This is a genomic window from Paenibacillus sp. FSL E2-0151, assembly GCF_037993015.1.
Taxonomy (GTDB): Bacteria; Bacillota; Bacilli; order Paenibacillales; family Paenibacillaceae; genus Paenibacillus; species Paenibacillus amylolyticus.
Map to the genome: position 1 here is coordinate 980,416 of NZ_CP150308.1, position 115,343 is coordinate 1,095,758.

Below are 115,343 nucleotides of genomic sequence, written 5' to 3' on the forward strand. Positions count from 1 at the left end.
TTGGGACAGGCGTTGTAAAAGATTGCAGGCGGCAAGGCATTACAAGCGATCTGCTCTTGAATATTCAAAAGCTGTTAAAAGGAAAAAATGTAGAGCAATATTTGCTGGAAGTTATCCAATCCAACGAATCTGCAGTTCAGCTGTACAGTAAACAAAACTTCAAAATTCAAAGGGAATTTTCATGTTTCCAGTTGCAAAAAGATCAATTCATACCGCAAACGACCTGCATGGTCGAATGTGTGGAGAGAATCGATTTGGAGCAGTTCAAGGAATTTTGGGATGTGGAGCCCTCCTGGCAAAATTCAATTGATTCCATCTACGCTTTACCGGAAGCTTTTATCTATGTGGTTGCACGTCAGGATCAAAGCATTGTTGGCTATGGCATTATAGATCAAAAAACAGGTGATGTTCCACAGCTTGCAGTGAACCAAAATTACCGGGGCAAAGGTATTGCAAGCAGCATCCTGACAGAGATGGTCCAACGCACAGAATCTCCTAGAATCAGTGTCCTCAATGTGGAGTCTCATCTGAAACCGATGGAAGATTTCCTCCTGGTCAAATCAGGTTTTGCATATCATGTGGGCCAGTACGAAATGCTCTTGAAATTATAACGAGATACCCGTTTCGACTTAAGATCAGATCGGGTTCATACGAAAATATGTGGGGTGTTAGTGTCTGTCTTGTTGGGCCAGTTGAACGGGAGGTTGATTAAAGGCTTCCCGGAAATCCTGGATTGCAGTATCCAACCCTTCCTGTACTCGTTATAATAATGTTGATATATAACATGGTTAGAGGAGACAAAGACATAACATGAGCCGAAAGATATACTGTAAGCGCATTCAGTTTCTGGATGATTGGAGTCTCAAAACCAAGTTGTACATATTGTTCATTTTTTGTGTGCTGGTCCCGGTCCTGGTCACAAATACCGTGTTTTACCAAAGCATCAAAGGTAACATTGAAGAGAAGGAGCATAGCCGATTCAATGAAATGCAGCAAAGGATCAAGTTCAACCTGCGGAACAGTATAGACAATAGCTTGTATGTGTCCAATTTTCTCTATACCGATGGAACACTGAACCGGTTCATGGAGTTCAAGTATCGCGATCAGGAAGACTATTACTCTGCCTACTATGATATGCTTAGCAACAACAATCTGGTCAGGTACTACTACAGCTACCAGCAGGTGAATCAAATTACGTTTTATGTTGGCAATGATACCTTCGTCAATGGAGGAAACTTCATTAAGCTGGATGAAGAGGTGAAGAAAAGTGATTGGTATCAAGCGCTGATGAAAACGAGCGACCATATCATGATCTATTCGTATTTTGACAAACAACAGGCGGAGATGTCGCAAAGTCAGGGAGGACGCAAAGTAAGCATTATTCGTAAGCTGGATTACTTTGGGGAGCAACAGGTTGAAAAGGTGTTAAAGGTTGATCTGGACTACGCTTTCATCAACAAATCGCTTAAAAATGAGGGAGCCAATGGGAAAGTGTATGTCGTTTCGGATGGCAGGGTCATTTTCTCGAACGATTCAAAAATGAATCAGATGCGCAAGCCATTTAATCTGATTGCAAACAGTCAAATTGACCCTGTTCAATCCATGCAATCGATTCCCGTCGTATCCGAGGATTGGCAGATTGTCGTCAGCACGGAGAAATTGGACGTTCTGTCGGAGATTGTTAATTCCAAGCTTAATTTGACTTTACTAATCATTCTTAATCTGTTGGTGCCGACACTGCTAATCTGGTTGATATCCAGATCACTGGTCATCAGAGTTGATCGGATAGCGAAACACCTGGATCAAGTGAAGCATGAGAAATTTGAGGTGATATCGGGACCTGTGGGCAAAGACGAGATCGGCAGCCTGACCCATAGTTATAACATGATGGTCATCAAGATCAAGAACCTGATTGAGATTGTGTTTAAGGGCCAGGTGGAGCGGCAAGCCCTTGAGCTCTCCAAAAAGCAGGCGGAGCTGAAAGCCCTTCAGAGTCAGGTGAATCCCCATTTCATGTTCAACACGCTTGAAACGATCCGTATGCGGAGTTTGATCAAGGACGAGCTTGAAACCTCCGATGTCATTCATAAACTGGCACTGCTGTTACGTCAGACGATCAATTGGGGCGATGATCTGATTACAATTGCAGAGGAAATCAATTTTGTGGAGAGTTATCTGAGTATCCAGCAGTATCGCTTTGGTGAAAAGTTGCAATTTGCAATCCGGATCACAGACGAATCCATTGCTGCCATGATGATACCCAAGCTAACCGTTCTCACCTTTGTGGAGAATGCTTGTATCCATGGCATTGAGGGGACTTCGAATGATGGGGTCGTGGAGGTATTATTCGAAATTCGAAGTAATGAACTGTACATTTCCATTCGAGATACCGGAGTCGGTATGGATCAGGACAAGCTGGCCTCGCTCCGCAAAATGATGCAAGACCCGAGTATGGATCGGATGAGCGAGCTTAGCAGCATTGGTATGATGAATGCATATATTCGGCTGCGGATGTATTTTAATGATTTCGTTCAGGTGCACATATTCAGTGAAAAGGGGAAGGGAACAACGATTGGCATTCAAATTCCTCTTATGCAGGCATCTCAAGAATAAGGAGCGAGGATATGATCAACGTGCTGATTGTGGACGATGAGCCATTTATTCGCCAAGGACTTCTATTGTTAATTGATTGGGAGTCTTACGGATTTCAGATTTGCGGTCAGGCCTCCAATGGTATGCAGGCATTGGAGTGCATACGCGCTATGCAGCCCGATCTGGTGATTTCCGACATTAAGATGCCGGAAATGGACGGAATGCAGCTTGCCAAAACCTTGTACGAGCAATATAACGGTGACATCAAGCTGATTCTTCTAAGTGGATTCTATGAGTTCGGATATGCCAAGCAGGCGATTAAATACCAGGTGGATGACTACATTCTCAAGCCTATTGTGAAGACCGAACTGGTTCAGGTGCTTGAGGAGTTCAGGGTCGCATTTAATGCGCGGACGGAAGAGAAGCGATATCAGCAAAAAAAAGATCGGATTATTATGGCTCAGCATATGCAGTCAATCTTGCTTGGGGTGGCTGAGGAGGATGCTGTTACGAGTCTGCAGCCCCACTATCAAGATGTCGGCATACTGCGTTGCATCCTGATTGAGGCGGAAGCCGGTCCAGAACAGGGAACGGATTGGTGCGCTCGGGTTGAGGCATGGGTGGGCAAGCCCTTGCCGGGACAAATTTTGAAGCCCTTCACAGGTGATAAAAATGCGGTTCTGCTCATGGTTACGGACCTGATGGTGAACCGTGAGGCAGTGACCTTGGAGCAATATTTGACCCGATTACATGCCTATCTGAGCCATGGTCAAGAGGCGGCTATTGCTTGTTATGTCGGGAAGGAAGTACATGAGTTGGAGGCGCTGCACGAGTCTTATCAATCCTGCGGCATAATGAAAAGCTTACGTTTCTTCACCACTTGCAGGCCCATTTATTACTTCGAACTTATGGATACGACCTTATTTGTTAATCGGCCGGGACAGTTCGAAAAACAATTATTTGATGGGCTAGTCAAGTCTATTGAGGAACAGCAGACGGATGAGTTATACAGTCATGCAAAGGCCATTTTTCAATTTTTTCTGGATGAGCGAATCGAGCCTGGTATTGTCCGCATCCACTTGCATTATTTGGCATACACATTGCTGGATCTCGTGAATAACGATACGGTTACTCCAGATTCGGGGTTGATGGAATCGACTTTTCTGAAGGTGAACTACGCGATGTTATCCATGGAGGAAAACATTGAACATTTATGCGAATTCTCGCTCATGTGCGCAGAGAAACTGAAGGAGCAGCAAAAGTCAAATGCGATGGGCGTATTAGCCAAAATTGAGGCCTTCATTCACGAGCATTACAGAGAAAATATCAGCCTGAAATTGCTCGGGGAGCAGTTTTACATGAATAGTGCATATCTGGGTCAGATTTTCAAAAAGCATTTCTCGATCAGCTTCAGTGATTATTTGAATCAATTGCGTATTGAGGAAGCCGCCCGGCTGTTGCGCAGAACAGATCAAAGAGTATACGAAATCGCAACAATGGTGGGATATCGGGATTCCGATTACTTTATTAGCCGGTTCGAGAAACTCATGGGGGAGACTCCTGCACAATATCGTAAAAGTGCCCATGCTGCGTACTCTCTTGATTAACATCCTGCACTCCTTGACGGAGCGGCGGGATATTTTTTTTCGCAGATGCTGGAATTAGTGGGATTCCATCTATAGTTTATCCCGTTGAGAGGGGCATGGAAGCATGATAATTTTAAGTCAGCCTTTGGAAAGCGCTTTCCAAAAAGCTTCTGTCAATATAATCGATGGAGGGGTCATGATGAAAAAGGATGTTAGAAAAAGAATCAAGTATAGTGCTCTGCTCGCTTTAATACTGGTCATCGCACTCACTGGATGTACACCGGGATCGTCCTCGAAAGGGGAAAAGACAGCAGATGGAAGGGAATTGAAACAATTTTCCGCATTTTTTGCCGTACCGGGAAAAATTGCGCCTGACGATAATCGGGTGTTAAAGGCTATTGAGGAGAAAACAGGCGCCAGAGTCACGATGGACTGGCTTACAGGCCAAACAGCCAAAGAGCGGATTGGTGTACTCATTGCAGGCGGCGAATATCCCGATTTTATCGATGGGAGTGATGGTACTCAGCAACTGGTAGCAGCAGGAGCGTTAGTACCTCTTGAGGATTACATCGATAAATATCCAAACATCAAAAATTACCTGGGCGAAGACTGGAAGAAGATGAAAAATACGACGGATGGACATATCTACTTCATTCCTCAATTCGGCAATATACAAGAAAAGTCGATGAAAGTATCCCATGACGGAGAAGCGTTCTGGATTCAGAAGGCCGTACTGGAGTGGGATAATTATCCGACAATCAAAACGCTTGACCAATACTTCGACTTGATTGAACGGTATAAAGCAGCTCACCCGACCGTTGATGGTCAGCCCACAATTGGGTTTGAAATTATCTCCTATGACTGGCGTTATTTCGCACTGGAGAACCCTCCGCTCTTCATGGCTGGTTATCCTAACGAAGGCGCAGCCATCGTTGATAAAGAAACGCTGACGGCCAAAAACTACAATACCATTCCGGAAGCGAAGGCATATTTCAAGAAGATCAATGAGGTATATCATCAAGGTTTGGTCGATAACGAAACCTTTACAGCAAACTATGATCAATATATCTCCAAAATTTCAACCGGACGTGTGCTGGGCATGGTGGATCAAGGATGGCAGTTCCTTGACGCCGAGGCATCACTCGTGAAGCAAAAATTGTATGACAAAACCTATGTACCGTTGTCCATTACACTCTCCGAGGATGTTAAAGGGCGTTATCAGAACAATCCAATCCTTAACGTGAATGGTGGCCTGGCCATTACAAAGAGCTGCGAGGATATCGAGGGAGCACTTCAATATATTAATGATTTGCTGGACCCTGAGATGGAGGTATTGAGAACCTGGGGACAGGAAGGCGTGGATTACCAAGTAGATGACAAAGGCGTGTTCTCCAGGAATGAAGAGCAACGTGCGAATTCCAAAGATCCGGACTGGGTGCTGGCGAACACGGGAAGCCCGTTGGTCTATTTCCCGCATCATGAAGGCATGACCGCTGACGGGAAGAATGCCCTTGACCCTAAGGAGCAGCCGGAGGAGTACCTTGCCACTTTGAATGACATCGACAAAAAAGTGCTGAAGGCTTACGGATATACGAAGTTTACCGACTTCCTGGAGCCTGCGGAGGAAAATGAACCGTGGTTCCCAATCTATACCTATAATTTTGAACCGAATAAACCGGAGACCATCGCCAGACAGAAAATGGACGATGTAAAACGCAAATGGCTGCCAAAAGTGATTATGACTTCACCAGCCGAATTTGATAAGGCTTGGGAAGAATATCAAGCCACGCTCAAGGAAAGTGCAGATATTAAAGCGTATGAAGATGCGCTGACGGAAGAAGTCCGCAGACGTATGGAACTGTGGGGATAAAGGCCTGTCACACAGAAAGGCTATGGGGAACCCCGTAGCCTTTCTTACACGCTAGATTGGGAGATTGGATAGGAATGGAATCGATTCACCCAGACTGGGTGATATAGATAAACTCGTAAGCAAGGAGAGAAAAACATGGCCAAAAAGGAGTTGCAGCCTTCGTTAAAAACCAGCCATATCCCAGCGGGAACAAGCTGGATCGGGTACAACCTGTCCAGAATGAAAAGTCAGCGACAATTAATGTGGATGTCATTTCCGTTTATTGCGTTTATCGCTATTTTTGCGTATGGACCATTATGGGGCTGGTTGATGGCGTTTCAGAATTATAGACCGGGCATTGGTTTTATGGAGCAGGATTGGGTTGGGGTGGATCATTTTCGAACGTTATTCACGGACCCTACATTTTTACGTGTCATTCGCAATACGCTGGCGATGAGCCTGATCAGTCTGTTTCTGGGATTTGTCGGCTCGATTGGTCTGGCGCTCTTATTGAATGAACTGCGAATGGTATTGTTCAAACGCGTGGTACAGACGGTTTCCTACCTTCCGCATTTCCTGTCATGGATCATCGTAACAGGTATTGTTGCGAATGTATTGTCAACGGAAACAGGAATAGTGAATGTGCTATTGACGAAATTGGGCCTGATTGCTGCACCGATCAATTTTTTTGCCGAACCAAAGTACTTCTGGGGGATTGTAGGTCTGTCCAGCATGTGGAAGGAAATTGGCTGGGGCACGATTATTTATCTGGCGGCCATGGCGTCGATTAATCCGAGCTTGTACGAGGCAGCTTCCATCGACGGAGCTGGACGGTTTCGTAAAATGTTCAATGTCACGCTTCCAAGCATCAAACCAACGATTATTATCCTGCTTATCATCAACGTTGGTAACGTACTGAACGCGGGTTTTGAGATTCAATACTTGCTGGGGAACGGACTTGTGCAGGATGTATCCGAGACGATCGACATTTTTGTTTTGAAATACGGGATTAATCTCGGCAACTACTCACTTGCCACCGCAGCAGGCATTTTCAAAAGTGTGGTCAGTCTGGTGCTCATATTTATCGCCAACGGGATTGCCAAGTCTCTTGGTGAAGAGCGATTGATATGATAAGGGGGCAGAGCTGTGAAACGATTTAGTAGAAACCGAAGCTTGGGAGACTCTATTTTTTCTATCACCAATGGCATATTTATGTTGCTTGTCATGGTTGTTACGTTATATCCTTTTTTAAACACCATTGCCGTATCTTTCAATAACGGGCTGGATACGATCCGCGGGGGGATCTATCTCTGGCCGAGGGAATGGACGCTGCAAAATTACGTTTCCGTATTCCAAAACCCGAATCTGACACAAGCCGCATTTGTTTCGGTCGCCAGAACCGTGGTGGGAACGGTTGTACAGCTGTTCTGTACAGCCATGCTGGCCTATGTGCTGAGCCGCAAGGAGTATATGTTTAACAAATTGGTCACAACGCTGTTTGTCATGACGATGTATTTCAGCGGCGGCTTAATTCCGGGATACATGCTGATCAAACAAGTGGGGCTGCTGAACAGCTTCTGGGTATACATTATTCCCGGGTTGATAGGGGTGTTCAACATGATCGTCATTCGTACCTACATTCAGGGACTATCGGAGGGATTGATTGAATCCGCGAAGATGGATGGAGCCGGAGATTTTCGGATTTTCATGCGTATCGTGCTTCCCCTATCCAAGCCGGTTCTGGCTACGGTTGCACTGTTTATTGCTGTAGGTCAGTGGAACTCCTGGTTTGACTCTATGTTGTACACGGCGGGAAATCGGAATTTGACCACCTTGCAGTATGAGCTGATGAAATTGTTGTCCTCTGCGACCTCACAGGGGGGAACGGTCAACGTGGATTCATTCAAAAATGTAACCAACATGGTGACGCCTGTATCCATTCGGGCAGCCATCACGGTTGTGACGGCAATGCCGATTGTTTTACTGTATCCGTTCTTGCAAAAATACTTTGTGACTGGACTAACCATTGGAGGGGTAAAAGAATGAAGAATGTAAATCAAAGCGAACAATGCACGTTTAACAATCCGATTATGCCCGGATTTTATCCAGATCCGTCCGTATGCCGGGTGGGTGAAGATTTTTATCTGGTGACATCAACATTTGCCTATTTTCCTGGCGTTCCGATCTTTCAGAGCCGTGATCTAGTGAATTGGAAACAGATTGGCAATGTGCTGGACCGCCCTTCACAGTTAAATCTTCAGGGAGCAGGCCATTCACAGGGGATATTCGCACCAACGCTCCGGTATCATGAAGGCACCTTCTATATGATTACAACCAATGTATCACATGGCGGCAATTTTGTTGTAACCGCTACCGACCCGGCTGGGCCATGGTCTGATCCTTATTTTATTGAAGGCGCAGAAGGCATAGACCCTACAATTTTCTTCGATGATGGCAAAGCGTATTACCTTGGTACACGTCCTTGCTCCGAGGGAGTTCGTTACAATGGGAACTGGGAAGTGTGGCTGCGGGAGTTGGATCTGGGCAGTATGAAGCTGGTGGGAGACAGTTACGTTCTGTGGCGTGGGGCGATGGTGGATGTCATATGGCCGGAAGGCCCGCACCTGTATAAGATCGATGAATATTACTATTTATTGATTGCAGAGGGAGGCACAGGGCCAAACCATGCGGTGACCATTGCTCGTAGTAAAAATTTGACTGAAGGATACGTCGGGAATCCGAATAATCCAATCATTACACATCGCCATTTGGGTAAACGTTACCCTGTTGTTAATGTAGGACATGCCGACTTGGTGCAGGCTGCGAACGGTCAATGGTTCATGGTCATGCTTGCTTCGCGTCCATATGGAGGGAGCTTTAGCAATCTGGGGCGGGAGACGTTCCTTGCTTCTGTCGTTTGGGAGGACGGATGGCCTGTTGTTAATGAGGGCCGCGGAATCCTGGAGGAGCAGGGCACGTTGGATTTGAAGCCTGTTCCGGTAGAGCCGCAACTGCGTTTTGACCATTTTGACAGTGATAAACTGGGCTTGCAATGGATGTTCCTGCGCAATCCTCAGGAGGATCTCTATTCATTAACCGAACGAAAAGGATACTTGCGACTGAAGCTGAAACCGCAAACATTGAAGGAAAAAGAAAATTCCAGTTTTGTTTGTCTGCGTCAAAGGCATATGGATTATGTCGCAGCTACAGCGATGGAATTTGTGCCCGGGAATGCCAACGAAACGGCTGGTCTTGTCGTCATTCAGAACGATCTGTATCACGTACGGATTGAGCGTGCTCTGGCGGATAAACAGCAGGTGCTGCGTGTGGTGACCGTTATAGATGGTCAGGATAGCCACATTGCGCAAATCGCGCTGGAGGGTGATGTATCGCGGGTGTATATCAAACTGGCCGCAACAGGTCAGCAACTAAACTTCTATTACAGCACAGATGGAAGTCAGTATCATCTGGTGGCGGAACAGGTGGATACAAGCAGCCTGAGCACCGAAGTAGCTGGCGGCTTTGTTGGCTGTTGTATCGGAATGTTTAGCAGTAGCAACGGTACTTCTTCCGATCAGGTAGCGGACTTTGACTGGTTTGAATATGGTTCATATAAATAATATTTAGATGACAGAATAACAGCAAGAAAGCTCAATCCGGTGGCGGTAGTCCAGGGATTGAGCTTTTTTTCGTTCTTTTTGCGAAAGGGCTATGGGGAGGCATTACAGTCTATTGTCTAGCTTCATGTGCTGAGCTTTTTATGATGTTAACTATTTTACGCTGCGCATCCCTGGCTTCCGGAATCGGATAGAGGACAAAGACATGGTTCATTTTGGGGTAAACGTACGTTTGATGATCGATTCTTTGATCCGTCAGTAGTTTGTCGAGCTTCATATTATCAGGAAACAAACCCTCGTGGGTTCCGATAAAGATGCTGATTTTGCCCAAACCGGTGAAATCTCCGTAGATTGGACTGATTAACGGATCGTTCAACGGTTTGTCAGCTGCCCAGATCCGCCGGATGACATCATACCCTTCGACAGCGAGCATAGGGTCGCGGGTCTCATAATCAAATATGACTGGATTGTCCAGCAACATATCCACACAAGGTGATAACAAGATGATATCTTTGGGCTGCGGGAGATCATGCATCTTCAGATAATGGGCCAAGGCTAGGGATATGTTCCCGCCTGCGGAATCCCCCATAATGGTGAGTTGTGCCGGGTCGTCTACGGAGGCAAGCAGATCCCTGTATAGATTGAGAAGTTTCGGATACGTGTGCTGATAATTAAAATGCGGAACCTTTGGATAGATGGGAGCAACAACTTTGGCATTCAGAGCCTGAGCCATGCGGTCCATGAATTTCCAGTGTAAAGACAGCGGCTGGTGTGTATGCGCCCCGCCATGAATGTAGAGAATGACCCTCTGTTCACGGGAATGCTGATCGTTTAAGGTGAACACCTGCATGTCTTCATGGGAGCGCTCTTTGATGGAAGATGACAGTTTTGTTTTACCCAAGATATAAGGTTTAATGTTTTCCAAGCCCATATGATCCAGGTGTTTGCGGGTAAGCTCGCGTGTTGAAAAAATTTTCTTGGTATCTAACGTTCCGATATATTTCTCGAATAGAAAGCTCGTCAACGAGCGTTTGTGATTATGGATATACATGTTCATTGAGGAATCACCCTTCCTGATGGAGTTCAGATATACGGTCTGTGGAGACTATAAGTGAAGTATAAAGGTTGAAGTGTACTTCAAGGTCAATCTTAATTTTTCCATCAAACCGTTATGGTTAGAGTAAAGCATGGTACCCGTTCTATGTTATGATATTTGCATCTTCAAAAGTTCGATTGAAGGGGCATAGCGTATGAATCAGAGCATACAACAGTTTAAAGCGGATTTTTTCAAAGCGTTGGCACACCCGATGCGGATTCAGATTCTGGAGCTGCTGAGTGAAGGAGCCAAAAACGTTAATGAACTGCAAAGCATTCTGGGATCGGAAGGCTCTGCCGTTTCACAGCAACTGGCTGTATTGCGCAGCAAAAACGTTGTCCACGGAATCAAAGAAGGGACAACCGTCACCTATTCGCTGCGTGATCCGCTGATTAAGGACCTGCTGGCAGTCACCAAACAGATTTTTGACAATCATCTGGTTGATGCCATTTCCATGCTGGAAGATATTCGTAAAGAGTCCTGACACAATAAACAAGAGCAACTGGGTGTAAGCTCCGGAGGTTCTTGTTTTTTTGTGTTAAGTTCCTGCTGAGATTGTGCGTAATCCGATTGACAGGACGTATGCAGGGGAGTAGTCTTTTAAATATATTCAAATATTCAAATATATGAAGAAAAGAAGGTTTTTGTACATGAAATGGATGGGGAGATATGCAGGGTACAATGCTGCCGCTTTTCGCAAGGATCTGTTATCAGGACTGATTGTAGGTATCATTGCGATTCCACTCGGTATGGCCTTTGCCATCGCTTCCGGGGTCAAACCGGAGTATGGATTATATACCACAGTAATCGCAGGGATTCTCATTTCCTTGCTGGGTGGGTCCAAGTTCCAGATTGGCGGGCCAACGGGGGCATTCATTCCGATCCTATTTGCCATTGTGATGCAGTATGGATATGAGAATCTGCTGATCGCCGGAATGATGGCCGGTTTGATGCTTGTACTAATGGGCGTATTCAAGCTCGGGGCATTAATTAAGTTTATTCCAAAGCCGGTGACTATCGGTTTTACGGCAGGGATCGCCGTCATTATTTTTAGCGGACAAATAACGAACTTTCTAGGACTTCGAGGCATCGAGAAACACGAGGATTTCTGGTCCAATATGAAAGAAATCGGGATGCATATCTCGACGATTAATATATACAGTGTGCTTACAGCTGGAATCTGTCTGGCTGTTCTTCTGCTTGTGCCCAAGTTTGCACCAAAGGTGCCTGCATCACTGGTGGGGCTGGTTCTTTCGACGGTAGTCGCGGCGTTCTTTTTTGAAGGGCAGGTGGCTACAATTGGTTCGTCCTTTGGCGCCATACCTAACTCCTTGCCTCAGTTTCATGTGCCAGAGATCACTTGGGAGCGTATCGTGAACTTGCTGCAACCCGCTTTTGTCATCGCCATGCTGGGTGGAATTGAATCGCTGTTATCCGCAGTTGTTGCCGATGGCATGACCGGAAGTCGGCATAACAGCAATCGAGAGTTGATTGGGCAGGGGATTGCTAATATGGTGACGCCGTTTTTTGGTGGTATTCCTGCAACAGGAGCGATTGCACGTACAGCAACAAATATCAAATCCGGCGCAGTATCGCCATGGTCTGGCGTGATTCACGGTGTGGTGGTTTTGCTGGTACTTGTTCTCTTTGCGCCATATGCGTCCCACATTCCTCTTGCCAGTATGGCTCCTGTTCTCATGCTGGTTGCCTGGAATATGAGTGAACGGAGAACCTTCGTACATGTTATGAAAACCAAAACGAGCGATTCACTCGTTCTGCTGATTACCTTTTTGCTGACCGTATTTACAAGTTTAACAACGGCTGTAGAGGTTGGGTTGATTCTGGCTGTTCTTTTATTTGTTAAACGCATGAGTGAGATGTTGAAGGTTGCCAAAGTACTGCCCGATCCCGATCATAAACATGAGAAAGTCATGGCCCACATGGTTCGGGAAGGACATGACTGTCCGCAAATAAGCCTGTATACAATTGAAGGGCCACTTTTTTTCGGCGCAGCGGATATGTTCGAGAAGTCGGTCATGGATTCGATTCATCGGCGACCAGGCACTCTGCTGTTGCGTATGGGCAAGGTGCCTTTTATGGATACAACAGGTGAATCCAATCTGGCCCGTGTTGTCAAACATATGGAGAGATCCGGGGGCAGGGTTTTACTTTCAGGCATTCAGGCGCAACCGCTGGAAATGTTGAAGAGAACAGCTTTGATTGAACGGATTGGTCCCGATCATATGTTTGAGCACACGGGTGAAGCCATCAATTATGCATTATTGCATCTGGATGTTCAGAAATGCAGGGGGTGCAAACACTTTGCCTTTCGTGAATGTGGTGCATTGTCGAGTGCTGGCACCGACCCAGAGTGTAATAACCTGCTGAAACCTGGAAAGCGAGTCAATGTAAATAGCCCTATCTAACCTGCTGATGAGAGAAATGGAGCTATAGAAGTCTAAAGAGTATTTGTTTATCAAAATATATATTCTGGAAAATAAACGAAAAATATACTATGTTATAGGTTGATAGGTGAAAGGATTACATCGTCTATTAGATGAGAAATAATCATATTAAACCGAAGGAGCAACCATATGTCCATTCAACCGACTGCTTTACGTTCAGTGCTTAACCCCAGGTACCTGGAGTCTGCATTGAGGAATCACTATGACATTGGAACATGGGAAGAATGTTTGTTTTGGCTTAGAGGATTGAATGATACTTACCGGGTTCGCACGTCCAGTGGCATGTACATTCTCCGTATCTACCGCACTGAAATCACGGAGGCAGATGTTCAGTATGAGCTTTCATTATTGTCTCAACTGAAGAACGTTCTAGGTTCTGCGGAACATACCGACATTGGAGAATACATCGAGAAGAAAGATCATACGGGATATACGGTGTTGGAGGCTGCGGAAGGCAAGCGGGTTGCTGTAATGTTTCGGTATATTGAGGGTACGGAGAACAACCTGGAGGATGAGGAGTCTTGTTACGCCTTTGGTCAATCTGCAGCTGAATTGCATGAGGCTATGGATCAGGTGAACATGGAGCTGCCACGATATGAGCTGGATCTGAAGTTACTTATTGACGAACCCCTTGAGCGAATTATCCACTACATCGGTGAGAACAATGAAGCAGCAGCATTTCTCCATACGTTTGCCACGACGTTAAAAGAACGCATCGTTGCCACTTCCAGACAAGACCTGGACTTTGGTCTGTGCCATGGCGATATGCATGGGAATAACAATGTGTTTCAACAGGAACATCAGTTCATCCATTATGACTTCGAGTGGGCAGCCAAAGGCTGGCGTGCCTATGATTTAGCTCAAGTGAAAGTTCGAAAAAGACAGTCTGATGAGCGAAAGGCTGTATTATGGGATGCGCTCATGGCAGGATATCGTTCAGTCAGAAGTTTCTCTGCCGAAGATGAGCAGGCGGTTGATCTCTTTATTGTTGCTCGCCGATTCTGGGTGATGGGACTAGATGTTGCTTTTATTGAGAGTGATATGGGTGCGCTGGACTATGGTTCGGATTGGCTGGATAGTTTCGTGGAAGAGTTCCGGGAAGCAGATATCGTTAGTTAATCATTCAATGAAAAAGAGAATATAGTCACCATCATCATGCCGCCATTCTGGCGGCTTTTTTAGTTTGAATGAACGTACATACCTGTGTGCTGTAATACGTTTACTCTGCGAATTCAACAGGCTTATCATTGAATTTGTACCCGACACCCCGAATTGTACGGATATAGTGTGGCTTGGCCGGATTTTGTTCCAGCTTCTTCCGCAGATTATAGATATGCACCATAACTGTATGCGTATCGCCCATATGCACATCATCCCAGAGCAGCGAGAAAAGCTGTTCATTTTTGTATACGCGGTTAGGGTTCTTCGCAAGATGGAACAATAATTTGAATTCCTTGGCCGACAAAGCAATGGGTTTGTCACCGACGAGTACACGATGGGTGGCTGGGTCGATGAGTAGTTGATCAAATACCAGCGTTTCATCCACCTGCTCCTCTTGTTTCTGTGGCATGTTGTTTCTCCGAATATGAGCCTTGACTCGTGCAATCAGCTCAATTGGACTAAATGGTTTGGAGATAAAGTCGTCCCCTCCCAGCCCAAGTCCGATGACTTTGTCTGTGGCTTCATCCTTACAACTTACGAACAAAATAGGCACATTACTCGTTTTACGAATCTCGCTACAGATTTGAAAACCATCCATCCCAGGCAACAGCACATCCAGGAGTACAAGATCAGGTGAATGCTCCTGTGCAGCTCGAAGTGCCTCCACGCCAGTGTATGCAGATATAGTCTGAAAACCTTCCCGTTTCAAAGACATCGTTAACAATTCATTGATTTCATGATCATCATCGACGATCAAAATCGTGTTTTTCAAAGACATAGGGCTTTCATTCTCCTTATGTATATCGCTTTGGTCAAAGTCCGTATCCTTCCAATCGTTCATCGAAAGTCCTCGATGTATTCTGTTTCAAGTATCGCATGTGGACCGGGATAAGTCGATTGGATACATAAAATTTGATATGAAATTGAGGTTAACTTGAATTTCAATTTATGGTCTTGATGATTAGGCTCCTTCTATAATTAATGATATTAAAACTTGGGCGTTCCAGGTTTGAGCTCTGGAGGGAGATAGGTCTAGTGAATGGAAGTGGGGGGAATCGCCTGAAATGGGTGTTGTGGAGTGTGGTACTGCTTGGTGCACTGGTAATCAGTGGGTGTTCATCTGACACTGCGCCAGACCAGATCAGAGAAAAGACGCTTGGAAGCTCATCAAATGAAGTCATCGTGGGAGCTGTATGGCCTTTTGAAAAGCAGAATGAACAATTCCGTGAAGGACTTCAGTTGGCGCTGGAGCAGATTAACAAAGAGGGTGTTCTGGGAGGGAAAAAAATTAAATTGCTGGAGATGGACGATGGCGCTTCCACGACAAAGGGCATGGCCATTGCGCAGCAATTTGCCGATAATCCCTCCGTCAGCGCGGTCATTGGACATCGGGGTTCTTCCGTAACCGTACCGGCTTCACGTATATATGCCAATGCGGGCATTGTACTGTTGTCTCCGGCATCGACCTCGCCCAAACTGACCGATGTGAGCAGTCCTTATATTTTTAGAAATATACCGAATGATAATCAGATCGGGCAATCTCTTGCCCTGTATGCTGCGGGCACGAAACATGAGAATATCGCAATCTACTATACCGATGACGAGTATGGTAGAGGGCTCGCGAATGCATTTGAACGTCAGGCTACCCTATCCGGACAGAATGTGGTTGACCGCGTATCCGGTTATAAGGACGGAGCCGACATGATGCGGATTGCGAATAAATGGGAAACACTGGACACGGATCTGATCATGGTAGCGACTAGGGCTAACGAAGGCATTACGTTTGTCAAAGCAATCCGTGCGGCGGGTATGGATACCCCTATCATTGGGGGAGATGCGCTTGATTCGGCTGAGTTTGCACAAGGCGGCGGGTCCGTAGAAGGCACAATCGTCGCTTCCGTATACGATGATCAGGGACAATCGACCGTCAATCAAGATTTTCGATCAACCTATATTAAACACTATGGTAAGGCACCGGACAAATGGGCAGCACAGGCATATGATTCACTGAAATTACTCGCTGCGGGTATAGAAGAAGCAGGTTCACGAAGTCCGAAAGCGATAGCAGAAGCTTTGTCCGACCTTACATCTTGGGAGGGGGTTACGGGTGAACACTTTTTTGATACCCAGGGTGATGTTCAGGGAATGAGCATTGTAATGAAGAAGTTACAGCAGGGCAAATTTCAGACCCTGAATGAGACGCCCGTTTCAGATTCATCACGAGATTCAGCGAAAGGGGGAGGTCAGGATGAATAAACAGGTTTTTCGAAAAGTAGCCCTTGAGCGGCTGTCTTCTCCTGAACAGCTGGATAATCTGGTACGTGTCACCTCTCCCCGCGGCTGGTTGATGCTCATCGGAGCAGGTTTAATTCTGGCAGCTGCACTGTATTGGGGAGTATTTGGCACCATGACCACGAGGGCAGAAGGACAGGGTGTATTGATTCGGCCGGGCGGCCTAAAAACGGTACACACCTCTTCAGAAGGCGCAATCTCCGATATTGCAGTGGTGGAGAATGATACGGTTCAGCAAGGAGAGGTGATTGGTCGGATCGAGCAACCGGCATTGCTTGACCAGATCAGGCAAACGAAGCTTGTTATCACCAATCTGCAAAGTGCCTCATCTCAAGGCAAGTCAGGACGTGTTGCGGAGCTGGGCAAGTTAAAACAGCAGCAGGAGCAGCAGTTACTGAACTATGAGTACCAGACTCAAGTGGTCAGTCCTTACACAGGAAAGGTCACCGAGGTGTTAGTTAAGAATGGAATGTATGTGGGTGAAGGAACGGAGATGTTCCGGATGGAGACCTACGGGTCTCAGACGGATGAATTAATAGGGGTTATGTATGTGCCCGTAAATCAAGGCAAGCAGTTACTTCCGGGCATGGAAGTCCGTGTCTCGCCAAGTACCGTTAATCGTGAAGAATATGGCTCCATGATCGGGCAGGTCGTTTCGGTATCTGAATTCCCCGTAACGGTACAAGAGTTACAGTCTACATTAGGTAACGAGGGTCTTGTAGAGCAGATGGCCTCACAAGGTCTCTCGCTGGAAGTACGCGTGAATCTCTCACCTAACTCGGAGTTGTCGAGTGGATATAACTGGACAACGAAACAAGGTCCGCCTGTGCGTCTGAATAGCGGAATGACGATGGATGGAACCATTACGGTTCATTCGCAGCGACCGATTGCAACCGTCATTCCCTATTTCAAATGAGGAGTCAATATAGTCGAACAGGCATAGGGAGGATGATGGAGTAGTGGCCCCAAGAAGAGTGAAAACGCCGACGGTATTACAAATGGAAGCTGTAGAATGCGGAGCTGCCTCACTGTCGATCGTACTTTCCAATTACAAAAGTTTCATTCCACTGGAGGAGCTTCGGATATCCTGTGGCGTGTCCCGTGATGGCAGTAAAGCGAACAATATTCTCAAGGCAGCAAGGCAATATGGAATGGAAGCCAAAGGGTACCGTAAAAATCCCGAGGATCTGAGAAACATGCCATGGCCGGTCATCATCCACTGGAACTTCAATCACTTTCTAGTATTGGAGGGCATTCAGAAGGATCGAGTGTTCCTCAATGATCCGGTTACGGGCCCGCGGGAGATTACCTTTGAGGAATTGGATCAGTCGTTCACGGGTGTTGTACTGACGATGAAGCCTGCGGAGGGTTATGTCCCACAAGGCAAAACGGCAAGTCTGCTTAGCTCTCTCTCCAGTCGAATCAAAGGTTCGGAGAAGGCACTGGTCTATGCGATTATAGCAGGATTGTTTCTGGTTCTGCCCGGTCTGGTCATTCCGGTGTTCAGCAAAATTTTCATTGATCAGGTCTTACTTGGACATCTGAACAATTGGTTATTCCCGCTTCTGGTTGGTATGGGAATAACGGCGCTGCTGCGTGCATTGCTGATTTGGCTGCAGCGCTACTACTTGCTCAGACTGGAGATGAAACTGGCTTTAAGCTCATCCAGTCGTTTTTTCTGGCATGTACTCCGGTTGCCGATTGAATTTTTTTCCCAACGGCATAGCGGAGACATCGCATCAAGGGTGGCCATCAATGATCGGGTCGCGCAGCTGTTGTCTGGACAGCTGGCAGTCGCTGCTCTGAATTGTGTCATGATCCTGTTTTATCTGCTCCTGATGTTGCAGTACAGTGTATTGCTAGCTGTAGTTACGGTAGGGGTATCCCTGCTTAATGTTATATTCATGCAATTCATCACGCGTAAGCGCAACGATCAGAATCTGCGCCTGTTGCAGGAAAGCGGCAAGATGCAGGGTGTCTCCATGAATGGACTTCAGGTTATTGAGACGTTGAAGTCCAATAGCTCTGAGTCTGATTTTTTCGTCAAATGGTCAGGTTATCAGGCAAAACTGTTGCAATCCAATCAGCAATTTGGCGTATCCAATCAGTTTCTGATGTCTGTTCCCACACTGTTGACCAGTCTGGGGGCTGTTGCCGTGTTATTTTTTGGCGGTTTTCAAGTCATGGACGGGGCGTTGACCATCGGTTCGTTGGTTGCTTTTCAAAGTCTTGCGGCAAGCTTCAGTCAGCCTGTGAATGAGATGGTCATGCTGGCAGGAACGATTCAGGAAGCAGGAGGAAGCATGAAACGTCTGGATGACGTGTTGCAATATCCGGTGGATCGTCAGATTCAATCGGATCTGGATGAAGCAGACGAACAGAAGGACAGTGCCAAGTTATCCGGTCAGGTACAGATCAGTAATCTGACATACGGATACAGCAAGCTGGAGGCACCGTTAATTGATCAGTTTAATCTGTCTATTCAGCCAGGCATGAAGGTGGCTCTGGTTGGCGGTTCGGGCAGCGGAAAATCCACGATTGCAAAGCTGATTGCCGGAATATATGAACCGTGGGAAGGTGAGATTCGATTTGATGATCTGCGTCGGGATGAGATCTCCAGGCATCGGATGGGCAATTCCCTGGCCGTTGTGGATCAGGAGATTGTGCTGCTTGAAGGCACGATCAAGGAAAATATTACATTCTGGGATGCAACGATTCCAGAGACGGATGTCGTTCGTGCAGCCAAAGACGCCGTCATTCATGACCATATCGCAGAACGTAGCGGTGGGTATGACCACATGATTTCGGAGAATGGCGGTAACTTCAGCGGAGGACAGAGACAGCGGCTGGAAATAGCCAGAGCCCTTTCAGGCAACCCGTCGATTCTGATCCTGGATGAGGCGACGAGTGCACTTGATCCGGCAACAGAGAAATTGGTCGATGACAGTCTTCGGCGCAGAGGTCTGACCTGTATTACGGTGGCTCATCGTTTGAGCACCATCCGGGATGCCGATGAGATCATTGTACTGGAACGCGGGAAGATAATTGAACGGGGAACGCATACGTTTTTGATGGAGCAAAACGGATATTACACCCGTCTTATTCAGAGTCAGTAACAGGGGTGCAGAAGGGGGTGAAAGCGTGGCAGAGCCGATCAGGCCGAAAATGGAGTCATTTTTTACAAAGGTTGGAACGATTCATGATGTGGAAGGAAATAACCCTATTCTGATCACGGATGAGAACAGTGTATGGTACGTGGCTTCCGGTTACGTGGATGTATTCGCTGTAGTCATGGAAGGAGAGAACGCCGGAACAAGACATAAACGCCGTTATGTGTTCAGTCTGGATGAGGGAGCGCTCTTGTTCGGCTTTGACAATGGTCAGATGGTGGAGCGAATGGGCTTGTTGTTAACAGCGTCTGTCGGTACCAAAGTATTCCGGATAGATAAGGAGTTACTCCTGAACCGAAGAGTAAACGACCAGTGGGATAACGAGTGGCTGGCATCCAGGGTAGATCAGTGGGTTGGTAGTTGGTCGGCAGCACTGAATGTACGGAATTCACCACTTGAATTTACACTGTTGGAACCTGGGGAAGATCAGAATCTGATACCTGATCAGACCTGGAGGCCGATGCGTACCGTATGGATTAAAGTACAGGATGGCATGGTACTCTGGGGGAAAGAACATCCCGTTACTACAGAAGATGCTTGGTACATACCCGTAACGTCCTCGGGCTGGCTGGAAACGCAACAAGCGGCTGTGGTCGATGTAAAAGTAACACAGTCCTGGTTACCCACAGACCCGTCACTTCACGGGTTATATGCCTTCCATCGATTAGTCGCCAACAGGCTTGCGGTCGTGGTTGCCAAGGAACGCTTGCAGGAACAGGAACGCTTGCAACAGCGTACGGAGCATGATGATTCCTTAATGGACCATGCGCTCAAAAAACTGATTGCCGTTACCGGGCCGGATGAGCAGCAAGTTGTCTCTTTTTATTCTACTGATCCGCTTTACCCCGTAGGCAAGATCGTTGGGGACTATGCTGGTATCGTGATGAAGCCTGTTACACGAAAATTAAAAAGCCAATCGAAGCGTTCACCTGTCCAGGAGATGGCGGAAGCTTCCGGTGTGCGTTCCCGCCAGGTCGCACTTAAAGGGGAATGGTGGGAAGCGGACAATGGACCGCTTGTTGGATACCTGGAGACATCAGGCGAGCCAATTGCATTAATCCCGGCAGGGGCCAATTCTTATCGCTGGGAGAATCCATTGCACGGGGAAAATGGGTTCGTTAATGATGAAATGGCGGCTACCATACAGCCGATGGCGTACATGTTTTACCGGCCTTTTCCCGCGCGCGAGCTTGGCATCAAAGACCTGCTTCAGTATGGTGCTCACCACTCGGTTCGTCGGGATCTCGTGATGGTGATTCTGATGGGGGCACTGGCTGGATTACTGGGCATTATGGTCCCGCTCGCCAGCGGTATTCTGGTGGATACCATTATACCGGAGTCTTATCGAGGGCCGTTGGTACAGATGGCCTTTATCCTCATCGCGGTCGTGTTATCGATTGCCTTGTTCCGACTCGCAGGTTCACTTGCCGCGCTGCGTATGGAAGGACGCGTGGAGAATGCGGTTCAGGCTGCCATCTGGGATCGATTGCTGAATCTGCCGGTTTCGTTCTTCCGAAACTATTCAGCCGGGGATTTGGCTTCCAGAGCGGGAAGCATCAATGCGATTCGGCAGCTGTTATCCGGTGCAGTAATCAGTTCGCTGCTAACAGGTGTGTTCTCCATTTTTCAATTTGCATTATTGTTCCGGTATAGTCCTGTTCTTGCCTTGGTGGCGGGTGGTCTTGTCCTCATCTCCATGTCATTTACCTTTGCGATTGGCCTGCTACAGGTACGTTACCAGCGCCGATTGTTGGAGCTTCAGGGACAGATTGCCGGAACAGTACTTCAGCTATTGAACGGAATGAGCAAATTTCGGATGGCAGCAGCCGAGAACCGGGCTTTCTTCTTGTGGGCCAGAGCATTTGCGGAGCAGAAAAAGTGGTCCTATAAAGTTCGGATGCTGGATAGCTTCTCCAGTGTATTTCAAGCCTTTTTCCCATTGCTGACATCAATGGTGTTGTTCTATCTGGTGGTCTCTACCCGTTCAGAAATGTCGGCAGGACAGTTTATCGCCTTTTTCGCTGCATTTACCAGCTTCCTTATGGCCATGCTCGGTATGGCTACAGCACTATTATCCGTGGTGAACATTGTTCCATTATATGAACGAGCCAAACCCATTCTCAAAGCGTTACCTGAAATCCATGATCAGTTGGAAGATCCGGGTGAGGTGAGTGGAGCGATCGAGATTCGCCATATCCAGTTCCGGTATGAAGAGGATCAGGCACTTGTGTTGAACGACCTGTCGATGGATATCAAATCAGGACAATATGTAGCCTTTGTCGGGGCATCAGGCTGTGGAAAGTCTACCTTGATGCGACTGTTACTTGGTTTCGAACAACCTCAGAGCGGCTCTATTTATTTCGATGGTCAGGATCTTCGTTCGCTTGATATCAGCTTGCTTCGGAGTCAGTTCGGCGTGGTGTTGCAAAATAGCAAATTGATGTCCGGTGATATCTTCACGAATATCACAGGAACGTCGGATCTGACGATTCAGGATGCTTGGGAGGCCGCAGCCATGGCTGGATTCGATGATGACATCCGCAGCATGCCGATGGGCATGCATACCGTAATTTCCGAAGGTGGAGGTACACTATCCGGTGGACAACGGCAGCGTTTAATGATTGCCAGAGCCATTGCCAAACGGCCGAAGATTCTCTTTTTTGACGAGGCAACAAGTGCATTGGACAACCGGACACAGCGTATTGTCAGCCAAAGCCTCAGCAAGCTTCAGGTGACAAGGATTGTGATTGCACACCGGCTCAGTACGATTACGCAGGCGGATCATATCTATGTATTTGATAAAGGGAGAATCATTCAGTCCGGCACCTATCAGGAGCTGATGGAGCAGAATGGGCTCTTCGCGGAACTGGCCAGCCGTCAGCTGGCCTAAGATTTGAACTAAACTTGAAGTAACCTTGAGCGTTGCTTGAAACTGGGCTGTTATGCTGAATAAGGTAAGAAACCAAATCGATCTATTGGAGGAATCATTACATGAGTTGGACAGAAGAGCAGATTCAAGAAACGGTAAACGCAGTTATGGCTAAGGCAAGTTCGGATGTGGCATTCCGCGCATTGGCTGTAAGCGACATCTACGCAGCAATTCAGCAAGAAACGGGTCAAGAAGTACCACGTGAGTTCAAAATCAATGTAGTAGATGGAACAGGTTACCACGCAACGATTGTATTGCCAGAAGCACGCGGCGAGGCGGATGAGTTGACAGAAACCGAGCTGGAATCTGTGGCTGGTGGTAGCAAAGACGGCGCAACTGATTTCTTCAATGGCGTGGGTAGTATTGCCGAGGATGCAGCAAGAGCAGCCATCCGTGTTGGAGAGAATTACGGTAACGCACAAGCCAAGTAGTCTTCCTTATATACTTCATACTTATATTAAAAAGCATGGAATGAATTGGAGTGTGATCCCCTACCCAGGTAGGATCGCACTCCAAATTGCTTAACACGAGCCGAAAAGTCCGCTGTCTGAACAGGAATTCAGTGCAGCAGTCACCATGGCTACAATGACGAACAAGAGGTGCCTGCGTGTCAAGGAAGACAGCTTTCTCATTGAAATGGATCAAATCATTCTGGATGATTGTGCTCTGTATGGTATCTGGAATTGCGGCAGGATTATACGTTCCTGAGTTGGCTCATGCCGTATCACGTTTTGGCGATCTGTATCTGTCCTTTTTGAAGATGTGTGTCATTCCCATTATGATGACCGCCATCATCTCCAGCATCGGCAGTCTGTTTATCCAGAGCGGAGCGATGAAGATGATCGTTCGCATGTGCATGGTATATACCATAGCGTTGATATTCTGTGGTCTGTTGGGTCTCAGTCTTGGTGGAATCGCTCGTCCGGGTGCAGGGCTGCCAGAAGAATCCAAACATGTACTTGGGGCTATTGTATACGATCTGAGCGCCGATAACAGTGCCCTGTCCATCGAAGAGAAGCCGCAGGGGATATTTTCGTTTTTGCTTAACATGATTCCATCCAATATATTCACAGCGCTGACGGAAAACAATACGCTGCAAATCTTGTTTTTTTCCGTGATCGTTGGGGTGGCAGTCGGCATGATGCGGACACCGCAGGGAGATGACGTGCTGAAGATTGCTGATGTATTGTTTGGAGCGTTTCAAAAGGTGATCTCCTGGTCCATGTACGCATTGCCTTTTGCACTCTTCTGTATGATGGCAGGGCAATTCGCGACACTGAATTTGGATATTCTACCTGCCATGATGAAGTTGATCATGATGTTTTACATTTCCAGCGTGATTCTGATTGGGCTATCTATTGTGATCATGGCTGTAACATTGCGGAAGCCTGTCCGGGTAGTCCTGTCTGCATTGAAGGATACGTTAATTCTGGCATTCGGTACACGGAATAGTATCGCCACCGTTCCAACCTGTATGGAGGCACTGAGTATGAAGCTTCAGCAAGATCCGCGTATCGTTCAATTGGTCGTACCCCTGGGCATTATCATGTGCCGTTACAGTATGGTGCTTGTGTATACGCTTGGCATCACCTTTACCGTTCAATTGTATGATTTTGACTTTACGTTGTCGCAGTGGATCGCGGTGCTTGCAGGGGCTGTGGTGATATCGATTGCTGGTGCAGGCTCCCCGGGTGTTGTCTCTATTGGCATGATAGCGGTTATTGCGGAGATGCTGGGTCTGCCTTCCGAGGTCACCATCATTCTGCTTTTGGCTATGAATCCAATTATTGATCCTATCATTACGGCTGCGAATGTATCCATACAATGTCTAACCACTTCACTATTGTCAGCCAGAAAGGATAACTATGATCACTATCAAACGGCTAACACTCCAGGACAGGTTGAAGTATAAATCGTTCATGTTTCAGTGGTTATACAAACAAGTGGAACAGAGCTTGAATGATCCAATGGAATCTGAACGGTTCATGTTAATCGGAGCAGAATCGCAAGGTGTCCCCGTGGGCCTGCTTGTGCTTGAGCAGCGGGGTGGATACGGGCATGCAGTCTTACAGTGTATCTTCGTATCGAAGCCATGGCGCAGGCAAAAAATCGCTACATCGTTGCTCCAGGAAGCACGAATTTTATGTATGGAGAAAGAAATGGCTACGCTCTCTCTGAGCTATTACTCTGACAAGTCTTCGACGGATACGATCGAAGCTTTATTGCATAAGGAAGGCTGGATACAGCCGCAATGTGAATCAGTCGTTTTCCATATCCATCTTGGAAGCGGAATTGCTGAGGCCACCTGGTTAAGGGAACGAGCTATCCCCAATGGGCTGGAGTTATTTCTATGGGCAGATCAGGAAGAGGGGCAACTTAGACAATCCATTGAAACAGGAGAGCTTGATTTCCCTTCATTTTTGTCTCCGTTCAAAACCTTTGCTCCCCTGGAACCAAGCAACAGCTTTGGTATTCAATCCACACAGGGAGTTCAGGGGTGGTCGATGACGTATCGACTGGACGAGGATAGGATCTTGTATGATGCACTGTATATTGCGCCGGAATATCAACAGTTCGGTCTGGCTTTTCAGATGCTGGGCAGATCCATCCGGGTTCAAACGGAGGCAGGCATCCCCCACGCGATGTTCACAGTTAACCAAAGTACACCAATCATGATGAAGCTTTCCCGGCAGTGGCTTGCACCGTATTCTTGGAAGACGAGTGAGAAGCGAAGCAGTTATATCCGATTGGGATAAGGAGAGGAGGGCGAATATGAGCGACAGAGAGAATACCAACACGAAGGATCGTATCGTGATTACAGGCATGGGCGTATTATGCGCACTTGGCGATCACCCGCAGATGGTATATGAGCGTATGCTTGCTGCGGAGACCGGAATTCGGGAAGTCACCCGCTTCAATACAGATAAGTTACAGAGTTCACTTGCAGGCCAGTTGGAGGATTCCATCCGAGAGGCGGTACTCTCAGGCACAGCGGAGCTATCCATGGACTTATGTGCACGGTATGCCATCGCTGCTGCGAGGAAAGCGTTAATCGATAGTGGTCTTTCAATAGCACATGCGGATAACATGAAGCATCATGACAGGGCAAAAGGAACAGGTGGAAAGCCATCCGTTTTTCCTGCGCGGATCGGACTTACGCTGGGTACGTGTAACGGTGGGGTTCTATCTTTGGAAGAACAGTGGAACCTGTCTGAGTTGGACGTTGATCATACGTCCCGGTACCCATTTTATCAGCAGGGCGATGATGCAGCGCGAGTTCTGGGTGTGGCAGGTCCGGTCGCAACGTTAAATACGGCATGTGCTGCGAGTGGTAATGCCATAGGCTATGCAAGTGATCTCATTCGCTGGGGGTATGCCGATGTGATGCTCGCTGGTGGATCTGATCCATTGTCGCATAGTGTATATGCCGGATTTAATGTACTCCGTGCACTTAATTCCCGTCCCTCTTCACCCTTCAGCACCCAATACGGATTGAATCTGGGAGAAGGTGCTGCTTTTGTGGTTCTGGAGAGACTGGACGCCGCACTTGAACGTGGTGCTACGATCTATGCTGAATTATGTGCCTATGGATTAAGCAACGATGCCCATCATATGACGGCTTCTCACCCGGAAGGTGCAGGCATACAACGAGCAGTGGAGATGGCGATCAGCCTTGCTGGAGTATCCAAAACGGATATTGAATACGTAAACGCACACGGGACTGGAACACAGGCAAATGATCGTGCTGAAATTAGTGGTCTGCAGGGTAGTTTCGGGCCTAATCTGTCGATTCCTATCAGCTCAAGCAAAGCCTATTTTGGTCATACATTAGGTACTTCGGCTGCATTGGAGCTGGTTACCTCGCTCTACGCTATCAGGCAAGGATACGTTCCCGCTACGCTTCATTTTGAAGAAGCTCGCGAAGGATGCGAGGATGTTGATATCATTCAACATTCGATGCGTCCGATGCGCCCGGAATATATGATCTGCAACAATTCTGGCTTCGGAGGACACAATGTTTCGCTTGTGCTGCGTACAAATGGAATCGAAGAAGAGCGGTATTCAAGCTTGCAGAATCCTGAACGTGAGAATTCACTTGCAGGGCATCCGGGCGAGGCAGTCCCCCGACGACGTGTTGTCATTACTGGAGTGGGTGCCGTCAGCAAAGGGGATATCCGTAAGGGAAATGTACTCGGGGCTTTCGGTAAGGATACCAAACAGGTAACGGAAACGTCCTTCTTCTCCTTAAAAGATTACGATAAGAGCAAATATGAGCGCAGAATGAACCAGCTCACACAGAATACGATAGGTGCAGTCCTTGCAGCGCTGGAGGATGCAGCGCTGGGCGAGTCTCAGCGGGAACATACGGGTTTTATCTACGGTACAGCACGAGGAAGCACGAGCAGTATTTCGAACTTTCTGGAATCTGTATTTGTCAAAGGCCCGGAGTATGCAAGTACGATCTATTTCCCGCATACGGTCATTAATTCCATTGCTGGACAGACGGCTGAAAAATTACAATTTAAGGGATTCAATAGCTCCTTCAGCACAGGAGGCAACGAGGGATTGACTGCGGCATTGTATGCAACGGGCAAGATACGAGAGGGAGCCCTGAGGTCTTGTCTGATTGGTGCTGGAGATGAACGATCCCAGCTTGCGGAGGATATCGACAGGGCCAAAGGATTGCAGGACAGCCGTTACGAGATGACGGAAGGCAGTGTCTGTATGGTCCTCAGTGACCTGGAAGAAGCTGATCATACGCGATCCGGGATCTATGCGGAATTGAGTGGACTCGGTGTTGCTTCTGGCGCAGTACAGGACGCTTCAAGACAGAGCGAGGCGTTGATCCGGGCAGTTACCGATGCACTCCATGAAGCTGAAACCAGCATGGGGCAAATGGATCTGATTTTGCTCAACTCAGTGGGACGTCCCGGTGAATTGGAGTTAGAACAGAGAGCCATATCTTCGATGGGGAAAGGTGAGGTCGCACAATTCGTGCCGATCATGACCCTTAATGAGTGCACTGGTTATGGAGAATCGTACAGTTCGATGTTACATCTCGCGGCGGCTGCAGAGCTTGTAAGCCCGGGAGCCATGCACGAACTTGCCAAAGGTACCTACGCCCATCTGGGCCTGCCTGAGCGATCTTCTGCATACCGCCATATTTTGACCATCAGTTCTACCGTTAATGGCAGTTATTCTGCGGCAATCGTCAGTAGCGTCGCTGAGTGAACCGTGTTAATTGAAAAAAATTATAGGAGGCTTACACATATGACAGTGAATTACGAGGTAGAGATGGATGAGATCAAACAGACAATCAAACAAACGTTGTTAATTGATCGGCTCAAACTGGAGGACATCACCGCAGAGGAAATTACGGATGACATGATTTTGTTCGGTGAAGAACTGGGACTGGACTCTGTGGAGGCGTTTGAGGTTATGGTTGGTATGGAAGAAGTATACGGCGTGATGGTCGAGGACCTTCCCGCGACAGAGTTGCAGATTCATCTGAAAAATGTGCAATCTATTGCCGAACTGATTATGGCCAGAAAGACCAAAGGAACGCGAGGCCAATGACCTTTCGTGATCACGTCGTTGTGGTTACGGGGGTAACACGGGGCATAGGGCGGGCCATAGCGATGAGATTCATTGCAGAGGGAGCCATTGTGGCAGGCATTTATGTCAGGGATGACGCTGCAGCGGACCAGCTAACAGAAGAGGTGAGTGCAGCAGGCGGACGGATGCAGTTGTTCAAGGGCTCTGTTGCGGACCATGCTTTTGTAGCGGATGTGATGAAAGAGGTATTTGATACATTTGGTCGTGTGGATGTCCTGATCAATAATGCCGGAAGATCGAGCGACCAGATGGCACTGCGGATGGAAGAGCAACAGTGGAATGAGGTGCTGGACACCAATTATGTTGGTGCCTGTTATTGCTCACAGGAAGCGGTCAGCTACATGGTTCTTCAGGACAGTGGAAGCATTATCAACCTGGTGTCGGTGAGCGGTATATACGGCCGGGAAGGGCAGTGTAATTATGCAGCTTCCAAAGGCGCTTTGATGGGGCTGACGAAGTTATATGCCCGCCTGTATGCATCACACAACATTCAGGTCAGTGCCGTCGCACCAGGTATGATTGATACCGAGATGACGGGGGAGGTGTCGCAAGAGAAGCTGAATGATTTTCTGCGCCACACCCTCACCGGAAGGCAAGGGTCTGCGGAAGAGGTAGCTGAGGCGGTAATATACCTCGCAGGACCTGCGGCACGTTATCATACCGGACAGACATTAAAACTGGATGGCGGCTTTTTGCGTTAAGGGCAAACTTGAATTGGAATCAGAGGGAGGGAAGCTAATGAAAACGGCGTATGTGCATCATGCAGAAAGTACAGCTATGCAGATGATGGTTGTATATTTGTTACATCGTGGCTTGCAGATTACAGCAAGCTTCGCCACATCAGAACAAGCAGAGCAGTTTCATTCCGATCTGTCTGTGCACGACCAGAAGAACTGCCGGACTATCGTTGCGCTGGACCTGGCAATGAAGGGAATTGAATCCGTACTGTCAGCATCTGCCGAGCATATGCAGGGGCTCGACTTCTATATTCATGGCAGTAGCTGGGTGGATGAACTGTCTAAGCTCCAAAGTGATCCGGCGGCTTTTGCTCTAACCAGCCATCGTCAGTTAAGTGAACTCTTTCTATATACCCGTGCAGCAGGTCATTTTATGGCGCGTAAACAGAGTGGACAGATGATCGTACCCATACTGGCAGATATGATGCACTATAGTGGATTTCCTTCTTCTCCGGTGTATAACCAGGGTGCCCAGGCATATGTCAAAAGCTTTGCCAAAGAGATGACGCCTTTTCGAGTCTCGGTCAATACGTTAACGTTTGGTTACTACCGTATGGAGAACCATATAAATGCCGGACGAAGTCGCAGGAAGATCTATGATATGTTCACCTTAAAACCTTCTGTCCCTGAATTGGAAGAGCTTGTACAAGGTCTAGGCCTGTTACTTGATTATGGTCAGGGCATGAGTGGTCAAAATATAACGTGGGGTTACGGTATTCCGTCTGTTCTCTGATATGATCTGAGACAATACGGCTTCAGTAATCTTCGAAAGAGGCAGAAGATGGGATATCAACAGAATGGAAACGATGCGGAGCAGGAGAACCGCCAGTCCGATGAACTGCTGGAAGAAGAACTGGAAGAGGTTGTCGGTGGACTGGCAACTGTTTCAATTGCGCGTTGCAAAGTCTGCCACATTCGAATTGCAGTGTACGAGATGAGCGTATGTGCAGCTTGTTTTCGAAAAACGCAGCTTCCACTTGCAGGAGAAGGGGGCTAACCATGATCAGAAGTTACGGCCGGCTGTGCATCTTGCTGTTGTTCATGTTAACTATAGGACTTATCCTCTCATCCTGTACAAGCGTATCCCGAGACGCTGTATCAACCATAGCAAGTCCGCAGACTGAAACGGCTCAGTCTCGTGTAGCAGAAACGGACATCACAGCAGCTAAGGCAGCTAAGGAAAGTGAGCCAAGAGTTTATACTGTGGAAGAATTAGAAGGATATCCGCAAGATATTCGGGATATTTTGAGCAGGGGCAAGCTGAGGATTGGATTGAAGGTAGAGGACCGTTATCCTTTCTTTTACACCGATGAAGAAGGGTTACTGCGCGGGAGCGATGTTGAGCTTGCCAACGACATCGCTCTTAAACTTGGAGTTAAACCGGAGTATATCCGAACAGCGGATTCTTTCGATGAAGTGATTGATCAGGTGTCTTCCGGGGAGGTGGATGTCGGCATATCCAAATTGAGTATCACCCTGGAGCGTGCGAAGCGAGTACTGTTCTCTAATGCGTATCTGCATTTCAAACAAGCACTGCTGATTAACCGCCTTCAACTTGCGGAGCTCGGCAAAAAAAACGAATTTCCCGATGTGCTAACGCTGCTTCAGCAACGTGGAACACAGATCGGCATTGTTCAAGGGACGTCTTACGTAGGCTTCACACGTGAGCTTTTCCCCACGCAAAAACAGATTGCCTACAAGAATACTTCCGAATTGTTTGATCGTGTGCGGCAAGGCGAAGTGATCGCTGCAGTCTATGATGCTTTTGAAATTTCACGTTATTTGGATCAGAATCCTGCCTACTCCCTTGACCTTCAATATGTGCAGCTGGAGGATCAGGATGACGATATTGCCATCGCCGTTGATCCGCGCCGCATGCATCTCCACCAGTGGATCAATACGTATCTTCACATGCAGGAGAAGAACATTCAGCGCCGGCTTGAAAACTATGGCATCTGAACAATAGGGTTGTGCTATGATACAGGCATGAACCCGGTGGTTCGGTTTTTTATTCAGTTAAAAGAGGGGACACAGTGGTGGGAATCTCATGAATAAACGTACTTCTTTCCTGTATTACATCATCCCTGTTATGCTATTTTTTCTGATTTTTACGGTACTGATCTTGATTGAATTACCTTCTAATCAGATGAATGCAGAAGTTCAGGATGGGCGTTTAACGATTACCAGTGAAGCTCTGTCCTCTGGAGAAGGAAGTCGGTTAGATGGCGAATGGGCATTCTATTGGAAACAATTGCTGGAGCCCAAGGATTTTGCCAGTGAACGAACGGGTCCGGTAAGTTACGTTAATGTTCCAGAATCTTGGGGGAATTATGAAATTAGTGGGCATAGGCTGGATAATACGGGATTCGCCACGTATCGTCTGGTGGTGGATTTACCTGAGCAAGATATAGAGCTGGGATTACTAACCTCAGGGATAACTTCCGCACACCGATTGTGGATTAATGGCAAACTTGTATCCGAAAGTGGGATTGTCGGACGAACGTTAAAGGAATCTTCTTCATATAAGGTGCCTGCTCTAATCCGAATGGAGGCAGGGCAGACTCAAGCTGATATTATCATTCAAGTTTCGAACTATACACATCGAAAAGCGGGTCTGTTTGGCTCTCTAACGATCGGTGAATATAATCAATTGAATCAATCCATGAAATACAAAATGGTATCCGAGAGCATGATAATTGGCTGCATGTTGATTATGGGACTCTACCATATCCTGTTGTATGCATTGTTGCGCAAAAATCGGGAGTCTCTGTATTTTGGTCTGATCTGCATTCTGCTGGCCATGAAGAACAGCTCTGATTCCCAGTACATTTTATCAGAGCTTATTCCGGGAATGAGCGGTGATACGTTCCTTAAAATTGAGTATTTAGGCTTCTTGGGCAGCTCTCCACTTGCTCTACTTTTTTGTTACTCCATTTTCCCCAACGAGATGTCCAAACGATTACGTATATTTTGGATTCCAGGGTTGCTATTCACTGTATTTATCCTGTTCACACCTACTCAGGTATATACGAAGTTTGCGTTGTTCATGCAGGCATACGCGATTCTGATCGGGATTGTGATCATTCAAAATGTGGTCCGAGCTGCCATGAAAAAACTTGGTGGGGCACACTGGATGCTGGCAGGTACCATCGTATTCTTCATTACTGTAGTGAATGATATTTTAATGAATAACGGTATAATTCAAACAGGAATCTATTTCTCATATGGTCTTCTCTTTCTCATTCTTTGTCTGTCGATTATTGTATCCACCAAATTTTCCAATGCCATGAAAACCAATGAACGTTTATCTTCGCGCCTGCTTGAATTGGATCGGGTAAAAGATGAGTTTCTGGCCAATACCTCCCACGAGCTTCGTACACCGCTCAACGGAATTATCGGGCTTACGCAGTCGTTGCTACACAGCATGGATGACCGGTTGGAAGATAACCAGCGAATGCATCTGAACATGATCGTCTCAAGTGGTCAACGTATGTCTTTTCTGATTAACGATATTCTGGATTATGCACTTCTTAAAAATAACGATGTACGTCTGAATCGAACCAAAATAAATCTGCACCAATTAGTTCAGGTAGTCCTCACCGTGGTTAAACCGCTCATTACTGGTAGGGATCTTCTATTACATAATCGAATTGATCCCCATTTTCCACCGATCGAAGCAGATGAGAATCGAATGCAGCAAATTTTGTTTAATCTGGTCGGCAATGCGATCAAGTACACACCATCGGGTCATATCGTGATTCGTGCACGGATTGTGCAGGGTGATATAGAAATTCAGGTAGAGGATACAGGGATTGGCATACCGGAGGATAAATTTTCAATGATTTTCAATCCATTCGAAAAGCTGGAATCCATTGATAACACGGGTACCGGACTTGGACTGAAAATCACCAAGCAACTTGTCGAGCTGCATGGAGGAGAGATTAAAGTACAGTCGAAAGTGAATCAGGGCTCCCTTTTCTCGTTCACCATCAGGCAGCATAAGAAGAATGTTCCAACTGCGCTACCGGATAAGCAAAACAATGAATCCATTCAGAACGGCGTAAGCACCCTTCGTTCTGTTGCAGAAGTTAAGACAGCAAGTTCACATGCTCTTAATAAGGAAGTCAGTTCCGCGAAAGAATCGGAGATCCAACTTTATCGTGTATTAATTGTGGACGATGAGCCCGTTAACCTGCAGGTGGTGATTCAGCAGCTTGCACCACTGGCCTGTGTGTTTGAAATTGCGAACAGTGGCACTGAAGCACTCGTGCGTATCAATGAGTTGCAGAATTTTGATCTGGTGATCACGGATATGATGATGGTCGGCATGTCTGGATATGAACTATGCGGATTGATCAGGGAGCGTTACAGTCTGATTGAGTTACCTATTCTAATTATGACAGCAAGTAATCGAGATGATACAATTACAGCCTGTTTTGCCGCTGGAGCTAATGATTATATATCAAAACCTATTGGACGTAATGAACTCATAAGCCGTGTACGCACACTGTTGTTGTTAAAAAGGTCTGCTCAGGAGCTGAGTCTGAACGCACAGCAGCTTGAAGAGTTGAATCAGCAGTTATCCGAGTTAAATACCAACCTGGAGCATCGTATTCAGGATCGTACAGTAGAGCTGGAGCAAAAAAATAAAGATATGGGCCGTCTGGAATTGTCACGCAGACGATTGCTGAGCGATATATCGCATGAACTGCGCACACCGATGACTGCGATTCAGGGCTATGTGGAGGCAATTGTATCCGGATTGGTGGATAATGAAGAGGATCAAAAAGTATATCTGCAAATGGTCTTAGTGAAGGCGCTGGGGCTAAACCGTCTCATTCACGATCTATTCGAGTTGTCCCGACTGGAGTCGGGCAAGTCTGAAATGATCTTTATCATGATGAGCTTGCAGGAGTTAATGGATACCATTCAGGACAAATTCAGGCTGGACATCGCACGTGCTGACATGAGCTACGAATTTCAGATGAACATTACGACTGCTCAGCGAAGTGAATATCAAGTCGTGATTGATATGGATCGGATTACTCAGGTGTTGACCAATCTGGTGTTTAACGCGATTCAGCATACAGGTGCAGGTGGAATGATTCGTCTTCATTGTTCCATTGAGGAATGGGAAAATGACGGTGAATCTCCAGGACGACTTACCATCCGTGTGGAGGACAATGGAGCGGGTATTATGGAAGAGTCACTGCCATTTGTATTTGATCGCTTTTTCCGTGAGAAACATGATCGGCATGTGGTTCAGGGCAGTGGAATTGGACTTGCGATTGCGAAGGAAATTATTCAGTATCATGATGGAAACATACACGTAGAAAGTGAAGTCGGAAAAGGGAGTTCTTTTTATTTCACGTTGCCTCTGTATGTTCTGGATTAGGGAAAGACAAGCATCTCGATGATTAAGTCGGAAATGATTGAGTTCCATAGGAAAACGAGTACTCAGGGTTCACCCCGGTACTCGTCTTTTTATTATGCTTGGAACAATTTGGGAGTCAGTTCTAAGTGTCAATTCGATGATGATGAAGAAGCAGCAGCCGATGCTGCGGCAGTTGCGGCCATGGCTGCTTGTTGAGCGATGATAATATTTGTGATACTGGTTGAGATTGCTGTCGTCAGCACACCGTTCCGCAGATTCTCCACATGTTGAATGGCTACCAGAGCAGACGAGAACAGGAGCAACTCCTGTTTGTCGATTGACCAGGCACCGAAGCCTTTTTGAGTCCGTAACCAGTCATTTGTTTCCGCGACTTCATCCACTAATGAGTCTCTGTCCGAAGGCAGTAGAGAAAGTATTCCAAGAGAGGCTAACGTATAGGTTTTGTCCATTCGAAGATTCCTTTTGCGAAAAGCTTCATTTAACGCAATCACACGAGCACCTGCATCCGGGGGATCATCTCCAAGAACCAGGACCTGTGTTAACGCCTGCACACTGTTTCTGGAAGAGAACTCTGTTTTTAATTCCCCGTATAGTTGTTCCATACGTGCCACACCAGTATCCACCTCGAGATCGGAAAGGGCTAACATGGCAGCGAAAATGTAGTCGTCCTGTCCAGTGAGGAAACGATGCTCTGCTTTCATGCCGTCATAAAATGATTTGGCCCGCTCCACCGTAGGTTGAAACTGGTCAGGTGATGTCTGAGTAGCGATCTGATAGGCGGCAATAACCAGATAATCGGAGTTGCGAAATTTGATCTCTTTCATCAAGTCATAGACATGCAAGGTGTCTGCCAGTCTCGTCTCTTCATCCGTTGTAAGGGAGAGCATGGCAGCAATGCTAATGGCCGAATTACCTCTGAATGCAGAGAAGAGTTTTGTGTTTTGCTTAATCAACTCATGGCTTTGAAGAATAGCTTCCCCATCCGCTGTTTTATTCTCCGCTGCATAGAGCAGGGCAACCAGACGTTGCATCATCGCATGTTGCCATTTGAACGACTTCTTGATGATCTGGGTATTGGAAACAAATAATTCAACTCGTTCTGCATGATGCTGCTGCATAGGCACACCTCCATATTCACTGTTATTCAACAATACCCTTCCAGCTTCCTTCATCCCGTCGATGTAAACAGATTAGATGATTAGGAATATCAAATGAACTAAAGCAATTATTCCCATAGGGTAGATCAATGATCTGGAGAACCCGTTTTTAAATTCATTTCTAGGATGTTTTTCGAAAAAGAAGTGTAATACGGTATGTATGATGAAAAAGATATCCAACACCCAAAATGTAACGGTCTGATATGAGCTAAAAAGAAGAGAGAGGATGATGGTATACATTGGCAGGTGAATCCAAGTGAAATACCTATAGGCTTTATCATCTTCCATATCTTTTAACACCATAAACAATTTCCACTCGGACCGCCTGATGGCATCCATTTCGTGAAGCAGAAAGAGAGACAGGTTAAACAAAAATAAAACCAGTAAAAAGTCAGGCATGTAAAGTCTCCTTTTCCTATTCAATCTGCTCCTATCTTACTAAAGGTCATTTGATTTGGCAAAATATGAAAAAAAGGTTCACGCTCCGTTCATACGTGCTTGATATGCTCTCGAAAGAAAGCGTAAGGAACAGGTATTAAAAAATATACGGAGTGGTGGGGGCAAGTTATGTCATCGTTGATAAGAAAGCTTTTTGGGAAAATGATTTTACTGGTGTTATTGTTAGGCATGATATCAGGGGCGACTGGATTAGGGACCATGCCACTATCGGCATCAGTATCCAATCCGGGATTAAATTCGGGCAAATTGGAGCAAGGAGTCGTAGCTAATCTGGAGGATACTGATCAGTTAACGGCATTCATGGATGGGATGATGGATGTGCAAATGCGATCTTTACAGATTCCAGGCGCAGTCATTTCGATTGTGAAGGATGGGAAGATCCTGCTCTCCAAAGGATACGGACATTCCAACATCGAAGAAAATAAACCCGTTGATCCCGAAACCAGCTTATTTCGAATTGCTTCAACAACAAAGCTGTTCACATGGACCGCCGTGATGCAATTGGTTGAGGCGGGCAAGCTTGATCTTGATACAGACGTCAACACTTATCTGAAAACGGTGAAAATACCGAGAACCTATGAGGTTCCGATTACGTTGCGCCATCTCATGACCCATACCGCAGGCTTTGAGGAAGGCGGTGTAGGTTATCAGATCACTACCGATCCGGGGAAACTTCCCGTCTCTATTACTGAAACGATGGCGAAACATATGCCTGCACGGGTTAAGCCACCAGGCGAGATGCTGTCGTATTCCAATTATGGCGCTTCACTCGCGGGACTTATCGTCGAAGAAGTGAGCGGTGTTGCCTACAATGACTATATACAGAAAAATATATTTGATCCGCTGGGCATGAATTATGCTACGGTAGAGGAGCCTGTTCCAGCGTCTCTGGAACCTTATGCCGCCCTTGGATACGCCCGAGCTAACGGCGAGTTTGTAACCAAACGGCCAACGTATGAGGGAGGATTTCGTCCTGCGGGATCAGCGAGCGTGTCGGCGAACGATATGGCTCATTTTATGATTGCCCATCTTCAAGACGGGCGATATGAAGATAAACAAATACTCAAGCCGGAAACAGCCAAACTCATGCATTCTCCGGCATTCCAGTTTGATGAACGTTTACCCGCCATGGATCTGGGCTTTTATGAGTTGAATATGAATGGGCTGCGTGTGATCTCTCATGGAGGGGCCGATGAGCTGTTTAATACAGCGCTTTATCTTGTACCGGACAAAAAAGTGGGCATCTTTGTTTCCTATAGTGGAGGGGAAGGCGGAACGGCAGCAGAAGGGTTGGCGCAAGCCTTTTTTGACCGATACTATCCTGTACATGCAACGGAGCAGCCTAATGAAACTTCTATCGAATTCGGGGAGTCTCTGGAAAAATATGCAGGCTCTTATCAATTTACACGCCGTAATCACACGAAGATCGATAAGTTTTTCAGTTTTCTGACTCAAATCAATATTGAGTTTTCGGATAACCGACTGTTTATTGGAAGTGGTGCAGATCAGCAAGTGTATACTCCGATTGGCGTGAATTTATTCCAGGAGGTCGGAGGGACACATCAGATGGGGTTCCGCACCGATGCAGAGGGCAAGGTCACGTATCTGTTTCTGGATATATTAAACCCAATGCCGCTGGAACCTGCACCGTTAATGAACCAATCGAAGTTCTGGCTCCTCTTGCTCGGCATTTCGGTTGTTCTATTCATCACTGTATTGCATGGATTTGTTTATCGCAGACGCGAAATCAGAGTGATGCCAAAAGCACAGAAATGGGCAGTTCGACTGTCAGCCGTTACGTCCGTGTGGGCATTGCTAACCTTGGGTGCAACACTTCTGGTGATGAACATGGATTTGATTGATCGGCTTAGCCATATTCCACTATCTTTACGTCTCTATCTGTTTATGCCGATTATCCTTGTAGGGTTGACTGCGGCAATATTCATCATGGGCGTCCTGGCATGGAAAAACCAATATTGGACGTTATTGAAGCGTGTGCACTATACGTTCGTAATGGTAGCAGCAGTGATCTTGAGTTTATTTTTCTATCATTGGAACCTGCTGGGATGGTATTTTGGTTGAAAACCTGCGCCCAGATAGGAAGAACAAGATAGATATCGGAGGCATACATTTCATATGACCAAAATCCTAGTTGTGGATGACAATGTGCATATTCGTGAGCTGATTACCTTGTTTTTGCGGAATGAAGGATTCGAGATTGTGGTAGCCAAGGACGGTGCGGAAGCACTGGAGATTGTGGGGAAATCCCCAATTGATCTGGTTATCCTTGATATTATGATGCCGCGATTGGATGGTTGGGAATTATGCAGGGAGATCCGGCGTATGGATCTGAATATGCCATTGCTAATGGTCACGGTAAAAGGGGAATCGGCCCAGAAAGTAAAGGGATTTCAGTTGGGAACAGATGATTATTTAACGAAGCCCTTTGATCCGCTGGAACTTGTGATGCGAGTAAAAGCTTTGCTGAAACGTTACTTGATTGTCTCCTCCCAGACCATTCAACTAGGGGGCATTATGCTGAATCGACGCAGCTTTCAAGTGATTCGTGGAGAGGAAACAATCAATTTGCCTTTAAAAGAGTTTGAATTGCTGTTCATGCTGGCAAACCAGCCTGGGCAGATATTTACCCGAGAACAGTTAATCATCAAGATCTGGGGGAGTGACTACGAAGGGGATGACCGGACGGTTGATGTTCACATTAAGCGACTAAGGGAAAAATTCGCTGGTGATGCACACCATTTTCAGATTGAAACGGCTCGCAGTCTGGGCTACCGGTTAGTCATCACATGATCAAAACCTTATATGTTCGTATTATTTGCACGTTTCTAGTCGTCATTGTTTTCAGCTTGCTGACCTCTTTCTTCGTGGGGATCTTCCTTTTCAAAAAAGAAGTAAATCATATCGGTCAGAATGACATGATTTCTGTAGGGGAGGAACTGATCCGTCTATATGAGCAAACGCAACCTGAGGACAGGGATGCTTTCATCAAAAGTATGGTTAAAGTGTCCACCTATCCCATTCATCTATATGACGTTTCGGGTAACGTAACCTTTTATGACTTAGACCATACAGAGACCGTTGAAATTGCACCAGAAGTGGTTCAAATGGTGTTGCAGGGTCAGATCTATCGTTCTCCCGGAGAAGTGGAGCAGACGTTCATAGGTCTTCCTTTTCCATACAAAGGGGAACCACAAGCCATGTTTATGCAGTATTCTCCGCAGAATGAAAATATCATTAATCGGATGGTTTTGCTGGTATTATTGCTTGCACTGTTGATCGGAAGTTTTTGTATCCTTATTGCTGCAAGGTATTTGGTGAAGCCGATTCAGGTATTGACGCGGGCAACCAAACGACTGGCGAAGGGTGATTTTAATGTGGAAATCCAAACAAAACGTGTGGACGAAATGGGAGCATTGACGCAGAGTTTCAATGAAATGGCGAGTGAGCTTAAACAGCTGGAACAGATGAGACAGGATTTTGTTTCCAATGTATCTCACGAGATTCAAACGCCGCTGACCTCTATTTCCGGTTTTGCCATGGCTTTGAAAAACAGTAGCCTGGTTGCGGAGGCTGATCGTAACTATTATCTCGATATCATTATTACGGAGAGTGGACGACTATCCAGACTAAGTGATAATCTGCTGGAGCTTGCGTCTCTGGATTCCGATCATCATCCGTTCGAGACAACTACCTATAATCTTGATGAACAAATCAGGCAAGTGGTGGTGACTTGCGAGCCTCAATGGTCAGCCAAAGGCATTCCAATTCACTTAGAATTGGCGGACGGTATCAAAATCAGGGCAGATCAGGACCAGCTTAACCAAGTGTGGATGAATTTACTAGGCAACAGCATTAAGTTTACTCCCGTGGGCGGGCGTATCGAAATACGCACGAGCCAGTCTGTCGATGGAATCTTTTTCACGATAACCGATTCGGGCATTGGAATAGCGCCGGAGCAACTGGATTATGTTTTCGAACGGTTTTATAAAACAGACCTGTCACGCGATCGTAGCATTAGTGGTAACGGTCTGGGCCTCGCCATCGTCAAAAAAATCGTGATGCTTCATCACGGAACTGTCGAAATGAAAAGTCAGGTGGGCGTGGGGACAACGGTGATGGTTCATTTGCCTTCCGGATGATTACAAAAATGGATGTTGAGCTGCCAAAGATATTTTTCTGGTAGCTCTTTTTTGTGAGTTTTCAGATTCGTTTATCATCACGAGTTATCAGGGTAGGATTGATTACGCAACAGTTCTGGCAAAGCATGTAGCACTTGCATACGTTCCAGCGCACCCTCCATATTCCAATGCTGCCCTACGTGATACACTTTGCCGTTACACACCGCAGGAAGATCACGCCAATAGGGGCTTTCCATCCAACTCACGTCGCGCTCATAAGAAGTAGGGTCAGTGACGTCCCCATCTCTAGTTGCAGAAATCATAAAAATACGATCCCCTACATAACGCTCAAAATCGCTTTCCTCGATCTTAACAAAAGCCTCGCCTTGCTCTATTAATGTCGCTACTTCATGAGGAGGTCTGAATCCATTGGCATGGTACAGTGTGTTTGTGAGACCTTGAGAGGCCATGACATAGAGTTTGCCATCATTACTGTCGACAAGAACTGTGGCAGTTTCACCGGGTACGAATGCGTCTTTGCATACATTCCACATATATTCGGCGATAGCGTCATAGCGGATCAGCCAACGCTCCGCTTCTTTTTCTTTGCCGAAAATTTGGCCCAAGGTCCGCAAGCGGTTATCCAATGTTTGCTCACGATCCAACACAATGGTTGGAGCAATGGTATTCATTTCATCCAGAGAAATGCCATAGTAGTTGGCGACGAGAATAAGATCGGGCTTCAGCTTTCGGATCTCCTCAGGCTTGGGGGAAAGCTGATTTCAGTTGTGTTTTGCATTGGAGCGGTATCGATGAATTGGCCTAATAGACTCTTGGGACTACCGACTGGGAACAAATCCAGGGCCATCAAGTCACTTGTTGTATTGCGATCCAGATATACGATACGTGATTTGTCCTTGGGGAGTTCTAATAGCCTTCCTGTAGAGTCACGGAAAAGAATGTCCTTGTCCCTGTCGCTTTGCTTATACATCGCTGCATACTCTCTAGGAGGCAACCCGGTCTTCTGACGAAAACGTCTGACAAAGTAATAATGATCATTGAATCCAACCTGATGGGCGATGGACTCAATGGTTTCTTCTGTCTGTAAAAGCAATTCCTTGGCTCGATTCAAACGAATCTCGGTTAGATATTCAATCGGGGTTTTGTCTGTCAGTGAGCGAAACAGCTCATTGTATTGCCATAAGGAGACACCGGATATATCGGATAGTTCCTGCACTTTAATTTTCTCGGCGTAGTGTTCCTGCAAATAGATAAGGGTGCGTTTAACGGCATCTCTGGTATTTTCCAAAGAGTGAGCTTTCGTATTCTGTTCAGAGAGAGACAGCATCAGCATATGGAACATAGGTTGATAGGCATTGCTTTCTGCTTTGTTGATATAGGGGCGTTGACGAGTCATATCCTGAATAATGGTGTGCACGCTGGAATAGGAACGATCGGATCGCAACGTACTTCCATCAAAGGCAGGAATTGTGTCAAACCAGACGGACGAAGCCTGAACTTTAATTACATGAAAAGAAAACATATAGACAGCGAACGGCTCATGATCCTGCCTGGTTAGTACAATGTTGCCTCCGGGTCGAATATAAAAACACTGTTCTTCAATGGCAGTAAGGGGCTCTTCCCCCAGATCCAACCTGAAGTTTCCCGAAACGACAATGAGGAGACGATGCTCTTGCGAAGGCAGTATGCTGACGGGTTCCTCCATAAAATCAATCTCGCTAAGCGAATAGATTCCATGTACCTGATCGGTATGTAATAGAAGCTTCATGCCACAATCCCCTTACTAATTGATAACGATTCTCATGGAATAGCATAGTGTAAATGCGCTCTTTTTTCAACCAATTGATAGGCGAGATAGAACATAACTTGGTGTTACACCTGCTAAGTATTGTCTGAAAAGCCCTGGAATTGTCCATTGATGCGCCTATGCGGGATCGTTACTATAGGTAGAAGATAGTGATAATGATTATCATTAAAACAGAGTGAATGGGGAGAACGTCATGTATAGTGTGAGACGATGGGGATGGTCTATTGGTGCGGTTCTGGTGCTGAGTATCGGCCTGAGTGCTTGCAGTAGCAATGAAGGTGCGTCGGTAAATGACGGAACAACGCAGCAGACAACCGTCAAAGAAAAGGAACCCGCTGCGGAGAAACCGGAAACCAAAGAGTACGTGGATTATCTGGGACGTAAGGTAGAGATTCCAACTGATCCACAGAGGATCGTCTATTATGATAATAAAACCTTCGGGGACATGCTGGTACTTGGAGCAGATGCAGTCGGTCAGGATAGCCGATTCGAATCAATATATCAGGATCAAGTCAAGGACATTGAAGATCTTGGTGCGCCGTTGAATCTGGAAAAGCTGGTTGAGCTTGAGCCAGATCTGATCATCACAGGTCTTCACGCTCAAGGGGAGGAGTTGGATCAGATTGCGAAAGTGGCGCCGACGGTCGGAATCGATGTAGATGCTCCATTGGAGCAGCGCCTGCCTATACTTGGTCTTCTGGTGAATAGGGAGGCAGAGGCACAGCAGTGGCTGGCCGATTATGATGCGAAATCGGAGCAAGCCTGGAATGCGTTCAAACAGAGTGCGAACATCGGTCCGGATGAGACGGCAACGATATTTTTAAACACAAATCGTACGCTGTATGTTATGACGACAGGGTTAGCTGCAGATTTATACTCACCTTATGGACTGGATATACCTGATGAGGTGAAAAAGGTAACGATTGATGAAGAAATGCCATGGGCTCAAATATCACTTGAGAGTCTGCCATCATTTGCCGGGGATCACGTATTCCTGATGGCAGCTGGGGCAGGGGAAGATTCCGCTGAGAATGACGAACTGATGAAGTCAGCCATATGGAAGGACCTTCCTGCGGTTAAGAACGGTCACGTGTATGTAGTGGAGCAAAAGTGGAATAAACGTGATGCCTACACGATGCATGAATTTTTGAATGAACTGCCTGCCATGATGAAGCAGCAATAGTTCGGTAATAAGTAGTAGAGTTGAGAGAGCCTCCTGTTGAAGGGGGTTCTTTTTGTATTTTTTGTACTATCGTTCTACTCCACACTTTGAAATGGGCTCAGCTTGTACAATCAGACTTCACCTTATCTGTCTGCCATATTCATTAAGCGGTTATCCTATACCTATATGTGTAGTGAATCCGTTTCCTCACATTCCTTGTTGTATTTCTGCGGCACATCTCGTACAATTTGGTGGAGTAATTCTGCATTGCGTTAATGTGAATGTGAAAATTAAAGATTACATCAGGAATCTGTACACAAGAAAAGGGGAGAATCGTTTGGAATCAAAGCAACTATCTAGAGGGCTAAAGCCCCGCCATGTAGAGCTGATTGCACTCGGAGGTACAATCGGCGTTGGTTTGTTCATGGGATCGGCGAGTACGATCAAATGGGCAGGGCCATCCGTGTTGCTGGCCTATTTACTGGCCGGTATCGTTATCTTTTTTGTCATGCGTATTATGGGTGAAATGTTGATTCAGGAGCCGGTCACGGGTTCGTTTGCAACATTTGCTCACAAATATATTAGTCCGCTTGCCGGATTTCTGACCGCCTGGAGCTACTGGTTCCTATGGGTTACGGTTGGTATGGCGGAAGTTACGGCGATTGGTATCTATGTCGGGTATTGGTTCCCGGATATTCCACAGTGGCTGCCTGCACTTGCTGGGGTGCTCATCATTGCGGCGGCAAATCTGGCGGCTGTGAAGTTCTATGGAGAATTTGAATTCTGGTTTGCGATGATCAAAGTGACGGCTATTGTGGCGATGATCGTGATCGGAACAGGACTCATTTTCTTCGGCTGGGGGAATGGGGGTCAGGCCATTGGTCTGTCGAATCTGTTCAGCCATGGTGGCTTCTTCCCTGGGGGCATCAAAGGTTTCCTCTTCGCGCTGTGTATCGTAACGGCTGCGTATCAGGGAGTTGAAATGGTCGGTATTACAGCAGGCGAAGCGGAGAATCCGAAACACACTTTGCGTAAAGCGATCAAAAATATCGTGTGGCGTATTCTTATTTTCTACGTTGGTGCCATATTTGTTATCGTAACCCTGTACCCTTGGAACGAAGTGGGCGAGACGGGCAGCCCGTTTGTGCTCACCTTTGCCAAAGTTGGTATTGTTGCTGCAGCGGGGATCATTAACTTTGTGGTGCTCACGGCGGCCATGTCGGGATGTAACAGCGGGATCTACAGTGCAGGACGGATGTTATACACACTGGCTGAGAATGGGCAGGCACCTGCCTTTTTCAAAAAGCTGTCCAAAGGCGGGGTTCCCCGCAACAGTATCGTCATTACAATCTCCTTGCTGCTGATTGGGGTTGTGCTGAACTACCTGATGCCGGACTCCAAGCTGTTCCTGTACATCTACAGTGCAAGTGTTCTTCCGGGCATGGTTCCATGGTTCGCGCTGGCGTTCAGCCAGTTCCGCTTCAGAAAGCGTTGGGGCAATGAGATGGCGGATCATAACTTCAAGTCCAAATGGTTCCCGATCAGCAATTACATTATTATTGTGTATCTGATCCTGGTCATTATCGGTATGGCGTTTAACCCGGATACGCGCTTGCCTCTGGTTGTTGGAGCTACGTTCATGGCAATCGTGGTGGCAGGATATTTCGCATTTGGCATCGGAAAAAGACAACGGATAGATGGCGGCGAAGATCGCTAGTCTAATATTCAAAAATCAACTTATATCGTAATTTCATACGTGCATTCCTTGAATACAATGGAGAACCTGCGGGTGATTCAGCGTCATTCAAGGAGTGCATTTTTTTATCCGCAAAATTCATGCTTGAATCTCCTGTAACTGGAGGTTTTAAGATTGGAGTTATAAAGATTGCACTAAAGCCTATTTACACTTGCCACTTCGATGACAGAACAACCTTCTGATCGCTGTTATCCCCTGATTTTTTTGATTTAATTTTACAAAGGTGAAAATCTGGGGATAAAGGCGAACGCATCCGCTTCTTCAGGTTATTTCTGTCCTCTACGTTCTCGTGTAAATGTTTAGTTCAATTTATATAATAGCTGCTGCGCAATAATATCATTCCGATTTAATCCGTGGCAGAATGGGAGGCTTTAAGTATATGAGGACAATAGAATGGATTTATCTTATTTTCAACCTGCTTATGTTCGTGGGGGTAATCGGGATTGGGAGACAGAGTCAACATTTTCGGAAAATGGTATGGGGTGGATTCGTCATATCGGGTGTGCTGTTGATCATCCATGGTGTGGTCGAAGGACTACGTTGGCCGATGATTCCGGCGTATCTGCTCACGTTGGTTCCACTGGTTGTGTTATTTACAAAGGCAAGACGCCAGCAACAGTCAGGTGTAACCTCGCTGAACAGCAAAGGTTCCGGGGCATCTGCTTCGAAATCACCTGTGGCGGGGAAATTCGGACGTGTTCGAATCATCGCAACGTCTTTCCTGGTGTTGCTATACGCTGTTGTGAGCATTGGCTTGCCGCTGCTGTTCCCGGTGTTTTCGTTTGCCAAGCCAGCAGGTCCTTATGGAATCGGAACGGTATCCTACGATTGGACAGATAGCAGTCGGGATGAACTTCTGACGAGTACTACCGGTGACCAAAGGGAGCTGATGGTACAGATCTGGTATCCAACGAATCCAGAGGCAGAGGGTGCAACAGCTCCTTATGTTAGTAAGCCGGATATCTATGCGACAGCCTTCAATGAAGTGCTGGAACTGCCAAAGCTTTTATTTTCCAGTCTGAGTCAGGTCAAAACACATGCGATTCAGGAAGCTCAATTATCAGATGCCGAAGCCAAGTATCCGGTTGTTCTGTTCTCTCATGGTCTACATGGCTATGAAAATCAGAATACGTTCCAGGTCGAGCAACTGGTCAGTCAAGGTTACATTGTTGTAGGCATTAATCACACGTATAGCAGTCTGGTGTCCGTATTCCCGGATGGACGTGTGGCGCAATTTGAATCCGAAGGAAAAGAAGGCTTTGAACAGCTGCAATTCAGTTACATGGACAAGTTGAATGAGACATGGGTGAAGGATGCACAGTTTGTACTGGATGAGGTAGAGAAGTTGGCTGCGGGAGATCCGAGTGGACGCTTTACAGGACATATGGATCTGGACAACATCGGCATGTTTGGGCATTCATTTGGCGGAGCAACGACAGTACAGATGTTAATGGATGATCCACGTGTGAAAGCAGGCATGAATATGGACGGTGTATTGTTTGGCGAGAAACGTATCCCTGCGGAAGGCGTGGGCAAGCCGTTCCTGATGATGAGTGCAGACTCAACCGTTGCAGGTACAAGTGTGATGAGTGACGAAGAGATTGCTGCGATGGGCACGACCCGTCGGGAAGCCGAGAAATATTACGAGGAAGTGTACGAGCGCTATGAGCCGGTAACCGCAGGAGGTAACTTCTGGATGGAGCTGACCAACACCAAACATCTGAGTTTCTCCGACCTCTACCTGATCTCTCCACTGCTCGAATGGACACAGGGTGTAGAAGCGCGGGGGACACAACAATTGGTTAACGATACAACGATTGATTTCTTCAACCACTACTTGAAAGGGCAACCGCTCCATATGGACAAGGAAGTGGGAGAACATGAATCCTTTTTTTTGAAAAAAGGCTAAACGTAAAAATGGAAGGAGACTGGAGTTCAGTCTTCTTCCATTTGTTTTAATCGTAACCGCATGCCCTCCTGCAACAAGTTAATGCCATCTACAATCTGGCTCCAATCGGGATTCATCACCTTGCATAGCTTGTTAAAACGCAGAATGCGATCCGTCACAGAGTCCAGCATATATCGGGCCTGTTTACTAAAAAATACTTCAGGTGTTTCGGCATGCTCGACACTTGCATACATCAACACAAAGTCCCACACCATGCTTTGCACAGCAGGGCTATCGATTGCCCAACGCTTGTCCAGCGCTTCGGTAGTGCGAATGCGAATAGCCTCCATTTTTTTCACCCAGACGTCCGCTTCGACTTGTGGCTGATTCGCCATAATGAAGAATGGAACCTCCAGCCGAGCCAGATCAGCCCAATAGGCCGGATCATTGATCAGTTCCTGAATTTCCTTCCAAGCCAGTGTTTGCTGAGCCGTCAGTTTGGTATCTTTCATCATGTATTTATCGAAAAAGTGCAGAAACGAGACTCTCCAGTCCTGCGGAATGCTATCCAGCAGATGGGATTCATCCACCTTGGCAGCAACGAATTGTTTTCGCCTGCTCGCATTGGCCGTCAGGGATTCTACCAGACTGGAGATATACGTGAGAGACTGTTCCGAATGCAGTGAAGTGTCTTCTTCATGCTGCTTCGCTTGCTGCAAAATGGAGAGCATGGAATTCATCGTGCCGATCTGGGTTTCCAAGGCTTCAATCTGTAGATCCAGTGCCTGTGCTACCGCCAGTTCACCCGACATGAGCTTTCGAATATCCGGTATGCTGAAATTCAGATAACGAAGCGTTGTAATGAGTTCGAGTTGCCACAGGTCTTGCGTTGTATAAAGTCGATGCCCGCCTTCCGTATGATTGGAGGGTTGTAACAGTTCAATCTCATCGTAATAACGGATCGTTTTCACCGTGGAGCCGATCAGTTTGGCTGCTTCACCGATGGAATAGGGTTCTTTGTTTGCATTCAACGAGATCACCTCATGTTCTATTATACAATCTCCAGTTAGAGGAGATTCAATGCTAGACAGTCGTTAGGGAATTCGGGCGGGCTTAGTTTAAATTCCACCTATCTCGGTTACAAAGGAAAGAGTGCAACTTTTACGCAAATTAAATTCACAACAAATAAAAAAATACGTTTATACGATGGGTATCGTGTAACTAACCAAGGAGGAAATTGAACATGGCTAATCAAGACCAGCACAACATGCAAGATCCAACGACACAATATCCGAAGGCTACACCGGAGTGGAAACAGCAACAGGATGAGCCGGGGCTCCAGCGTGAGATGACCCCTGTTCCCGATGCGGGTGAGAAAAGTTATAAAGGCAGCGGACGTTTAACAGGACGCAAAGCAGTTGTGACAGGGGCCGACAGCGGAATAGGCCGGGCGGCAGCGATTGCGTTTGCTCGTGAAGGCGCGGATGTCGTTCTTGCCTATCTGCCGGAAGAGGAAGCAGATGCGCAGGAAGTTGTGAAGCTGATTGAGGAAGCCGGTCGCAAAGCAATTACGATGCCAGGTGACCTGAAGGATGAGAAATACTGTGAAGAACTCATTGAATCTGCGGTAAAAGAGCTTGGCGGGATTGATATCCTTGCTAACGTGGCAGGTAAACAGCAGTTTGTGGAGCAGATTGCGGATCTGACCACCGAGCAGTTCGATGCAACGTTCAAAACAAATGTCTATTCCATGTTCTGGCTCTGCAAAGCAGCTGTGAAACACATGAAGCCGGGCAGCTCCATTATCAACACATCATCGATTCAGGCATACAAACCTTCGCCAATCCTGCTGGATTATGCAACAACGAAGGCATCCATTAACACGTTCAGCAAAGCATTGGCCCAACAGGTGGGGAGCAAAGGGATTCGTGTCAACGTTGTTGCACCAGGCCCAGTATGGACACCGCTCCAGGTCGTGGGTGGACAACCGGTCGAGAAGCTAGCCGATTTTGGCTCCAACACACCGCTTGGTCGAGCAGGACAACCTGCCGAGATGGCTCCGGCATTTGTGTTCCTGGCAAGCCAGGAATCCAGTTATGTAAGCGGGGAGACATTGAATGCAAATGGTGGTACGGTTAGTCCGTAAATAGTTTCAGGTAATCCGATCAGGGTATCAGAGGATACGGTCTCCATATTGGGGGCGGTATCCTCTTTTTTGTCATTAAGATGAGAGAAATAAAATATTTTTATATATGAAAGCGTTCTTATATAAAACAGGAAAGGTACATGGTAATATATTCAAGAACATCATCTTCGCTCCCAGCTCTGAGAGTGCGTTGCTTATACAATGAATCTGTTCAGATCAATACACTATGCCTAGGAATCGAAGGAGGAATTCTGTAATGGCCAAGAATGTACTTAAACTAGGTGACCCTGTCATAAGCACGTACACATCATATGGGACATTAACATCCGTTATGCACGAAGATTTATGGCCATGGATTTTCAATAACTTTATACAAATCAGGTATGCACATGGATGGGGAATTTTTTCGTTTGATTCTCATCAGTTTCTGCTAAGTACCTGTCCGGGAATTTCCTTTTACAACCTGCCACAAGAAATTGTGATTAGCAAATGGGGAACATCACTTAAACAAGTGATTACGGAAGCGATAGATATGGGATATTATCTATATATTTATGCAGATAGATACTACATTGCGTGTACAGACTATTATCAAAAAGAACATCTCATGCATGAATTATTAGTGTATGGGTATGACCTGGATCAAAATTTGATATACATTGCTGATAATCTTGATGATGGTAAATTCATACAAAGCGTATGTAGTCTGGATGAACTTGAGAAAGGCTACTGGACCATGTCTAATGAGTACAGTTTTTGGACAGAAGTGAGATTCCTCAAGCCAATTCAGAATATCAATTATGCAATTCATGTGGAGCAGATTATAACGGCGATGGAAAACTATCTTAACTCAAGCGAGACATATGACTTAGTGCGAGATCAGAAATACGATTTTGGAATGCAAGCCATTCAACGCATCTTTACCGACATTGAGCAGGCAGCCCTAGTTGGAGAAACATTGGATTCACGGGTCTTTCATCTTTTGTATGAACATAAGCTACTAATGGAGTTACGTTTATCTTATTTAATGGAGAAATCAATCATTGAGCCAGATGCAACTTTTATGGAATTAAGCACTGTTCTGAAACAGGACTACTTTAAATTGAGAAATATAGTTCTGAAGTACAATATAACGCGTGATACAAGTACACTCAGTAAAATAAGTGAGAGATTACAAGAGAATCTCATGAAAGAGAAAGCATTTATTTCTTCTTTTATTACCAGATTACAACAGGTTAAATCAATGGTTTGAAGTCATCTAACAATAGACAAAAAATCCCCTTTGCTTGTTAGAAAGCAAAGGGGATTCCTGTGTAACTAAGTTACTTCTGCTCTGGTTTCGGGTCCAGAATGGCATAACTGCCTAGCGTGGCACAGGTGAGAGGGGAGGGGATAAGTCCTGTAGAACAATAGAACAGTTGTAATTCCGTAGCGGGGGGACCATGTTAAAATACAAGAGTTACTACATATATATATATCAGAATAATTTGAGGAGGGGCTCAGATGACAGCAGAACAGATTGTCAGAACCTTTTTTGAAGAGGTCCGATCAGGGCGGAATCCCGATTATGCAAGCAGAGTGATGGCGGAACAAGTGCTGGCTCATCAAGTGATATCTGAAGAAGAGGTCACGGTCACCCGAACCCCTTCCGATTATGTGGATCATGTGCGAGAGATGATTGAAGCATACGGGGAGTTTTTACTCGAAATTCAGGAGTTACTGGCCCAAGGTGATAAAGTTTATGTGCGCTGGAGACAAGCGGGTACCCATATCGGCGAAGTGAACGGATACAGCCCAACCAACCTCCCGGTGATTGAAATTGCCAGTGCGGTATACCGAGTGGAAAACGAACAAATTGCAGAGTATTGGATACAGATCGACAGGTTGGGCATCGAGAAACAATTGGAACGTAATCGGAGCTGAGTTTCTCAGCTCTTTTTTAGATTTCAGTTCTTTGTAAGCGTTCCCGTGTTATAATGGACTAAGTTGTATACAAGTTACCTAAAACGTTTTCTGTCTTTTAACTCCATAATCTGAAAGTGAGGTTCAGTGATGATTAAAGCAACGGAAGATAATCAATATGTTGAACTAACAAGCCCGACAAGTTTACCGAAGGCATCCGGATTCCTTTGGAATGAAAAGATGATGATTCATGTGAATTGCCGGGGGTACGCGGTGGCCCAATTCATGCAGCCCGAACCTGCTAAATACTCGTATGCGCCCAACCTGGAAGCCAAGACGTTTATGCAACCGGAGCAGCCATACTATGCCCACCATCCGGGACGGTTTGTCTACATTAAAGATGAAATAAGTGGCGAAATTTTCTCAGCCCCGTATGAACCGGTTCGCAAGCAGGCGGATAGCTATACGTTCGCTGTTGGTAAACACGATATTCATTGGAAGGTGGTTCAGGACGACATTTGCATCGAGATGTCCCTGCGTTTGCCGAAGGAAGATGTCATGGAGCTGTGGCGTGTGAAGGTAACCAATCTGTCTTCGAGAAAACGCAAGCTGAGTATCTACCCGTATTATACGGTCGGTTATATGTCCTGGATGAACCAGTCCGGTAGATATGTGGAAGATTTGCAGGGCATTGTCTGCTCGGCGATTACGCCGTATCAGAAATATCAGGATTATAGCAAAATCAAAAACTATAGTGACAAAACCTATCTGCTTGCAGATCACCAGCCGACCGCGTGGGAAGTGAATCATGAGACTTTTGAAGGCGAAGGTGGACTACATAATCCTTCGGCCCTGCAGTCGGAGACACTGGCTGGTGGAGATGCACGGTACGAGACACCTGTAGCTGTATTGCAATATAGAGTCGAACTGGAAGCGGGAGCGGAGCAGGCGTATAGATTTATCTTTGGTCCGGCTCATGATGAGACAGAGATTGAGGGCATTCGTCAGCATTATTTTGTGAAGCAGAATAAGGATGGACAGGATGGTTTCGTCGCAGCCGAACAGGAATATGCTGAGTATATTGCGGAAGGGCAAGGGAACATCCAGATTGAGACACCGGACAGCTGGTTAGATAATGTCGTGAATCACTGGCTGCCTCGCCAGATGTACTATCATGGCAAAACGAATCGTCTTACAACTGATCCGCAGACGCGGAATTATTTGCAGGACAACATGGGCATGAGTTACATTCAGCCGCAGATTGCGCGGGCTGCGTTCTTGACCGCTCTCTCTCAGCAGCATATAAGCGGCGCGATGCCAGACGGCATTATTTTGCACCCGGACGCAGAACTGAAATATATTAACCAGGTTCCTCATACCGATCACTGTATCTGGCTTCCAGTCTGTATGAAGACCTATTTGGATGAAACGAATGACTATAGCATTTTGGAGGAACAAGTTGCTTTTACAGACAGTGAACAAAAGGTTTCCGTACTGGAGCATATGAATCTTGCAATGCGCTGGTTGATCCATGAGCGTGATGCGCGTGGGTTGAACTATATCAATCAGGGTGACTGGTGTGATCCGATGAACATGGTGGGGTACAAAGGCAAAGGGGTATCCGGCTGGTTAACCATTGCGTCGGCATATGCGTTCAATGTGTGGGCAGATATTGGTGAACAGGCAGGGCATGGCGAGGTTGCAGCGGAATTCCGTCAGGAAGCCACTCAGACAAATGCGGTAGCCAATGAGTATCTGTGGGATGGGGACTGGTATGCCCGCGGAATTACGGATGATAACGTAGTGTTTGGTGTAAGCAAAGACGTGGAAGGGCGCATCTATATCAATCCTCAGAGCTGGGCACTTATGAGCGGTGCTGCGGATCAAGATAAACAGGAGAAGTTAATTCGTGCGGTAGAGGAGCAATTGGAGACGCCATATGGTGTCGAGAAACTCGCGCCGTCTTTCACCGCCATGCGGGAGGATGTAGGTCGTGTCACGCAGAAACATCCGGGAAGTGCAGAGAATGGTGCTGTGTACAATCACGCGGCGGCGTTCTATATTTATGCGTTGTACCTGGTGGGCGAGAAGGAGAAGGCGTATCGTCTGTTGCGTAAAATGATTCCGGGCCCTAATGGCGAGGATATTCTCCAGCGAGGTCAGCTACCCGTATTTATCCCGAATTATTATCGCGGAGCTTATCGGCAATTCCCACGTACAGCTGGGCGCTCCAGTCATCTGTTCAACACGGGCACGGTGCCTTGGGTGTATCGTTGTCTGATCGACGGATTGTTTGGACTGCAAGGTCATGCACAAGGACTTCAAGTGCGGCCGCAGTTACCAGAAGATTGGAACGAGGCATCAGTTACGCGGTTGTTCCGCGGGGCTGAGCTGAATGTAAACATGAAGAAGGATGCAACTGTCCGGACAATTGAGGTACATGTTGACGGTCAACGGATTGCAGGCGACATCATCAAGAATATACAGGCTGGCGTGAAATATGAGGTGCTGGTGAAACTGCCTTTGTAGAAAGAGTACGGAGTAGCTGATAAACGGTGTGAAGAGTTTGGAAAATTACGAAGAAAAATTAAAAACTGCCTTTCCTTCATAGGAGGAGGGCAGTTTTGCTTTCAAGATGTTGTTTTGAATTAATCTGTTTGTCAGACTGAATATGATAAAAGAATCCACAAGCTAAGCTTGATTAGCAAACACTCTATTCTTTGACTCTGTACCAATAGCTATAAATCTCTGAATAACCCAGCTTGGCGTAAAGCTTCAAGGCAGGTGCATTATTCGCAACGACTTGCAGATAACTAGACGTAGCGCCATTCCTTTTTGCCCAATGCAGGAGATGCAAGATCATCTGTTCAGCAAGTCCCCGATTCCGGAAGTTAGCGTCTGTTATGATGTCATATAATCCAATGTAGCCGCGTTCGATGACACCAAACCCACAAGCGACGACTTGCCCATCGATCAACAGCGAGATGAAACCTACCTGTGTGCGGATATTGTTCAACATAAGTTCCGTCGTTTCCCGTTGCAGATCATTCACCTGATTTAACCTGCAAAAATGATCCAGCCACGCTGTGGTCAACTGTTCGTCGATCTGTACAGCCTGGTGTGCAGGCTCTTTGATCTCTTCCAGGCTCCTGATCTGGATACGAGTCAGATCCACAACAGTATACCCTTTGTCTTGCAAAAGTTGGTCGAGATGATCCGGCTGAATAAACGGTGTGATTTTAAATATGGTACTTAACTGATTGGAGGCATAGATGCGCTCACATTCCTCAATCTTTTTATGCACATCCAGAGTGGAGTCGTAGATAGGTTGAACGGAGTTGGCACGTTTGGTATATCCTTTGGCAAAACGCAGTACCCAGCCGTCATATAATAAGGTGGACAAGGGTTGCCAGTGGTTAAGCGATAGTTCTTCAATGGTTTTATGTTCTGAATCTATGGTATGTGTCATATCCAACCTCCGATTTTATGATTAGATAATAATACATAATTGTGTATAAAAATACAATACAAACATATATATCGCCGAACAGTATGCATTATAGCCGGAGATGGTATACAATTTGATTTGATTGAATGATTAACTTCAGGAGCGGAGCGCATTATGTTAACTATAGAATTAAATAATCACAGCATTAACTGTCATATCCAATACGGCAAACGGAAGAAAGTTTCCATCACGATGGACTTGCCTTATATGGTAACAATCAAAGCACCCAATGGTACCAGTGAAGACATGATCCGGCAACTTGTAGAGCAGCACGGGGATGTAATTTTGAAGAAATCCGCACTGATGCAGCGGGCGCTCGAAGGTCCTCAAGCCAAGGAATACGAAGATGAGGGCAAGGGGAAGTTCCTGCTTTTTGGCAAGGAGCATGCATTGCATGACTTAATCCCTGTAGAGGGTCTGACAGAAGAAGAGCTGCGAGCGAATCTGAAGAAGTTTTATTTTGCCGAGTGTAAACGTATGATTGGGGAGCGCATCGGTCGCTATCAGCAGGAGTTGAAGGTGAAGCCGAAGTCAGTAGAGATCGTAGATTCTCCCACCAAGTGGGGCAGTTGTAGCTGGGACAAAAAACTTACGTTCAATTATCGTCTGGCGATGGCGCCACTGGAAGTGATGGATTATGTCATCATTCATGAACTGTGCCATATTCACCACATGAATCATGATCGTTCCTTCTGGCGGCGGATCGGTAGCATCATGCCGGATTACAAAACAAAAGAAGATTACCTGATGCGAAATGGTCGGGCTATGACACTATAATTCCAGACCCAAGTTTGTACTTGATACGATAGATCCCTCCATTATAATTCGTAAAATCCGCGATGGTCCCACTGTTGCAGTGAGTGGCTTCGCGGACTTTTGTTGTCTCTGGATCAGGAACGGGTTACTTGAACGCCGTATTGTTTGAAAAAATGAGTAACCGCATCCATGTCCATTCGATCATCAAACAGATGCTCAGGATAATAGATGCCTGGAGCCATAGACTTGTCCGTTGGCATCATCAGTATCTTCTCGGCTTGCACCGCAGCGCCGAGTGCAGTCATATGAGTTTGACCGAGTGGGTCAGAGACTGTCATCGTTCGTTTAACGTCGTTTCCTTTTGCATCCAGCCCTTTCAATTGAATGACCAGATGATGTGCACTCCCAGTTCCTGGATTATAGAGCAACTTTTGGCGGAATGGCTTGAAACGTTCACCGCTGATCATCTTCCATACTCCGGTTTTGACCAATCCGGCGAGTGCATAGGTAGATACTTTACTGTCGAATGAAATACGGAAACTGGCGGAATCGATATGGCTGGTATGAGGCAAAGTGACGTGATCGGGTGTGTCCAGTCTATAACATGGGGTCGTATACCCGTTCGGGAAATGAACTTTGATCGGATCTGTCATGGGATAGACGAGTCGATGTGTATTGGATTCGGTTATCTGAAAAGGAATACTCATCCGGTCCATGAAGGCTGCCGAATCAGGGCCGGCCTTATCCCGCAGCGACCATAGGGCATGAATGTTTACTTCGACATGTTGCAGCGAGTTAGAGAGTATCATGGCAAATAGAGAAGCTGTTCCTGCCATCCATCCAGAGGACAGCACTACCGGAGCATGAAGCTCTTCCTGCTCTACTGTACGGATCGCTTGATTGAACACCTCAGTCCAGCGTGTTATATCGATGAGGGGAATTTTTCTCCGTACGGCCGACACCAGTAACCGATCATCCAGATCGTTCACTGCATTAATGATAAATGATATATTTTCACCTGCGTGAATCAGTGGATCGTCTGCATTGGTATCAACAACAACCGTTTGGACACGATTGGATGGAAAAGGTGCTGCTTTACCCGCAGAACGGCCTCCCAGTACCAATTCCAGATCAGGATGCCTGTCATGCAAAATGCGGGCAAGCTGTGCACCTACAGCACCATAACCTCCAGCGATAAGAACTCTTTTTCTAATCATTCTATATACCTCCGTTGATATGTTTATGTACTTATATGTTTAAACTATTGAACATATAAGAGTGAAGAAAAGGAATGCAGTACACCAGCGCGGTATGCGCTAGCTCTGACATTCCACTTCCACGAGATGAACGAGCTGTTTGAGTAATTCGATCGCATCGTTGAACTCCAGCTTGTAATACATCTCTGTACCTTTTTTCTGAACCGATAACAGCCCGGATTGACGCAATATTTTCAAGTGATGAGAGACCGTAGGGCGTGACATGGGGACATGCTCTGCAATCTGCGATACGTTCATGCTCTCTTGATCAATGAGCAGCGATATGATTCGCTGGCGAACGGGGTCTCCCAAACCTTGAAGATAAGGACTTAGATTCTCGAAAATATCAATAACTTTTTGGTTACCCATCGACTCGTTCATGGCTCACTCCGTTATAATGTTTAATTGTTTAAACATATTATAAGGCTTAGTTCACTTAAAAATCAAATTTAACATTCCAAGTTGCAGGAAAATAGCTGTTCCGCTTGTCCATTTGAAGTACAATATAAACAAATATGCCCGTACCACGAATCCATTGATGTATCCGTGGTGGAAGGAGTCCAAGATGGCTGAGAGTAACCATTATTCGGTGCTGGTAGATGAATATATCTCAGAATTTGCACCTGATGTACAGGTGAGATTACAGGCAATAAGACAGATTATTCGTGAAGCGGCTCCGAACGCCGAAGAGAAGATCAGTTACCAGATGCCTACGTATGCACAGCATGGGAATTTGGTTCATTTTGCCGCTTACCAGCATCATATTGGGTTTTACCCTGCTCCCAGGGGAATTCAAGCTTTCCAGGAGGAACTCTCCAAGTATAAAGGGGGAAAGGGGTCTGTCCAGTTTCCGCTGGATCAGCCATTGCCCGAGGATCTCATTCGCCGGATTGTGGAGTATCGCGTGAAAGAAAATGTGGAGATCGCGTTGGAAAAGAAACGCAAAAAGGGAGCACCGAAGTAATTAAAGCTCCTATCACAAAAGCTCATATCATAAACTATAAAAAACAGTCGGATGCCTATGCATTCCGACTGTTTTTATTTTTAGATTTTAAGTTTAACGTTGCTCGTTACTTCATTTTACTTTGTTCGATTCCTATGCTCTTGCTCACTTCTATTCAAAGAAATACGTTACGTTTGAATTACTTGCTGTAGGAATCAAATACATAAAGCTTGGGTCCACTTGCAAGTAGATCGTCAGGTCGGAAACGCCCAGATTAGGAACAGTCAGACTGAACCGACCGTTAGCATCCAGCTTCACCGTTTCCGTGCGAATATGTTTTTCGTCAGGTGAAGGACCGTGGATCTGGAATGAGAATGTTTTACCTGCATAAGCAGTGAGTGTTCCCCGTACTTTCAGCGTACGATCCGCTGTATATTCGAACTGCATCAGATGATTATCCAAGTAATCCTCGTTCACGGGTTCCGGTTCTTGTGGCTCTGTTCCAGGGTCTTGTGGTTCTGTCCCAGGATTCTGTGGATCGGTTACAGGTTCTTGTGAAGGATTGCTAACCGAGAAGAAACGTGTCTGATATGAAATTTCTGCTTTGGACCCGTCTTTCTTTTTCAAACCGGTAATGCGAACGTTGAATGTATCGCCTGCCTTCAGGGACTTCAAGTTATCCGGGCGGAAAATGACAGCGTAGTTATATCCATAACCATCGGTATTTACATTGAAAAAGGCCTTTGCAGGATCACTGCTAACCGGTGTTTTTGCTCCCAGTACCCAAGTTTTCTGATCGGATGAACGGACGATCTCCACCTGTACTTCGGAGTTGGAAGGCTTCGCAAAGATGTCCGGATTCAATTGTGCAGACCAGGCTTGTGACACATTGAATGCTTCAATCGGGAATGCCCCTTTATTCGGATACAAGTTGTAATTGTAATTGAGTTTTCCTGAACGGCTCGTATCCATAACTTGCATGGTGCTAAAATGGCTTGCATAGTTTTTGTTGTCCCGGGATGCAATTCCGAATCCGACCTTTTTCAGTTGCGAACTCAAAATCCAGCGGCGATGGCCGAGTGCAGCAATGTTACTTGCGTCCGAATCATCCATATAGGCTTTAACACTTTGGACTGCAAGATTTCCTTGTGTACCATAGGAAGCGTACAGATTGGAGCTTGAAGCCGATTTGGCTCCCAGATCAAAAAAGTCTTTTGGCATATCTGCAGGACGAGTTGGGAAATGAGTCAATTCTCCGGTAGAGACAACAACTGCTCCATGCTGGACTTGACGATTAAGCGCAGGGTCCAGAACGAGATCTCCATCCAAACCGGAGAGATAACGATAGAAGTTGGCTGCACCTAGAGCCTGCTCTAATGTGGTGTTACTTACTACACCAGCGACGTAAGGTGCCTTGGTAGAGGGTTTCTGAGTGAACGTTGCAGTTTGGTTCTTGCCACTCATCCATTGTGTCCATTTCTGGCTGATTTCTTGTTCACTTCGCTCAGGCAGCAGACTGTCGACAGGGGCCGCAGCGATCTGCTGAGTTCCGAGCAGCATAAACAATAGACCTGCGAGAGGAAGAGAGAGTAACGAGCGGATGTACCTTTTTTGAATAAACATGTTCTAATCTCCTTCTAGTAAAAAAATATTATTATGTATTCGATGTATTTTATCGACATTAAAGGTATAATTCGTTAGTTTAATGAATGCAATTGTTTATTCGAATTCAGCGATTTTTCAGCCAGAGCCATTATAATACTCACGGAATCCTGTAATCGAAAAGGAGTTTTCGCATGTCTAAGGTGCTGCATAAGTCGTTTTATCTCATTTTGCTCGTGTTTGTTGCGGTGTTTATTGCCTCGTCCTTGTTGGTTCGGGCACAGTATAACTACGCCTTATATGGGGACAATCCCATTTTGGGCATGCAGCAGTGGAGTGTTTTTCTCCCGGTCATTCTTTTGCTTCTTGGTTCAGGTGTCGGGTTATATGCTCTGTGTCTGAAACTGAACAAATACAGCCCGAAGGTTGTCATTCCGATAGTGCTGTTATGTTCTCTGGTCATTCAGATCATCATCATTTTTGTATTTCCGAGAGTACCCACCGATGATTCACAGACCGTTCTCTCACTCGCCATGAACATGCTGTATGACCAAGACTACTCTTCGTTTGAAACGGGTGGTTATCTGCACATGTTCCCGTTTAACTACTCGATCGTCTTGTACCTGAAGACATTGCTGTACCTGTTCCCGGACAACTATCTGGTCATCAAATTCTTCAATATTTTGTTTTCAACGTTAACAACATTCATGATTTATCTTATTTATAAACAAGTGAATGACAGATCTACGGAGCGTGATTACGGTGTGTTGATCTTTGCAGCCACGTACCTACCGTCCTTGTTCCTGAACAACCTGATCTATAACGATCTGATTGCCACAGCATTTCTGACATCTTGTATATACTTTGTTATTCGTTTTGTACGTGAAAAGTCTTGGAAAACAATCGTCATTGCCGCCGTTTTTCTCGCAATGGGCAATTACTTCCGAAGCATTGGCGTGATCGTGCTAATCGCTGCCATCGTATATATTCTGCTGAATATGCGGAGCATGGGAATGAAGAAAGTCATCATTTCCATTGGTGTGCTGGCTATGTTGTTTAATGTACCAACCTGGACTCAGAATGCGGTTCTTCAATCCTCCGGTGCTGTGAGCGAACCTGTTGGAGAGAATGCTGCACCGGTCTATATGTGGCTGAATATGGGGATTAATCTGGCGCGTTTTGGCTTCTGGGACAATATGGAGAGTTATCAGATCTACCAGAGGCAGGCCAACTACAGTAAGGCTGAGAGCGCAGCATTGTTCAAACAAGAGATCAGCAACAAGCTTTCTGAAGCAAGTGCGAGTGAGTTGGTGCAGATGTATTACAAAAAGATCATATGGACCTGGACCGAAGGGACATACCAGATGGACCGCTACGGAATCGGCAATGAAAGTTCCATGGGTGCCGGAAGAGGAAGGGGAGGCGGAATCGCGGGCTCCTACAGTTACACCAATGCGATAACAGAACTGTTACAAGGGGATTCGGCTTATCGGACAGGTTTGCTCTGGATTGTATATGTGATGAATTTCTTGATGTACTGTTTTATTTCCATCCGGTTGGTTGGTGGAATTCGTCGTAAACGGTATGATGAAGTCTCCTTAATCCTGGTCATTCTCGGATTCATCGGATTTTATATTCTGTGGGAGATTAAGTCGAGATACATCTACCCTGTATATCCGGTGTTGGTTGTGCTGTCCTATATGGGTTTCAAAGATACGTATGACTTCATATTTCATCGTAAAGGTACCTTGGAGAGATATTCCCTGAGAAAAAGGTGATCATATGCGAAAAAATAAATATTTTACATCGGTTACGCTACTCCTACTGCTGGGATGTTCGGTTATGCTTACGGCCTGTGATGTGATAACCGCCCAGAATATTACCAAGACCAGTTCTGTGCAAGGCATGAACGGTGGCGGTATGCCGAATGGTGGCGGACTGGGCATGAATGGAGGAACACCGAGAGGTGGAAGAGGCACCGCGGGCATGAATGATCGAACAGGCAGTCCTGGCATGACGCAGGGGATGATGAATGCCGACATTACTGGTAGAGTCATCTCCGTGAATGGGAACACAGTGACGCTGGCGTTACTTGAGGTGCAGGACAACTCATCCCCAAGCAGGGAATGGAAGGATACCGGAATGGAGATGAAATTGAATATAAGTGATGATGTTGCTATCACTGAAGGCATGGGGACGCCGGGCTCGGACAATTCCAGCCCACGTGCGAATTCGTCCATTCAAGTGTCTGATCTTCAGAAAGAAAACATCGTGATGGTGTGGTATAAGGACAACACCGAGACGGTGGAACGGGTGATGGTTGTCCAGTAAAAAATGATGGGATTATCGTCATTTTGTAATTGCTTACATTTGGCTTATCGGCTATTATGGTAACAACTGGTTTTTTGAAGGGAGTGAGCGTCATGAAACGACGGTCTAAGATGGTATGTTCCATTACTACAATGAAGGTAAGCATAAACTGAATAATTCCGGCAGACCATTCAGATGCAGGGTGGAAACATCCAGTTTCCCAGTCCGGTCTGAGATCTGTCGATATATAGGGATGTAACTGCTCATTTTTTCTGGCGTATGCGAGGTTTATTTGCTTGTGCAAATTTCTCATACACTCAGAATTTTTAAAAAGCCGCAGGCATAGCCTGCGGCTTTTTGCGCGCAAAAATAGGCATTCGGTGGTTACAAGTAATGCACCTAAAACGATCAAAAAGGAGAACTGCCCATGTTAAAATTAAAATATTTATTTCAACATAATGATCTTGCCGAGATGATTTTAAAGAATTGGAACTATGATCCTGAGTCGCTGGATATGTTTCAGTATTATCGTATATCCTCCAATGCCGTGTATCCGTTCAGAGATCAGGGGGAAGTGAGATTACTTCGATTTGCTCCGGTAGAGGAAAAAAATCAAGTCAACCTTAGCGCTGAACTGGAGTTCCTGCGTTATCTTCAAACGAATCATTATGGAGCCATGGAGACGGTACCTTCCCATTCAGGGACAGAACTCATAGAGGCTCACACCCCATGGGGAGTGTACTATGCTTCCGTATTCAAGCGAGTACCTGGATCGCAGTTAGGAAGCATTGATTTGAATGACTCCATCCTGTACAGCTATGGTCAGGCGTTGGGTGAGATGCATCATTTATCACGTACATTCATGCCTGAGCAAAAGGAGAAACGCTGGACCTACACGGATGTTTTGGATTGGATGCAGGAGATCCTGAAGGGTTTTCCTGGTGAAACGGCTGCTTTGAATGAGGTGGAGTTTCTTCGAACGTATTTTGCGACTTTACCGATGACCCAGCAAAATTTCGGTCTCATCCACTACGATTTTGAACTGGACAATGTTTTCTATGACGAAGGTAGCCAGTCTTGTTATGCCATTGATTTTGATGATTCGATGTATCATTGGTACGCAATGGACGTGGAACAGAGTCTGGATAGTTTACGTGAGGAGATCGAGCCTGAACAATGGGAGCAGAAGAAACAATTGTTCCTGAACGGGTACTGGTCCGAGGCAGGAGAACGTTATGATCTGGAGAGTATGTTCCCCGCTTGTCGCCGTTTTGCCAACTTGTACGGTTATGTGCGTATGCTTCGATCTGTTGCAGAGCAGTGGTCATATGAGCCGGAGTGGATGAGCGGACTAAGAGCGAGGTTAGCGAGGATAATGACAGAAAAGGCAGAGCAATTCGGTCATCCGCTTTAATTTCTAGTGCAGCCGACGCTTCTCCAATTCCATAAAAATATGTCATGTTCACACCAGAAATAATATGTTTCGAGAAAAAAACCAGCTGGGAATTCAATGTAGAATTCCTAAGCTGGTTTTTTACATGTTACTCGGTATAATCACTTATCGCAGTATGCCCCGCTTCTACACTGATCCAGTAGGAATAATCTTCGCGCACGTCCACATAGAGGTTAAGTTCCTTTGCATCAAGGTTACTTAGCGTTAGTTTAAAATTGCCATAGGCATCTGTTGTAACCTGTTGCGTCTGGATGTGCTCTACAGCAGGCGAAGGACCATGGATTTTGATCGGCATCGTCTGGTTGGCATACGCCGGGAACGTACCTTGAAGGACCAGTATGTGATCGGAAGAATATACTGCTTTCATGGTCTGATCCGGTAGTCCGCCGTTCTTTTCATTCCCGGTAGCTTCAGTGGCATTCTTCGGCCTGCTCCATAGTTCGAAGTCTTTTTCCTTCAGGTTCTGGAGAAAAACAATGGCCTCTGCCCGGGTCAAGGATTCTTGTCCCGCATAACCTTGCACCGTAGCTGCGGTTTTGCCTGAAGAGTATCCCATGTTCAGCAGATACCGGATGGCATCGTCGTCCTGGGTATAATTTTTACCGCCAAGCCCCGCCACGATTAAGGCTACTTCTGTTCGGTTCAAGGCACGATTGCGCAGCTTCGGATTCTGTTTGCTGGCATCCAGTTTCAGATTCAACGCGGAAGCATAGGTGTAGTAACGATCACTCCAGATGTTTCCTTTAATAGCTTGTCCCTCTGCAGCATCTATGCTCTGAATGACATGGGAATTCGCATACAGCTTGAACAACATAGAGAGGAATTCGGCTTCACTCACCTGATTGTTGGGTTTGAACGTTCCATCCTCGTATCCACTGACCATCTCCTGTTGAACGGCCCATTGAATGGCATCTTTCGCCCAATGTGTACGGACATCAGTTAATTGGGGAATTCCCGTTACCGTAACAGAGACAACCGCCTCTTTCCCTTCAAAACGAATCCGAATTTCGGCTTTACCAGCCTGAAGTCCAATGATTTTTCCATCCTTGATGGCAATGCGATCTGACGTCGTGGTGAAGGAAACGTTAGACTGTGGAACATAGGATGTTCCGTTATCATTCACGGCAGTGATTGAAGGCAGATCAATCTGTTCTCCTGCTCGGACTTTCAGGTTTGGTTGTCCTGGCGTTATGCGGGTAAGCGTTGTATCTTGAACACCGTCCACATGGAAGAAACGTGTGGAGTATGAGATTTCCGCTGCTGTACCGTTTTTCTTTTGCAGACCTGTAATTCGAATGTTGAACGTATCGCCGTTCTTTAACAATTGCACATCGTCGGGACGGAATATGATGGCGTAACCATATCCATATCCACCTGTCTCTACATTGAAATAGGCTTGATTAAACCATTGTTTATCCGCAGGGTCCACGTTGTAATAACCGGTTGGAAAGCCACTGTTCTGATTCTTTGCATTAAAGGTCCATGTACGTTGATCGGAAGTCCGAGTCATCTCGATCTGTACCTCAGATTGTGATGGTTTCGCAAATACATCTGTATTCAGTTGAACAGACCAGGCCTGTGTACTGCCAAAAGCTTCGATTGGAAAAGCTCCCTGATTCGGGAACAGGCTGTAGTTGAACGAAGTTCCCCCCGTTCTGCTTTTATCAAATACCTGCATGGCACTATAGTACTGATCATATGTCTTGCCTGCTTCACTACGAGTGGCGAGTCCAAATCCGATTCGTTGCAGTTGTGGACTCAAAATCCAGCGCCTGTGACCCAATCGATCAATATTGGAGGCATCCGAATCATTCATATAGGCCTGAATGCTGTTTGTCAGGACGTTATTCTTTGCACTGCTGGTAACGTACAGATTGGAGCTGCTGGCAGACTTTGAACCGGTGTCAAAGAAATCCTTTGGCATATCTCCTGGCTGTTTTGGAGAATGGGACAGGTATCCACCCGTGGAGACCACAACAGCCCCATGCTGGGCTTGACGATTCAATGCCGGATCAAGAACAAGATCGCCCTGTAGCCCCGTGATAAAACGATAAAAGTTGGCTGCATTCAGCCCTTGTTCCAGATAGGCGTCACTTACCACACCAGCAGAGTAGGGAGCACTTGTCGAAGGTGTCTTTGTATACAGGGGAGATGTATCATTGCCATTCATCCACTGGTTCCACTTTTGGACAATCTCCTGCTGACTTCGCTCAGGTAACAAACTGTCGACCTGTTCCGCATGTGCCGCTTGAGCACCCCATAACAGAAACAGTAAACCTGCCAAGGGCAGGGTGAACAGTGAAAGCATTTTATTTTTCCGGTAAACCATGTTTCCAACCCCTCTCATATCTGAACGTACGAAGAACATATGCATATACAGCATTATGGTATATTCATCGACATTACAGCTTGTTTTGCTTAGAGCCAGGCATGAGAGCATAAGGCCGAGCATGTGAAGGAGGATATTTTAATTAGGGAGTTGGTGGTTCATTTGTTAAAAAAAGAGCACAGGCCACCCCGCTGATTGGGGACAGCTTATGCTCTTTCTACATATGTATCTACTTTTTAGTCGAGACTCAGGTCGAAATCAGGCTCACACATATAATCTAATGGGTACAGATCATCTCGTGCCGAGATTAATGCACGGAAATGCAGATAAAGATTATTGGGCTGTACCACAATGCCACCAACACGATGGGGCATAAGTTCAGCCACGACGAAGACATCCTCGGCATTGTTACATTTAAAAAGAACATTTTTCGGATGAATGACTTCCTCCAGGTAACTGTACGTCATCACGTGAAATGTTTGTCCGCGCCAGTTTGTCTTGATTACTTTATAGGACTGTGTGCGAACCAGATCCAAATAACGTTCCAGCTGGAACGTATGTTCAAATTGCGTAATATAACCTTTTTTATCTACATCAATGGTAAATTCGACATCATAGCTCACATGCATTTCATCTTTATAAGTTCCGTTCATGACCTTCATGGCGTCAAAGTGTGATCCAAATTCCGGATTTTCCACATAGGGAATGGTAACGAGTTCAGGATCAATATGATCTGTGATCTTACTGTTACTGGAAGGTGGGGTGTAATACTTCGATGGCTGAAGATCAATCGATCCAATCATGCTTCCAGGAAAACCGGGGCTGCAAGTTATTCGCATAGTCATCTCCTTAGTTGTTGGTCAGTAGTTAGACGAACGACTAGGGAGAAAGTTGCACCAGAATAAGGAAATGAAGGACGGGAAGAACCCAGTATGTCTATCTCCCAACATCGAGCAGGAACGAATGATAGGTAAATATTCTTTTAAGTCATGAATCGCACGTCTACTTCTGTTCCTGCTACTTTCATATGACCAGTAGCACCGGTGCTATTTCCAATCGTTCTGCTCTTTTGATAAAGTATCTGTAGGACATAACGGAGATACATATCAACTATGAGACAACATGAATGGGTCATGGAGAACCGTGCCCCGTATCGCTCTCGGAGAGGAGTCCATCTAATGAATGTGAATGAACATGTGATCGAACAACAGTCCCTTACCTTTGTGGGCATCAAACGAACGTTCTCTTGTGTGGGTGGAGAGAATTTAAGAGAAATTCCTAAGATGTGGCAGGATGCTTTGGCAGACGGCATTGAGGAACTTTTAAACGGGTTCAATAACGGAGCTATTCCCGGTCTGGTGGGCATCTGTGTAGATCAGAGAGAGCTGAAGGATAATCAAATGGAGTATTGGATTGCTACCTCTTACTCAGGTGAAGTGCCTGAAGGTTTGGTGTCCATCGAACTTCCTGCGTCCCATTGGGTCGTATTTGAAGCTGATGAACTAGAGCCGGAAGCGATACAACGGTTGTGGCACTATATTATGACAGAGTGGTTTCCTTCCACTTCATATCAGCATGCAGGGATTCCGGAACTTGAAGTGTATAGAGGTCACGGCACACCTCCCCAAGTCTGGATACCTGTAAAATCTGTGTGAGCAAAATTGAATTAGGAGGTCTGCGATGTTATCCAATAAAGTGATTGATCATTGCCAGGAGCAAGGCTGGTGGCATGAAGATGTTCCAGCAGCCTACGAAGAAGCATTGCGGAAGCTTGGAATTGATCTTCAATCGGATTTTGCACAATTTTATTTACATGCAGAGGATGGACCAACTTTCTACAGCAGGCATCAGGAGTTGTATCAGATCTGCTGGTTTATGGAGAACACCGTGTATATGGAAGACATGAATGTAGCACAGCTTACACTGGGACTTCCCGAGGCGTATATTCCACTGGACAGTTTTGAAGGTGAAGGTGGATTTTTCTACAACCGTCAGACGGGAGAAGTGGTGCTGGTGGAACTGGGCGAATCGATTGAACGGTTTCTTAATGGTGAGAGTGAGCCGCAGTGGGCTGATTTCAATGCTTTTCTGGAGTGGTATTTCGTTCTAGAGGAGGATACGGTGCAATGAAAGATCTAACACCGGAACATGTCGAACTGGAGCGACAAATTGTAGAAACGGTAGAAGCCGGTAATATGCTGGATGAGACGCAGCAGCATGAACAAGCACTTATCTATTATGATCAGGCATGGGGCATGTTGCCCGAGCCGAAGATGGAATGGGAGATTGCAAGCTGGATTGCATCCTGTCATGCGAATGCACATATCGATCTGAAGCAGTATGGACTGGCGAAGCCGTGGGCTGAGATATCGTTAAGTACGCGGAGTTCGGATAGAAATACAAGTCCGTTGATCGACCTCGGCATGATCTGCATGAGACTTGAACAGCATGACGAGGCGTATTCGTATTTGCATCAGGCGTATGAGTTCGGCAGAGAGCGTGCATTTCAGGGAAGTCCGAGGGACGTGTTGAGTTATTACATTGATGAGCGGGCTAAGCGCAAGTAGAATGATTCCGACCAGACCATGAAACAAAAAGGGTACCCCGGTTTGGCCAAAACATGACCACAGGAGTACCCTTTCGAGTTGAATATTCGTTTATTACAGGATGTTTGACTTCATTTAATCCGAAATGTTACGCGTATAGTATTCAATAATATCCTTACGACGGATAATACCGAGGAAGACACGATCGACATCCACCACGGGCACAAAATTTTGGTCTGCTGCAAGTGTCAGCATATCCTCCATTTCAGCCTCAATGAATACACATTCATTATATACCCGATTGTTAATCTCATGGACTTGAACCTGATCCATCGTATCAAAAGTCAATCCGGGTGTATTTCGCATTTTCCATAACAAATCGCCTTCGGACAGGGTAGCAACATATTTTCCATCCTGGTCAATCACGGGAACGGCGGTGTAGTGTTGCGATTCCAATTGCTCAATAGCATCTTTCATGGAAGCGGTAGACTTGATATAGGCCACTTCGGCTTTGGGGAGTAAAAAATAGCTGATTTCCATCATCGGGCTCCTTTTCAGCCTTTTGCATAGCAAAAAAGCTTTAGTATGTAATCTCACTCTCCTTATTTAAACATATTATGTGAGCTTTCGGCTATTTTTAATGATAAATTCGTCAGATTTGTTTCATTGTTTAAATGGCTCTGGAAATCTATAGTGTATATTAGAGGTGATGTAACCATGAAATCAAAACGTAAATTAATGTACGGACTGCTGCCCATCTTGTTTGCAGGTGGAATCGGAATGTATCTATACATGCAGAATAACAAAGAAGCAGAGGCTAAGCCCCAGACTACCGTGAATCAATACATAGAGCATCTGCAAAAAAAAGAATTTGACCAGTTGTACACCTTGATGACACCTGCTTCGCTGCAAGAGTCGGGCATGAACAAGGAACAATTTGTTGAGAAATACAATGCGATCTATTCGGGTATGGAAGTATCCACCGTCAAGGCGGAGGTTAAACCTGTGGAGGTTGCCGAAACGACTTCCGATGGCAGTAAGACCGATGCAGAGAAACAAAACCCGGATACGTATGAGGTGGATTACAACCTGCAACTGACAACTTTTTTGGGTGAAGTCAGTGAGACGCATACATTAAAACTGGTCCGGCACGAGCTTGAGGACGGGGGCAAAAACTGGCAAATTAACTGGCAGCCTTCGCTGATCCTGAATGACATGGCTAAGGGCAGTAAGGTACGAGTGAGGACACTGTTCCCCGATCGTGGAGACATTGTGGATCGTGATGGTTTGCCGCTCGCTACCAAGGGGACGATGAATGAATGGGGCATTGTACCTGAGAAACTTGGTGATAACCCGGACCAGATGATTACCCGAATCGCGAGCCATTATCAGGTTTCGGAAGATGCCATTCACAAGGCGCTTGCGCAGACATGGGTGAAGCCGGAGTATTTTGTCCCGATTGGTTCAACGGAGGAGTTTGACGTGCCAGAATCTTTAAGCGGGGTTACGATGCAAAGCAAGGAAATCCGCTATTATCCACTCGGCGAGGCGGCTGCGCACCTGATTGGTTACGTGCGCAAAGCCACCAAGGAAGATCTGGATAAGGATACGGAAGGGTATTATCGCGCAGAAGATTGGATCGGCAAAGCGGGTTTGGAGCAGTCCATGGAGAAGCAGCTGCGTGGTGAACGTGGTGGTCTGATCGAAATCACCGATGAATCCGGTAACTCTCGTTCTGAGCTTATTCGCAAGGATGCTGTAGATGGACAGAATGTACAACTGACGATTAGCTCCAAACAACAAAAGAAATTGTATGAGACATTATCCAGTGGTGGAGATGCCGGTGCAATGGTTCTAATGAATCCGACGGACGGCAACCTGCTGGCGTTGGTCAGTGCGCCTTCCTATAACCCGAACAAAATGGTCACAGGACTTACTCAGGCAGAATGGGATGCTTATTCGGCGAATGAGAAGCTTCCTTTTATCAACAGAGTCACTACCCGGTATGCACCAGGATCAACCTTCAAAGCGATTACAGCCGCAGCGGGACTGGTGGAGAAGGTGACCACAGCAGACAAAACCCATGATATCTCTGGCTTGCAATGGCGTAAAGACGATAGTTGGGGCGGTTATTATGTTAAGCGTGTGAAGAGTTTATCCCCGGTTAACATGGTCGATGCTCTGGTGTACTCGGACAATATTTACTTTGCCATGGAAGCGATCGAGATGGGCAGCGCCAAGTTTATTGATGGGATCCAGAAATTTGGTTTTGGCGATAACTTTGGACTGAATGAACTGTATCTGAAGCCAAGCCAATATGCCAACGAAGCACATCTGGATCTGTCGTCTGAGGTGTTACTCGCTGATACGTCCTACGGGCAAGGGGAGATGTTAATGTCCCCGATTCATCTGGCATCGTCATTTACACCTTTTATTAATGAAGGGAAGCTGGTGAAACCTGTTCTGATCGAGGGAAAAGAAAGCACTGACCCTGAGGTAATTATTACTCCGGAAGCCGCAAATACGGTTAAGGATGCTTTGGAAGAAGTTGTTTCCCGGCAGGGAGGTACGGCCCACACCTTGAATTCAATTCCTGGAGGACTCGCGGGCAAGACGGGAACAGCGGAGCTGAAAGCAAAAAAGGGAGAGAAGGGACAGGAAAACGGATTTTTCGTAGTGTTTGATACCGACTCTCCGACCTTCCTGTTATCCGCTGTAATTGAAGAGGTGAACGGCCGAGGGGGAAGCCACTATGTCGTGGATAAATTAAAGCCTTTTTTGGAAAAGTTGGAGATTACGCAGTAAATCCGATTTAATATATAGCCTCGCAAACATCATAAAAAGACCCGGTCACCATGTTATAGTTCTCACATGTGACCGGGTCTTTTTTATTTCATTTTATTCAATATGGGATCATTTATTTCCTTGCAGTGATCATGAAGCGTGCCGAGTTGGTATGAATGCCCTTCTCGTCGCGATGTTCATTCACAAACTGCTGGAATCGCTCGAAGTCAGTGTCTACCTTTCCGAAATCAGGAATGATGGGTGCATGGGTTAGGAGAAACATCAAATCTTCAGGTGTAGCGTAATGCTCCACCACATTATATTCACGGGCCTGAATGTCATGGAAACCTGCTATTTGAAGTTCATGCTTGTATCGTTCCATCAATGTGCCAGGTTGAATGCCAAGGCTCTGTCCACGGCCAAAAGCTTCTGAAATGTTGGATTTATCATGTTCGCTGACCTGCTGGGTTAGAAATATCCCACCCTGAGCAAGAACTCTAAATACTTCTGAAGCAGAGAACCTAGAGTGTCTGGAAGATACCACATTAAAGAAGTAATCTGGAAAAGCCAGTTTTTCTGCGTCCATATGAAGAAAGCGTACATTGGAATGACCGTCCGTAGCCTGAAGGTTATGCTGTGCGGTCTCAATCATTCCTTGAGCGAGATCAATTCCCACCAGTAATAAGGCATCTTCCGCAATGGACAGAATAGCTTCTCCACCACCTGTTCCAATATCCAGCAACAGATCGGACGATCGCGTATGGCGAACAACTTCCTCATAGAAGTTCCATCCGATGTTCTCCGAGACAACGTTCATGGAGCTGAAGTTCCAGCCATTCGTCCGGCCTACGCGTTCATAAAAGTCAGCGTAATCTATTTTGTTTTTCATTTTCATATTCCTCCAATGTGAGTTTGTTTGAACAGGACAAGAGAGTTGTGCCCAATCGTTCTAATGTAAATGGTCGAATAGGATCAAATGGACAGACGTATCCCTTGATAGCTGGTACGCGTTTTGACCCAGCCCGACGACTAATTACTTCGAACAATACGGAGCAACATCCGTGTCACCTCACAAGTTGGAATGTCTTCATTATATTCAATTGACAGCGTATACGCGAGGTGTTATTTTGAGGTGGAATGTATTCTATGAGTTCGAGGTGATCGATGGTGGCTATTCGTGCTAAGCAGATTTTTGTCAATTTACCTGTTCAAGATTTGAAGAAATCCGTTGAGTTTTTTACTAAGGTGGGATTTGAGTTTGACGCCAATTTTACGGACGAGTCTGCTACTTGTATGATCATCGGGGATAATATTTATGCCATGCTTCTGGTGGAGGAACGTTTCCAATCCTTCATTTCAAAAAAAATCTCCAATGCCGCCGATACAACCGAAGTCATTGTTGCCCTGTCTGTAGATAGCCGTGAGCAGGTAGATGTGATTGTACAAGCTGCCCTCGATGCAGGAGGGAAGCCATCCAACGAACCACAGGATCACGGATTTATGTACGGATGGAGTTTTCAGGATCTGGATGATCACCTGTGGGAAGTTTCCTATATGGATCTCAGCGCTTTTCCTTCGGAGTAATAAAATGAAAATAACTAGAGCCTTCCTAGATTAATAGGAAGGTTCTTTTGCATCCAGTATGACTCGTTTAAACATGATATCTACAGAACATATGGTGTAATATTCCTTTTTGCTATATGATAATTATCGATTCATGTTGGTGTTTTTTAGCAATTGATGCGATAGGCGAACCCCGGGAAAGCGAAGTATACATATGTTCTTAAGTGGAGGGATCAGGGTGTATTGTCATGTATGTGGGACCAAAAACAGTCCGGCGGATAACACGTGCAGAAAGTGTAGAACCAAATTGAAAGAAACAAGCTCTACAGAGGAACAGATCTGGGCAGAAACAGCCATTGACTTGGATAAAGGAACGCAAAAAGCAATTGATTCGTTGTCCCGTCAGCAGCAACCAGCTTCCAAACAGGGAAATACGGGTCAAGGCCTTGCATTTAGCTGGATTATTCCCATACTTCTGGCAGTAGTTGTAGGAGCTTTGCTAACGTATTATTACAAGCAGGAAACAGGTATAAATGCAGAGGTTAAATCACTGCACCAACAGGCGGAACAGGCTGCACTAGAGGGAAAATATAAAGAGGCTCTCCAACTGCTAGACAGCGCTCTAACGAAACGACCGAACTATGATGCACTTATACAGGATCGGCAAATTACGGCGAAGGCGTTCAACTTGATGAATCAGTTGGATGAGGCGTCCACAAGTCTGAAGACAGGAAAGCTGTCCGCAGGAGACAAGACCATTCAGGCTGTAGCCAAAGCGTTGATGGAGCGGGAAGAACCTGTTTTTACCAAAGTGCGTGCCGCATTCAACAACAGAAAGGTAACACTGGCCGTATTGAAGGTGAAAAAGGAAATCGACAGTTTGACAACAATTGAGGCACTAGCCGAGAAGTTGGACACCATATCAGACTTGAAAGGCAAGGAAGCTGAGACAGTAGAGAAGCAAATTGTCGACAAGCTCGCAAGCATAAGTTATAAAGAGGCGGAACAGCAAGTAAAGCAAAAGAATTTCACAATTGCGTTACAAACGGTCGACCAGGGATTGTCCTATGCGCCGGAAAATGAAAAACTGACTTCGTATCGTGAACGGGTGCTCAGTGAAAAAAAGGCATTTGAAAAAGCGGAAGCGGATCGGATTCAACTGGCGGAGCAACAGGCTGCAGAAGAAGATCTGATGAATCGAACGGCGGCAGTAAGTGTCGTGAACGTTGATGCGACGCTTGATATGTACGGGGATCTTTATATTAGCGGTTCATTGATCAATAATGCAACTCGTCCGATCTCTTCCATTACAGTGTTGATTGATATTTATAATATAGACGGTATATATCTGGGCCAAACTTATGCAGATGTGTATCCAAGCTGGCTGGATGTGGGGGAAGAAGGTTTTTTTGAAACCTATTATTATGGTGTGTACGAGGAAGCGGAAATCTCTGTTGTGAATGCAACGTGGTATCTCGAATAGGAGGACAGGTTGGAATGACCAAACGAACATGGAGTATGATCATATCCAGTGCTATTATCATTGGTGCTGGAGCAGGGGGCGTGTTCTGGATACACCAGCATTCAGCAGATCAGTTGCAGGATGGGCCCAGACTGGCAGTTGTTGCCGCGAAGGAAACGGAAAATGCGGCAGCCACGACTGCCTCCAAGCAACCTGTGAAGAAGACACGCAAACAGATTATAGAAGAAAGCCAGAAGAAAGTTGTAACGATCGAGAGTAGCAGCGGATTGGGCTCCGGTTTTCTCTACAATGATCAGGGAGATGTCGTGACCAATGCCCATGTAGTGGAGGGGGCGAATGAAGTAACTATTCGGACCTTGAACCATGAGGAATATAAGGGGACGGTTATTGGTATTGGTGATGAAACAGACGTAGCTGTAGTCAGAGTTCCTGATTTGAAAAAAGTTAAGCCGTTAATCATCGCCAAATCCAAAGCTGAGACCGGAGACGAGATTCTGGCATTGGGTAGTCCACTTGGGCTAGAGAACACCGTAACAACCGGAATCATCAGTGGGTTGGGGCGTAGCTTTGAAATAGCGCCTTACATCTATAGTAACCTCTATCAGATCTCGGCACCAATAACCCATGGCAACAGTGGTGGACCACTCATTAGTGCGGAGACTGGTGAAGTGATCGGCATTAATTCGGCGGTCGTGGAACAGGAGGGGGGAATAGGATTCAGTATTCCTATGACTAGTGTGCTCAAGCAGGTTCAGGCATGGTCCAAAAATCCTTCTGGCACAACGTCGGTGCGGACGGCTGGAGATACTCACTTGGGTTCAGCCACTAAGACATTGCAAGCAGAAGGAATTGTAACGGACTTTTATGCAAGTCTTAATCTGAGTGATTATGTCACCGCTTATGCACTGCTCGGAAGCGAGTGGCAGAGTGCTACAACATATGCCAAGTTCAGAGAAGGATATCTAAATACAAGTGAGGTGACCATCAGTGAGGTATCCTCAGTCAATAAAGGCGATGACGAGATGGAAGTGAAGGCAATGATTACAGCAAATGAACGCAAAGATGGGGAATATATACTATCGCAATATCGGGTCGAGTATCAGTTGGGTTATGAGAATGGTCAACTGAAAATATTGCATGGTAAAGGTAAAAAAGTGAAATGATTGTTGAGGGAGAGTAGGCATGCGTGCCAATTCTCCTTTTTCATTGCTTATATTGGGTGCATCTGTTAAAATACAGAACGAATGTTCAGTATGGATGGGACGGAGTGAAATGGAATGAATATGAATAAAAAACAACTACAGACTGAGCAGACCAAGAAAAAACTTGCGGATGCTTCCAAAGCCCTTTTTGTACAAAAAGGTTATAAAGCAACGTCCATTGAGGATATTGTAGCTGCGACGGGCAGCAGCAAAGGCAATATATATTACCATTTTAAAAGTAAGGAAGGTCTGTTCCTCTATCTAATCGATGAGTGGGACCGGGAGTGGGAAGAGAGTTGGGCGGCCAAAGAACATCTCTATCGCACCTCCACGGAGAAAATTTATGGTTTGGCGGAGCAATTAGTTCTGGACGATATGAATCACCCGCTGACGAAGGCAGCTGATGAGTTCTTCACAGGGGAGAAGAAAGAAAATGATATTGAGGAGCGGATCTCCTTAATGTTTGAGCGGCATATTCAATTTAATAAACAAATGATAGAGCAAGGCATTGAGAGCGGTGAGTTCAAAGCAGACAATGTAGATAATCTCGCGCTCATATTGGAAAGTACCATTATTGGCCTTAGTCAGATGTCACGGGGGATGGAGCCTGATCAGGCTCTTGCGTTATACCGCCAGGCCGCTAGTGTATTCTTACACGGGATTGCAAAAGATAAAGCTTAAGCAACATTTTGACAACTACGGAGGATGGAATCATGGCATTACTAACACGGAACAGGGGCGCATTGCTGCTGTTAATGTTTAATATTTTTCTCGTTTTTACAGGTATTGGTCTGGTTGTGCCGATCATGCCTGCGTATATGGATCTACTGCATATCACCGGATTCACGGTTGGATTGCTGGTAGCGGCATTTTCCTTCACCCAGTTTCTGTTCTCCCCGCTTGCGGGTCGTTGGTCGGATACATGGGGACGTAAAAAAATTATCGTTGGCGGCATGCTGATCTTTGCCGTATCGGAGTTTATGTTTGGTGCGGTCAATGCACCAGTCTTGCTCTTTGCAGCCCGCATGTTAGGCGGTATTGGTGCGGCGATGATCTTCCCGGCGGTTATGGCTTATACCGCAGATATTACAACAGAGGAAGAACGCGGTAAAGGTATGGGCTTGATTAATGCAGCGATTACAACCGGATTTATCATCGGTCCGGGAATTGGTGGATACATTGCGGACTTTGGCATTCGAATTCCATTCTACGCCGCTGGGGTTGCCGGTTTGCTGGCATCCATCATTACATTGATTATTTTGCCGGAATCTGCACGAAGTACAGGAGAACAAAGTAAACCTATCCCTGGTTTAACAAAGGCCAAAGCTCCGGGTATGGTATCCCAATTGCTCAATTCATACCGTGAACCGTACTTTTTCAGTTTGATCATCGTGTTTGTTATGGCATTTGGTCTGGCGAACTATGAGACGGTATTTTCACTATTTGTGGATCACAAGTTTGGCTTCACGACCAAAGACATTGCATTTATTATTACATTTGGCTCCATCGCGGGTGCGGTTGTGCAAGTATCCTTGATCGGTTGGTTGCTCAATCGATTTGGTGAAAAGATGGTCATTTCAGTCTGTCTGTTATTTGTAGCCGTATTTGTACTGTTGACCTTGTTTGTAAGTACGTACTGGATGATTCTCGTCGTAACGTTTATCGTCTTTCTGGGTATGGATATTTTACGTCCGGCGATCAGTACACAGATGTCCAAACTGGCACAAGAACAACAGGGCTTTGTGGCCGGACTGAACTCGGCGTATACCAGTTTGGGGAATATCGCAGGTCCAATCGTAGCTGGAGCACTGTTCGATGTGAATATTAACTATCCTTATGTTTCAGCAGCTGCCGTTCTGGCGATCTGTTTCCTGTTATCCCTACGAGTACTCAGAGGGGCCAAAGCGGTAAAACAACCGAAGGCTGAAATGTAATTTTATAATTGGAAAATAAAGCTTCCATATCAATGCATCAACACCAAAAAAGTCGACTACACATGTTTCATGTGCAGTCGACTTTTTTATTAGTGCGTGTATTAACGAATTTCTCCATTCGTTTCAATCAGTTTTTGATACCAGTGGAAACTCTGTTTGCGGATACGTCTCAATTCCTTGATATCGAATTCCTCACGATCCACATAGATGAATCCATAACGTTTGCTCGACCCTTGATGTGTGCTGACCAGATCGATCGCAGACCAAGGGCAGAAGCCAAATACATCCACGCCGTCCGTAATCGCCAGTTGAATCTGTTCGATATGTTTATTGAAGAATTCAATACGATATGGATCGTTAACCACGTCGCCTTCCTCCAGTTTATCAAAGGCACCCAGACCATTTTCCGTAACAATCAATGGCAGGTGATAACGGGAGTAGATCTGGCGCAGGGTAGAGCGGAAGCCCACGGGATCAATTTCCCAGCCAAACTCCGTTTTTTGCAGATTGGGATTCACAGATCCTCTATATGCGCCCGGTTCACCTACGATTTCATGCTGGTCTCCTGTATGGGAGAAGTCATTACCATCGTTCAGGCTTTCACCAACCGTTTGGGAAGTATAATAGTTAAACGCAATAAAGTCAGGGTTTCCTTGAGCCAGGATGTCCATATCTCCGTCTTCAATGACAGGCGTATATCCTTTCTCTTCGAGATAACTCCAGGCAATATGGTTATAACGTCCATATACCGCCATATCGAGATAGAGCCAGTTACGAATGGCAGCATAGTTATCAGCCGCGAGTGTGTCTTCTGGTTTGGAACTCGCCGGGTAAATTACACCGATATTGGGAGCTGGGCCAATCTTGGCTTCAGGCAGCATTTCATGACACAGGACCATGGCTTTAGCTTGAGCAACCAGCATGTGGTGATTTTGCTGATACAGTGTTTTTTGCGGATCAACAAGTGTTGTATCCAGTGTACCCAGAGAGCCAGGATGCAGGATTAGCATATTTTGTTCGTTGATGGTCAGCCAATATTTAACCCGATCTCCGTAGTTCTCATATAGGGTCTTGGCATATTGTTCAAAAGCATCAATCGTTGCTCGGTTGGACCAGCCGCCTTTTTCTTCAAGCGCATAAGGAAGATCGAAGTGATACATCGTCACAATGGGTTCGATACCGTATTTAATTAACTCATTAATGAGAGAATCGTAAAAGGCGAGTCCCTTCGGATTTACCTCACCCGCTCCTTGCGGATAGATGCGTGTCCATGCGATGGAGAAACGGTAGGCTTTGAAGCCCATTTCGGCGAGCAACGCCACATCTTCTTTGTACATATGATAATGATCACTGGTTACCTTGAAGTCGGTTACGCCTTCCACATGATTCCCCATGTCGATGACAGAAGGGCCTTTACCATCTTCATTCCAGGCTCCCTCAATCTGATAGGCAGAGGTTGAACCTCCCCAGAAAAAATCTTTAGGAAATGGTTTCAGTTGAGTATGTTTCATAGTTAGTTCCTCCTAAGTTGAATTCGTATAAGATAAGTTGGGTCAGACAACGAGAGTCAGCAGGACATCATTTTTCTGTACCTGTTCCTGAGTTGTTTCGAACACATCTACTTCTTGCAGCGTTAGGGTCACAATGACAGGGGTTACGGTTTCGTATCCGGCTTCCTTGATCTTATCGATGTCAAACTGGATCAACAGATCGCCCTGTCTGACGATATCACCTTCCTGAACAACTGGAGAGAAGTGTTTTCCCTTTAGCGCTACTGTATTGATGCCGATATGAATCAGGATTTCCGTTCCTGCGTTGGTTGTTAATCCAATGGCATGTCCAGTTGGGAAGAGGGAAGTGACAACGCCATCTACGGGAGCGACAACTTCGCCAATCTCAGGGACAATCGCCAAACCTTTGCCCATAGCACCAGTCGAAAAGGCGGGGTCGTTAATGGTATTCAGTGCTACGGATTTACCAGTAAGTGGGCTATAAATTTGTTCTTTCTTGATCTCCGTTGTTTTGGTCTCAGGTACGACAGGAAGTTCTGCCGGCGTACTTTCAACTGACGTGTGGGGGACAGATTCATTGGTCGCGGAAACTTTGTCTTTGGTTTTGCTTTCATAACCAAACATCACCGTTAATACCGCGGCTACCGCAAAGGAGCAGGCAATCGCAATTACGTAGACAACCGTTGGTGTATAGACAGGAATGGCAAATATATTGTGGAACACATAAGCAGTCATTTTAACACCAAAGTGACCATTGATGGCACCGCCGATCGCACCTGCGATAACCACAATAGGAATCACACGTTTATAACGCAGGATCAAACCGTATACAATTGGTTCAGTGACTCCTGCGAGTAAACCTGTAAGGCTGGTTGAGCCAGCAAGAGTGCGCAGGGTTTTGTTCTTTTTGGCTTTCAGGAAAATACCGAAGGCTACACCGATTTGTGCAAATACAGCTGCAGCAGCCATGGCTTCAATCGGATCGCCGCCAACCCCGATGTTCTGTATCGTGATTGGAGTGAAGCCCCAGTGGAGTCCGAACACAACCATGAAGGTCATGAAACCACCCAGTACAACCCCTGATAATATACCGCTGACACCAATGAGCCAAGTTACGCCGGAAGAGATCCAGTCACCTACCGTGGTACCGAATGGTCCAAAGGCCATTGCGGACAGCGGAACCATAATCATCAAAGCAATCATTGGTACAAGGAACAATTGCAGGTCTTTCAAAATGATTTTCTTGAGTAACTTATCGAGAACAGCGTAGATACTAATCGATATGAAGATTGGGAATACGCTGGCTGAATAATTCATCATCACAACCGGTATACCCAGGAACGATACATCTGAGCCCTTATCCATCAGCCCAGTGAAACTAGGTTCCATTAGAGCGGCACCAATTACGCCAGCTACATAAGGATTGGCTTTCAGCTTCATACCCAGTGTGATGCCAAGGAAGATGGGCAAAAAATAAAATACAGCGTTGCCGGCAGCGGATAAAATCAAGTATGTGTCACTTGTATCCGACATCCATCCGAGCATGGTCAGGACAGTCAGCAAAGCTTTTAGCATACCTGATCCTGCCATAGCCGGGATTAACGGTGAGAAACTTCCGGATATGATTTCAAAAACTTTGGATAATAGCGAGGTTTTTTCCCCTATGGACTCAGCTGATGAGGAGGAATCTCCTCCGAAATCTCGGTTTTTCATGATCTCCGCATATACATGAGCCACGTTACTACCGATGACAACCTGGAACTGGCCGCCGCTTTCGACAACGGTAATAATGCCGTCATGCTTTTCAAGCGTTTCGCGTTCGGCTTTTTTGGAATCTTTCAGGTCGAATCTCAGCCGGGTTGCACAGTGGACAAGACCATTGATATTGGCTTCTCCGCCGACGAGACGAACGATGTCATCCCCCATTTTTTTATGATCCATGTTCATTCTCCTTTGTTGTTAAGATTGCCTGAAAACAAAAAAATACCTAAACGAATGGCTATGATCATCGGAAAGATGACCTGTTGCCAATCATTTAGGTATCGCCTGCTTGAGCAGTAACAATCCTTGTCGTTAAGTTGTGAGACCTACTATATATGACGCCGAAATCGTTTGCAAGCTTTTTTTATTCCGCGTCCAGCAACTCGTTACGGGAAGTGACACGCTGAATATGGATCGTCAAATACACCTTTTCATCAATGGACATGGCACTTTCAAACTTGTCTTCGAGGTACTGATTGATCCGTTGTGTGCATTCAAATGCCTTGCTATATTTGTCCTTCACCTGCTCATACAGAAAGTTATCTCCTGAAGCAAATTGCTCCTGTTCATTACTCAACATTCTCTGCACAAAGTATTGCAGATGGGTAATAAACCGGGAATAATTAAATGAATTCTCATCCAGGGCGATGTGGTAATGGTTGGTCACAATGTTGAAGATATCATCAATTACTTCAGTGATTTCAACGGTTTGTTTCATGCCTTGAGCATCTTGACGAGCGTTAACAAAATGCATCGCAATAAAGCTGGCCTCATGTTCATCCATCTGGATGCCGAATTGTTCCTGGATCAGCTCCACAGCGTTCATACCAATCCCAAACTCTTTCTTGTAAAACTTCTTGATCTGCCACAAAAGGGAATTTTTCAGCCCGACGGATTTACGGTACCGGGTAATGGCAAACTGAATATGATCGATCAATGAAATATAGATATTATCACTAAAAATATCGCCCATTTCCTTTTTGGCATGGCCTACAATTTCGTCCGCTAACTTCAAATATTCAACCGATGTTTCCCCAATCAGATCGATTAATTTTTGTGGTATTTTATCCGATTTCAGCACAAAGGTTTTTTCGATTTTATCCTCATCCACAGGCTGTCCATTTTTCTTTTTGAAGCCAAGACCGTTGCCAATGACAACAAATTCGTGACCAACCTGGTTCTCAGCCCGGATGACATTGTTGTTAAAAATCTGACGGATGATCATATATGTGTTTCACCTCAATTGGTCGTAATAAAAACAAAAAACCCAAACTAAGGCTTAATAGACAGCCTTGGTTTGGGTATCGCCTGCTTACCAGTAACAATCCCGAAGAAGACGCAGCTTCCTCTTTCAATTATGTCCACTATACCGCTTTCATAACAGAATAACAATACAATGATTTATGGAAATGGACGTAAAGACGTGGATTTTTGGTATAATAAGAAATGCTGGAAGTGAATTAGATGGGCTGGGTTGCATAATAAGTTACCGAGGACGGTCATTTTTAAGCATATACAGGATTATTGGAGTGATAACATGAGCAATGCAAAAGGAAAAGGCGGCACCGGCCGTGGTACGGGTAAAAAAGGCTGGAACCGTTGGCAAGCCGCTGCTAACCGGGCGAAAAGTGCACCGAAGCCTTATAAAAGTAAAGGCACAAAGAAGAAGGACGATACCGAACCTTCAAGTGGCAAGCCCGAGTAAGTATGGCTTGACGATGCCAGAGGAGAGAGCTGCCTGACTAACGGGTGGGTCTCTTTTTGCTTGAAAAGATAAAAAATTAAATTGACAGTAATGTAAATATGGTAATAATATAGAGCTTACGCAAATTAGATGGTAGTGCTACTATGTAGAGAAAGGAGCAACAGCATGCCTGTTAATATGGATGAAAATCCACTTGGACTGATTCTGTCACGGACGTATCTGGCATACAAAAAAACAACAACCAGAAATCTGAGTGAACAGGATATTACTCCGGAACAATTTGCAGTCTTGAATGAATTGAGCAAGGCTGGAAGTCATATATCACAGAAAAAACTGGCTGAATTAACCGTGCGGGACCAGACAACGGTAGGCAAAATTATAGACAAGTTGATTCGCAAAGGTTTGGTGACAAGAGAAGAAGATCCACAGGATCGCAGAGCGGTTTTGCTTTGTTTGACGGCGGAAGGACTGGAAATGAATAACGTTCTGACACCAAAGGCAAAACAGCAAGAGCAAGAGGCACTCGCCGAATGTTCTCCTGAAGAGCTTGAAGCATTCATGAATGTGATGAATCGTATCTATGAAAAGATGAAATAAATTTTTTTGAGCAATTATGTGCATGTGCATATATATGTAGTGCAATTATTTTAATTTTAACTAATGGGAGTCGTGAACGAATGAGAAGCTTCAAAGATTTTCTTAAAGTGCCACAGACAAAAATAGGATTGGTTTTTGCATTGATTGTTCCGCTGTTATTTGTTGTGATCTGGATGACGGGTTATCATCAAGCCACGGAGAGAGTGGATCAACTTCAAGTTGCTCTGGTGAACGAAGACGGGACACAGGGAAAAGAGGTGCAGAAGCAGATTGAAACGCTCGCGCCTTTCCATGTCAATGTTCTGGGATCTGCCGAGGAAGCTGAGCAACAGATGAATGCAGGTAACTATGCGATGGTTATTATTATTCCGGAAGGATTCACTGACCAGATTGCAGGAGGCACAGAGGCGAGCTTGTCCTTTTATATCAATCAGGGAAATGCCGATGTAGCCAAATCCATTGTGGAACACGCGGCGACTGGAATGACTGCACAAATGGGACAAGGGATTCTGGAATCCAAGGTTCAAGTGACCCTTAACCAGGATAGTACCAACAACGATGAGTTGAGTGCAGCTATTGGACAAGCGATGGCAAAGATGAATGAAGGGCCTGTAAAGGCTGAAATTAATAAAACGAACAGTGTGAGTGATTTTGCTACATCGATGCTTCCCATGATTCTGGGTTTTATCACCTACATTGCTGCGATGACAATGAACATTCAGTTTAATATTACGTCGAATATGATGAAGCGTACCCATTCCAAATGGGAAATCTTCTGGGGACGGCAAATGCTGTTATTGTGTATAGCAGTGATCGTTCCTCTAATAGTGGATACAGTTGCTCTTCTGTTCACGGATGTGGCGAGCTCCTTCGGCGCGTTGTATCTGTATCATGTGCTGGTGAGTCTGGCTTGTATCTGTTTTACACAAATGAGTTTTGCCCTGTTTGGCAATGCAGGTCCTCTATTTAATGTAGCGATGGTTCCGCTCCAGTTGATGACAGCAGGAAATATAATTCCAGCCGAGATGCTGGCGCCATTCTACCGTTATATCGGAAACTTTCTGCCCGCTTCCAATGGGGTACAGGGATTTATGCGTTTGATCTACAGTGGAGAAGCAGTGGGGGGATACATGGTTCATCTTCTGTTGATCTCGATTATTACGTGGGGAATTACGTTGCTGCGAGTTGGTATGCAAAAAGCAGGTAATGGACAAATGACGATGACGCCTCCAGCATCAGCACAGGCACAACATTAAGAGTTTCCTTCTATATATAATGTAATAACACACACAAGAAAGTGGTTCACGTATAGTTATATGCGTGCATCACTTTCTTTGTGTATCTTCTATAATACTTCTACTTATACTCGTGGTAACTTACAGTGCCCCCCAGTAATCTTGCATGACCTTGATAAAAGGACAACCTAAATTGAGCATATTAATGAAGCTAAAATATATGAGAGGAGATGTAGGCTAATAAGTTTAAAATAAATTGGACATGTATTGCGATGTATGAATGGAAAAAATGTCATTTAAGCTATAATAAACTTTACACTGGGATAGAGGAGAGCAACACAGTAAAGGTAGTTGATTTGTAGTAAATGAATTTTATTAAATTAAGTATTGTAATTAATATCTATACGTGATATATTATTAATCCGGCCAAGAAAACACGGTTTAACACTGGTGCGGCAAGCAAATGAAATAAGCTTCGAAAGAAACTTAAAAAAAGAGCTTGCAAAGTTGGTTCGGACATGATATTATATAAGAGTTGCTGAAGAGAACAACATTCGGTAACAAAACAAGTTTGATCTTTGAAAACTGAACAACGAGTGAGTAAAACATTCTGCTTGCAGAATGAACGCGAAAGTTTGAGACAAGCCTTGGCTTGGATCGACTGGAGCACAAATGAGATTTTTAATCTCGTCAGATTCAAAATGAGCTTATCGCTCTTTTCAATACTTTATTGGAGAGTTTGATCCTGGCTCAGGACGAACGCTGGCGGCATGCCTAATACATGCAAGTCGAGCGGACTTGAAGAGAAGCTTGCTTCTCGGATGGTTAGCGGCGGACGGGTGAGTAACACGTAGGCAACCTGCCCTCAAGTTTGGGACAACTACCGGAAACGGTAGCTAATACCGAATAATTGTTTTCTTCGCCTGAAGGAAACTGGAAAGACGGAGCAATCTGTCACTTGGGGATGGGCCTGCGGCGCATTAGCTAGTTGGTGAGGTAACGGCTCACCAAGGCGACGATGCGTAGCCGACCTGAGAGGGTGATCGGCCACACTGGGACTGAGACACGGCCCAGACTCCTACGGGAGGCAGCAGTAGGGAATCTTCCGCAATGGGCGAAAGCCTGACGGAGCAATGCCGCGTGAGTGATGAAGGTTTTCGGATCGTAAAGCTCTGTTGCCAGGGAAGAACGCTTGGGAGAGTAACTGCTCTCAAGGTGACGGTACCTGAGAAGAAAGCCCCGGCTAACTACGTGCCAGCAGCCGCGGTAATACGTAGGGGGCAAGCGTTGTCCGGAATTATTGGGCGTAAAGCGCGCGCAGGCGGTCATTTAAGTCTGGTGTTTAATCCCGGGGCTCAACCCCGGATCGCACTGGAAACTGGGTGACTTGAGTGCAGAAGAGGAGAGTGGAATTCCACGTGTAGCGGTGAAATGCGTAGATATGTGGAGGAACACCAGTGGCGAAGGCGACTCTCTGGGCTGTAACTGACGCTGAGGCGCGAAAGCGTGGGGAGCAAACAGGATTAGATACCCTGGTAGTCCACGCCGTAAACGATGAGTGCTAGGTGTTAGGGGTTTCGATACCCTTGGTGCCGAAGTTAACACATTAAGCACTCCGCCTGGGGAGTACGGTCGCAAGACTGAAACTCAAAGGAATTGACGGGGACCCGCACAAGCAGTGGAGTATGTGGTTTAATTCGAAGCAACGCGAAGAACCTTACCAGGTCTTGACATCCCTCTGATCGATGCAGAGATGTATCTTTCCTTCGGGACAGAGGAGACAGGTGGTGCATGGTTGTCGTCAGCTCGTGTCGTGAGATGTTGGGTTAAGTCCCGCAACGAGCGCAACCCTTATATTTAGTTGCCAGCACTTCGGGTGGGCACTCTAGATAGACTGCCGGTGACAAACCGGAGGAAGGTGGGGATGACGTCAAATCATCATGCCCCTTATGACCTGGGCTACACACGTACTACAATGGCCGGTACAACGGGCTGCGAAATCGCGAGATGGAGCCAATCCCAACAAAGCCGGTCTCAGTTCGGATTGCAGGCTGCAACTCGCCTGCATGAAGTCGGAATTGCTAGTAATCGCGGATCAGCATGCCGCGGTGAATACGTTCCCGGGTCTTGTACACACCGCCCGTCACACCACGAGAGTTTATAACACCCGAAGTCGGTGGGGTAACCGCAAGGAGCCAGCCGCCGAAGGTGGGATAGATGATTGGGGTGAAGTCGTAACAAGGTAGCCGTATCGGAAGGTGCGGCTGGATCACCTCCTTTCTATGGAGAATCGTTTCCTGCAACGGAAACATTCAAATAAGCAGCTTAGCTGCAAAACACTCACTCGTTGTTCGGTTTTGAGAGCTCAAACTCTCAAAACAGCTTGCTTTTGCATGGAGCTTGTTCTTTGAAAACTAGATATCGAAACGAAACAAACGCGAATTAGAACATTCCTTTTTAGCTGAACTTGTGTTAAACAAGTTTCAATAAAAACGGTAGATTGCACGTACGATGGTATCGAATGGGAGCGACTTTTGGCTTTGCGCAAGCAAAACAAGGGAAGCGAGCAGTCGAAACCGGAGCACGAGGTTAAGCTACTAAGAGCACACGGAGGATGCCTAGGCGCTAGGAGCCGATGAAGGACGTGGCGAACAACGAAACTGCCTCGGGGAGCTGTAAGCAAGCTTTGATCCGGGGGTGTCCGAATGGGGAAACCCAGCTGGGGTAATTTCCAGTTACTCATAACTGAATACATAGGTTATGCAGAGGCATACCAGGGGAACTGAAACATCTAAGTACCCTGAGGAAGAGAAAACAATAGTGATTCCGTCAGTAGCGGCGAGCGAACGCGGAGAAGCCCAAACCAAAGAGCTTGCTCTTTGGGGTTGTGGGACGTCTCACATGGAGTTACAAAGGAACCGGTTAAGCGAAGAGGTCTGGAAAGGCCCGCCAAAGAAGGTAAAAGCCCTGTAGTTGAAAGTTGGTTCCCTCCGAGACGGATCCCGAGTAGTGCGGGGCACGTGAAACCCCGTATGAATCCGGCAGGACCATCTGCCAAGGCTAAATACTTCCTAGCGACCGATAGTGAAGCAGTACCGTGAGGGAAAGGTGAAAAGCACCCCGGAAGGGGAGTGAAATAGAACCTGAAACCGTGTGCTTACAAAAAGTCAGAGCCCGTTTTAGGGGTGATGGCGTGCCTTTTGTAGAATGAACCGGCGAGTTACGTTCCCGTGCAAGGTTAAGGTGAAGAGCCGGAGCCGCAGCGAAAGCGAGTCTGAATAGGGCGATTTAGTACGTGGACGTAGACCCGAAACCGGGTGATCTACCCCTGTCCAGGGTGAAGGTGCGGTAACACGCACTGGAGGCCCGAACCCACGCATGTTGAAAAATGCGGGGATGAGGTGGGGGTAGCGGAGAAATTCCAATCGAACTCGGAGATAGCTGGTTCTCCCCGAAATAGCTTTAGGGCTAGCCTCGGAAAACAGAGTCGTGGAGGTAGAGCACTGATTGGGTGCGGGGCCCGCAAGGGTTACCAAGCTCAGTCAAACTCCGAATGCCATAGACTTACTTCCGGGAGTCAGACAGTGAGTGCTAAGATCCATTGTCAAAAGGGAAACAGCCCAGACCATCAGCTAAGGTCCCCAAGTGTGTGTTAAGTGGGAAAGGATGTGGAGTTGCACAGACAACCAGGATGTTGGCTTAGAAGCAGCCATCATTGAAAGAGTGCGTAATAGCTCACTGGTCGAGTGACTCTGCGCCGAAAATGTAACGGGGCTAAACACACCACCGAAGCTATGGCTTGATGCTTTGCATCAGGGGTAGGGGAGCGTTGTATAAGGGTTGAAGGTGTACCGTAAGGAGCGCTGGACATTATACAAGTGAGAATGCCGGTATGAGTAACGAAAAGATCAGTGAGAATCTGATCCGCCGAAAGCCTAAGGGTTCCTGAGGAAGGCTCGTCCGCTCAGGGTAAGTCGGGACCTAAGGCGAGGCCGAAAGGCGTAGTCGAAGGACAACAGGTCGAAATTCCTGTACCACCGTAAGCCGTTATGAGCAATGGGGGGACGCAGTAGGGTAGTGACGCGGACTGATGGATGTCCGTCTAAGCAGTGAGGCTGATGTGTAGGCAAATCCGCACATTGTAAGGCTAAGCTGTGATGGGGAGCGAAAATTATAGTAGCGAAGGTCATGATCTCACACTGCCAAGAAAAGCCTCTAGCCAGGTGATGGTGCCCGTACCGCAAACCGACACAGGTAGGCGAGAAGAGTATTCTAAGGCGCGCGGAAGAACTCTCGTTAAGGAACTCGGCAAAATGACCCCGTAACTTCGGGAGAAGGGGTGCCCCGGTAGTGTGAATAGCACGAGGGGGCCGCAGTGAAAAGGCCCAAGCGACTGTTTAGCAAAAACACAGGTCTGTGCGAAGCCGTAAGGCGAAGTATACGGGCTGACGCCTGCCCGGTGCTGGAAGGTTAAGGGGAGTGGTTAGGAGCAATCCGAAGCTGTGAACCGAAGCCCCAGTAAACGGCGGCCGTAACTATAACGGTCCTAAGGTAGCGAAATTCCTTGTCAGGTAAATTCTGACCCGCACGAATGGCGTAACGACTTGGGCGCTGTCTCAACGAGAGATCCGGTGAAATTTTAATACCTGTGAAGATGCAGGTTACCCGCGACAAGACGGAAAGACCCCATGGAGCTTTACTGCAGCTTGATATTGAATTTGGGTACGATCTGTACAGGATAGGTGGGAGCCTTTGAAACGTGAGCGCCAGCTTGCGTGGAGGCAACGTTGGGATACCACCCTGATCGTATCTAGGTTCTAACCTGGTACCGTAATCCGGTGCGGGGACAGTGTCAGGTGGGCAGTTTGACTGGGGCGGTCGCCTCCTAAAGAGTAACGGAGGCGCCCAAAGGTTCCCTCAGAATGGTTGGAAATCATTCGAAGAGTGCAAAGGCATAAGGGAGCTTGACTGCGAGACCTACAAGTCGAGCAGGGACGAAAGTCGGGCTTAGTGATCCGGTGGTACCGCATGGAAGGGCCATCGCTCAACGGATAAAAGCTACCCTGGGGATAACAGGCTTATCTCCCCCAAGAGTCCACATCGACGGGGAGGTTTGGCACCTCGATGTCGGCTCATCGCATCCTGGGGCTGAAGTAGGTCCCAAGGGTTGGGCTGTTCGCCCATTAAAGCGGTACGCGAGCTGGGTTCAGAACGTCGTGAGACAGTTCGGTCCCTATCTGTCGTGGGCGTAGGAAATTTGAGAGGAGCTGTCCTTAGTACGAGAGGACCGGGATGGACGTACCGCTGGTGTACCAGTTGTTCCGCCAGGAGCACCGCTGGGTAGCTATGTACGGACGGGATAAACGCTGAAAGCATCTAAGCGTGAAGCCCCCCTCAAGATGAGATTTCCCAGTATGTAAGACCCCTTGAAGACGACGAGGTAGATAGGCTGGGGGTGGAAGTGCAGCAATGCATGGAGCTGACCAGTACTAATCGGTCGAGGGCTTATCCAATAGCAAGTTGTAATTCGCGTGTTTCGTTTCGAATCTAGTTTTCAGAGAACGATCTCTGAAATGAAAATTGGTACATCACAGAGCGTGTGTATAATTTTCAGTTCCATATCTGATTTTAAGAAGCTATGCTTCGACAAATCGCGTTTGGTGGCGATGGCGGAGGGGTTCCACACGTACCCATCCCGAACACGACCGTTAAGCCCTCTAGCGCCGATGGTACTTGGACCGCAGGGTCCTGGGAGAGTAGGACGCCGCCAAGCAATCTAAAGACACACTTGATGATATCGAGTGTGTCTTTTTTATTTTAATGTAATTCATAAGTTCCGATTTGACTTGTTATATACATAAAATACTGGCGTTCCAATCCTTAAAGCTGTGATACAATAGGTGAGGTCTATATAGAAAACGGAAACACGCATAAGTACGAGGAGGAACAGTGAACACGATGAAATCAGCCCCGTTTATTGCCGTGGAAGGTCCGATCGGAGCGGGGAAAACAACGCTGGCAACGATGCTTTCCCATGAATTGAATCTTCCGTTAGTTAAAGAAATCGTAGAAGAGAATCCATTTCTGGCTTCCTTTTATCAGGATATCGACGAGTGGAGTTTCCAATTGGAAATGTTTTTTCTGTGTAATCGGTTTAAACAACTTGAAGACACGGGCGTTCATTATGTAGAGCAGAATACCCCAGTCATTTCAGACTATCATATCTATAAAAATATGATTTTTGCCGATCGTACCTTAAAGGGAACGAAACGGGATAAATATCGTCAAATCTATCATCTGTTAACAGATGATCTGCCAAAGCCCAACCTGGTGCTCTATATTGAAGCTGAACTGGATACGCTGATGTACCGCATTAACAAGCGTGGACGCTCATTTGAGCAGGATATGGACCCGGCATATATGGAACAACTGATCGCCGATTACAAAACAGGCATGGATTATCTGGCAAATAGCACAAATCCGCCAGTAATCATTAAGGTCAATGCAGAGCAACTCGACTTTGTGGAACATCCTGAACACTTCAGGCAAATTGTTAATCAGGTAAAGGAGTATATCATATGAATAACTATGGCATTTCAACGAATGCATTAATTACGGTAGCAGGTACGGTTGGAGTGGGTAAATCCACGTTAACGGCTGCGCTTGCACAGCGTTTAAATTTCAAGACTTCTCTGGAACAAGTTGATCATAATCCATATTTGGAGAAGTTCTATCATGACTTTGAGCGTTGGAGCTTCCATCTGCAGATTTATTTCCTTGCAGAGCGCTTCAAGGAACAGAAAAAGATTTTTGAACTAGGTGGGGGATTCGTACAGGATCGTTCCATCTATGAAGATACGGGCATTTTTGCACAAATGCATGCAGATCAAGGAACCATGTCTGCTACAGATTTCGAGACATACAGCAGTTTATTTGAAGCAATGGTAATGACACCGTATTTCCCACATCCAGACGTGCTGATCTATCTGGAAGGCAGTCTGCCTTCGATTTTAAACCGTATTACGGAACGCGGACGCGAGATGGAGATTCAGACGGACCGTTCGTACTGGGAACACATGCACGAGCGCTATTCCGTGTGGATTGATCAGTTTACAGCTTGCCCTGTGCTGCGTCTGAACATTGATGAGTATGATGTGCATGATCCGGCATCGGTGGATGCCATTTTGGCACAGATTGCAGCTGTCATTCAGCCTTCCAAGGAAGTGCAAAGGTAAGATAGAGAGAGCTTTTCAATGTAGTTTTCTCGGTTACATTGGTTATATCTATGATACAGATATGGACAACATCCCTTCTACGGCTATTATGCTGTTGGAGGGGTGTTTTTTTATGTGCCAAGGGAATGATTATGAGAGGTTTGTGGACAAAACTAAAATGATATCCGAGCGAATAAGGAAATGGATGCTTAATATATCTTTTCTATTATGTAAATACATGGAACCAAAAGTAGAAAAATGTTGAATAATAAGTCTTTTTGTGGTTTCATAGGAAAGGTGAATTCTGGAAAAGAAGCATATGCATGACTCAGGAGGGAAAGACAACGTGGAAGAGAAACAAGGAGTTAAAATCGGTATGCCGATCATTGGTGGCTTAATTGCAGCCATTCTGGGAGGCATCGTATGGGCAGCTATTGCTGCAATGACCGATTATGAGGTGGGATTAATTGCGATTCTGATTGGAGCGCTCACAGGTTACGCAGTTGTGTTGTTCTCCAATAAACAAATTGCGACGGTACATAAGATTATTGCCGTACTGTTTGCACTTGTCGGCATTTTGTTGGGGAAATATCTGACGGTGGTTTATTTTACTTCCGAACTGTTTGGTGATGTAGGCGTGATGGAACTTGTGTTTGATAGCGAGATGATCAGTGCGTTTGTGGAAACCTTCCAGGACTATTTCAGTCAACCGATTGATTTGTTATTCATTGTGCTTGCGATTGTGTCTGCATGGCAGATTCCTGGCCGGATGGCGAGAACCAGTCAAGCTACGGATGCATCTTCATCGGATCACGCGCCAAGAGCTTAATCGGATAGACGGTAGACGCTTGGCAGCAAAATGAAGAACGTTTGACAGAAGAAACTTAATGCTCATCATCCTAAGCACTTGTGAAAAGGTTATATCGAAGGAATGGGAGCAGAAGAAAAACGTAGTAAAGAGCATCTACTTTAAAAGATATTTATAAAGTACTCAGAGTGAGCAGCAGTTAGGCTTGTTCACATTGCGGCTGAGTTACTTCCATACACAAAAGGGACGTGACGCCTGAGAGGGCGAACGTCCCTTTTGTGTATCTACTGGGCAGGTAGGCGGGATATCCGCTCATAATGGCTGTAGTAACTCCGGATCGATCCAATTTATTTACAACGTAACCCTAGTATATATTCAGCATCTTCAAAAGGTAATTACAAGAAGGACGGTCACCACAGGAGGAAGGTTCAAATGTCCTGATGTCATGTACAGCGATATAGCTGATGACGAGAGATTACTTTTACCACTACGGACAGAGGTTTAATTTCCAGACTATCGTTTATAATCTACATCTGATGGTAATGAGAGTTGAATAAACTGTATGTGGTTGAATACAGGGTTATATTATTTGTTTTGGTCAGCAAATACAGCCATAGCATCTCTCATAAATACAGCCAAACCATCGCCAAACTGATCAATATTACGCGTGAAGCGTTCATCGTCCACGTACATCTGACCAAGTCCTCTAAAGGCTTCAGGTGAGTAGCTTCCCATTTGGTTTAGCCAAGTGAACCACTCTTTGATGCCTGCCTGTGCCTCCTCAGATGCTGGTTCTATGTGACGAAGTGAAGCCAGATGTTTGTAGATTTCGTTCATTTGATCGGATAGAGCCTTCTGATCTGTGGTTGATTTACTGTGCAGCTTCTGATTTGCGTGATCGACGGCATGGTCTCCCCAACGTTCCCGCGCTTCTTGTTCATACGGATTCTGGCTAAAATCAAATCCTTCGAATTGTTCTTTGGCTGTCATTTTAATTTCTCCTCTCACGTGTAAAACCGTTCTATCAATGGTAGCAATCATCTGGTCCAAGCGTTGGCGCTTCTCCAGCAGTATAAGTCGATGCATTTTAAGTGCTTCTTCCGGATTGAAGGAGGGGTTGGTTATAATGTTTTTGATCTCCTTCAGAGAGAAGTCGAGTTCCTTGAAAAACAATATTTGCTGCAACCGTTCCAGGTTGGCATCTGAATATAATCGATATCCGGCAGAAGTTACTTCGTCCGGTGTTAACAATCCGATCTCATCATAGTGATGCAGTGTGCGCACACTGATCGAGGCAAGTTCGGCAACTTCTTTTACCTTCATGGCCATGTGTGAAACCTCCTTACAACACCGATTGTACAGTGTCACGTTACGTGAGAGTCAACCGTTGAAAATGAAAAAACAAGATGCGAGCATGGAAGCTGCATCTTGATCATGGATTGGTGAATAGATGTGAATATATAATTTGAACTAAAGATTATTTATACTGACACTACGACGACAGAATAATCTTCCAATCGCTGTTATCCCCAGATTTTTTCGCTTCCCCTTTCTCAAGGGAAAATCCGGGGATAAAGGCGAACGCTTCGCTTTTTCAGGTTTTTTCTGTCCTCTCCGTTATCGTGTAAATGATTAGTTCAACTTATATAGATTATTGTATCATCCAGTCACTGCAGGGGGGAGCGGATGCGCTTCTATGTCGAAGACATGGGTTGCTGCCGCGCCGCGGGGGTGTTTTGAGGCTCCTCTGTTATGGAGAGGAGCGTGAGCAGTTGTGGGCTGCACCATGTATGCGGTGCAGTCCACGGAGTTAGCAGTGCAGGGAGAGCAGGGCTACGCCTGCATCCCGCGCACTGCCGCAGCGAACTGCGCAGCCGCTGCGCGCACGTCGGCCGCGCCCGCGATGGCGGAGATGACGGCTACGCCGTCGGCTCCAGCCGCCATCACGGCGGCCGTGGTATCGGGCGTAATGCCGCCGATACCCACAATCGGAACTGCGATGCCTGCGGCGCGCAGTTCCGCCACCCCTGCGGGGCCCAGCACAGCGTGGGCATCCGCTTTGGAGCGCGTCGGATACATGGGCCCGACGCCAAGGTAGTCGGCGCCCGCCTGCAACGCACGGCGCGCCTCATCCACAGAGTGGGCGGATACGCCAAGCATCCGCCCATCTCCAATGCGGGCGCGTACTAGCGCCGCGTCCGCATCATCCTGGCCGACATGCATGCCGTCGGCCTCCACCGCTACAGCCAGCTCCACATCATCGTTCACGATGAACGGGACCCCGTGCTGGCTGCACACCTCGCGAAGCCGCATTGCAAGCGTGATGCAAGCTTCGCCGACCAGGGCGCCAGTTCCCTTTTCACGGAACTGGAACAGCGTAATGCCGCCAGCAATGGCCTGGCGCAGCACTTCCACAGGGTCTTGCTTTGTATTGACGCTGCCCATCACTAAATATACCTGCATCGCGCGTCGTACCGCTTCTGCATCCCAAGGGCGCATCACTGCTCACCCCGCTGTCTGCGCTGATACGCAAAATGATTTGTCGGCCCATGTCCGGCCCCAATCCCCAGCTCATCTTCGATGGCTGCCTGAATGAATGCTCGCGCGGTCGTAACGGCAGCCAGAACAGGTGAACCCTTGGCTAACTCTGCGGTGATGGCAGCAGAGTATGTGCACCCCGTTCCGTGTGTATGACGGGTTACCACACGAACATTCTCCAGATAATGAAAAGACTGCCCATCGTAGAGCACATCCACGATCATGCCACTTCCTTCATCATGACCACCTTTGACCAAAGCATACGTTGAGCCCATCTGTACAATCCGTCTTGCGGCTTCTTCCCGCTGGCTCAGATTGGTGATAGACATCCCGGTAAGCAGTTCCGCTTCCGGGATATTGGGTGTTGTGATCAGGGCATGGGGCAACAGATCCGTAACCAACGCCTTTACAGCTTCCTGCTGGAGAAGGGGGGCGCCACCTTTGGCTACCATCACAGGGTCGATGACCAGATTAGCCCAACGGTATTGCTGCCATTTCTCAGCGACTAGACGAATAATCTCGGCACTATATAACATGCCGGTCTTCGTTGCGGTTGGTTGAAAGTCTTCGCCGGTCGAGTCCAATTGCTGGGCAATGCCATCGTAAGGGATGGGAAAAACGCCCTGCACACCAGTTGTATTTTGGGCAGCAATAGCGGTGATAACGGTCATGCCGTATACACCAAGTTCTTGGAATGTTTTCAGATCGGCCTGAATGCCTGCGCCGCCCCCGTTATCGGAGCCTGCAATGGTTAGCGCTTGAGCAATACTCATACTGCACCTCCACGGATCTGACGGATCTGTGCGCGTTCTGCCAAGAGGTCTGGTGTTACTTGTGCCAGTTGATTCAACAATTCAATCTGGAAGCTACCCGGCCCCTGATGAGCTGTCCGCTCTGCCGCCAGTTCAGCTGCTACACCATAAAACGCTAGCGCTTCAACAACACTGCCTAGAAGATCGGCTCCTGATTCCGCTATGGCTGTAAAAGCGCCAATCACTGAACTGAGCAGACAGCCAGCACCTGTGACCTGAGTGAGCAGGGCATGACCATTACTCGTGAGGAATGTGGATTGTCCATCAGTAATAATATCTTCTTTTCCGGTAATGACCACGACACAGCCAAGTTTATGCGCTGCCCGCTCCGCAATGCCGATTCGGTCGCCCTCACCTGATCCTGCGTCCACACCTTTAATACTCCAACTCTCACCGATGACATTAGCGACCTCTGCCACATTGCCGCGCAGTACCGTGAGACGAAGTTCACGAATGAGCATCTGCACGGTTTCCGTGCGATAGGTGGTTGCGCCAGCTCCAACCGGATCAAGCACCACAGGCACGTGATGCGCATTAGCCGATTGGCCTGCCAGACGGATTGCCTGAACGACTTTGTCATCGAGTGTACCGATGTTGAGTACCACGGCTCCTGACATCTTGGCGACATCAGCGACCTCTTCATGAGCATAGGCCATAAAAGGGGACGCACCGAGTGCAAGCAGACCATTGGCTGTGAAGGGAGCCACGACAAGGTTAGTGATATTGTGTACCAGCGGATTTTGCGTACGAACACGTTCCAGATAAGACATATAATTTCCTCCTTGTTTTGAAGTAACCCGATCGGCGGAAGTCCGATATCTGGAGTCACTCAACAGAATAATTGGATATGAGTTCCCTTGTTGAGTTGGGGCGCAGAGTCTAACAACAGCCAGATGCATTAATGCGGGAAAAGCAGAAACGTAAAATCTAAATCAATTTCATAACTCACTAAAATGGATTTTTGGAACTGGATATAGACAAATTGAATCATTCTGATCGATATCTAGCGAAACAGTAAAAAACGAAACGATACAAAATACAGAAAGTGAACCCAGGGTATTTCTCCAAACTCAGGCAAGCAATACTGTGATGGATGTTAGCATCCAACCAGTGTCTTGAAGTCCAGGCTGGTCGATACCCAACTGATTGGGGCACGATCGATCGGGGCACGACTGGTCAGACGATGTTTCTAAAGAACACAGGACGTCTTATTTGGCTGTCAGGTCCTCCTTTTGAAATGTAAGGAACATCAGACACGTTATTCCCAGAATCTCCTGACCAAAACGCTGCAAACAGCTATTTATTCTGATATAACATGTTTCAGGTTCTTTAGATTTCTGCAACCGCTCCAAATCCCTGAATAGGACGCCTCAGATTCGTTAGCGGTCGTAGCATGCTCTGTTTCGATCAAGTTAAGGAGCGTTTCAGCTCCCAGTAGGCTTGAAGATAAGCGCTAATTACATTACCAAATACATATCAACAAGCCACCCAAACGCATATCAATCTGCCCAGATGCACATCAAGCCACTTAGGATTGTTATAAATTCTGATCCTCCGATGCTTGCTTCAGGCCAATTCCATTTCGCAAAACTTCATGCATTCGATCCTACGTTTTGCTAACTTTGCTTTTAATCACATTGCTTTCATTCCCTTTATGTTCAATCACTTTTCCTTTATTCGCGTTGCTCTCCTTTATTTACTCTCCTTGCAGAGTAATAAAAGTATCCTCGGCTTTCACCGATTCAGGAATCAAATCCTGTTCAACGAGCCATGTACGTACATTTTCCCACGATTCCATTTCCTGCCGACCAAATGGTTGGCCTTCTTCATTCATGAGTGGTAGCAGAATTGCCAGGCTTTTGGTTTCGATCTCCGGGTCAAGCGGTGATGTTTCATTCTCATGAGCGAGCAGAATACTCAAGGCTTCTTCTGGATGCTCAGTCACATATTTCTGTCCTTCCTGGACCGCTTTGACGAACCGGGTAAGTTGGTCTTTTTTTGCTTCAATGCCAGCTTCACTTGCAGTCAGGACCAATTCATAATAATCAGGCACACCATAATCGACGGGGTTAATCGATTTCATGGCATGTCCTTCTTTCTCCAAAATCAATTGTTCATGGTTAATAAAACCACCCATAATCGCATCCGCTTGTCCGGAAGCCAGCGAAGGAATCAGATCGAACCCAACGTCGACCAGATTTATGTTGTCGGGATTGCCGCCATCCTTACTGATCATCGTGCGTACCATCGCTTCGTACAGAGGAATGGAGGAATAACCAACAGTCTTTTCTTCAAGATCTTTGGGTGAACTTACGTTGCCATTCGCTTCGGTCAACAGATGCACAAGCGGGTGCCGAACAACAGCAGCAATGGAACGTACAGGAATGTTCTCGCCACGCGCGAGCAAGATTTGGGGCTGGTAACTTAGGGCCAGATCAATTTTTCCGGCAGCAACAAGTTTGAGCGAATCATTGGTATCCGCAGGCATCTGAATATCGAGATCCAGACCTTGGTCTGCAAAGTATCCTTTTTCCTGAGCCACATAGATGAAGGAGTGTACTGCATTCGGGTACCAGTCGAGCATGATAGACAGTTTATCTTTGGCGTCTGATGCAGGTTCGGTTGCAGACGGATCTGTTTGCTGTGTATTGGTTGCCGAATCTGTTGTTGGCGTATTTTGGCTATTGTCTGTGGTGCTGCATCCGCTAACGATCAGCAAAAGGCTAATGAGTATGATGGGAAGCAGGGAGTATATACCTTTGTTATTCATAAATGAAGTTCCTCATTTCATCGTTTTGATTTGTAGAAAATGGGCAACAGCATGTTAACGATAATGTGACAATGAACTGATTGAAGATGTTGCTGAAATTGTGCATAAGATATGTTTTGTTTTGAAGATTGTAACTACTGTATTTACATCTAATTTCTGTCTAAGTATTATCCAACCTTTCTTTTGCCTCCATGACGATGACGCCGTATGCTAAACCGTTTCTCCAGCCAGGTAATCAGTACAAACAAAACGATCCCAAGCAGGGATAACAGCAAAATGGCGGCAAACATCGCATCCGTGTTCATGTTGCTGGACATACGACGGCTGAAGTACCCTAGACCTTTGCTACCACCGAGCCATTCGCCAATCGTTGCCCCAACCACGCAGTACACCACAGACATCTTTAGCCCCGAGAAAAAAGAGGGAAGTGCCAGCGGAACCTGGAGTTTGCAAAAAATATCCCACTTGCTGGCGCCCATGGTGAGCAACAGTTCACGCTGCTCTGGATCGCCTTGGCGGAGTCCATCGTAGGTACTGACCACAATGGGGAAGAATGCGATTAAAAATACCACGGCGACTTTGCTCCACAACGTGTAACCAAACCACAGGATAAATACGGGGGACAAGGCAATCAACGGTATGGTCTGACTGATCACGATGAAGGGATACAATGCCCTTTCAATCGATCGGTTCATATGCATGCCTGTTGCCAGCGTAATTCCAGTCACTATGGACAAGACAAAACCAACAACAACCTCCATAAAGGTAGCAGGCAGATGGATGGTCAACAGCAGACGGCGATGCTCAACCAGTGAGCTTACGATGGCCGTGGGTGCAGGAATGATGAAGGAGGGCACCCATCCCATACGCACAATCACTTCCCAGATCGCCAGTAATAAGAACATGAGCATAATGAACAGACCATATTGGGAAAACGACCTCGAGAGCCACTTTAAACACCACGTCCAGACGCTAACCTCAGCTCTATCGTGCATGCAATTGTTCCTCCAGTTGTTGCCTCATCTGCACGAGAGCCGGTTCGTAGATCATGTCCGAATGCCTTGGGCGTGGTAAAGGAACCGTCATCTCCTGCAACTGCTGACCTTGCCCTCCTGGAGTTAACAGAATGATACGGTCACTTAACAGCAGGGCTTCTTCGATGTCATGTGTAATGAACATCACGGTTTGGCCAAAGCTCTCCCACAGCTCCAGCAACCAGCGATGCATTTCTCGTTTGGTTAATGCGTCGAGTGCACCGAAGGGTTCATCCAGCAACATGAGCTGCCCGCCTGTAAGCAAGGTACGAAGCAATGCCACCCGCTGCCGCATGCCGCCGGATAACTCATCCGGATAGGAATGTTCATAACCGGACAAGCCGAACCTTGCCAATCCTGCGATGATATCGGCTCGTAGTTTGTCCTTATCCTGTCGGCCTGGTGCAAGCTCGGCAGGTAGCATGCAGTTCTCCATGACGGTACGCCAGGATAACAGCAGATCTTTCTGCGGCATATAGGCGACTCGTCCGAGCCGTTGTCCTTGCGGGACATCAGCTATATCGATGGTGCCAACGGTTGGTTCATGCAAGCCTGCGAGCAGCTTGAAGAGCGTGCTTTTACCTGATCCGCTGGAGCCGATGAGCGAGACAAATTCTCCTTGTTGAACCTGAAGCGACACATTGGAGAGCACAGGGGAACCCTTTTTTTCGGGAAAAGCAAAGCTTACGTTGTGAATGGTTACATGGTTATCCATCTGATCCTCACCCCCTTGATGTCAGACTACTGCAATAACAACGGCATCCTATACTCTGCAAAAGGAACAAAAAAGACCCACCCATTTCCGGAGAAATGAGTGGGTCTGTAAGTTAAATCCGCAATTTATCTTCACATACATGAAAAAATTCCGCTTACTAAAAGGCCGCTCCACTTCCCTCCGCTGGTATGATCCAGATCAGGTTCAAAGGGTCCGAATAGTCATATTCGTCTCAGCCGCAAGGCTCCCCTAGTGCAAAAGTTCAAGATATGCAGTTGTGTGTTCAGCATATATCAATCGAACATGAACTGTAAAGAGGCAGCATGATAGAATTCTTGAGATGAACTTGGAGTCATACCCGAACAACTGAACAATTTACCTGGGCTCCCTAACCCGATATAATAGTGGTGGCGCATATTGGCCGGATCACAAATGCAGGTGGGATTGTTCTCCCTCCTAGGCAGAATGGGGACCCGAGTTGAAAACGTTCAAAAAAGTATATATTGAGATCACGAGTATCTGCAATCTGGCATGCAGCTTCTGTCCGCAGACACAGCGTGCCAAAGGATTCATTGACCCTGAAGTCTTCAACAATATACTGGATCAAGTTAAACCACACACCAATCATATTTACTTACATGTCAAAGGTGAACCCTTGTTGCATCCCAAAATAGATCTGTTGCTCGATTCCGCACATGAGAAGGGACTCAAGGTGAACATTACAACGAATGGTACACTGCTGCCCAAGACTCAGCATAAATTGCTTGGCAAACCGGCGCTGCGGCAGATGAATTTCTCCCTGCACAGCTTCGATGGGCATGAAGGTTCAACAGATCGTGACGGGTATCTGCGTCATATTTTGTCCTTTGTACACGAGGCCGTTAAGCACAATGTCATCATTTCATTCCGGTTGTGGAATCTGACACAGGATAACTTCACAAATGCTCAGATGAATCGAAATCGGGAGACCCTTGAAGTATTGGAACGTGAGTTTAATCTGGACTTCCGCATTGAGGAAAAAGTAGTTCCAGGCAGCGGGGTCAAAATTGCCCCGAATGTATACCTGAATCAGGACCATGAGTTCCAGTGGCCAAGTCTGGATGCACCTGAAGATGACGGTAAAGGCTTTTGCCATGCACTTCGCGGTCAGGCAGCTGTGCTTGTAGATGGAACGGTGGTTCCATGCTGTCTCGATGGCGAGGGTGTGATTAACCTTGGTAATGTGCACGAGAAGTCATTCTCGGAGATTATTGAGGGTGAGCGAGCGAACAATCTGGTATATGGCTTCTCCAAACGCGAAGCTGTAGAAGAGTTGTGTAGAAAGTGCGGTTATCGTCAGAGATTTGGAGCCTGATATCTTATATCAGCAAGCCAGAAGCCATTCAAGATCACACATTTGGAGACAAATGCAGTGGTCTTTCTTTGTTATCGGGGATTAAGTGAGGGGTATATACGTTACAAATGAGCATACCAGAGGTTGATATGAGCATATTGCTTGAGAGACCTAGCATGCAAAAAATGCCGATATGACAGGGATTGTACGATGTCATGATATATCTGATCTAATGATTATTCTAGTTACCTCCCTTATTTGGTAAGATTAGGTTGTAGATCGGACAGAGGTGCACCTCTGAAGATCTTCCAGTACAAGCCCAGGCTGTACACTACCAAAAAACGAGAGAATAAGGGAGGAATAAAGTTATGAAAAAAATGTTGACGTTGTTACTGTCCGCTGGTTTGGTTGCTTCTATATTTGGTGCAGTTCCGGCTGCGGCTGCGCCTACGGTTGTAAATTCAACCATTGTGGTTCCAAAGGGCACGACCTATGACGGCCAAGGTAAAACATTTGTAGCCAATCCTTCCACACTGGGCGACGGATCTCAAGCAGAAAATCAGAAGCCAGTCTTCCGTCTGGAGGCAGGGGCCACGCTCAAAAACGTAAACATTGGATCACCAGCTGCTGATGGTGTTCACTGTTATGGCAACTGTAATATATCGAATGTGGTCTGGCAGGACGTGGGCGAGGATGCACTGACATTGAAGTCTGCCGGAACGGTTAACATTACCGGTGGGGCAGCGTATAAGGCTTATGATAAAGTGTTCCAGATGAATGCAGCTGGAACAATTAACATCAAAAATTTCCGTGCAGATGATATTGGCAAACTGGTTCGCCAAAATGGTGGAACTTCCTTTGCAGTTAACATGACGCTGGATAACTCCAACATTTCCAATGTGAAAGATTCGATTATGCGTACAGACAGCAGCACATCACAAGGGAAAATTACGAATACCCGTTATTCCAAAGTGCCAACCCTATTCAAGGGATTTGCTTCAGGTAAGACCAGTCAATCCGGCAATACGCAATATTAAACAGGAGATTGAATCGCTGGAGTTGGTAAAAGTTAAGCTCCACTTGTGATTTGAAGTTAAAATATAACGCCAAAAAGAGCGTCCCAAGGTCATTGCCACAATGACTTTGAGGGCGCTCTTTGTAATGCAGATGTGATAATTTCTGCTGAGCAATGTCTTATAGAGGATGCTCAGACTATTTCTCTCCCGGAACTTCAACGATGACTTTGCCTTTCTCGGGGACAACAGAACCGGTATCAATAGAGCCCAATTTGTTCATGATCTCGTAAGAGGTTTCTTCAAGCATGCGAGAGTACTTGAATGATACGAGTGTTTGACCTGTTACGGAAGGACGAGTCCCTGCTTCAGCAACGGCTTTGTTTTTAATAAAGAACAGGTCACCGATGGTTCCGGCATTTTTGCTGATGTTAGCCTGCCATTGTAACAGTGCACTTCCATTTTTAAGGATATAATAACTGATCAGATCGTTATCCTCAACAACGAAAAAACGATCTTTTTTACCTTGCTCAAAGATGTATTCAATGGATGAATCCACCGGACCCAAAGGATTGCGAATGTCCAGACGTGCTTGTCCCAGTTCAGAGAAGCGTGGCAGATGCAGTGCGGCTTCACGCGTCACAGTCAGATCGGAACTGTTATATTCTTTTACAATCGTAGCATCGGTAGTGTAAATATAGGCTTCCTTGGCCTTCTGGTTCCACTGCACCTTGGCACCAAAAGCTTCACCGATGGCACGGAGCGGAAGCATCGCTTTACCATTCACCAGAATCGGCGCTGAGGATAATGTCGCATTCTGACCGTTTTTCTTCATTGTTTTGCTGTTAGGTGTAAGGACATACTTATCGCTGCCTGTGCTAATGCTGATCTCTTTTGTTTTGTTATTGTAACCAAACGTATAGTTGCCGAGGAATTGAAGCTCCGTCAATGCCACGTACGTAATACCCTGCCGTATGACAACATCATATTGAGCTTGAACATTGTTAATATAAGCTGTCGGTTTAGGTTTAGTTGCTGCGGCTTCCGCCACAGTGGATGAGAGTAAGGCAGGTGCCGTGCCTGCGGTGAGTATCGAAGCGGCAAGGACCATTTTCCATGTTTTAAGCTGCCAAATAGAATTGTAATCTTTCATCACTATCAATCTCCCTTCTAATGTTTAAGACGGACCACATAACCTAAATGTTTCATATTATGGAAAGTGAACCATCAGATTATTTCCCCTATTACCCCAAATGAAGCATGATGATTTTTCTAGGGATTGCCACAAATACCCATCTGATGTACATTAGAAGCAATGAAATAAGTGAACCGGGAGCTCAATGAAGTTGGGCTGAGAGAGTGGCCTTGTGCCGCTGACCGTACATCTGATCTGGGTAATGCCAGCGTAGAGAACATGGATTTGCGATATGTAAGGGTGAATTGTGGGAATGAACGTGGATGAACAACAGACCTCTTTGAACTGTGGTGGTGTATCTGCCATGACGGAGGGGGGCTGGTTGATATTCCGTATTTTCGACATCCATCCAATACATCATTGTGAAGATTGTCCACTGTGCGTGAGGCCTGCCCGGAACCGGGGAGGCTTTTTCGTTTATTTTGATAACCCTCACAGGGAACAAAGGAAGGACGTAGAGAACATGGCAACAACAGCAGGCAACAAGCGATTGAAACTAACGGATATTCTGGTAACCATCGTGATCGCAGTAGTGTTTGGGGTGATATACAAGATATGGGGACCTACATATGACTTGATGAAACCATTTGGTGTTCATGCGGAGCAGATGATCTACGGCATGTGGTTTATGGCGGGCACGTTTGCTTTTGTTATCATTCGTAAACCAGGCGTGGCTATTCTTGCCGAAGTTGCGGCTTCAACGGTAAGTGCTTTCTTGGGTAGTGAATGGGGCATGTCCACACTGGTGTATGGCCTGTTGCAAGGATTGGGAGCTGAGATATTCTTCGCCGCATTTTTGTATCGCAAAACCAATCTGTTTGTCACCTGTCTTGCAGCCATAGGAGCTGCAGCGGCTTCGCTTTTGCTGGATTACCAATACGGGTATATTGATTCACTCTCGGCGTGGAATTATACGCTATTTATCGGATTCCGCTTCATTGGAAGTATTCTGATTGCTGGAGTGTTCGCTTATTATCTTGCCAAAGCATTGGAACTAACCGGTGTAACGCGTTCGCTCAGACCGGTATCCAAACAAGATTATGAGGCGCTGGATTAGATGAACGGGGAAGGGAATTCGCAAGCGGTAAGTGTCACCAATCTAAGATGCAAGTTCCCGGGAGAGAAAGCCTTGGTATTTCAAGGCTTGTCTCTTTCTGTGCGTCAAGGAGAGAAAGTGCTTCTGCTTGGTCCAAGTGGCTCCGGTAAATCGACGTTATTGCAAATTTTGAGCGGTCTGATACCACGTTCGGTTGAGATTCCGATGAAATGTGATGATATTCAGGTTCCCGCCAAAGCAGGAGTGGTCTTTCAAGATCCGGATACCCAGTTCTGTATGTCCTTTACGGATGAAGAGATCGCATTTGTTCTGGAAAACCGAAATATTCCGCGTGAAGAGATGCCTGCTCTGATTGAATATTATCTGAAACAAGTGGGGTTATCCTTTGAACAGAATCGTGTATTGATCCAGTCCATGTCTCAGGGGATGAAGCAGCGTCTTGCGATTGCTTCGATGCTTGCCATGGACCCGGAGGTATTGTTTTTGGATGAACCCACTGCACTGCTGGATGATGAGGGGACTTCCCAGGTATGGGATACCGTCAAACGGATCGCCAGTGACAAAACGATCATCATCGTTGAACACAAAATAAACAAGATTGTGGATATGGTCGACCGCATCATTGTGTTATCACCTGAAGGAAAGATTGTGGCGGATGGGCTAGCACAGCAGGTATTTACAGATGAACGGGGCAAGCTGAAGGCTTATGGAATCTGGTATCCGGGTGTGTGGGATGAGCACGAGCAGGCAGCTAAGGAAGAAGAGGGAAGTACTTCTGGAGAGCTTCAAGTGTGTGTGGATCACGGCATCTCAAGTTTGGAAGCACAGCAATCGTCTGGCTTATCCGATACACCGGGTATATCCCCCATATCTCACGTCTCACCCTTATCGCCTGTATCACCCGGCTATCAGCCTGCACTGGACTTGCAGCAGTTCACCGGATGGCGTGGGAAAACACCCTTCATTCAGTTAGAACAGGCCAAAGTATGGCATGGGGATTGGATTGGTATTGTCGGAACTAATGGAGCTGGCAAGAGTTCATTGTTGTTATCTCTGATGAATATCCTGAAAACAACAGGTCATTATGAGGTGGACGGTCAGCCTTCTGGCAAAACGGAGCAGCTTGCAGATCAAATCGCGTTTGTATTTCAGAACCCGGAGTTTCAATTTGTGACCAACACCGTCGCGGAAGAAGTGGAATTCTCATTGCTAGGGGGCAGGCTGACAACGGAAGAAAGACTTGTCAGGACTGATCATATGTTGAATCAATTTGGATTAATCGACCTGTCCGAGCGCCATCCCTACCAATTATCGATGGGGCAGAAACGACGCTTGAGCGTTGCCTCTGCACTGGTGAGAGAGCAGCGAATACTGCTGTTGGATGAACCTACTTTTGGACAGGATGCCCGCAATACGTTTGCCATGTTAGCACAACTGGAGCAATTGCGGAGAGAGGGAACAGCTATTGTTATGGTTACCCATGATCGTGAAATTGTAAAAAGATATTGCACCCGAATCTGGACGGTAGATGAGGGGAGGTTAACTGATGCAACTGTCGTTTCCTCACCGTGAAACCTGGCTTCATAACGTCAATCCGGGATTAAAGATGATCATTCTGACGATGATGTTTGTCATCGTTATCCTCATTCACAATCTGAATGTAATGGCCAACGTTGCGGTGGCGATGATGTTATTACTGTGCTGGACAGGTCATCCGTGGTACAGATTGATACTGTACGCATCACCATTCATTCTGGTTTTTATCTCCACGTCTACAGGTATGATGATGTTTGGTAAGGGCGAGACCACATGGTATAACTGGGGATTGATCCATATAACCGAAGAGAGTTTCTATCGCGGTCTGCACTTGGGTTTTCGCTCGCTGACTATGGCCGCGGCTGGGTTGCTTTTTGGTCTTACGACAAAACCAGTACGGCTGTTTTATTCCCTGATGCAGCAATGGAAGCTTCCTGCAAAATATGCCTATAGCTTTCTGGCCGCGATGCGCATGATCCCCATTTTGCTGGATGAATTCCAGACGCTCCGTTATGCGATTCGTATTCGTGGAACACAGCAACGCGGCTCTCGCTGGAATGTGTATGGTACACTCAAGCGTTACGCTATTCCGCTGCTGGCACAGAGCATTCGTCGTGCACAGCGAATGGCGGTAGCGATGGAAGCGAAAGGGTTCACAGATGGCGCGAGCCGAACGTATTACATTCAGATTGGCTATTCGCGAGCTGATCTGTGGTTTGTATTTTATTATATGCTCACCTTAACGGCTGCTTATTACATCGGGGTTACCTTTCCTTATCATGCTACGATGGTGGATGTAAGGTAATACGGGCAGATAGATAGAAATATATTGAGGTAAACGGTAACTTTTTCCTTTTTACTGCGTCTCTATTGGAAATAACTTCTAATGAATGGGGATGAACGAGAGTGAAGACGGGTCCTGACTGGCAGAGAACGGGGTACAAATGGATTACCATGACTGGATTATCAGCTGTGCTGTTGACGGGCTGGATGCTGCTGGATTCCAAAATGGTCGCCCTTGAAGGACAAGCTTCGGCTACAACGCCACAAGCATTGGGGGCAAGTTCCCAAGTCTTAACTGCAAAGTTAGCTCACAAACAAGGAGACACCGTTACGCTTATTAATGACATCCCTCTGTTCAAAAACAGAAGGGACGGCAGGGTGGCTGCTGACCAGCTGGGGATTGAATACTATACAACAAAAAACGAAAAGTATACGTTGGCCACAGTTCGAGGTGAGTGGGTGCAGCTTAAGTCAACCGATCATGGAGACTTTTGGCTGCCAAGTTGGTATGCACTGAAGGAGAGCAGAAGCATGACGGAAACAGCTCCCCAAAGCTTCACACTCCAATCAGGCAGCAAGTTGTATCTGGTTCCAGATAGTTCTACAACTTGGTCTAGTGAGAAAGCGCTAACAGATAAGGCTGTTATTGTTGCAAAGTGGAAAGGCTGGTATGGGGTCTCCATTGCCCCACGAGTCTGGAATAAAGAATCTTTCACGTATCGGCCAGGACTCTTCTGGATCAAGGCACAGGCTATAGAACAGCGGATGAATGTGGCTGATGGCTGGTTCATTCAGGAGGCATCGCTGCCAACTTCGGTTATACGCCATCTGACAGATATGAAGCTGAACAATGCAATCACCTCCAAACAAGTGGCTGGGTGGTTAGGCGAACCGGATTGGAAAGAGAGTTCAAGCAATTTGAATGATACTGGTTATGCAATGAGTATTGGGCAGACCTGGAGATATGAGCGGGAAGATGCACAATTTCTGGTCACATTCAACAAGAATGGCAAGGTGGTCAGGACACGCTGGAATCTACCACAGGATGAACGAAATGTTGTGGTTTCTGATTGGAACATCAGTCGGGCCGATGAATATGGGTTCACGACAAAAATGTATGGCACAACACTGCCAACGACAATCCCTTGGAAACCGGTATGGACCAACCAGGGGGATATTAACTACACTTTTTTACAAGCAGCCACGGATGACGTGCTCCTGATGAAAGGCGATGACGGTGGATTTAGCGGAGGTTACTACGAAGGTTCCATATATGCCCTTGACCGACATTCCGGCCAGCAATTATGGGGGATTAACGGGGGTTTTGGAAGACAGCAGGCAGAGGTGGATGCAGAGCGCAAATACGTTACAATCTACACCGATTATGACCCTGATAAGAAAAAATACGTGGATCGTATTCGTCATCTGAACTTGAAGAACGGAAAGGTCATGTGGACGTACACTCCTAAGCAAAATTTTAGACTAAATGGCATCACCGCTGCTAAGAACGTTGTGGTTGTGGATAACCCGGTTGTTGAGAGCTCAAGCAACAGTTGGTTAACGGTTCTGGACAGTGCAAACGGAAAAACATTGTGGACGCGAAAACTGGCTACAGGTTATGAATTATTGAACAAGAGTGCAGATGACCCCTATGTGTTGTATTGGGAAAAGAATAAGCTGGTTGCAGCCGATCCGCAATCAGGGCGAACCGTATGGAGCTTAAAGGGCAAACGATCCACCATAGAACAATTTTGGAATGATCCATATACTGGTGGAATTGAACGTCTTGATCCCTTTGCAACCACGAATGCTGAAAGATGGCTATCACTAGATAATCAGTGGCTTCTGCTTGATCTGAACACGGGGAAAAAGCTTGCCCAATTCCCTGCTCGGGTAGGACAGAGATTTGAGGAGCTGAATGATGGCATGTTGTTGATCCGTGAGAACAAGAATGGCAATCATTACGGAGAATATGAAGATTTTACAACCACCCTGTATGATGCCAAGACAGGCATAACACGCTGGACGCACAAGGGCAAGATTGAACGAGGACTGGTGGAAGAGGATCAGTTGTATGTGATTAAGAACGGCTACCCGGCGGCTGTGGATTATAAAACGGGGGAGACGCGTTGGAATGCCAAAGATACGATTGCAACACTAAGGCATCCGACGAATCAGGGAAGTTATCTGGTCATTGATGATCAGTTGCTGTTGCCCATGGACGAGAATCTGCTCGTAATGAACAAAAAGAATGGAGCACTGTTAGGTCGTGTACATGACGTTGTGATGGGAAACCCGGAGCACCGGGACCGGGATGCGAAGAATGGAATGATTAACCGGATCGGTAATGAAGTGTATGTGGGTTCGTCCAACGGACGTTTTCGTGTATATGAAGCCAGCCGCCTGCAGGAGGCAATCTCACCTTAAAAGCTTGTCTCGTAAGGGATGTTGATTTATTATAAATGAACAGGCTTGCTCGCGCTCCGGTTATCGGCTGTGCGGGCTTTCTTCATGTGTTCTTGAAGAACCATGCATGATCATTCACGGGAGGACTCTCCATGATCTCATTATATGGTGTAAGCAAACGTTATAACGAGCGCGGTTCCCGTGCAGATCAGGGATTCGAAGCATTAAGCTCGGTGTCCCTCGAAGTGGGACAAGGAGAAATACATGGCATCATCGGATCAAGTGGTGCAGGCAAATCCACGCTTCTGCGGATGCTCAACGGATTGGAAAAGCCGGATGATGGTGAAGTTGTTGTGAATGGGCAGCACTTGACCCAGATGAATGAACAGAGTCTGCGTCAGGCACGAAGATCCATTGGCATGATCTTTCAACACTTCAATCTTGTCAGTAACCGAACGGTGAGTGGCAATGTCTGCATGCCATTGGAGCTTGCGGGTATGCCCCGTGCGCAGCGAGTTGAACGTGGACTTGAGGTGCTGCGGTTTGTTGGACTGGAAGACAAGGCGGGTCAATATCCTGCTCAGCTTAGCGGAGGACAGAAGCAACGTGTGGCGATTGCACGAGCGCTGGCCAGTCGTCCGGATGTGCTGCTCTGTGATGAACCGACCTCTTCGCTTGATCCACAGACCACGAACGGTATCCTGGATGTGCTGCGTCATATCAATGAAACGCTGGGCGTGACCATTGTTGTAGTAACGCATGAGATGGAAGTGGCTCGCAGACTATGTCACAGGATATCCGTCATGAAGGATGGGCGACTCGTTCGTACGTTGTCTAAAGCGGAAGTGAGCAGTATCCCTGCTCCGCAGCCTGATCTGTTGACCTCCTTGCTTGCGGGTGACGAATACGGGATGACAGGTTCGTCTCTGTTCCGTCAGGCAGAACAGGAGGACAAGTCATGAGGTTACCTGAGTCTGTGCTGAAATATCAGCATGAGATATGGCAGGCGATCGGAGAGACTTTTGTTATGGTGGGCATCTCCATTGCGGCAGCTGTTCTGATCGGGTTACCTCTGGGTACACTGCTGTACTTATTCCGGAGAGGACAACGGTATCAGAATCAAACGCTGTCCTTTGTACTCGGCAGTGTCGTTAACATCGTTCGTTCGTTTCCGTTCTTACTGCTGGTTGTATTCATGATTCCATTCACACGGATTGTTGTGGGAACGTCCATAGGTACGTTGGCGGCAACCGTGCCACTCTCGGTCATTGCAATTGCCTACTACGCCAGACTGGTGGAACAAGCGTTGCTGGATGTACCGAGGGGAGTGGTTGAAGCTGCTGCTTCCATGGGGGCATCGACGATGCAACTTGTGGTGAAGTTTTTGTACGTGGAGGCACGATCTGGTCTTGTACTGGGACTCACGACAGCTACGATTAGCTTCATCTCGTACTCGACGGTGATGGGTATTGTAGGTGGCGGCGGGGTTGGTGATTTTGCCATTCGCTACGGTTATCAGCGCTTCGAAACGGAGATTATGGTATTTACGATCATCATTATGATTATCCTGGTACAGATGATCCAATTCACAGGTAGCAGACTGTCCCACTGGCTGGATCGCAGATCCTGAACGGTTGGATCGTGCATTATTACGAAAACCAATACAGATTATACGATGAGGGGTAGACATGAAATGAAAGTGAAAATGATGCTTATGTTGCTTGCAGTAATGCTGGTTGTCGCTGCTTGTGGCAAAAAAGAAGAAACACCTGCGGCTGAAGGAACAAAAGAAGATACACAAGCTGCACAAGAAGTTACGCTAAAAGTAGCCACGTTGATTCCACCGATGACAGACGTACTGGATATTGTTAAACCGCTTTTGAAGGAAGATGGCGTCAACCTGGAAGTTGTTGTGCTGTCAGATAACGTTCAACCAAATACGGCACTCGCGAATAAGGAAGTGGATGCAAACTTCTTCCAACACGTGCCTTACATGACCCAGTATAATGAAGCGAACAATGCCAATCTGGTGGCTGTACAGCCTATCTATAATGCCATCTATGGCGGCTACTCCAAAAAGTACAAAACGATTGAGGAATTGCCCGAAGGTGCAACGATTGCAATTGCAAACGATCCTTCCAACATTGGTCGCTCTCTTGTGATGCTGGAGCAGAACGGGTTGATTAAGCTGAAAGAGGGCGTAGGTTTTAACGCCACACAGGCAGACATCACCGAGAATACAAAGAACTTCAAGTTTGAGGAAGTGGACTTGTTGATGCTGGCTCGGATGATGGATGATGCTGATCTGGTAGCCATGACACCGGCATATGCCAGTCCGCTCGGTCTTACACCGAAGAAGGATGCACTGTTAACCGAGAAGGATGATTCCCATTTTGCAATTACCATGGTTGCCCGTGAGGATAACAAGGACTCCGAAGCGATCCAGAAGCTGGCTAAACGCATGGCGGGTCCAGAGGTCAAAGCCTTCTTCGAAGAGAAATATGCAGATATTGCGATCCCGGCATTTAAATAGAGAATACGTTGGTCCAATGTAAATAACCTTTAGATCTGAGCGATAACGCTTGGATCTTTTTTTTTGTCGTCCGCTCGCTTATTAACAAGTATTTAGAAAGTTAACAATTTGGTCATATCCCCGGAACACTTTATTTAATAGTTTTTTCGTATAATTTGTTTGAAAATAGTTCTTTTGGATTATAAATTAAGAGATTTGTTCGAGTTTTGTAGTGTAAAGAGTGTTTTTCACAAGAAGTGAGACCTAGTTTTTTGAAAAGATGGTTTACAATCTATGAGAGCTATACAAGAGCTATATAAGTTGTATGAATCATTCAGCAATTGGCGGTTGTTCTGTCATCGGAGTGGCAAGTGTAAATAATCACTAGTTCAACTTATAAGTAGATCAAGTAAAACTAAAATTTATCTGGAAGAGGTAGAGAAATTTGTCCCGAAAAAATAGCAAATCGACCTGGTTCAACAAGATGCATAAGAACTTTAAGACCAAGCTGGTGGTGTCCTTTATTGCTTTCCTGGCCATACCTTCGTTAAGTATTGGAGTTTTATCGTATAACAGTGCAAAAGATGAAGTGGAGAAGCAAATTTTACATAGTGCGATGGAAAATGTGAACCTTGCCAGTGCAACGATAGATCTTTCAGTCAATGCCAAGCGGAACCACATTGAATATTATGCGAGTACACTCGCGGAGCAATTGCGTCAAGAAGATGCCGAGGTTCGGGTTGTGAACGAATTGAAGGGGTATGCCGCACAGAACAAAGATATCATCACCATAGGTGTAGGCACAGAGGCAGGTGTGTATCTGATGTCCTCTGATGCGGAGATGCCTGAAGATTACGATCCGCGAACAAGACCATGGTACACAGAAGCGATGGGTACTCCACAGCAGGTCATTGTTACAGACCCTTATATTTCTGCCGAGACAAAAGAGATTACCATTACGATTGCGAAGGCACTGGAAGACCAATCTGGTGTGGTCCAACTGGATCTCAATCTGGCGGACATTAGTCAATTAGTTAGCGGAATTAAAGTTGGAGAAAAGGGACATCTGATTCTGCTGGATGCCAGCGAAAAGTATATCTATCATCCGACGATGCAACCTGGAACAGATGCAACAGAAGATTTTTGGACACAAGTGTATACGAATGAATCCGGTAATTTCAACTATACCTTTGATCAGGTTGATAAGGTCATGTATTACGCCACGAATGCATCCACGGGATGGAAGGTCGCTGGCACCATGTTCTCCTCTGAAGTTGAGGATGCCGCTGCACCTATTCTGAATCGAACGATTATGGTCATCGTTTCTTGTCTTGTCATCGGAATTTTGATCATCTGGCTGGTGATGCGATCGATTGTTAAACCGATCCGTCAGTTGAAGGATCAGGCGATTCAGGTGAGCGAAGGGGATCTAACCCAGACCATAATAAGTACAAGCCATGATGAAATAGGTGAACTGAGTGAGGCTTTTGGCAAAATGCAGCACAATCTGCGTGTGTTGATTCAAAATGTGGAGAACAGCGCCAGTCAGGTAGTCATCTCATCGGATGAAATGGCTCAGAGTGCGGAATCAACCAGTGCAGCCAGTGAGCAGGTAGCGCGAGCCATTCAAGAAATTGCGAGTGGTGCGGAGAAACAGACCGAAGGTATTGAACATAACCATCAGGCCATGAATGAAATTACGATTGGTATTACAAGAATCGCCGAACGTTCCATACATGTCGCTGATTTGGCGAAACATACAACCGTACAAGCAGAAGAAGGCGGCAACACCGTCAAGCAGACGGTGAGTCAGATGCAATCGATTCAAGAGACGGTAGCACAGACAAACCAATTGATTCAAGCGTTATATGAACGATCACACCAAATTTCAGCGATCACGGAGTTAATCGGAAATATAGCCAAACAGACAAACCTGCTCGCGCTGAACGCATCCATTGAAGCTGCTCGTGCAGGTACACATGGCAATGGATTCGCTGTTGTAGCAGCAGAGGTTCGCAAGTTGGCAGAGCAATCCGGGCAGTCCGTCAATGAAATCACCGTGCTGACTACGGCGGTACAGGAAGATATGGCTGCTTCCGTTCGCATGATGGAGAAGGTGACTTCAGAGGTTGGAGAGGGCATGGACATCTCTACAGAAGCGATTCGGAAGTTTGAACGTATTCTGGATAGCATGCGGGAAACGACACCTCAGATTGAAGAGATTGCTGCCACGTCGCAAGAGATCACAGCAGGTGTACAGGAAGTATCTGCTGTATCCAATGAGTTGGCAGGCATTGCGTCAGGCAACGCCGCAACTTCCGAAGAAGTGGCCGCTTCCTCAGAGGAGCAACTGGCAGCGATGGAGCAGATTTCTTCCTCGGCTCGTGGCTTGTCTACCCTGGCTGAAGAGCTGCAGCGCCTGATTAGACAGTTTAAGTATTAAACGGGATCGTAGAAGAGATTATCACACAGGGACAGCATCACATCATGTTTCATTAGAGGGAGTGGACAACCATGCAACTGGAACTCAAAGCCTTCTTACTGCTGACGGATGCGGTCATGATTACAGATGAGGAGGGTGTGATTCTGGATGTGAATTCCGTTTATGTAACCAAAACAGGATTCTCACGGGAGAGCACCATAGGTAAGCCTGCCCGATTGCTAATGGATACCCACTGGAGAGGAAATCAGACCTGGTCCGGCGTAGCCAAACTGATGAAGGCTGATCAGGAAGTGTGGGAAGCCCAAGTTACGATTACATCGGTTCATTTGGATGATTCTCTTTTTTATATCAGCATATTTAATGATGAATTTTCATGAAAAAAAACGTTGTTTGGTGATAAGGGGATGTTAGCTGAAAGCAGTAATTATTTTCAAAAAAATGGTCAATATCGTCAATTGAATAAGGGAGCACGGCATACTATGATTTGTGTACTGAGGAACTGCGACCATGAATCTGACAACATTCATTGAATGCATGAAATCCTGAAGTCGTAATGTGGACGGTGACCATTTGCTACGCGATCTTGTATTAAATTTCACGCTAATTTTGATCTTTGTTTTCCTAATTCATCACTATTTGAACCATACAAATGCTACCCGTTCAACATCCATCACGACTCGAATCATTATTGGTATTACGCTGAGCATGTTGGGCACGGCGCTCTATTATTTCTCTATTGTGCTTGAGGATGGTACATTGTTGAATTTCCGGGCCATTGTGTATCTGCTTGCTGCTTATTTTGGTGGGAGTGGCTCTGCTTTCGTTACTTTTGCATTCATGTGGATGTTTCGGATTAATATGGGGCGTAATCCCTTGTTGGAGAACTGGCAGTATGCGTTGACAGAGTTGTTATTTGTCGTAGCCATATGTCTGATCTTTAAGTATATCAGGGGATTTATACAGAAGTGGTTGTCCGGAGCGTTGCTGTTGATTACTGTGTATGAGTTTTCTGCACTAAAGACCAATTCCCCTTCTCTGCTAATGATGGGGCAGATTCTCTTTTTTCAATGTATCTGCCTGCTGTCCGTCATATTATTCCTGTATTATCTGAACCAAAATCATCGATATAGGAGATTGGTCATTCAGAGGGATCAGGAAATGCTGGAGATGCTTCGTATGCAGCCGGGTTTTACTTTTAAAATTCATAAACAGAATGGGAAATTCGAATATCTTCTGCTTGAAGGGCAGATGCTCTCTCAACTGGGACTAGATATGAGTAGTTTGAAGCAAGATTACACGTTGGGTACGTTGAACATTCTACCTCAGGAGAAGATAGAGTTCCTTCGGAAGCAGTTCGACCGGGCATGGAAAGGGGAGTCTTTCTTTTACGAGATTGAGCATGGAGGTTACTATTCACTGGTGAAGCTTCGTCCGCTGCGAGAAGAAGGTATGGTCAAGTATGTCATAGGATATGGACTTGATATTACGGAACACAGAGCGGTTAAACGAAGGATTCAAGAAAGTGAAGAGCGATATCAAACACTTGAGCGGGTGTCGGCAGACTGGCTTGTCGGCTTGGATAACAACAGATGTATTGTGTCAGTGAATCAGAAATTTCTGGATGTTCTCGGTCTCGCCAGGCAGGAAGTGATTGGGCGTCAGCTTGAAGAATTGTTGTTCATTAAGCAGCTGGAGAACTGGTTGTTCGTTTTCCAAAAAGCCTTACATCACAATATAACACAGGATACGGAACT

92 protein-coding genes, 3 rRNA genes and 2 riboswitches (2 of these 97 only partly in view) are annotated in these 115,343 nt (G+C 46.3%); of the genes, 69 read left to right on the plus strand and 26 right to left on the minus strand.

The features are described 5' to 3' along the window. From MHI55_RS04590 to MHI55_RS04620, 7 genes are all read left to right on the plus strand, one after another. Nucleotides 1-611, plus strand: the 3' portion of a protein-coding gene (locus MHI55_RS04590) for a GNAT family N-acetyltransferase (protein WP_340389025.1). 238 nt of this gene lie to the left of the window's left edge; the window shows 611 of its 849 coding nt (coding positions 239-849); the start codon falls outside the window, past its left edge; the stop codon is at nucleotides 609-611. A 199-nt stretch (nucleotides 612-810) separates the two neighbouring features. Then, nucleotides 811-2,613, plus strand: a complete 1,803-nt coding sequence (locus MHI55_RS04595) for a sensor histidine kinase (protein WP_340389027.1) — start codon at nucleotides 811-813, stop codon at nucleotides 2,611-2,613. Nucleotides 2,614-2,624: 11 nt separating this feature from the next. Next, nucleotides 2,625-4,199, plus strand: coding sequence for a response regulator (locus tag MHI55_RS04600; protein ID WP_340389029.1), 1,575 nt, complete (start codon nucleotides 2,625-2,627; stop codon nucleotides 4,197-4,199). A gap of 175 nt (nucleotides 4,200-4,374) precedes the next feature. Then, the gene (locus MHI55_RS04605) at nucleotides 4,375-6,048 is read left to right on the plus strand and encodes an extracellular solute-binding protein (protein ID WP_235200699.1); all 1,674 of its coding nucleotides are present in this window, start codon (nucleotides 4,375-4,377) and stop codon (nucleotides 6,046-6,048) included. 135 nt (nucleotides 6,049-6,183) lie between these two features. After that, nucleotides 6,184-7,158 (plus strand): ABC transporter permease subunit, encoded by a 975-nt coding sequence (locus MHI55_RS04610; RefSeq protein WP_340389031.1) that lies wholly within the window; start codon nucleotides 6,184-6,186, stop codon nucleotides 7,156-7,158. 15 nt (nucleotides 7,159-7,173) lie between these two features. Continuing rightward, nucleotides 7,174-8,073: a carbohydrate ABC transporter permease gene (locus tag MHI55_RS04615; protein ID WP_036668326.1), complete on the plus strand. Its 900-nt coding sequence runs from the start codon at nucleotides 7,174-7,176 to the stop codon at nucleotides 8,071-8,073. After that, nucleotides 8,070-9,647 carry a glycoside hydrolase family 43 protein gene (locus MHI55_RS04620; protein WP_340389033.1) on the plus strand — a complete coding sequence of 526 codons (1,578 nt, stop codon included), beginning with the start codon at nucleotides 8,070-8,072 and terminating at the stop codon, nucleotides 9,645-9,647. The genes MHI55_RS04615 and MHI55_RS04620 overlap by 4 nt, the downstream gene beginning before the upstream one ends. A 109-nt stretch (nucleotides 9,648-9,756) precedes the next feature. On the opposite strand, the gene MHI55_RS04625 is transcribed toward MHI55_RS04620, so the two are convergent. Continuing rightward, nucleotides 9,757-10,701, minus strand: a complete 945-nt coding sequence (locus MHI55_RS04625; RefSeq protein WP_340389035.1) for an alpha/beta hydrolase — start codon at nucleotides 10,699-10,701, stop codon at nucleotides 9,757-9,759. A gap of 193 nt (nucleotides 10,702-10,894) precedes the next feature. Between MHI55_RS04625 and MHI55_RS04630 the strand changes: the two genes are divergently transcribed. The 3 genes from MHI55_RS04630 to MHI55_RS04640 all read left to right on the plus strand — a co-directional run bounded on the left by MHI55_RS04630 (nucleotide 10,895) and on the right by MHI55_RS04640 (nucleotide 14,324). Further along, complete coding sequence (locus tag MHI55_RS04630; RefSeq protein WP_017690603.1) at nucleotides 10,895-11,224, plus strand: metalloregulator ArsR/SmtB family transcription factor; 330 nt, start codon at nucleotides 10,895-10,897, stop codon at nucleotides 11,222-11,224. Between the two features lie 166 nt (nucleotides 11,225-11,390). After that, nucleotides 11,391-13,166, plus strand: coding sequence for a sulfate permease (gene sulP, locus MHI55_RS04635; protein ID WP_340389037.1), 1,776 nt, complete (start codon nucleotides 11,391-11,393; stop codon nucleotides 13,164-13,166). A 168-nt stretch (nucleotides 13,167-13,334) separates the two neighbouring features. Then, complete coding sequence (locus tag MHI55_RS04640) at nucleotides 13,335-14,324, plus strand: phosphotransferase (protein WP_340389039.1); 990 nt, start codon at nucleotides 13,335-13,337, stop codon at nucleotides 14,322-14,324. Between the two features lie 100 nt (nucleotides 14,325-14,424). Here the strand turns inward: MHI55_RS04640 and MHI55_RS04645 are convergent, their stop codons facing one another. Continuing rightward, on the minus strand, nucleotides 14,425-15,144 hold the full coding sequence (locus MHI55_RS04645) for a response regulator transcription factor (protein WP_076253775.1): 720 nt from the start codon (nucleotides 15,142-15,144) through the stop codon (nucleotides 14,425-14,427). A gap of 257 nt (nucleotides 15,145-15,401) precedes the next feature. On the opposite strand from MHI55_RS04645, the gene MHI55_RS04650 reads away from it, so the two are divergent. From MHI55_RS04650 to MHI55_RS04715, 14 genes are all read left to right on the plus strand, one after another. Next, a complete protein-coding gene (locus tag MHI55_RS04650; RefSeq protein WP_340389041.1) occupies nucleotides 15,402-16,622 on the plus strand; it encodes an ABC transporter substrate-binding protein in 1,221 nt (406 codons plus the stop codon). Then, nucleotides 16,615-17,574, plus strand: coding sequence for an NHLP bacteriocin system secretion protein (locus MHI55_RS04655; RefSeq protein WP_340389043.1), 960 nt, complete (start codon nucleotides 16,615-16,617; stop codon nucleotides 17,572-17,574). The genes MHI55_RS04650 and MHI55_RS04655 overlap by 8 nt, the downstream gene beginning before the upstream one ends. A gap of 58 nt (nucleotides 17,575-17,632) precedes the next feature. Further along, the gene (locus MHI55_RS04660) at nucleotides 17,633-19,774 is read left to right on the plus strand and encodes an NHLP family bacteriocin export ABC transporter peptidase/permease/ATPase subunit (RefSeq protein ID WP_340389045.1); all 2,142 of its coding nucleotides are present in this window, start codon (nucleotides 17,633-17,635) and stop codon (nucleotides 19,772-19,774) included. A 25-nt stretch (nucleotides 19,775-19,799) separates the two neighbouring features. Beyond that, nucleotides 19,800-22,718 carry an NHLP bacteriocin export ABC transporter permease/ATPase subunit gene (locus tag MHI55_RS04665; RefSeq protein ID WP_340389047.1) on the plus strand — a complete coding sequence of 973 codons (2,919 nt, stop codon included), beginning with the start codon at nucleotides 19,800-19,802 and terminating at the stop codon, nucleotides 22,716-22,718. A gap of 101 nt (nucleotides 22,719-22,819) precedes the next feature. Next, the gene (locus tag MHI55_RS04670) at nucleotides 22,820-23,188 is read left to right on the plus strand and encodes a hypothetical protein (protein WP_340389049.1); all 369 of its coding nucleotides are present in this window, start codon (nucleotides 22,820-22,822) and stop codon (nucleotides 23,186-23,188) included. A gap of 176 nt (nucleotides 23,189-23,364) precedes the next feature. Next, entirely contained in the window at nucleotides 23,365-24,669 is a 1,305-nt protein-coding gene (locus tag MHI55_RS04675; protein ID WP_340389051.1) for a cation:dicarboxylase symporter family transporter, read from the plus strand. A gap of 7 nt (nucleotides 24,670-24,676) precedes the next feature. After that, nucleotides 24,677-25,513, plus strand: coding sequence for a GNAT family N-acetyltransferase (locus MHI55_RS04680; RefSeq protein WP_340389053.1), 837 nt, complete (start codon nucleotides 24,677-24,679; stop codon nucleotides 25,511-25,513). Between the two features lie 16 nt (nucleotides 25,514-25,529). Next, nucleotides 25,530-27,989 (plus strand): beta-ketoacyl-[acyl-carrier-protein] synthase family protein, encoded by a 2,460-nt coding sequence (locus MHI55_RS04685; protein ID WP_340389055.1) that lies wholly within the window; start codon nucleotides 25,530-25,532, stop codon nucleotides 27,987-27,989. A gap of 39 nt (nucleotides 27,990-28,028) precedes the next feature. Continuing rightward, nucleotides 28,029-28,334 (plus strand): phosphopantetheine-binding protein, encoded by a 306-nt coding sequence (locus MHI55_RS04690; RefSeq protein WP_083684981.1) that lies wholly within the window; start codon nucleotides 28,029-28,031, stop codon nucleotides 28,332-28,334. Then, nucleotides 28,331-29,074 (plus strand): SDR family oxidoreductase, encoded by a 744-nt coding sequence (locus tag MHI55_RS04695; RefSeq protein ID WP_340389057.1) that lies wholly within the window; start codon nucleotides 28,331-28,333, stop codon nucleotides 29,072-29,074. The genes MHI55_RS04690 and MHI55_RS04695 overlap by 4 nt, the downstream gene beginning before the upstream one ends. 37 nt (nucleotides 29,075-29,111) lie before the next feature. Then, nucleotides 29,112-29,843 carry an SDR family oxidoreductase gene (locus MHI55_RS04700; RefSeq protein ID WP_340389059.1) on the plus strand — a complete coding sequence of 244 codons (732 nt, stop codon included), beginning with the start codon at nucleotides 29,112-29,114 and terminating at the stop codon, nucleotides 29,841-29,843. Between the two features lie 48 nt (nucleotides 29,844-29,891). Further along, nucleotides 29,892-30,107, plus strand: coding sequence for a hypothetical protein (locus MHI55_RS04705; RefSeq protein WP_017690588.1), 216 nt, complete (start codon nucleotides 29,892-29,894; stop codon nucleotides 30,105-30,107). A 2-nt stretch (nucleotides 30,108-30,109) separates the two neighbouring features. Continuing rightward, the gene (locus tag MHI55_RS04710) at nucleotides 30,110-31,069 is read left to right on the plus strand and encodes an ABC transporter substrate-binding protein (RefSeq protein ID WP_340389061.1); all 960 of its coding nucleotides are present in this window, start codon (nucleotides 30,110-30,112) and stop codon (nucleotides 31,067-31,069) included. Nucleotides 31,070-31,157: 88 nt separating this feature from the next. After that, entirely contained in the window at nucleotides 31,158-34,505 is a 3,348-nt protein-coding gene (locus MHI55_RS04715; RefSeq protein WP_340389063.1) for an ATP-binding protein, read from the plus strand. A gap of 128 nt (nucleotides 34,506-34,633) precedes the next feature. Here MHI55_RS04715 and MHI55_RS04720 read toward each other — a convergent pair whose 3' ends face one another. Together MHI55_RS04720 and MHI55_RS04725 are read right to left on the minus strand one after the other, a co-directional pair. Further along, nucleotides 34,634-35,623: a DUF4003 family protein gene (locus tag MHI55_RS04720; protein ID WP_340389064.1), complete on the minus strand. Its 990-nt coding sequence runs from the start codon at nucleotides 35,621-35,623 to the stop codon at nucleotides 34,634-34,636. Nucleotides 35,624-35,695: 72 nt separating this feature from the next. Continuing rightward, on the minus strand, nucleotides 35,696-36,061 hold the full coding sequence (locus MHI55_RS04725) for a DUF6713 family protein (protein WP_340031913.1): 366 nt from the start codon (nucleotides 36,059-36,061) through the stop codon (nucleotides 35,696-35,698). A 168-nt stretch (nucleotides 36,062-36,229) separates the two neighbouring features. On the opposite strand from MHI55_RS04725, the gene MHI55_RS04730 reads away from it, so the two are divergent. The 3 genes from MHI55_RS04730 to MHI55_RS04740 are packed head-to-tail and all read left to right on the plus strand — an operon-like array spanning nucleotide 36,230 to nucleotide 40,281. Further along, a complete protein-coding gene (locus tag MHI55_RS04730) occupies nucleotides 36,230-38,203 on the plus strand; it encodes a serine hydrolase domain-containing protein (protein ID WP_340389066.1) in 1,974 nt (657 codons plus the stop codon). 54 nt (nucleotides 38,204-38,257) lie between these two features. Next, nucleotides 38,258-38,932, plus strand: coding sequence for a response regulator transcription factor (locus MHI55_RS04735; RefSeq protein WP_340389068.1), 675 nt, complete (start codon nucleotides 38,258-38,260; stop codon nucleotides 38,930-38,932). Beyond that, nucleotides 38,929-40,281, plus strand: a complete 1,353-nt coding sequence (locus tag MHI55_RS04740; protein WP_340389070.1) for an ATP-binding protein — start codon at nucleotides 38,929-38,931, stop codon at nucleotides 40,279-40,281. The genes MHI55_RS04735 and MHI55_RS04740 overlap by 4 nt, the downstream gene beginning before the upstream one ends. A gap of 77 nt (nucleotides 40,282-40,358) precedes the next feature. Here MHI55_RS04740 and MHI55_RS04745 read toward each other — a convergent pair whose 3' ends face one another. Further along, the gene (locus MHI55_RS04745; protein ID WP_340390571.1) at nucleotides 40,359-41,015 is read right to left on the minus strand and encodes an ABC transporter substrate-binding protein; all 657 of its coding nucleotides are present in this window, start codon (nucleotides 41,013-41,015) and stop codon (nucleotides 40,359-40,361) included. Continuing rightward, on the minus strand, nucleotides 41,003-42,049 hold the full coding sequence (locus MHI55_RS04750) for a helix-turn-helix domain-containing protein (protein WP_340389072.1): 1,047 nt from the start codon (nucleotides 42,047-42,049) through the stop codon (nucleotides 41,003-41,005). The genes MHI55_RS04745 and MHI55_RS04750 overlap by 13 nt, the downstream gene beginning before the upstream one ends. A 232-nt stretch (nucleotides 42,050-42,281) precedes the next feature. On the opposite strand from MHI55_RS04750, the gene MHI55_RS04755 reads away from it, so the two are divergent. The 3 genes from MHI55_RS04755 (at nucleotide 42,282) to MHI55_RS04765 (ending at nucleotide 46,915) form a co-directional block, all read left to right on the plus strand. Further along, nucleotides 42,282-43,271, plus strand: a complete 990-nt coding sequence (locus MHI55_RS04755; RefSeq protein WP_340389074.1) for an ABC transporter substrate-binding protein — start codon at nucleotides 42,282-42,284, stop codon at nucleotides 43,269-43,271. Nucleotides 43,272-43,587: 316 nt separating this feature from the next. Beyond that, on the plus strand, nucleotides 43,588-44,967 hold the full coding sequence (locus MHI55_RS04760) for an amino acid permease (RefSeq protein WP_076319983.1): 1,380 nt from the start codon (nucleotides 43,588-43,590) through the stop codon (nucleotides 44,965-44,967). Nucleotides 44,968-45,385: 418 nt separating this feature from the next. Further along, a complete protein-coding gene (locus MHI55_RS04765; protein WP_340389075.1) occupies nucleotides 45,386-46,915 on the plus strand; it encodes an acetylhydrolase in 1,530 nt (509 codons plus the stop codon). A 26-nt stretch (nucleotides 46,916-46,941) separates the two neighbouring features. Here MHI55_RS04765 and MHI55_RS04770 read toward each other — a convergent pair whose 3' ends face one another. Continuing rightward, complete coding sequence (locus MHI55_RS04770; RefSeq protein ID WP_340389077.1) at nucleotides 46,942-47,925, minus strand: MerR family transcriptional regulator; 984 nt, start codon at nucleotides 47,923-47,925, stop codon at nucleotides 46,942-46,944. 212 nt (nucleotides 47,926-48,137) lie between these two features. On the opposite strand from MHI55_RS04770, the gene MHI55_RS04775 reads away from it, so the two are divergent. From MHI55_RS04775 to MHI55_RS04790, 4 genes are all read left to right on the plus strand, one after another. Then, nucleotides 48,138-49,040: an SDR family oxidoreductase gene (locus MHI55_RS04775; protein ID WP_340389079.1), complete on the plus strand. Its 903-nt coding sequence runs from the start codon at nucleotides 48,138-48,140 to the stop codon at nucleotides 49,038-49,040. Between the two features lie 256 nt (nucleotides 49,041-49,296). Beyond that, a complete protein-coding gene (locus MHI55_RS04780; RefSeq protein WP_340389081.1) occupies nucleotides 49,297-50,292 on the plus strand; it encodes a hypothetical protein in 996 nt (331 codons plus the stop codon). A 251-nt stretch (nucleotides 50,293-50,543) separates the two neighbouring features. Beyond that, nucleotides 50,544-50,963 (plus strand): ester cyclase, encoded by a 420-nt coding sequence (locus tag MHI55_RS04785; protein ID WP_340389083.1) that lies wholly within the window; start codon nucleotides 50,544-50,546, stop codon nucleotides 50,961-50,963. A gap of 129 nt (nucleotides 50,964-51,092) precedes the next feature. Beyond that, nucleotides 51,093-53,471, plus strand: coding sequence for an NdvB protein (locus tag MHI55_RS04790; protein WP_340389085.1), 2,379 nt, complete (start codon nucleotides 51,093-51,095; stop codon nucleotides 53,469-53,471). Nucleotides 53,472-53,655: 184 nt separating this feature from the next. On the opposite strand, the gene MHI55_RS04795 is transcribed toward MHI55_RS04790, so the two are convergent. After that, on the minus strand, nucleotides 53,656-54,411 hold the full coding sequence (locus MHI55_RS04795) for a GNAT family N-acetyltransferase (protein WP_340389087.1): 756 nt from the start codon (nucleotides 54,409-54,411) through the stop codon (nucleotides 53,656-53,658). A 153-nt stretch (nucleotides 54,412-54,564) separates the two neighbouring features. Between MHI55_RS04795 and MHI55_RS04800 the strand changes: the two genes are divergently transcribed. After that, on the plus strand, nucleotides 54,565-55,227 hold the full coding sequence (locus MHI55_RS04800; RefSeq protein ID WP_340389089.1) for a SprT family zinc-dependent metalloprotease: 663 nt from the start codon (nucleotides 54,565-54,567) through the stop codon (nucleotides 55,225-55,227). 113 nt (nucleotides 55,228-55,340) lie between these two features. Here the strand turns inward: MHI55_RS04800 and MHI55_RS04805 are convergent, their stop codons facing one another. Continuing rightward, nucleotides 55,341-56,423 carry a saccharopine dehydrogenase gene (locus MHI55_RS04805; protein WP_340389091.1) on the minus strand — a complete coding sequence of 361 codons (1,083 nt, stop codon included), beginning with the start codon at nucleotides 56,421-56,423 and terminating at the stop codon, nucleotides 55,341-55,343. A 99-nt stretch (nucleotides 56,424-56,522) separates the two neighbouring features. Beyond that, nucleotides 56,523-56,843 (minus strand): metalloregulator ArsR/SmtB family transcription factor, encoded by a 321-nt coding sequence (locus tag MHI55_RS04810; RefSeq protein WP_017690570.1) that lies wholly within the window; start codon nucleotides 56,841-56,843, stop codon nucleotides 56,523-56,525. 184 nt (nucleotides 56,844-57,027) lie between these two features. Here MHI55_RS04810 and MHI55_RS04815 point away from each other — a divergent pair, with 184 nt between their 5' ends. Beyond that, nucleotides 57,028-57,426, plus strand: a complete 399-nt coding sequence (locus tag MHI55_RS04815) for a DUF1801 domain-containing protein (protein WP_340389093.1) — start codon at nucleotides 57,028-57,030, stop codon at nucleotides 57,424-57,426. Nucleotides 57,427-57,576: 150 nt separating this feature from the next. Here the strand turns inward: MHI55_RS04815 and MHI55_RS04820 are convergent, their stop codons facing one another. After that, nucleotides 57,577-59,028, minus strand: coding sequence for a CAP domain-containing protein (locus MHI55_RS04820; RefSeq protein ID WP_340389095.1), 1,452 nt, complete (start codon nucleotides 59,026-59,028; stop codon nucleotides 57,577-57,579). A gap of 173 nt (nucleotides 59,029-59,201) precedes the next feature. On the opposite strand from MHI55_RS04820, the gene MHI55_RS04825 reads away from it, so the two are divergent. The 3 genes from MHI55_RS04825 to MHI55_RS04835 all read left to right on the plus strand — a co-directional run bounded on the left by MHI55_RS04825 (nucleotide 59,202) and on the right by MHI55_RS04835 (nucleotide 62,731). Then, complete coding sequence (locus tag MHI55_RS04825) at nucleotides 59,202-60,785, plus strand: glycosyltransferase family 39 protein (protein WP_340389097.1); 1,584 nt, start codon at nucleotides 59,202-59,204, stop codon at nucleotides 60,783-60,785. A gap of 4 nt (nucleotides 60,786-60,789) precedes the next feature. After that, nucleotides 60,790-61,338 carry a hypothetical protein gene (locus MHI55_RS04830; RefSeq protein ID WP_340389099.1) on the plus strand — a complete coding sequence of 183 codons (549 nt, stop codon included), beginning with the start codon at nucleotides 60,790-60,792 and terminating at the stop codon, nucleotides 61,336-61,338. 406 nt (nucleotides 61,339-61,744) lie between these two features. Then, entirely contained in the window at nucleotides 61,745-62,731 is a 987-nt protein-coding gene (locus tag MHI55_RS04835) for a phosphotransferase (protein ID WP_340389101.1), read from the plus strand. 127 nt (nucleotides 62,732-62,858) lie between these two features. Here MHI55_RS04835 and MHI55_RS04840 read toward each other — a convergent pair whose 3' ends face one another. Both MHI55_RS04840 and MHI55_RS04845 read right to left on the minus strand, forming a co-directional pair. Continuing rightward, the gene (locus MHI55_RS04840; protein WP_340389103.1) at nucleotides 62,859-65,099 is read right to left on the minus strand and encodes an S-layer homology domain-containing protein; all 2,241 of its coding nucleotides are present in this window, start codon (nucleotides 65,097-65,099) and stop codon (nucleotides 62,859-62,861) included. Between the two features lie 236 nt (nucleotides 65,100-65,335). Continuing rightward, nucleotides 65,336-65,902, minus strand: a complete 567-nt coding sequence (locus MHI55_RS04845) for a hypothetical protein (RefSeq protein ID WP_340389105.1) — start codon at nucleotides 65,900-65,902, stop codon at nucleotides 65,336-65,338. 375 nt (nucleotides 65,903-66,277) lie between these two features. On the opposite strand from MHI55_RS04845, the gene MHI55_RS04850 reads away from it, so the two are divergent. The 3 genes from MHI55_RS04850 to MHI55_RS04860 are packed head-to-tail and all read left to right on the plus strand — an operon-like array spanning nucleotide 66,278 to nucleotide 67,666. Next, a complete protein-coding gene (locus tag MHI55_RS04850) occupies nucleotides 66,278-66,754 on the plus strand; it encodes a GyrI-like domain-containing protein (RefSeq protein ID WP_340389107.1) in 477 nt (158 codons plus the stop codon). Nucleotides 66,755-66,779: 25 nt separating this feature from the next. Next, the gene (locus tag MHI55_RS04855; protein WP_047840576.1) at nucleotides 66,780-67,229 is read left to right on the plus strand and encodes an SMI1/KNR4 family protein; all 450 of its coding nucleotides are present in this window, start codon (nucleotides 66,780-66,782) and stop codon (nucleotides 67,227-67,229) included. Further along, nucleotides 67,226-67,666, plus strand: a complete 441-nt coding sequence (locus tag MHI55_RS04860; RefSeq protein WP_340389110.1) for a hypothetical protein — start codon at nucleotides 67,226-67,228, stop codon at nucleotides 67,664-67,666. Before MHI55_RS04855 ends, MHI55_RS04860 begins: the two co-directional genes overlap by 4 nt. A 114-nt stretch (nucleotides 67,667-67,780) precedes the next feature. On the opposite strand, the gene MHI55_RS04865 is transcribed toward MHI55_RS04860, so the two are convergent. After that, on the minus strand, nucleotides 67,781-68,185 hold the full coding sequence (locus tag MHI55_RS04865; RefSeq protein WP_036605969.1) for a CBS domain-containing protein: 405 nt from the start codon (nucleotides 68,183-68,185) through the stop codon (nucleotides 67,781-67,783). 177 nt (nucleotides 68,186-68,362) lie between these two features. Between MHI55_RS04865 and MHI55_RS04870 the strand changes: the two genes are divergently transcribed. Next, the gene (locus MHI55_RS04870) at nucleotides 68,363-70,450 is read left to right on the plus strand and encodes a penicillin-binding transpeptidase domain-containing protein (RefSeq protein WP_340389112.1); all 2,088 of its coding nucleotides are present in this window, start codon (nucleotides 68,363-68,365) and stop codon (nucleotides 70,448-70,450) included. A gap of 112 nt (nucleotides 70,451-70,562) precedes the next feature. Here MHI55_RS04870 and MHI55_RS04875 read toward each other — a convergent pair whose 3' ends face one another. Next, complete coding sequence (locus MHI55_RS04875) at nucleotides 70,563-71,318, minus strand: class I SAM-dependent methyltransferase (RefSeq protein ID WP_340389115.1); 756 nt, start codon at nucleotides 71,316-71,318, stop codon at nucleotides 70,563-70,565. A 278-nt stretch (nucleotides 71,319-71,596) separates the two neighbouring features. Between MHI55_RS04875 and MHI55_RS04880 the strand changes: the two genes are divergently transcribed. The 5 genes from MHI55_RS04880 to MHI55_RS04900 all read left to right on the plus strand — a co-directional run bounded on the left by MHI55_RS04880 (nucleotide 71,597) and on the right by MHI55_RS04900 (nucleotide 76,611). Then, entirely contained in the window at nucleotides 71,597-72,013 is a 417-nt protein-coding gene (locus MHI55_RS04880; RefSeq protein ID WP_036606080.1) for a VOC family protein, read from the plus strand. 286 nt (nucleotides 72,014-72,299) lie between these two features. Next, nucleotides 72,300-73,475, plus strand: coding sequence for an FxLYD domain-containing protein (locus MHI55_RS04885; RefSeq protein ID WP_340389116.1), 1,176 nt, complete (start codon nucleotides 72,300-72,302; stop codon nucleotides 73,473-73,475). Nucleotides 73,476-73,489: 14 nt separating this feature from the next. Then, on the plus strand, nucleotides 73,490-74,638 hold the full coding sequence (locus MHI55_RS04890; protein WP_340389118.1) for a trypsin-like peptidase domain-containing protein: 1,149 nt from the start codon (nucleotides 73,490-73,492) through the stop codon (nucleotides 74,636-74,638). 120 nt (nucleotides 74,639-74,758) lie between these two features. After that, nucleotides 74,759-75,358 (plus strand): TetR/AcrR family transcriptional regulator, encoded by a 600-nt coding sequence (locus MHI55_RS04895; protein ID WP_074096742.1) that lies wholly within the window; start codon nucleotides 74,759-74,761, stop codon nucleotides 75,356-75,358. A gap of 32 nt (nucleotides 75,359-75,390) precedes the next feature. Next, a complete protein-coding gene (locus MHI55_RS04900) occupies nucleotides 75,391-76,611 on the plus strand; it encodes an MFS transporter (protein WP_062327247.1) in 1,221 nt (406 codons plus the stop codon). A gap of 101 nt (nucleotides 76,612-76,712) precedes the next feature. Here the strand turns inward: MHI55_RS04900 and MHI55_RS04905 are convergent, their stop codons facing one another. The 3 genes from MHI55_RS04905 to MHI55_RS04915 all read right to left on the minus strand — a co-directional run bounded on the left by MHI55_RS04905 (nucleotide 76,713) and on the right by MHI55_RS04915 (nucleotide 81,108). Beyond that, a complete protein-coding gene (locus MHI55_RS04905; protein ID WP_074093605.1) occupies nucleotides 76,713-78,122 on the minus strand; it encodes a glycoside hydrolase family 1 protein in 1,410 nt (469 codons plus the stop codon). Nucleotides 78,123-78,164: 42 nt separating this feature from the next. Continuing rightward, the gene (locus MHI55_RS04910) at nucleotides 78,165-80,063 is read right to left on the minus strand and encodes a beta-glucoside-specific PTS transporter subunit IIABC (protein ID WP_340389120.1); all 1,899 of its coding nucleotides are present in this window, start codon (nucleotides 80,061-80,063) and stop codon (nucleotides 78,165-78,167) included. Nucleotides 80,064-80,247: 184 nt separating this feature from the next. Continuing rightward, nucleotides 80,248-81,108, minus strand: a complete 861-nt coding sequence (locus tag MHI55_RS04915) for a PRD domain-containing protein (RefSeq protein ID WP_340389122.1) — start codon at nucleotides 81,106-81,108, stop codon at nucleotides 80,248-80,250. 312 nt (nucleotides 81,109-81,420) lie between these two features. On the opposite strand from MHI55_RS04915, the gene MHI55_RS04920 reads away from it, so the two are divergent. The 9 genes from MHI55_RS04920 (at nucleotide 81,421) to MHI55_RS04960 (ending at nucleotide 91,463) form a co-directional block, all read left to right on the plus strand. After that, nucleotides 81,421-81,588 carry a DUF3934 family protein gene (locus tag MHI55_RS04920; RefSeq protein ID WP_340389124.1) on the plus strand — a complete coding sequence of 56 codons (168 nt, stop codon included), beginning with the start codon at nucleotides 81,421-81,423 and terminating at the stop codon, nucleotides 81,586-81,588. 165 nt (nucleotides 81,589-81,753) lie between these two features. Further along, complete coding sequence (locus MHI55_RS04925) at nucleotides 81,754-82,185, plus strand: MarR family transcriptional regulator (RefSeq protein WP_036605963.1); 432 nt, start codon at nucleotides 81,754-81,756, stop codon at nucleotides 82,183-82,185. Between the two features lie 80 nt (nucleotides 82,186-82,265). Next, nucleotides 82,266-83,441: an ABC transporter permease gene (locus MHI55_RS04930; protein ID WP_340389126.1), complete on the plus strand. Its 1,176-nt coding sequence runs from the start codon at nucleotides 82,266-82,268 to the stop codon at nucleotides 83,439-83,441. A gap of 706 nt (nucleotides 83,442-84,147) precedes the next feature. After that, nucleotides 84,148-85,700, plus strand: a 16S ribosomal RNA gene (locus MHI55_RS04935). Between the two features lie 307 nt (nucleotides 85,701-86,007). Further along, a 23S ribosomal RNA gene (locus MHI55_RS04940) occupies nucleotides 86,008-88,933 on the plus strand. 143 nt (nucleotides 88,934-89,076) lie between these two features. After that, nucleotides 89,077-89,193: ribosomal RNA gene (gene rrf / locus MHI55_RS04945) — 5S ribosomal RNA — on the plus strand. Together the 16S, 23S and 5S rRNA genes form the textbook arrangement of a ribosomal RNA operon. Nucleotides 89,194-89,378: 185 nt before the next feature. Next, nucleotides 89,379-90,002: a deoxynucleoside kinase gene (locus tag MHI55_RS04950; RefSeq protein ID WP_076329815.1), complete on the plus strand. Its 624-nt coding sequence runs from the start codon at nucleotides 89,379-89,381 to the stop codon at nucleotides 90,000-90,002. Beyond that, nucleotides 89,999-90,655, plus strand: coding sequence for a deoxynucleoside kinase (locus MHI55_RS04955; RefSeq protein ID WP_076329814.1), 657 nt, complete (start codon nucleotides 89,999-90,001; stop codon nucleotides 90,653-90,655). The genes MHI55_RS04950 and MHI55_RS04955 overlap by 4 nt, the downstream gene beginning before the upstream one ends. 325 nt (nucleotides 90,656-90,980) lie before the next feature. Next, on the plus strand, nucleotides 90,981-91,463 hold the full coding sequence (locus MHI55_RS04960; RefSeq protein ID WP_339189714.1) for a hypothetical protein: 483 nt from the start codon (nucleotides 90,981-90,983) through the stop codon (nucleotides 91,461-91,463). Nucleotides 91,464-92,027: 564 nt separating this feature from the next. Here the strand turns inward: MHI55_RS04960 and MHI55_RS04965 are convergent. The 7 genes from MHI55_RS04965 to MHI55_RS04995 form a co-directional block, all read right to left on the minus strand. Continuing rightward, nucleotides 92,028-92,771, minus strand: coding sequence for a MerR family transcriptional regulator (locus tag MHI55_RS04965; protein ID WP_101314591.1), 744 nt, complete (start codon nucleotides 92,769-92,771; stop codon nucleotides 92,028-92,030). A 504-nt stretch (nucleotides 92,772-93,275) separates the two neighbouring features. Continuing rightward, nucleotides 93,276-93,941 (minus strand): thiamine phosphate synthase, encoded by a 666-nt coding sequence (gene thiE / locus MHI55_RS04970; protein WP_315372077.1) that lies wholly within the window; start codon nucleotides 93,939-93,941, stop codon nucleotides 93,276-93,278. Further along, a complete protein-coding gene (gene thiD / locus MHI55_RS04975) occupies nucleotides 93,941-94,753 on the minus strand; it encodes a bifunctional hydroxymethylpyrimidine kinase/phosphomethylpyrimidine kinase (protein WP_076253492.1) in 813 nt (270 codons plus the stop codon). Before thiD ends, thiE begins: the two co-directional genes overlap by 1 nt. Continuing rightward, nucleotides 94,750-95,562, minus strand: coding sequence for a hydroxyethylthiazole kinase (thiM, locus tag MHI55_RS04980; RefSeq protein WP_036672665.1), 813 nt, complete (start codon nucleotides 95,560-95,562; stop codon nucleotides 94,750-94,752). Before thiM ends, thiD begins: the two co-directional genes overlap by 4 nt. Before the next feature lie 926 nt (nucleotides 95,563-96,488). After that, nucleotides 96,489-97,562 (minus strand): ABC transporter substrate-binding protein, encoded by a 1,074-nt coding sequence (locus MHI55_RS04985; protein WP_076253491.1) that lies wholly within the window; start codon nucleotides 97,560-97,562, stop codon nucleotides 96,489-96,491. 167 nt (nucleotides 97,563-97,729) lie between these two features. Next, a complete protein-coding gene (locus MHI55_RS04990) occupies nucleotides 97,730-98,467 on the minus strand; it encodes an ABC transporter permease (RefSeq protein ID WP_340389128.1) in 738 nt (245 codons plus the stop codon). Nucleotides 98,468-98,546: 79 nt separating this feature from the next. After that, nucleotides 98,547-99,311: an ABC transporter ATP-binding protein gene (locus MHI55_RS04995; RefSeq protein ID WP_076253489.1), complete on the minus strand. Its 765-nt coding sequence runs from the start codon at nucleotides 99,309-99,311 to the stop codon at nucleotides 98,547-98,549. Between the two features lie 158 nt (nucleotides 99,312-99,469). Continuing rightward, nucleotides 99,470-99,572, minus strand: a riboswitch (TPP riboswitch). A 217-nt stretch (nucleotides 99,573-99,789) separates the two neighbouring features. Between MHI55_RS04995 and MHI55_RS05000 the strand changes: the two genes are divergently transcribed. Beyond that, on the plus strand, nucleotides 99,790-100,665 hold the full coding sequence (locus tag MHI55_RS05000; protein ID WP_036606150.1) for a radical SAM/SPASM domain-containing protein: 876 nt from the start codon (nucleotides 99,790-99,792) through the stop codon (nucleotides 100,663-100,665). A 347-nt stretch (nucleotides 100,666-101,012) separates the two neighbouring features. Then, complete coding sequence (locus MHI55_RS05005; protein WP_036606151.1) at nucleotides 101,013-101,681, plus strand: pectate lyase; 669 nt, start codon at nucleotides 101,013-101,015, stop codon at nucleotides 101,679-101,681. Nucleotides 101,682-101,856: 175 nt separating this feature from the next. Here MHI55_RS05005 and MHI55_RS05010 read toward each other — a convergent pair whose 3' ends face one another. Then, entirely contained in the window at nucleotides 101,857-102,810 is a 954-nt protein-coding gene (locus tag MHI55_RS05010; RefSeq protein ID WP_076253488.1) for a copper amine oxidase N-terminal domain-containing protein, read from the minus strand. Between the two features lie 165 nt (nucleotides 102,811-102,975). Beyond that, nucleotides 102,976-103,086, plus strand: a riboswitch (TPP riboswitch). Nucleotides 103,087-103,315: 229 nt separating this feature from the next. On the opposite strand from MHI55_RS05010, the gene MHI55_RS05015 reads away from it, so the two are divergent. The 10 genes from MHI55_RS05015 to MHI55_RS05060 all read left to right on the plus strand — a co-directional run. Further along, nucleotides 103,316-103,909: an ECF transporter S component gene (locus tag MHI55_RS05015; protein WP_036672660.1), complete on the plus strand. Its 594-nt coding sequence runs from the start codon at nucleotides 103,316-103,318 to the stop codon at nucleotides 103,907-103,909. After that, nucleotides 103,910-105,481 (plus strand): ABC transporter ATP-binding protein, encoded by a 1,572-nt coding sequence (locus MHI55_RS05020; RefSeq protein ID WP_076253487.1) that lies wholly within the window; start codon nucleotides 103,910-103,912, stop codon nucleotides 105,479-105,481. Next, nucleotides 105,456-106,250, plus strand: coding sequence for an energy-coupling factor transporter transmembrane component T (locus MHI55_RS05025; protein WP_076253486.1), 795 nt, complete (start codon nucleotides 105,456-105,458; stop codon nucleotides 106,248-106,250). Before MHI55_RS05020 ends, MHI55_RS05025 begins: the two co-directional genes overlap by 26 nt. A gap of 101 nt (nucleotides 106,251-106,351) precedes the next feature. Then, complete coding sequence (locus MHI55_RS05030) at nucleotides 106,352-108,655, plus strand: PQQ-binding-like beta-propeller repeat protein (protein ID WP_076253485.1); 2,304 nt, start codon at nucleotides 106,352-106,354, stop codon at nucleotides 108,653-108,655. A gap of 131 nt (nucleotides 108,656-108,786) precedes the next feature. Beyond that, on the plus strand, nucleotides 108,787-109,596 hold the full coding sequence (locus MHI55_RS05035; RefSeq protein WP_053061448.1) for a methionine ABC transporter ATP-binding protein: 810 nt from the start codon (nucleotides 108,787-108,789) through the stop codon (nucleotides 109,594-109,596). Beyond that, a complete protein-coding gene (locus MHI55_RS05040) occupies nucleotides 109,593-110,264 on the plus strand; it encodes a methionine ABC transporter permease (RefSeq protein WP_047841707.1) in 672 nt (223 codons plus the stop codon). Before MHI55_RS05035 ends, MHI55_RS05040 begins: the two co-directional genes overlap by 4 nt. A 45-nt stretch (nucleotides 110,265-110,309) precedes the next feature. Then, complete coding sequence (locus MHI55_RS05045) at nucleotides 110,310-111,167, plus strand: MetQ/NlpA family ABC transporter substrate-binding protein (protein WP_081745836.1); 858 nt, start codon at nucleotides 110,310-110,312, stop codon at nucleotides 111,165-111,167. 463 nt (nucleotides 111,168-111,630) lie between these two features. After that, entirely contained in the window at nucleotides 111,631-113,589 is a 1,959-nt protein-coding gene (locus tag MHI55_RS05050; RefSeq protein ID WP_340390572.1) for a methyl-accepting chemotaxis protein, read from the plus strand. Nucleotides 113,590-113,660: 71 nt separating this feature from the next. After that, nucleotides 113,661-113,966 carry a PAS domain-containing protein gene (locus tag MHI55_RS05055; RefSeq protein ID WP_340027481.1) on the plus strand — a complete coding sequence of 102 codons (306 nt, stop codon included), beginning with the start codon at nucleotides 113,661-113,663 and terminating at the stop codon, nucleotides 113,964-113,966. A 259-nt stretch (nucleotides 113,967-114,225) separates the two neighbouring features. Next, a protein-coding gene (locus tag MHI55_RS05060; RefSeq protein WP_340389130.1) for a response regulator crosses the window boundary here: on the plus strand, nucleotides 114,226-115,343 show its start. 2,044 nt of this gene lie beyond the right edge of the window; only the first 1,118 of its 3,162 coding nucleotides appear in the window; its start codon is at nucleotides 114,226-114,228; the stop codon falls past the right edge of the window.

What these genes read in the sequence shown, in the direction of transcription:
- thiE (WP_315372077.1), bottom strand. Translation starts at nt 93,941, where the DNA reads ATGCGCCCTTGGGATGCAGAAGCGGTACGACGCGCGATGCAGGTATAT.
- MHI55_RS04690 (WP_083684981.1), top strand. Translation starts at nt 28,029, where the DNA reads ATGACAGTGAATTACGAGGTAGAGATGGATGAGATCAAACAGACAATC.
- MHI55_RS04610 (WP_340389031.1), top strand. Translation starts at nt 6,184, where the DNA reads ATGGCCAAAAAGGAGTTGCAGCCTTCGTTAAAAACCAGCCATATCCCA.
- MHI55_RS04835 (WP_340389101.1), top strand. Translation starts at nt 61,745, where the DNA reads ATGTTAAAATTAAAATATTTATTTCAACATAATGATCTTGCCGAGATG.
- MHI55_RS04600 (WP_340389029.1), top strand. Translation starts at nt 2,625, where the DNA reads ATGATCAACGTGCTGATTGTGGACGATGAGCCATTTATTCGCCAAGGA.
- MHI55_RS04925 (WP_036605963.1), top strand. Translation starts at nt 81,754, where the DNA reads ATGCCTGTTAATATGGATGAAAATCCACTTGGACTGATTCTGTCACGG.
- MHI55_RS05055 (WP_340027481.1), top strand. Translation starts at nt 113,661, where the DNA reads ATGCAACTGGAACTCAAAGCCTTCTTACTGCTGACGGATGCGGTCATG.
- MHI55_RS04875 (WP_340389115.1), bottom strand. Translation starts at nt 71,318, where the DNA reads ATGAAAAACAAAATAGATTACGCTGACTTTTATGAACGCGTAGGCCGG.
- MHI55_RS04800 (WP_340389089.1), top strand. Translation starts at nt 54,565, where the DNA reads ATGTTAACTATAGAATTAAATAATCACAGCATTAACTGTCATATCCAA.
- MHI55_RS04810 (WP_017690570.1), bottom strand. Translation starts at nt 56,843, where the DNA reads ATGAACGAGTCGATGGGTAACCAAAAAGTTATTGATATTTTCGAGAAT.
- MHI55_RS04655 (WP_340389043.1), top strand. Translation starts at nt 16,615, where the DNA reads ATGAATAAACAGGTTTTTCGAAAAGTAGCCCTTGAGCGGCTGTCTTCT.
- MHI55_RS04950 (WP_076329815.1), top strand. Translation starts at nt 89,379, where the DNA reads ATGAAATCAGCCCCGTTTATTGCCGTGGAAGGTCCGATCGGAGCGGGG.
- MHI55_RS05025 (WP_076253486.1), top strand. Translation starts at nt 105,456, where the DNA reads ATGCAACTGTCGTTTCCTCACCGTGAAACCTGGCTTCATAACGTCAAT.
- MHI55_RS04845 (WP_340389105.1), bottom strand. Translation starts at nt 65,902, where the DNA reads ATGATTGGATCGATTGATCTTCAGCCATCGAAGTATTACACCCCACCT.
- MHI55_RS04820 (WP_340389095.1), bottom strand. Translation starts at nt 59,028, where the DNA reads ATGTTTATTCAAAAAAGGTACATCCGCTCGTTACTCTCTCTTCCTCTC.
- MHI55_RS05045 (WP_081745836.1), top strand. Translation starts at nt 110,310, where the DNA reads ATGAGGGGTAGACATGAAATGAAAGTGAAAATGATGCTTATGTTGCTT.
- MHI55_RS04785 (WP_340389083.1), top strand. Translation starts at nt 50,544, where the DNA reads ATGACAGCAGAACAGATTGTCAGAACCTTTTTTGAAGAGGTCCGATCA.
- MHI55_RS04625 (WP_340389035.1), bottom strand. Translation starts at nt 10,701, where the DNA reads ATGAACATGTATATCCATAATCACAAACGCTCGTTGACGAGCTTTCTA.
- MHI55_RS04780 (WP_340389081.1), top strand. Translation starts at nt 49,297, where the DNA reads ATGGCCAAGAATGTACTTAAACTAGGTGACCCTGTCATAAGCACGTAC.
- MHI55_RS05040 (WP_047841707.1), top strand. Translation starts at nt 109,593, where the DNA reads ATGAGGTTACCTGAGTCTGTGCTGAAATATCAGCATGAGATATGGCAG.
- MHI55_RS04715 (WP_340389063.1), top strand. Translation starts at nt 31,158, where the DNA reads ATGAATAAACGTACTTCTTTCCTGTATTACATCATCCCTGTTATGCTA.
- MHI55_RS04865 (WP_036605969.1), bottom strand. Translation starts at nt 68,185, where the DNA reads ATGGAAATCAGCTATTTTTTACTCCCCAAAGCCGAAGTGGCCTATATC.
- MHI55_RS04915 (WP_340389122.1), bottom strand. Translation starts at nt 81,108, where the DNA reads ATGATCATCCGTCAGATTTTTAACAACAATGTCATCCGGGCTGAGAAC.
- MHI55_RS04990 (WP_340389128.1), bottom strand. Translation starts at nt 98,467, where the DNA reads ATGTTCTTATTACTGGCGATCTGGGAAGTGATTGTGCGTATGGGATGG.
- MHI55_RS04955 (WP_076329814.1), top strand. Translation starts at nt 89,999, where the DNA reads ATGAATAACTATGGCATTTCAACGAATGCATTAATTACGGTAGCAGGT.
- MHI55_RS04695 (WP_340389057.1), top strand. Translation starts at nt 28,331, where the DNA reads ATGACCTTTCGTGATCACGTCGTTGTGGTTACGGGGGTAACACGGGGC.
- MHI55_RS04795 (WP_340389087.1), bottom strand. Translation starts at nt 54,411, where the DNA reads ATGACACATACCATAGATTCAGAACATAAAACCATTGAAGAACTATCG.
- MHI55_RS04900 (WP_062327247.1), top strand. Translation starts at nt 75,391, where the DNA reads ATGGCATTACTAACACGGAACAGGGGCGCATTGCTGCTGTTAATGTTT.
- MHI55_RS04725 (WP_340031913.1), bottom strand. Translation starts at nt 36,061, where the DNA reads ATGCCTGACTTTTTACTGGTTTTATTTTTGTTTAACCTGTCTCTCTTT.
- thiM (WP_036672665.1), bottom strand. Translation starts at nt 95,562, where the DNA reads ATGTCTTATCTGGAACGTGTTCGTACGCAAAATCCGCTGGTACACAAT.
- MHI55_RS04920 (WP_340389124.1), top strand. Translation starts at nt 81,421, where the DNA reads ATGAGCAATGCAAAAGGAAAAGGCGGCACCGGCCGTGGTACGGGTAAA.
- MHI55_RS04985 (WP_076253491.1), bottom strand. Translation starts at nt 97,562, where the DNA reads ATGAATAACAAAGGTATATACTCCCTGCTTCCCATCATACTCATTAGC.
- MHI55_RS04750 (WP_340389072.1), bottom strand. Translation starts at nt 42,049, where the DNA reads ATGAAGCTTCTATTACATACCGATCAGGTACATGGAATCTATTCGCTT.
- thiD (WP_076253492.1), bottom strand. Translation starts at nt 94,753, where the DNA reads ATGAGTATTGCTCAAGCGCTAACCATTGCAGGCTCCGATAACGGGGGC.
- MHI55_RS04680 (WP_340389053.1), top strand. Translation starts at nt 24,677, where the DNA reads ATGTTTCAGTGGTTATACAAACAAGTGGAACAGAGCTTGAATGATCCA.
- MHI55_RS04840 (WP_340389103.1), bottom strand. Translation starts at nt 65,099, where the DNA reads ATGGTTTACCGGAAAAATAAAATGCTTTCACTGTTCACCCTGCCCTTG.
- MHI55_RS04815 (WP_340389093.1), top strand. Translation starts at nt 57,028, where the DNA reads ATGGCTGAGAGTAACCATTATTCGGTGCTGGTAGATGAATATATCTCA.
- sulP (WP_340389037.1), top strand. Translation starts at nt 11,391, where the DNA reads ATGAAATGGATGGGGAGATATGCAGGGTACAATGCTGCCGCTTTTCGC.
- MHI55_RS04620 (WP_340389033.1), top strand. Translation starts at nt 8,070, where the DNA reads ATGAAGAATGTAAATCAAAGCGAACAATGCACGTTTAACAATCCGATT.
- MHI55_RS04850 (WP_340389107.1), top strand. Translation starts at nt 66,278, where the DNA reads ATGAATGTGAATGAACATGTGATCGAACAACAGTCCCTTACCTTTGTG.
- MHI55_RS05020 (WP_076253487.1), top strand. Translation starts at nt 103,910, where the DNA reads ATGAACGGGGAAGGGAATTCGCAAGCGGTAAGTGTCACCAATCTAAGA.
- MHI55_RS04640 (WP_340389039.1), top strand. Translation starts at nt 13,335, where the DNA reads ATGTCCATTCAACCGACTGCTTTACGTTCAGTGCTTAACCCCAGGTAC.
- MHI55_RS04740 (WP_340389070.1), top strand. Translation starts at nt 38,929, where the DNA reads ATGATCAAAACCTTATATGTTCGTATTATTTGCACGTTTCTAGTCGTC.
- MHI55_RS04710 (WP_340389061.1), top strand. Translation starts at nt 30,110, where the DNA reads ATGATCAGAAGTTACGGCCGGCTGTGCATCTTGCTGTTGTTCATGTTA.
- MHI55_RS04860 (WP_340389110.1), top strand. Translation starts at nt 67,226, where the DNA reads ATGAAAGATCTAACACCGGAACATGTCGAACTGGAGCGACAAATTGTA.
- MHI55_RS04765 (WP_340389075.1), top strand. Translation starts at nt 45,386, where the DNA reads ATGAGGACAATAGAATGGATTTATCTTATTTTCAACCTGCTTATGTTC.
- MHI55_RS04930 (WP_340389126.1), top strand. Translation starts at nt 82,266, where the DNA reads ATGAGAAGCTTCAAAGATTTTCTTAAAGTGCCACAGACAAAAATAGGA.
- MHI55_RS04805 (WP_340389091.1), bottom strand. Translation starts at nt 56,423, where the DNA reads ATGATTAGAAAAAGAGTTCTTATCGCTGGAGGTTATGGTGCTGTAGGT.
- MHI55_RS04700 (WP_340389059.1), top strand. Translation starts at nt 29,112, where the DNA reads ATGAAAACGGCGTATGTGCATCATGCAGAAAGTACAGCTATGCAGATG.
- MHI55_RS04910 (WP_340389120.1), bottom strand. Translation starts at nt 80,063, where the DNA reads ATGGATCATAAAAAAATGGGGGATGACATCGTTCGTCTCGTCGGCGGA.
- MHI55_RS04720 (WP_340389064.1), bottom strand. Translation starts at nt 35,623, where the DNA reads ATGCAGCAGCATCATGCAGAACGAGTTGAATTATTTGTTTCCAATACC.
- MHI55_RS04670 (WP_340389049.1), top strand. Translation starts at nt 22,820, where the DNA reads ATGAGTTGGACAGAAGAGCAGATTCAAGAAACGGTAAACGCAGTTATG.
- MHI55_RS04730 (WP_340389066.1), top strand. Translation starts at nt 36,230, where the DNA reads ATGTCATCGTTGATAAGAAAGCTTTTTGGGAAAATGATTTTACTGGTG.
- MHI55_RS05010 (WP_076253488.1), bottom strand. Translation starts at nt 102,810, where the DNA reads ATGAAAGATTACAATTCTATTTGGCAGCTTAAAACATGGAAAATGGTC.
- MHI55_RS05035 (WP_053061448.1), top strand. Translation starts at nt 108,787, where the DNA reads ATGATCTCATTATATGGTGTAAGCAAACGTTATAACGAGCGCGGTTCC.
- MHI55_RS04870 (WP_340389112.1), top strand. Translation starts at nt 68,363, where the DNA reads ATGAAATCAAAACGTAAATTAATGTACGGACTGCTGCCCATCTTGTTT.
- MHI55_RS04830 (WP_340389099.1), top strand. Translation starts at nt 60,790, where the DNA reads ATGCGAAAAAATAAATATTTTACATCGGTTACGCTACTCCTACTGCTG.
- MHI55_RS04905 (WP_074093605.1), bottom strand. Translation starts at nt 78,122, where the DNA reads ATGAAACATACTCAACTGAAACCATTTCCTAAAGATTTTTTCTGGGGA.
- MHI55_RS04605 (WP_235200699.1), top strand. Translation starts at nt 4,375, where the DNA reads ATGATGAAAAAGGATGTTAGAAAAAGAATCAAGTATAGTGCTCTGCTC.
- MHI55_RS04630 (WP_017690603.1), top strand. Translation starts at nt 10,895, where the DNA reads ATGAATCAGAGCATACAACAGTTTAAAGCGGATTTTTTCAAAGCGTTG.
- MHI55_RS04895 (WP_074096742.1), top strand. Translation starts at nt 74,759, where the DNA reads ATGAATAAAAAACAACTACAGACTGAGCAGACCAAGAAAAAACTTGCG.
- MHI55_RS04965 (WP_101314591.1), bottom strand. Translation starts at nt 92,771, where the DNA reads ATGGCCATGAAGGTAAAAGAAGTTGCCGAACTTGCCTCGATCAGTGTG.
- MHI55_RS04775 (WP_340389079.1), top strand. Translation starts at nt 48,138, where the DNA reads ATGGCTAATCAAGACCAGCACAACATGCAAGATCCAACGACACAATAT.
- MHI55_RS04685 (WP_340389055.1), top strand. Translation starts at nt 25,530, where the DNA reads ATGAGCGACAGAGAGAATACCAACACGAAGGATCGTATCGTGATTACA.
- MHI55_RS04735 (WP_340389068.1), top strand. Translation starts at nt 38,258, where the DNA reads ATGACCAAAATCCTAGTTGTGGATGACAATGTGCATATTCGTGAGCTG.
- MHI55_RS04645 (WP_076253775.1), bottom strand. Translation starts at nt 15,144, where the DNA reads ATGTCTTTGAAAAACACGATTTTGATCGTCGATGATGATCATGAAATC.
- MHI55_RS04790 (WP_340389085.1), top strand. Translation starts at nt 51,093, where the DNA reads ATGATTAAAGCAACGGAAGATAATCAATATGTTGAACTAACAAGCCCG.
- MHI55_RS04705 (WP_017690588.1), top strand. Translation starts at nt 29,892, where the DNA reads ATGGGATATCAACAGAATGGAAACGATGCGGAGCAGGAGAACCGCCAG.
- MHI55_RS04995 (WP_076253489.1), bottom strand. Translation starts at nt 99,311, where the DNA reads ATGGATAACCATGTAACCATTCACAACGTAAGCTTTGCTTTTCCCGAA.
- MHI55_RS04855 (WP_047840576.1), top strand. Translation starts at nt 66,780, where the DNA reads ATGTTATCCAATAAAGTGATTGATCATTGCCAGGAGCAAGGCTGGTGG.
- MHI55_RS04825 (WP_340389097.1), top strand. Translation starts at nt 59,202, where the DNA reads ATGTCTAAGGTGCTGCATAAGTCGTTTTATCTCATTTTGCTCGTGTTT.
- MHI55_RS04890 (WP_340389118.1), top strand. Translation starts at nt 73,490, where the DNA reads ATGACCAAACGAACATGGAGTATGATCATATCCAGTGCTATTATCATT.
- MHI55_RS04755 (WP_340389074.1), top strand. Translation starts at nt 42,282, where the DNA reads ATGTATAGTGTGAGACGATGGGGATGGTCTATTGGTGCGGTTCTGGTG.
- MHI55_RS05050 (WP_340390572.1), top strand. Translation starts at nt 111,631, where the DNA reads ATGCATAAGAACTTTAAGACCAAGCTGGTGGTGTCCTTTATTGCTTTC.
- MHI55_RS04595 (WP_340389027.1), top strand. Translation starts at nt 811, where the DNA reads ATGAGCCGAAAGATATACTGTAAGCGCATTCAGTTTCTGGATGATTGG.
- MHI55_RS05015 (WP_036672660.1), top strand. Translation starts at nt 103,316, where the DNA reads ATGGCAACAACAGCAGGCAACAAGCGATTGAAACTAACGGATATTCTG.
- MHI55_RS05005 (WP_036606151.1), top strand. Translation starts at nt 101,013, where the DNA reads ATGAAAAAAATGTTGACGTTGTTACTGTCCGCTGGTTTGGTTGCTTCT.